The sequence below is a fragment of the Nocardia nova NBRC 15556 genome (assembly GCF_001613005.1).
Classification (GTDB): domain Bacteria; phylum Actinomycetota; class Actinomycetes; order Mycobacteriales; family Mycobacteriaceae; genus Nocardia; species Nocardia nova.
Window position 1 is genome coordinate 1 of record NZ_BDBN01000006.1, and the last position, 115,343, is coordinate 115,343.

Genomic DNA, 115,343 nt, shown 5'->3' on the forward strand with positions numbered 1-115,343 from the left:
GCGGCTTCGGCCTCGGCCTCGGCTTCGGCGGCGGCCAGCAGCAGATCGCGATCGGAGACATCACCGGTATCCGGCGGCGAGGGGTGGGTTCCGGACGTCACTGCGCGCTCCGTTCGTCGGGCCGGTGGCTGGCAGACCTGCGAGAACAATACTTCCACGCATTGAGAACCTTACTCTACCTGCGACGCGCAGCGAACGCCCTAGATATAGCGGGATCTGCATGTAACCTGCGGGATTGCCATTCCCAGTTTTTGAGAATATCCTTCTCTCACGGTGGAGGGAGGCGCCATGACCCGAGGTCCCGCAGCCGCCTGCCCGTGTGCCTGTCCGCGGCCGAGCCGCATTCCGGAGATTTCCGCAAGGGGTGAACCAGTGACCATCAGCGCGGCCAGTGACGTCCACTACGACCCGTACGACGTCGAACTCAACGCCGATCCCTATCCCATGTTCAAGCGCCTGCGCGACGAGCTGCCGCTCTACTACAACGCCGAGCACGACTTCTACGCGCTGAGCCGATTCGAGGACGTCAACGCCGGCCTGATCGACAAGGACACCTTCATCTCCGGCCGCGGCGCGATCCTGGAGCTCATCAAGGCGAATATCGAAATACCGTCCGGCGTATTGCTTTTCGAGGATCCGCCGGTGCATACGATCCACCGCAAACTGCTCTCCCGGATGTTCACGCCGCGCAAGATCAAGGCGCTGGAATCGAAGGTGCGGGACTTCTGTGCCGAAAGTCTCGATCCGCTGGTCGGTACCGGCCGCCTGGACTTCATCGCCGATATCGGCGCCCGGATGCCGATGCGGACCATCGGCATGCTGCTCGGCATCCCGGAAGAGGATCAGGAGGCCATCCGCGATTTCGCCAACGAGCAGATGCGCACGGAGGAGGGCAAGCCGATGAAGGCCGCCTCCGAGGGCATGGTGTCCGGCGACATCTTCGGCCCCTATATCGACTGGCGCGCCGAACATCCCTCCGACGACATCATGACCGAACTGCTCAACGTCGAATTCGTCGACGAGACGGGCACCGAGCGCCGTCTCACCCGCGACGAACTGCTCATGTACGTGAATGTGGTGTCCGGCGCCGGGAACGAGACCACCACCCGCCTGATCGGCTGGGCCGGAAAGGTTCTCGCCGATCATCCCGACCAGCGCCGGCTGCTGGTCGAGAATCCGGCGCTCGTCCCGCAGGCGATCGAGGAACTGCTGCGCTTCGAATCGCCAGCTCCGCACACCTGCCGCTACGTCACCCGCGAGGTCGAGTACTACGGGCAGAAGGTGCCCGAGGGGTCGGTGCTGATGTTCCTGATCGGCGCGGCGAACCGCGACCACCGCCACTTCGCCCCGGACGGAGACGTTTTCGACATCCGGCGCGCACCGCAACCGCATCTGGCGTTCAGCGTCGGCACCCACTTCTGCCTGGGTTCGGCACTGGCGCGGCTGGAGGGTCGCATCGCACTCGAGGAGATCCTGAAGAGGTTCCCGGAGTGGGAGGTCGATATGTCGCAGGCGCGGCTGTCGCCGACCTCGACCGTGCGCGGCTGGGAAAGTCTGCCCGCCCGCACCTGAACCGGTTGTCGCGCAGGCGGATCGCGAAGGCCCGGCCGGCGCCTCGGGACCGCGCCGGAGGCGAGTTCGTCTCCTGGATGCAATGATCGGACTCGCACCCGTTTCTGATCGAGGTCGAGGAGACAGCAGATGAGCTTTCCACAGCGGTACGGGCCGTGGGCGTTGGTGGTCGGTGCCGCGCTGGGATTGGGGGCCGAATTCTGCCGTCAGCTCGCCGAACGCGGCCTGAACCTCGTCATGGTCGCGCTGGAGAAGGACGAACTCGACACGCTGGCAACGGATCTGGCCGACCGCTACGGAATCCGCACCCACGCGGTCACCGGCGACATCACCGCGCCGGAGGTGCTGGAATCGGTGGCGCTGCTGGTCGACGACGTCGAACTCGGCCTGGTCGTCTACAACGCCGGGCTCTCGGTCTGTGGCATGTGGCTGGACACACCGCTGGAACGGCATCTGAAGACGATCGACATCAACGTGACCGCGATGATGACCGTCCTGCACCGATTCGTGCCGCCGATGATCGGACGGGGTCGCGGCGGGGTGATCCTGCTCAGCTCCATGTCCGGCCTGCTCGGCACCCCCATGTACGCCTCGTACGCGGGCACCAAGGCGTTGACGCTGAATCTGGCCGAATCACTGTGGGACGAATGGCGTCCGCACGGTGTCGACGTCGTTGCGGTCGTTCCCGGCCCCACCGACACCCCCGGGTACCGCGCCGAGCAACCGCGCACTGTCCGCAATTCCCCGAAGGTGATGCCGGTCGCCCCGGTGGTCGCCGCGGGCCTGGCCGCACTCGGCAGACAACCCTCGGTGATTCCCGGCCGGGCCAACCGCTTCAACGGCACACTGCTGTCCCGAATTCTGCCGCGCAGGACAGCCGTCGCCCTCATGGGAAAGAACATGCGAGAGATGTACGCCGGGAAATAGACGGTGGCGACGGCTCGGGTGTCCGAACGACGTGGAGCCGAGCCGAATTCGCGTGCGGGTTCAGGAGGTGAAGCGCGCGTCGACCCAGGCGAGGGCGTCGGGAAGTGATGCCTGCAGGATGCCGCGGTGGTCGACGCCGGGGTAGGTCCGATAGGTGACCTGCTGATCGGCCAGGCGCAAGCGGGCGACCATCGCATCCGTCGCGCGCGGGGGCACCGTCGTGTCGGCGCTGCCCTGCAACACCAGCAGCGGTACGTCGACGCGCTGGGTGCTGGGGTCGTTGTCGGTCAGTACGCGGAGCAGGGGTGCGGCGTCGCCGAGCGGGCTGAACGCCGCATCGGCGGGCAGGCCGCCCCAGCTGTCCGGTGCGCGCAAGGAGCCGAGGCATCCGGTGTCGGCCTCGGGCAGCAGGCTCAGTGCGCGCGGGGTCAGGAAGCGGGACGGATCGATGTTCGCGGCGGTCTGCGCGCCGCGAATCAGCAACGGCAGGAACGCATTCGAGTTGCCGAGCGTGCCGGCGAGGACTTCACCCGCCCCGACCGTGCTCACCACCCGCTGCGCTCCGATGCCGAATTCCACCTGCGATGCCGGGGCGAGTGCCACCACACCGCGCAGATCGAGTCCGGGCGCCCAGGCGCGGGCCTGCGCATCGGTGAAGACGGCCGCCTGGCCGCCCTGTGAGTGGCCGATCGCCGCCCACCGCGTGCCGATCGATGCGTCGAGTTCACGGGCGGCCAGGGCCATATCGGCCACGGCGCGGGCCTCGGTGGTGCCGATCAGGTACCCGTGCGGGCCCGGGGTGCCGAGCCCTTGATAATCGGTCTGTGCCACCGCGTATCCGGCCGCGAGCCAGCGCTGCTGTACGTCGCGCACCTGCGCGGTGTAGTCGTGGTCGGGGTAGTCGGGACCGGTGTCGCGCGAGGGTGCGCAGATATCGGCCACCCCGGTGGTGCCGTGCGCCCACGAGATGAGCGGCCAACCGTCCGGTGGTGGTGTGCCGCCGGGCACCGCCAGGGTTCCCGAGACGGCGACCGGATGGCCCTGTAGATCCACCGAGCGATAGAGAACGAGCAGATTCCGCGCCCCGGGCAGGCCCGGATCACCGGTGATACTGCGGGCCCGGATCACCGAGCCGTGCGGTCCGGCGATCGCCTCGGCGGGTGCGTCGTAGAACGCCTGCCCCTCCGGTACGGCCGTCGCGCCGGTGGGGTCCGCCGACGCGCCGACGGTCGCGGCCGCGATCGAGGCCAATGCCGCGACGACCACCAGCGGACCGTGTCGTGCCCGGCGATTGCGGGCGATCTTGGTCGGTGTGGAATCGCGAGACATGGGTCCAACATATCCGTGCCGTGTGACGGCCGACCACCGCGCCGGAATCATTGTGGCTCAACTTGTCTGCATATCGATACCTGCGCGCAACTCGCCGGTTCGGCGGTCGTGGCGGGAAGCGCGACGCTGTGCGCTGAAAAATTGCTGAGTTGACGGTACTCGATGCCTGCGACGGCGTGATCCCATCAGCCTGTGCGCCCGCGAATCCGCCGTTCATTCGGAACGAACGATGCTGCCTCCCGCTCTCCCCGGTAATCTCGGCGCGGATACCGCTCGCCGAGACGAAGTGGAGCCACTATGACCGAATCAGCTGACGCGCATACCGCCGACGAACCCGACCGGCCCATCGTGGTCGGCGTCGACGGCTCGGAGATCTCCTATCAGGCGGTGGCCTGGGCCGCGGTCGATGCCGTCATGCACGGGCGGCGTCTGGACATCGTCACCTCGGCCACGCTGCCGACCGGTTTCGGCTCGGAAGTATGGACCGGTGGCGCCGATTGGGTGCGCGAGGACGGCGAGCGCATCGTCGCCGAGGCGCGCCGGATCGCCGGATTGGTCGAGGGGCCGCTGGAGACCAATGCCGAGCTGGTGTTCGATCCGATCATCCCGACCCTGATCAAACGGTCGGAACGGGCTTACCGCGTGGTCGTCGGCAGTCGCGGGCGCGGCGCCGTCCGGCGGGCGCTGCTCGGTTCGGTGAGTTCGGCGGTGGTGCAGCGGGCACACTGCCCGGTCGCGGTGATTCCCGGAAATTCCGCGACCGACATGGTGACCGCGGCGAAGCCGGTGGTGGTCGGCGTCGACGGCACCGAGAACAGTGAACCCGCGATCGGCGTCGCCTTCGACGAGGCGTCGCGGCGGAAGGTGCCGCTGATCGCCGTGCATACGTGGAGCGATATCAGCCTGCCCGAGGTCGCGGTGGCCGGCTGGGACACAGTGCGCGAATCGGAGCGCGCCGCTCTCTCGGAGAGTCTGGCCGGATGGCGGGAACAGTATCCGGATGTCGATGTGCGGCCGGTGGTCTGGGCCGATCGGCCGGCTCGGGCGCTGCTCGCCGAATCCGAACATTCCCAGCTGGTGGTGGTCGGCAGCCACGGCCGCGGCGGATTCACCGGAATGCTGCTCGGTTCGACCGGCCATGCCCTGTTGCAGTCGTCCGAATGCCCGGTGATCGTGGTGCGACGACGGTGAGGCGCACGCCGGGCGGCCGACCGGCCGCCCGGCGTCATCCGCCGATCACACCGCCGAGAACTCCAACTCCGGCTCGTTCGCCGGCACCATGCTCACCGGCAGCGCCGTGAGCCCGCGAATCAGCAGACTCCTACGCCAGATCGGTTCCCCGTACTCGGGGTCGAGGGACAGCTCCGGAATCCGGTCGAGCAGCCGGTTGATCGCGATGGTGGCCTCCGTCCGGGCCAGTGCGGCGCCGAGACAGAAGTGGATGCCGTGCCCGAATGCGATATGCCGATTGTCCGCACGATCGACGTCGACCCGATCCGGGTGGGTGAAGCGGTCCGGATCGCGGTCGGCGGCCGCGAGCGAGATCAGGATGAATTCGCCGGCGCCTATCTCCCGGCCGCCCAGCACGATCGGCCGGGTGGTGTAGCGCGCGGTGGCCAGGTGCACCGGCCCCTGGCTGCGCAGAATTTCCTCGACGTAGGCCGGAACGGTTTCCGGCTCGGCCCGCAGCCGCTCGGCGATGCGCGGATTGCGCAGCATCTCGTAGACCGCATTGCCGATCAGATTGACCGTGGTTTCGTGCCCGGCCGCCAGCAGGAGCAACAACATCGAGATCAGCTCGCTCTGGTCCAGCTGGTCACCGTCCTCCTTGGCGATGATCAGTTCCGAGAGCAGATCGTCTCCGGGGCTGTCGGTGCGTGCGGCGATCAGCTTCGTCATATAGCTGAAGAAGCTGATGCCCGCGGTGGTGCGCTCCTCGATCGGCGCGGAATCGTTGACGACCACCGCTGTCCACGCGCGGAAGTCGTGCTTGTCGTCGTCCGGTACTCCCAGCAGTTCGCAGATCACCGCGACCGGTAGGGGAAAGGCATAGGCGTCCAGCAGGTCAGCCCGATCGCGGGTGCCGATCTCCGCGAGCAGTTCGTCCGCGATGGTGGTGATGCGGGGACCCAGCTCCCGGACGGCGCGGCCGGTGAAGGCCTTCGTCACGAGTTTGCGCAGGCGGGTGTGCTGCGGCGGATCCGCGAACAGCATGTTGTCGTTGATCGCGCCGTTGAACCGGTCGACCGCGCCGTTCCGCGCGAGCACGGCCTGCCCCTCCGGTGACCCGATCTTCTTGCTGATGCCGGGCTCGAGGAAGGCCTGCTTGGCGACCTCGTGATCGACCACCAACCAGCCCACCACCCCGTCCAGCCGGATGCGATGGATCGGACCGCGGGCCCGGAGCTCCCGGTAGACCGCGTGCGGGTCCTGGTAGAAGTCGTCGGTCAGTTCGAGGATCGCGTCCGCGGCCTGCGCCGAATCCGAATATGTCACGTGCCAAAGTCCTTTCGATGGTCGATCGAAATCCGACGTACAGCCGATGCGGCTCCGCGGGCAGGCCGGAGACATGACGAGTCGACACGGCGTAACGGCGCGGCAAACCCAGGGCGACGACGCAGCTGTGGACAGCGTTCGGCCGGGCAGGCATCGGTGAGGGTCGAGCACTAGCACTCGGTCTGTTGACCAGGAAAAGCTCATGGAGAGAACAACTTTGGCCTCCGCGACGAGGAAGCGGCCGGCCGTCCGAGCTGTTCGCCATGATCATCGCACACCGTCCGCGCGGCCGGGATCACCGGTCTCGCGCAGCGTTGTGAGCCCGATTCCCGGGTGTGACGGGTCTCCGGCGAGGTTTCGAAAAAAATTTCCTAGCGAAACGAAGGGTCTCGAAGAGCTGTCGAGCCCGTCGGGCGATGTGGTGCGTGCACAATTCCCTACCCGGTTCCGCGTGAGGTGAAACTTCCGGCCGGAAGTGAAACGTGTTGTCGAGCAAGGTAACTCGCTGGGCGGTGGGCGGTTCGCGCCGCGGACCCTGGTCCGGTTCGGTGTAACCGATTCCGGCCGGAAGTTGCCGAAAGGTAGCTACAAACGAGCGGGAAGGCTGCTTCCGGTTTTAGAGGAGGTGCTTGCTTGAAAAGTGGACGCTTGATATGTTGCCTCGGTCACTAACCGGTACCGGCCGTGACTGATAACTCTCAGGCGTGATTCCGGCGACTGAGAGGCGATTGAACACGCTCACAAAGGAGATTCATCGATGGGTTCGATGGGCGACTTGCTTACCGCGTTGATTCCGGCCCTGGGCTCCGCAGTTGCGGGAGACGGACTGTGGGAGACCTTCCTCGGCTCGCTCGGAAGCATCGTCAAGTAATTCGGCGTAACCGCTCGTATTCATCGAGTTGCGCGCGGTGACTCGATGCACGGATATTTAGGAGAAAGAAATGGGATCGCTCATCGACATTCTGGGAATGGGCTCACAGAGCGCCGGTTCCGTCGGAACCACCATCGTGAATGCGCTCATCACCCTCAGCGGTGGTACCCCGGCCGCCGGAAAGTAGTCCAGTTGTCGATTGTGGGGGCTCACTCGAACCGGGTGCGCCCCCACAGTGGTGTGTAGAGGTGGTAGTGGTGTCGAGCGGTACGAGGAGCGGCGTGGTGCGCGCGATCGCCTGTCTGGTGGCATATCTCGGCGCGGCCGCCCTGCTGTGGACGTCGGTCGCACCGACCGTCTCGGCCGCGCCGGCGGCGCACGTCGTCAGCGAAACCACAGGTCCTGGAGGTGTACTCCAGATCAGCGTCCACTCACCGTCGATGGATCGCGACATCCCGCTGCAAGTGCTGCGTGCGAAGGACGCCGGTACCCCGGCGCCCACGCTGTATCTGCTCAACGGCGCCGGCGGTGGCGAGGACGCCGCGACCTGGCTGGCGCAGACCGATGCCGCGGACTTCTTCGCCGACAAGAACGTCAACGTGGTGATTCCGATGGAGGGCGCGTTCAGTTACTACACCGACTGGCAGCGCGACGACCCCGGCCTGGCGAAGAAGTTGAAGAACAACGGCCGGAACATGTGGGCCACTTTCCTCACCGAAGAGCTTCCGCCCGTGATCGATTCGGCCTTCGGCACCACCGGCGCCAATGCGCTGGCCGGCATCTCGATGGCCGGTACCTCGGTGCTGGATCTGGCGATCGAGGCGCCCGCGCTCTATCGGAGCGTCTCCGCGTACAGCGGTTGTGCGATGACCAGCGATCCGATCGGCCAGTCGTTCGTCAGCCTGGTGATCAGCCTGGGCAAGGGCGATGCGACGAATATGTGGGGACCGGTCGGGGGAGAGGGCTGGAAGGCGCACGACCCCTATCTGCACGCCGACCGGCTGCCGCGAATTCCGATGTACATCTCCAGTGCCAGCGGACTTCCCGGCCGCCACGACAGTCTCGCCGACCCGAGCGTGCGGGCCGACACCGGGGTTTTGGCGAATCAGGTTCTCCTCGGCGGCGGTATCGAATCGGCGGCGAACTACTGCACGGCCAAACTCGCCGAGCGCACCCGGGAACTCGGACGCACGGACATCACCTACAACTTCCACCCGGCGGGAACCCACTCGTGGGGCTATTGGCAGGACGACCTGCACAAATCGTGGCCGATGATGGCCGCGGCCATCGGCGCGAACTGAGCCGCTCCGCGCCGCCGCGCGGCCATCACCCCTGTGTCGTGAGCCGTTCACTCAGTTCGCGGAACGAGCGCAGCAGCAGTTCGCCGTACCGCGCCGGATCCGGGAGCATGCCGGTATCGGAGCTGACCGCGATCACCACCTGATCGCCCTGGGAGGTGATCAGATGCCGCAGGCCGTCGCCGTCCATGATCGGGAGGACGCCGAAGGCGCTGATCACCGGTGCGCCGAGAAATTCCAGCCGGTCCGCGACCGGCGGCACATTGCTGATGGTGGTGTTGGACAGCGGCACTGTGTCGACGTTGTCGAAAACCCGCTGCGCGCGAGCCCATCCGGCCAGTCGCAACAGCCAGGCGGGTGAGGTCTGCATCCGGCTCTCGCGCACGATCACCGCCGGGTCGGCCCAGCGCCGCTTCTCGTCCTGGGCCGATTGCCGGATCGCGCGCAGCCGTTCCAGCGGATCGGTGAGATCGGTGTGCAGGTCCACCGACATCTGACACAGCTGATTCGCCGAATTCCACCGGCCGAGTCCGCGCATCGAGATCGGCACCATCGCGCTCAAGGACGCGGACGGGGTTTCGCTCTGCTCGGTGAGATAGGCCGAGAGCGCGCCCGAGACGACGGCCAACAGCAGGTCGTTGACCGTAATGCGCTCGGCGGAGGCCGCTTTCGCCGCCCTGACCTGTGCGAGCGGCAGGGTGACGAGATCGAAGGCGGGTGTCGCGCCGATGCGGCGATTGAAGCGGGTAGCGGGACGCAGCGGAATCGGTTCGCGGAGCAGGTTTTCCGCGACCTCCGCCTGGACCGTGCGGGCCGCCGCCCGCGTGCGGGCCACGCCGGAGACGAAACGTGCGAACCGATACGGCGTGACGGCGGCGGCGCGCAGCAGCGCGGAGGGCTGCGACCAGCGGCGATCGATCGTGGGGAGCGGCGGATGAGTGTCCGCGGCGCCGAACAGTTTCCGTTCGAGTTCGCGGGTGGCCACACCGTCGCCGACGCTGTGATGGAACTTCAGCACCACGATCGTCACCGGCTCGGTGGTCTCGGGAAAGCCGTGTACGCGGTCGAAGAGGTGCAGTTCCCACGGCGGACGGGTGAGATCCATACGGGCCGCGGCGATCTCGGCCAAGCGACCGCGCACCTCGTCCCAGGGCCACGACGCACGTTCCTCGATCGTCACGTGATGGTCGATGTCGAAGCCCGAGTCGGGGACCCAGTACGGCAGGTCGACATCGCCCGGTACGTGTTCGAGCCGGCGGTGGAACAGCGGTGCGTAGCCGAGCCGCTCCCGCATCCAGGCCCGCACCTGTGCCCGGCTCACCGCTCGTCCATCCGATCCGGCCGCGTCCGTCGCGCCGGCGAACACATAGGCGGCGACGATATTCGACGGATGCCGCTCGAACTCGTCGTAGACGAATACCGCATCGCGCGGACTCAGCTGTTCGGCGGTGACGTGCGGAGCGCTGCTCGTATCGCGGCTCGTTTTCGTCGTCATGAATTACTCCTGACCGGACATTGCGCGGGCGATGGAGAATAGGTCCGCACAATTCTTTCTGCGGCGGATACTACCGTCGCATCGACCGAGACGGCGGTGGTGGTCGGCATATCCGAGGCGGTGATGCGCGGGCTTCGAATAATGCACGCAACCGCCGAGATGAATGGCGAGAACTCCGTCGAACCGGGACCGCGACCGCCGGCGCAGATTCCGGCGGCGCCACCGAGTCGTCCGCGCCCTTCCGTACGGTAATAGCTATTGCGCATTATTTCGGTCCGGCAGTGTCATAGCCGATGCGTTATCCGCATGATTGCCGCGAGCGCGCCCGAGTCGGTTCGATAGCCAAGATCGCTCGTGAATTGCAAGTAGTGCCTCCCACTGCTGGGAGCGGCTTCCGGTTGTGCGCCGGGGCAAGTGCTGGCATCGTCTTCCCCGCGGGACAGCAGCGGGCGTGAGGGATGTGATGAGTTCTGAATCCAACCGGCCGCCCGGGCACGCGCCGCAACCGTTCGGGCCGCCGGTGGGCTCCGCCGATTGGTATTCGCCGCCCCGCCCGCCGCAGCCGCCTCCGCTGCGCGATTCGCGTCCCGCGGCCTCGCCGCCGCGGATCGTCCGGCGCCCGCCCGAGTCGCCGGAATGGGCGATCGATCCCGATGCCATCCAGCTCGCACTGGGCCCGGCCACGCGTCCGCCGCGCCGGCCCCGGGGCCGCAAATGGTGGATCGTCGCATCGGCTGCAGTCGTCGTGCTCGCGCTGGCCGGTGGCGGAATCGCGCTGGCCGTCACGGCCACGCGAAAGGAACCGGGTACCGCTGCCGCGATCGTGACCTCGACGACCTCCGCTCCGGCCGGCTCCGCCGAAACCTCCGCCCCAGCTCCCGGGCCGCAGACTCCGGCATGCCCGGCCGAGGCGCACGACGGCATCGTGGTGGGCAACGGCGCCGGTGGCGTCACCGACGGGCCGAATTCGATTCTGGGATTCGAATATTCGTACTACACCGAGCGCAGCGGCGAGCGCGCCCAGGCCTTCGTCGCGCCGGATACCGTCAACGTCGCTCCCGCTGTGGGGCTGCAGCAGGCGATCGACACCGTGATCCCGGTCGGGACCACGTACTGCGTCCACATCACCACGCGCGAGCCGGAACTGTTCGATGTGGATATCGAGGAATACCGGCCCGACGGCGGTCACGCGACCTACCGGCAATCCGTGCGCACGGTCGTCCGCGACGGCCGCACCCTGCTCTACGAGATCCGCGGGCGGTAGCGCCGATCCGGCGGGGCTGTACCGATGCCGCGGGCGCCGGTACGCTGCGAGATGCCGCGCTGAGAGGATGTGCCATGGATACTCGCATTGTTTCTCGGCAGTGCACCCTATGTGAGGCGCACTGCGGAATCCGGGTCACCGTCGAGGACGACCGCGTCGTCCGGATCGAGGGAGATCCCGACGATGTGCTGTCCCAGGGATATATCTGTCCCAAAGCCACCGCGATGGGTGCACTGCACCACGACCCGGACCGGCTTCGCACACCGGTACGCCGAGTCGGCGATCGGTTCGAGCCGATCGGATGGGACGAGGCGTTCCGGGAGATCGGGCAGCGGCTGCGCGAGATCCGCTCCGAACACGGTCCGAGCGCGATCGGCATGTATCTGGGAAACCCTGCGGCACACAGTTCTTCGGTGCTGTACGGCGTGCTGCTGCGGGTGGCGCTGCTGACCCGCAACTTCTTCTCCGCCTCGTCGATCGATCAGTTCCCGCAGGAGTTCGCGGCCTGGCGGATGTTCGGATCCAATGTCCTCATGCCGGTCGCCGATATCGATCGCACCGACCGGCTGGTGATCCTGGGGGCCAATCCGGCCGTGTCGAACGGGTCGGTGACCACCATGCCGAACGCCAAACAGCGCATCAAGCGGGTGCGGGAGCGCGGCGGCACGGTCGTGGTGATCGATCCACGCCGCACCGAGACCGCGCGGCTGGCCGACCAGCACATCGCGGTCGTCCCCGGTGGTGACGTCTACCTGCTGCTGGCCGTGCTCCATGTGCTGATCGACGAGAAGCTGTGCGACGAGCGGGCGGTGCGCGCGCGCTGCACGGGCTGGGACGAGCTGCGCGAGACCGTCGCGCAGTGCACTCCCGAACTCGCGGCCCCGCACGCCGGTGTCGACGCCGAGACCATCCGCGGTTTCGCCCGCGACCATGCCGCGGCCCGCTCGGCCGTGCTCTACGCGCGGATCGGGGTGTGTCAGCAGGTGACCGGCACGCTCACGCACTGGCTGGTGAACACGATCAACGCGGTGACCGGCAATCTGGACCGGGCGGGCGGCCAGATGTTCGCGACCGCGCCGGTCGACGCCGCCCGGTACGCCAAATACCTGCCGATGGGGCACGGGGCGTGGACCGATCGCTCGGGCCGCTACAAGTCCTTCCGATCCGAACTGCCGGTGGCGGCGCTGGCCGACGAAATTCTCACCGAGGGCCGCGGGCAGATCCGGGCGATGGTCACCTACGCCGGCAATCCGGTGCTGTCGACGCCGCAGCGCGGGCGCCTCGACGCGGCGCTGGAATCGCTGGATTTCTTTGTGGCCGTGGACATGTACGTCACCGAGACCACTCGGCACGCCGACATCATCCTGCCGCCGGTGTCCCAGCTCGAGCGCGAGGACGTCAATCTGCTGTTCCCGGTGTTCAGTGTGCGCAACAACCTGCGCTACGACGCCAAGGTTTTCGAGCCGCCGGCCGACGGGCTCGAGGACTGGCAGATCATGGCCCGGCTGGTCACCGAGGTGGTGGCGCTGCCCGCGCGACGCCTCACGGGCAAGGCGCTCAACGCGGTATTCGAACGACTCTCGCCCCTGCGGTTGGCGGCCCTGGGCATCGCGGCCGGTCCGTACGGCGTGCTGCGCCGCGGACGGGCGGGCCTGACGATCACCAAGCTGCGCGCTTCCGTGGGCGGTGTGGATCTCGGACCGCTGCGCCCGCGCCTGCGCACGCTGATCGGCACTCGCGACCGCAAGGTCCGGCTGGCGCCGCAGGACTTCTGTGCCGAGGTGGCGAAGCTGCTCGCCGATCTGCCGGCCACGCCGCGCACCGCGGCCGACGGATACGATCTGCGCCTGATCGGCCGGCGCCACCTGCGCAGCAACAACTCCTGGTTGCACAACGTCCCGGCCATGGTGAAGGGCCGCGATCGCTGCACCGTGCTCATGCATCCCGTCGACGCCGGCGCGCGCGGGCTGACCGACGGCGAACCGGTCACGGTCTCCTCGCCGAGCGGTTCGATCGTGGTGACCCTCGAGGTCGGCGACGACATCCGCCCCGGCACGGTCGCGATCCCGCACGGCTGGGGCCACCGTGAACCCGGCGTGGGCTGGCGGGTCGCCGCCTCCCTCCCGGGCGCCAATGTCAACCTCCTCCACGACCCGGCGCTGGTCGACCCGCTGTCCGGCACGGCCGCGGTCAACAACACCTGGGTCACGGTGAGCGCCACCGCATAGCCGGCGCGACAGCGCCTACGGCCCGGTATCTTTCGAGCGATCGAACGCTCTCGGTACGGATGTGGTTGGCTGTACCGTCAGCGGATACGGGCCGATCGACCGGAAGGGTGTCATGGCTGAGGAAGTGCTCGCGGAGATGGTGTCGACCGTCTTCCAGATCGTCGCGCAGGAGGGTGCGGCGGTGCATGAGGGTGACACCCTGGTCCTGCTGGAATCGATGAAGATGGAGATCCCGGTGGTGGCCGAGTCGGACGGAACCGTGGCCTCGATCAATGTGAAACCCGGCGATGTCCTCCAGAAGGGCGATCTGATCGCCGTCATCTCGTAGCTTCGGCCGCGACACGACTTCGGCCCGCGGGCGCGTGCCGTAGCCTTTGTTCCCGTGTCCACTCTTAGTGATCTGCTCGCCGAACACACCGATCTCCCCGGTGCGGCGGTGGATCATCTGCAGCGCGTAGTGGGGGATTGGCAGCTGCTGGCCGATCTGTCGTTCGCCGATCTGCAACTGTGGGTCGGCATCGGCCCGGTGACCGACGGTGCCGATGTGGTGTGCGTCGCCCAGTGCCGGCCCACGACCGCCCCGACGGTTCAGCCCGACGATCTGGTCGGGTCGCTGGCCTCCCGCCAGGATCATCCGCAGATCTTCCAGGCCCTGAGCTCGGGCGAGATCGTGCGTGTGGAGGGTGACGGCGAATCCGCCGGCGTCTACCACCCGACCCCCGCACGAGTCATCCGCGAGGGTATTCCGGTGCGCTGCGGCACCGACGTCATCGCCGTGCTGGGCCGCGATACCGATATGCAGCGCTCGAAGGTCCGCGGCAGCCTCGAACACGCCTATATGAGCTGCGCCGACGATCTGTGCCAGATGATCGCCGACGGCACCTTCCCGACGCTGGAGGACCGCACCGGCTCACATTCCAGTCCGCGCGCCGGGGACGGCTTCATCCGTCTCGACACCGACGGGTCGGTCGTCTACGCCAGCCCGAACGCGCTGTCGGCGTATCACCGCATGGGCCTGCAGAGCGAATTGGCCGGACAGGATCTGGCCCAGTCGACCCGTTCCCTGATCACCGATCCGTTCGACGCGCAGGAGGTCGTCAGCGACATCCAGGCCGCGCTGGCCGGCAAATCGGGGCGGCGGATGGAGGTCGAGGCCCGCGGTGCGACGGTGCTGCTGCGCACGCTGGTGCTGCGCCCGCACGGTGAACTGGCGGGGGCCGCGGTGCTGGTCCGCGATGTCACGGAGGTCAAGCGCCGCGACCGGGCGCTGCTGTCCAAGGACGCCACCATCCGCGAGATCCATCACCGGGTGAAGAACAACCTGCAGACCGTCGCCGCGCTGCTGCGCCTGCAGGCCCGCCGCACCGAGAACGAGGAGGCCCGGGTGGCGCTCACCGAATCGGTGCGCCGCGTCACCTCCATCGCCTCCGTGCACGAAATGCTGTCGATGTCGGTGGACGAGGAGGTCGACCTCGACGAGGTGGTGGATCGCCTGCTGCCGATCATGGCCGATGTGGCGACCGTGCACACCGCCCGCATCAAGGTCCGCCGCGACGGTTCGCTGGGAGTTTTCTCCGCCGAACGCGCGACCCCGTTGGTGATGGTGCTGACCGAATTGGTGCAGAACGCCATCGAGCACGCCTTCGATGCCGGCGAAAACGGAACTGTCACAATACGTTCCGAGCGTTCGGCGCGCTGGCTGGACGTCATCATCAGCGACGACGGGCGCGGGTTGCCGGAGGGATTCAGCCTGGAGGGTTCCGATCGGCTGGGATTGCAGATCGTGCGCACTCTGGTCACCGCGGAACTCGGGGGCTCGATCGGTTTGCACCCGGGCGCCGATATCGGCACCGACGCGGTGCTGCGGGTGCCGCTGGGCCGTCGCAACTCACGCTGAAAGCGTCCCACGCAAGCACCGCCACTCGCGGAAATCGGATAAGTCCGAATCGCCGTCGGACGGTTATGTGAAATAGGGCGGGAAAACAATCCGGCAACAAAAACAGTGAAGCCCGGCACCTTTCCGGTGCCGGGCCGAAATGCGTTACCGGTCGAGGTTGTGCGGTTTACTACGAGCCGGTAACGCCGCGCGTCTCAGACGACGCTGCGAGTGCGGGTGCGGGCGTTGCGCCGCTTCAGCGCCCGGCGTTCGTCTTCGCTCATACCACCCCACACGCCGGCATCCTGTCCGGAGGACAGGGCCCAGGACAGGCAGTCGGCTGTCACGGGGCAGCGGGCGCAGACCAGCTTGGCATCGGCAATCTGCGCGAGCGCCGGACCACTGTTACCCACCGGGAAGAACAGCTCGGGGTCCTCGTCGCGACAGATGGCCTTGTGGCGCCAGTCCATTCCTCTGCTCCTTTGCATGGGCGCCGCAAGGCGCCGCTGGTTTGTGGTCCGTTCACTTGTGCGTCTCGAATGTTTCCGCACGGTTGCTTGTGAATGCTTTCACGAACACCGTAGATGTCAATAGCCTTCGGGTGCACCGTGGGGAAGCTCACGCTCTAAAGCCCTGAAAAGCCGGGCCTGCGGAGTCCTTTGTACTCGCTTGCGCTGGTTTCCGCAGCACAACTGCGATGTTTCTCAGTTGTGTCGGCTGGATTCCGGCTTGGGAGCGACTACTTCGAGCACCTCCGGCACCGAGGTGAAATCCACCACGTTGCGCCGGCCGATGAAGTCGCCATCGATTTGCAGACCGACCTCGTCGTCGGCCTCGATTCGCACCGAAGATACGTCGTCGACGCGAAACAAATTGCGGGCCTTCGGATCTCCGTCGGAAGCCAGGAGTTGCCTGGCGACCGACAGTGTCGGCAATACCCCCATCGTCCGCATCGCAAACACACCCAGTCCGCGTTCGAACGTCGTCCCGGGATTGGTGCGCACCGGGGTGCTGTCCAGATACGTCCACGGACTGGTATTCGTCACGAAGGCGTAATGCACGCCCGGCACCGGTTCGCGTCCGGGGACACGCACGGTGATCGCGGGCTCGCGCCGCTTGGCCCGGAAGAATTGCCGGACCGTGGTGCGCAGATAACGGGCCGGGGTGGCGGCGTGGCCCGCGGCGCGGCTGCGATCGATCGCCTCGCACACGTCGGCGTCCAGCCCGACGCCCGCGCTGAACGCGCACCAGCGGCCGTCGGCGACCATCAGGCCGATCCGGCGATCGCCGGCATGCGCCTCGCTGTTGTCGAGCGAGAGCAGATCGATGAGCTGATTGGTCGCGGCCACCGGATCCGCTTCGATACCCAGCGAGCGCGCGAACACGTTCGCCGAGCCGCCGGGGATCACGCCCAGTCGCGGGATCCAGGTGCCCGAACGTTGCGCGGCGGCCGATTCCGCGGCGCCGGCCGAGTCCGGCCCGGACGTGGCCTGTTTCGGCAGGGGGAGGAATCCGTTGACGGTCTCGTTGACCGTGCCGTCGCCGCCGTGCACCACGATCAGGTCCATCTCGGCATCGGTCGCCCACTGCGCCAATTCGGCGGCGTGGCCGCGATGCTGGGTGTGGGCCACGATGAGCTGGGTGCGGCTCTCCAGCGCGTGGGCGAGCAGATCCCGCGTGGCCGGAGTGGTCGAGGTGGCATTCGGATTCACGATCAACAGCGTCCGCACCCTCAGCAGCCTACTGAGCGATCGCCACCGGATCCCGCGGAGGCGACCACGCGTGCGAGGCCCGGTTCGCGCGGTTCTACGCTGGGCAGGTGGCGAAGCAGAACGCGGACAGTGAGAGCACCGGCGGCACCACCGGCGGCGCGGCCGACCCGACTCCCGGCACGGTGCGCGGCGCGGGTGCGCTGGCCGCGCTCGAGGGCCTGATCGGGGTGATCATCGCGATCGTGCTCGTGGTGCAGGGCATCACGTCGGCCGACACCTCCGCGAAATCGGCGTACGGCACCGCCGCCTGGTTCGTGATCCTGGCCGGCGCGGTGCTGGCCGCCGGTATCGGCCTGCTGCGCGGTAAGCGCTGGGGCCGGGCCATCGTGGTGATCGCGCAGGTGCTGTTGCTGCCCGCCGCGTGGTACATGCTCAGCTCGCATCGGTTCGAACTGGGCATCCCGGTCGGGCTGGTCGCCCTCGTCACCCTCGGCTTGATCTTCTCGCCGCCGTCGGTGCGCTGGATGGCCCAGGCCTACGACGTCGCCGACTGACGCCACATCGGCCACAGCAGCGGTCCGCCACCCGTGACGTCGAGTTCGCCGCGCAGATCGAAGCCGTAGCGCTCGTAATAGGCGATATTGGCGAACTTGCTGGATTCCAGGTAGGCGGGCGCGCCGGTTTCGTCACAGTGCGCCAGCCGCGGCCCCAGCAGGGCGTGCCCGTACCCCTTGCCGCGGACCGCGGGATCGGTGCCGACGATGGCGAGATACCAATGCGGTTCGTGCGGATGCGCCTTGCTCATCCGGTCCGACATCCGCCCGACGGCGAGCAGTCGCAATCGGAACGCACGTGCCAATGCGGGCAGCATCCGCAGTTGATCGCCACCGGACGAATCCCACTGCCCGGGGGGCGACCACACCGCGCCCCCGACGATCCGGCCCGATTCGTCGAAGGCCGCGTCGACCGCCCCGTGCGCCAGGTACAGATGCCGGATCAGCGCGCCGAACATGGTCGCCGCGCGGGCGGGCCGGGTGCGGTCGGCCGGTAGGCACCACTGCATGATCGGATCGTCGTCGAAGGCCAGACCCAGTACCCGGGCCAGTTCCGGCACTTCGGATTCCGTCACGGGACGAACGGTGACCTCCATCGGTCCACCCTATCGGTCGAGGTCGGCCAGGCGGCGGTCGAGAAATTCGCGCTCGGCCGCATTCTCGGTCAGCAACAGGGCCTCGGAGTAGGCTAGCCGGGCCTCGTCGAGCCGCCCGAGTTCGGCGAGGAAGTGCGCGCGGGCGGCGGGGAGATAGCTGTACCCGGCCAGCTGCGGTTCGGCGGCGAGTGCGTCGAGCGCGGCGAAACCGGCGGCGGGATCGCCGGCCATCCCGATCGCGACGGCCCGGTTGAGCGCCACCACCGGCGAGGGCCAGATCCGGCTCAGGACGTCGTAGAGCCCGCGGATCTCCTGCCAGTCGGTGGCGTCGTAACTGGGCGCCTCGGCGTGAACGGCGGCGATCGCGGCCTGCAGCGCGTAGCGGCCCGGCCGCCGTTCCAGTGCGAAGCGGACGAGCGCGATGCCCTGTCCGATCTCCTCCCGGTCCCAGCGCGCGCGGTCCTGATCGGCCAGCGCGACCATGGCGCCCTCGGGGGTCACCCGCGCCGCGCGGCGGGCGTCGGTGAGCAGCAGGAGGGCGAGCAGGCCGGCGACCTCCGGATCCTCGGGCAGCAGACCGTGCAGCATCCGCGCCAGATCGAGGGCGCGTTCGGTGAGATCGCGGCGGATGAGGTTCTCGCCCGACGGCGCGGTGTGCCCGGTGGTGAACAGCAGATGCACCACCGCCAGCACGGCCTCGATGCGCTCGGGCAATTCCGCCGGGCCCGGCACACGGTAGGGGATCCGGGCGGCGGCGATCTTCTTCTTGGCGCGGGTGATCCGCGCGGCCATCGTCGGCTCGGCCACCAGGAAGGCGCGCGCGACCTCGGCCGTGGTGAGTCCGCAGACCAGGCGCAGGGTCAGCGCGACCTGGGTCTGCGGGGCCAGTGCCGGATGGCAGCAGGTGCAGATCAGTCGCAGACGGTCGTCGGGGAACTGTGGGTCGTACGGGTCGATCGCATCGAAAATACCTGTCTCGGTGGTCTTTTCGTCCGCGATAAGCAGCGGCAACGCCCGGCGCGCGGTGGACCGGCGGCGTAGCAGATCGAGTGCGCGGTTGCGGGCCACCGTGGTCAGCCAGGCCGCGGGCCGGGACGGAATTCCGTCCGCGGCCCATCGCATCAACGCCTGGGCGTACGCGTCCTGAACGCATTCCTCGGCGAGTTCGAGGTCGTGGGTCACCCGCACGGTCGCCGCCAGTACGAACGCCCACTCCCGGCGATGCGCGTCGGCCACCGCCGCGGCGACCCGGTCGGGGCCGCCGCGATCGGTCGAGCCGTGGTCGGAGCAGCCGTCGAGCACGGTGCGGCTCAGCTCAATTCGAGGATCGGGCGCACTTCCACGCCCCCGAATTCCATCGGCACCCGCCGGGCGATGGCGATCGCGGCGTCCAGGTCCTCGGCCTCGACCAGGTAGTAGCCGCCGAGCTGCTCCTTGGTCTCGGCGAACGGGCCGTCGGTGATCACGAAGTCGCCGGCGCCGTCCGGCCGCACACTGGTGGCGGTGTCACTGTGGTGCAACGCGTTTCCGCCACGCAGCGCCGCCGCGTGGTCCTCGCCGAACTGCCGGTGGCTCTCCGCCATCGCGCTGCCGGACTCCGGTTCGGCCGCGGCACGCTCGTCCTGATAGATGAGGATCAGATACTGCGACATGATTTCGTCCTCCGAGTAGGTGGCCCGCCTTTCGAGCCATTCAACTCTTCGACGCGCACCCCGCCGCGGAATCGACACCGGCGCGAGAAATTCTCAGGAATTTCCGGAATCGGCGAGCCGCGCGAGCGCGTCACCGGCGAGCCGGAAGCCGGTCCACTCGTCCTGTGCCACCGCGCCCAGCCCGCGGTAGAACTCGATCGAGGGCGTATTCCAGTCCAGCACCGACCAATCCACCCGGGTGTAGCCGTGGGCCACGGCCTCGCGGGCCAGCTCGGCGAGCAGGGCCTTGCCCAGGCCACGACCGCGCGCCTCGGGCCGGACGTAGAGATCTTCCAGGTAGATGCCGTGCTTACCGGTCCAGGTCGAATAGTTCAGGAACCAGATCGCGCATCCGGCGACCCGCGCATCGACGGTCGCGACGTGGGCGAACACCGCCGGCGCCGGACCGAACAGCGCGGCGTGCAGGTCCTCGGCCGTCAGCGCGCACTGGTCGCGTGCCTTCTCGTATTCGGCGAGGTCGTAGACCAGTTCGACGAGGGCGGGCACATCCTCGGGCGTGGCGCGGCGGATCATCGGCCGGCCTCGGGCGGCACGATATTGTGCGCCAGAATCGTGGCGGCCTGATGATCGTGGCCGAGCACGCTGATCGCGGCGGTGGACAGGAAGAAGCGCCGTCCCTCCCGGGCCGGGAAACCCGCCCAGCGCGCGATCAGCACCCGGGAGAAATGTCCGTGCCCGACCAGCACCACATCGCGGGTGCGCAGCGCCGACGCCACCGATTCCAGCACCCGGTCGGCCCGCGCGCCGACCGCGTCGACGGATTCGCCGCCCGGTACGTCGCCGGTGAAGACGGTCCAGCCGGGGGCGGTTTCGCGGATCTGCGGGGTGGTCAGGCCCTCGTAGTCGCCGTAATCCCATTCGACCAGTTCGTCGTCGATCCGCGGATCGGGCAGCCCGGCCAGTTCGGCGCTGTGCACGGCACGCTTCTTCGGGCTGGTCAGCACCAGCGGATCGCTGAGGTCGAGACCGGCGAGGACCTTTCCGGCTGCTCGCGCCTGAGCTTCGCCGCGTTCGGTGAGCGCGATATCGGTGCGCCCGGTGTGTTTGCGTGCCGCCGACCACGCGGTCTCGCCGTGCCGCAACAGCACCAGCCGATAGTCCCTGTCCGATGCACTCATGATTCCGATCATGCCGCACCGCGGGAGCGACCGGCCGGACGGATCGACGCGAGGGTTCAGCTGGTTCCGTAGAGCCGGCCGCCCCGCAACTCCAGCACCACCGGACCGCTCACGGCCAGTGAGATCGGCTCCCCGTGGTAGTCGCTGCGCCGCAACGGGATCCGCTTCTGCTGGGCGCCGCTGCCGGGATCGAGGGCCGCGATCCCGTCGGCCACCGGCACCAGGACGTTGCCCGCCATCATCGCCGGCGCGCCCAGGGCGTCCGGTGCGGTCCACAGCGGCTCGAAGGTGCTCGCGCTCAAGGCGATCACGCTGTTGCCGGTGAACACGAAATACGCCGAGCCGAGCCGGGTCACCGTGCTGTTGTCGGCGATCGGCGCGGAGAGACGGTGCACCGCAAGTGAATTCGCGTTGGCGTCGTAGATCGCGAATTCCGGTGGGGCGGCGTCGGTTCCGGGAAGATACAGGGCGATCCGGTTGTCCGCGACCGCGATCACCCGGGCATTGCCGGCCGCCGCCCCGGGTTCGGTCAGGACGTGCGAGCCGTACTCCTCCGGGGCGGAGGCGTCCTTCGGCGCCGGATTCAGCACCGTCAGCCGGTCCGCGGCGTCGTCGGGGCAGCGTTCCAGCACGGCCAGGCGGCTGCCACCCGAGGCCGCCGACAGCAGCGTGCAGCCGTGCCGGGGTTGTGTGTGCGGGTTCACCTGCGCGTCGACGTAGCCGTATTCGAGGGTGCGGACCAGATCCGAACGCCACATCTCCAGCCGGCGTGGTCCCTGCGCCAGCACATAGGTGCCGTCGGTGGACAGCCGGACCTGCGAGTCCATATAGCTGCTGCGCGCGGTGCGCCGGCGCCCGTCCTCCGCGCCGAGCATCGTGGTCTGGCTGCACCCGCGCGGATCGCGGTAGGTGGCGATCACGGTGGCGAACTGGCTCTCCAGCGCGCACAGGGGCAGATCGCGCTGGTATTTCCAGAGCTCTCGCCCGGTGGTCGCATCGAGACCGCGGACGGTGCCGCCGTCGCCGGTGATGGCGACGCCGCTGGAGGTCAGCGCCCGCGCGGAGACGCCGTCGGGTGCCTGCCACCGTTCGGTGAGGGCGTCCGGCAGCCGATCGGCCGCCGGCGCCACCGAGGCCGGATGGGCCGCGGGATCGGATTCGGTGCCGCGGGCGTCGCTCGTCGACCACGCGACAGCGGCCGCGATCGCCACGACAACGGCGATCGCGACTGCGGCATAGAGGTCGGCGCGCGTCCGCCGCTCGGGTGCGAGCACGTCAGCGAGACTAACCGATCCGGCGACTAGGCCGATGCGGCAGTCTGATCGCCACCCGTTGCCGCGCTACCGGACTCGTCTGCCGAGACGTCACCGCCGGTGGTGTCGCCGCCCTCCGCGGCGGGCTTGCGGCGCCGGCGGCGACGACGCCGCGCCGGCTTGTCGCCCTCGGCCGCTTCGCCCGCGGGTTGTTCGGCCGGAACCGATTGCGCCGCAGCGCTTTCCGCGGTGTCCGTCGCGGACTCGGCAGACTCGGCCGTGGCGCCCTCGGGTGCGTCGACCGCCTTACCACCGCGGGTGCGGCGGCGATTGCGCTTGCGCGGCTGGCGTGCCTCCCGCTCCACCACGACCGCATCCGTTTCGCGCGCGGGTGCGCGCCGCACGGTTCCGGTCGCGTTCTCCGGAATGCCGAGATCGCTGCGCAGGTGCTCGGAGCGTGAGTAGGTTTCCACCGGCTCGGGCATGCCCAGGCTCAGCGCGGAATTGATGCTCTCCCAGCGATGCAGCTCGTCCCAGTCGACCAGGGTGACCGCGACACCGGTGCGCCCGGCCCGGCCGGTGCGGCCGATGCGGTGCACGTAGGTCTTCTCGTCCTCCGGGCACTGGTAGTTGACGACGTGGGTGACGTCGTCGATATCGATACCGCGGGCGGCGACATCGGTCGCGACCAGCACGTCGATCTTGCCTTTGCGGAATTTGTCCAGCGCCTTCTCACGCGCGATCTGACCCAGATCGCCGTGAACCGCGCCGACGGCGAAACCGCGGTCGGCCAGATCGTCGGCGACCTTCTGGGCGGTGCGCTTGGTACGGGTGAAGATCATGGTCGCGCCGCGCGCCTCGGCCTGCAGGATGCGCGCGACCAATTCGCTCTTGTCCAGCGCGTGGGCGCGGTAGACGAATTGCGCGGTGCGGTCGTGCACCGCGGAATCGGAGGGTTCCTCGGCCCGGATATGCGTGGGCTTGTGCAGGAACGTGCGGGCCAGCGTGATGATCGGGCCCGGCATGGTCGCCGAGAACAGCATGGTCTGTCGCTGTTCGGGAACCATCGACAGAATGCGCTCGATATCGGGCAGGAAGCCCAGGTCGAGCATTTCGTCGGCCTCGTCGAGCACGAGTACGCCGACCTTGCCCAGGATCAGATGCTGCTGTTCGGCCAGATCCAGCAGACGGCCCGGGGTGCCGACGACGACGTCGACCCCTTCGCGCAATGCGGCGATCTGCGCGTCGTAGGGGCGGCCGCCGTAGATCGAGGTGACGCGCAGGCGTCCCTGCTGATTGCTCAGGTATTTGCCGGCGTTCTCCAGATCCTGGGTGACCTGGACGCAGAGTTCCCGCGTCGGCACGATGACGAGCGCGCGGGGCGTGCCGTCCAATGCCGTGGTGCCGGAATCGGCGGTGGAAATTCGGTGCAGCAGCGGTACGCCGAATCCGAAGGTCTTACCCATACCGGTGCGGGCCTGGCCGATCAGATCGTCGCCGGCCAGCGCGAGGGGGAGGGTCAACTCCTGAATGGCGAATGTGTGTTCGATTCCGATCTCGCCGAGAGCGCGCACGATTTCGGGGCGAACGCCCAATTCGGCGAATGTCGGAGTGGTGTGGGTGGAGTCGAGTTCCGCTGTCAGCAGCGTGTCCGCCAACCCGGGTTCTTGTTCGACGGTGATCTTGCTCAGGATTCGTGCCTTCCTCGTGTTGATCGCATCCAGCGCGCACGAGGGTGGATTGGGACCGGATTTCCGGGCCACCACATTTCCGGCGGGTTCCACCTGCACTCTCGCCACCCGGATCGCTGTCCGGGCGCGGCGCAAAGGGGTCGCGGATCTGGTGCGCGCACATTTTCGGCGGGCTTCGGTTACCCCTTGTCGCACTGCCTCGACCACCGGTCCCGATATGCCGGCCGGGATATGGCGGTGCGAGCGAAAATTTCCGTTGCCCATAGAGATTGTAGCGTGATAGCTTTCTTCGCCTCGCTCCCGCTGTCGTGGGCGGCTGCTCGGTGTCCGGTCCGGCTGCGGCACACGGTAATTCGTCATGACCGGCGAAATTGTGCGGTCGATGAGAACGAGGATTTCGCGGAAGTATGTACAGGCGCGCCGCGGGTTCGATATGTCCGCTTTCCCCTCGGTGCGAGCGGATTCCGCGGGCGGTCCCGGCCGGGCGTGGCCCAGCCCACATATGTGAGACGGTGTGTCACACGATAAATTGGTCGCCGTGAGCTTGGCAGAGACCGTGGGCGCCGCGGCCCGCAACGCATGGGCGCTGACCTTCGGCGACGGCATCGAAGCGCCTGTTCCCACTCCCTCGACGGTGCTCTGGGACGAACCGCACCGGCTGCTGCGACGCTACGACGTCGATCCCGCCGGGCCCCCGCCCGCCGACGACACGGCGGTGCTGATGGTTCCGCCGCTGGCGGCCCCCGCGGTGTGCTTCGACCTGCGCCCGGACCAGAGTATGGCCCGCTTCCTGCTGGAGATCGGCCGCCGCCCCTATCTGGTCGACTACGGCGAGATCGGCTTCGCCGACCGCCGCATGGGATTCGAGGACTGGGTCGACGACATTCTGCCCGAGGCAGTGCGCCGCGTCTCGGCCGATCGCGACGGAGCTCCCGTCGATCTGGTCGGCTGGTCCCTCGGCGGCGTGCTGTCGCTGCTCACCGCCGCGGCCGACGCGACCTTGCCGATTCGCTCCGTCACCGCCGTCGGCGCACCGCTGGACTACAACCGGGTGAACGGGGTCCCGCAGGTGCGCGCGCTGGCGCGCATCGACGGCGGGCGCACGGTGTCGAACCTGGTCCGGGCGGCCGGCGGTGTTCCGGCGCCGCTGACCCGCCTGGCCTACCGCGCCGCCGCCTGGGAGCGGGAATTGCGCCGGCCGATGTTCCTGGCCGGCAATCTGGCCGATTCGGCGACGCTGGCCCGGATGGAGACGATCGACCGGTTCCAGTCCCGCCTGCCCGGCTACCCCGGCCGCTTCTACAACCAGCTGTGGAGCCGGTTCATGCTCGCCAACGACATCGGCAGGGGCGTGGTGCACGTCGGCGCCCGGCCGATCGAGCTGGCCGAGATCACCGCGCCGGTACTGCTGGTGGGCGGGACCGACGACGTGATCACTCCCGCGGCGGCGGTGGCGCACGGGCAGCGAACGCTGACCGGCGCCCGCGAGGTGCGATACGAGACCTCGCCCGGCAGTCATCTGGGCATCCTGATCGCCCGCGACACCACGTGGGGCTACCTGGAGAAATTTCTGGGCGACCAGGCATGATCCGGCGGCGCGGCGGCGACAGCTGTCCGCCGGTTCGGACGTGCCGGTGTGAAGCGCGGCCGGCGGGGGAACTCTTTTCGGCGCCGCGCCGCCGCCCCCTCCGGGCGCCGACCCACTAGGGTGGTGGCCATGGGTGCAAACACATCTGGCGCGCTGGGTGTTTCGACCGAATCCGATCATCGAATCCCCGCCGACCATCTCGGTGTCACCGATCTGTTCGCGGTTCTCGCCTACGGTGAGATCTCCGCGTTCTACCGCCTGGCGGAAGAGGCGAAATTATCGCCCACGCTGCGGGGCAAGGTGGCGGTGGCGAAGATGGCCGCGGCCGAGATGGAGCATTTCGAGACGCTCGAGCGGGCGCTGCAGGGGCGCGGCGTCGACGTCTTCGACGCGATGGCGCCGTTCGTGCGGGCCCTGGACGCCTACCACGCCTCGACCGATCCCTCGAACTGGCTCGAGTCGATGGTCAAGTTCTATGTCGGCGACGGTATCGCCGCCGACTTCTACGCGGTGCTCGCCGATGCGCTGGCGCCGGAGGTGGCCGCGGTCGTGCGCGATGTGCTGGCCGAGACCCACCACTCGGAATTCGTCATCGAGGAGGTGCGCCGGGCGGTCACCGTCAGCCGCTCCGAGCGCGACCGGCTCACGCTGTGGGGCCGTCGGCTGCTCGGCGAGGCCATCACCCAGGCGCAGTACGTGATGGCCCAGCGCGACGAGCTGACCGAACTGGTGCTCACCGCCACCGGCGACCTCAACGGGGTGGCGGCGCTGTTCGAACGGATGCAGAACTCGCATGCCGAGCGGATGCGGGTGCTGAGCCTGGGATGAGCCGCTCGCGACGGCCGTCGGGACCGGCGGCTGTTCGCTGACAGCACAGGCAGGCGCATCGTCTCCGACCCGTTCGCTGCACTAGCCTGGGCAGCGACACCATCTGGACTCTAGGAGGTTGGCCGTGGAGGTCAAGATCGGCATTTCGGATAGCCCGCGGGAACTGGTCATCGCCAGCTCGCAGACCCCGGAGGAGGTCGAGGCGCTGGTATCCGGCGCGCTGAGCGGTTCGGGCGGTGTGCTGACCCTCGAGGACGAGAAGGGCCGCAAGTACCTGATCCAGGCCGCGAAGGTGGCCTATGTCGAAATCGGCACCTCCACCAGCGGCCGCGTGGGTTTCGCCGCGGTGTGATTCTCCTGCGGCGAGGGAACTCGTCGCCGCTGTATCGAACTCGAAAGGCCCGGATCCGCGGTGGCGGATCCGGGCCTCGTCGTTTCGGTCGCGGGCGCTCTCAGCGCTGGGAGAGCGGCACGCGGGACAGACCGCCCCAGCAGAGCTGGACGGTGGTGTCGACGGCCTCTTCCTTCGGGATCGGCCGGTCCGCCTCGAGCCAGTAGCGCGCGGTGATCTGACTGGCGCCCACGAGTCCCACGGCCAGAATGCGGGCGCGGTAGGGGTCCAGTCCGGAATCGTGGGCGACGAGGTCGAAGACCGCGTCCACGCAGGCCTCGGTGGCCTGTTCGACGCGCCGCTGCACCTGCGGCTCGCTGGTCAGGTCGGATTCGAAAACCAGTCGGAAACCCTGGGTTTCGTGGTCGACGAAGTCGAAGTACGCCGCGACAGCGGCCCGGACGCGCTGCCGGTTGTCGGTGGTCGACCGAAGCGCCTGGCGGACACTCGACACCAAAGCGTCGATGTAGTTCTGCAGGACCGCCAGATACAGTTCGAGCTTACTCGAAAAGTGCTGGTACAGAACGGGTTTGGAGACGCCGGCGCATTGCGAGATCTCGTCCATGCCGGCGGCGTGGTAGCCGCGCAGCACGAAGACCTCGCTGGCCGCGGCGAGCAGCTGGGCACGGCGCGCCTCCCGGGGTAGGCGAGTTCCGCGCTTGCTCGGTGCCATGGCCTCGGACGACAGTCGCGAGGACGTCATCCGGTCCACGAGGTCAGTCATTTCGGTTCTCCCAGTCGATTCCCGGCGGGAACGTGGATGTGCACGGTATTCAACGAACGATACTCGTTCGTGATGCAGCCCGCTGCGGGTCGGCTGCACTGGCTGGGAAGCCGATCCCGTTCCTGCCGTTGTGGTATTCGAATAACCTTCCACACCTATTGGCAACCTGTCAGTAACTGGCCGCCGTGAGAAATCTCGCACAGTGGTGAGATTTCTCGCAACCCCGGCCGGTCAACGGCAGGTACGTAGATGTCGCCGAACGGCCTGTGAGAATCTGTTCGGGTGAGCGAACAACGGGGCAGAACGACCGGCGGGCCCGATTCGCCTCGCCCCGCAGGTGTTCTGGCCGCGCGCGCGGAATCGGCCGCTACCGGTCGGCGTGACCGGCAGCAACCTACGGAAAGCTCCGAATTCTACGATCCGCTCGGCCTGTATTCCGGCAATGGCCACGGCGATCGTTCCCATCAACCGCTGCGTGCGAAATGGGATCCGACCGGCGCCCACGATGCGGCGAATCGGCCACGGCCGGAACGCGATACGAAGAAGCAGAGCGCGCTGGGGCGGTTCGTCTCCACCTACGGCTGGCGGGCCTACGCGCTTCCGGTACTGGTGATCATCACCGTGCTGGTGATCGTGGACGCCGTCAAGGGGGGTACCGACACCTCCGGCGGCTCCACCCCCGCCCTGGGCCGGCTCAGCCAGCACACCAGCAACGCCGGCATCATCGGCGCACCACCCAAGGGCGACGGTAAGTTCGCCGGCGATCCGCCCTCCGGCGCGCTGCCCGCGGGCGGGGCGTTCACGGAGACCGCGGCGGGCACCTGGCATATCGTTCCCGGCGCATCGGCGCAGGTCGGGGCCGGTCAGGCGCATCTGTTCACCTACACCGTCGAGGTCGAGAACGGAGTCGACACCACCTCGCTCGGCGGGGACGATTCGGTGGCCAAGATGGTGGACGCCACCCTGGCCAACCCGAAGAGCTGGACCCACGATCCGCGCTTCGGCTTCCGCCGGATCGACAACGGCGAACCGGATTTCCGGGTCTCGCTGACCTCCCGGCAGACCACCAAATCGGCCTGCGGTTTCGAAATCCCGATCGACTCCTCCTGCTACAACTCCGATCTGGGCCGCGTGGTTCTCTCCGAGGTGCGCTGGGTGCGCGGCGCCACCGCCTTCGAGGGCGATATCGGCTCCTACCGGCAATATCAGATCAACCACGAGGTCGGTCACGCCATCGGCTACCACGAACATCAGCCGTGCGAGATCGACGGCGGATTGGCGCCGGTGATGATGCAGCAGACCTTCGGCACCCGCAACAACGACATCGCGACCCTGGACCCGCAGGGTGTGGTGCCGATGGACGGGAAGAAATGCCGGTTCAACCCTTGGCCGTACCCCCGCGGGTGACAACGGCTTGCCAACGCCACCGCTGATCTCGGGAGTACATGGGTAACTCGCCGGGGACGGGCTACGCCGAGCGGGCAGCCAACCGCCGGCCCGACAGGCAAATCTCGCGGCAGTCGGCGACACGTTAAAGTTGCGGAGAGGCGGCACAGGGAAGAACGGCCCGATTCGCCGCGTTGCACCGATCAGCCCTAACGGCGAATTCGATTCGAGGAGTCTGCGACGTGTCATCACCACAGTCCCTGCCGCCACTGGTCGAACCGGCCGCGGAGCTGACCAGGGATGAGGTCGCCCGCTACAGCCGGCATCTGATCATTCCCGATGTCGGGATGGACGGGCAGAAACGCCTGAAGAATGCCAAGGTGCTGGTGATCGGTGCGGGTGGTCTGGGCTCGCCGGCGCTGCTGTACCTGGCCGCCGCCGGTGTCGGCACGCTCGGCATCGTGGAGTTCGACGAGGTGGACGCGTCGAATCTGCAGCGGCAGATCATCCACGGCGAATCCGATATCGGCCGCAGCAAGGCCGACAGTGCGCGCGATTCGATTCTGGAGATCAATTCCGGCGTCGAGGTGGTGCTGCACAAGATCCGCCTGGAGCCGGAGAACGCGGTCGAGCTGTTCGCGCAGTACGACCTGATCGTCGACGGCACCGACAACTTCGCCACCCGCTATCTGGTCAACGACGCCGCCGTGCTGGCCGGTAAGCCGTACGTGTGGGGGTCGATCTATCGGTTCGAGGGCCAGGTGTCGGTGTTCTGGGAGGACGCCCCCGACGGCCCGAACGGTGAGAAGCGCGGCATCAACTACCGCGACCTGTACCCCGAGGCGCCGCCGCCGGGCATGGTTCCGTCCTGCGCCGAGGGCGGCGTGCTGGGTGTGCTGTGCGCGTCGATCGGTTCGATCATGGTCACCGAGGCCATCAAGCTCATCACCGGCATCGGGGAGACCCTGCTCGGCCGGCTGATGGTCTACGACGCACTGGATATGAACTACCGCACCATCAAGCTGCGGCGCGATCCCGAGCGTCAGCCCATCACGGAGCTCATCGACTACGAGGCGTTCTGTGGTGTGGTCTCGGAGGAGGGCCAGGCCGCCGCCGTGGGTTCCACGGTGACCGCGCGCGAGCTCAAGGACATGCTCGACGCGGGCAAGGACGTCGCCATCATCGACGTCCGCGAACCGGTGGAGTGGGACATCGTCCGCATCGACGGCGCGACCCTGATCCCCAAGGACCGCATCCTGTCCGGCGAGGCGCTCGCCGAACTTCCGCAGAACACACAGATCGTCCTGCACTGCAAGACCGGCATCCGGTCAGCGGAGGCACTGGCCGCCTTGAAGCGCGCCGGATTCTCCGACGCGACCCACCTCCAGGGCGGAATCGTCGCCTGGGCCAACCAGGTCGACCAGAGCCTGCCGGTGTACTAGGAAAAGGTCTCGGCGCTGAGACGACTGATCTCGCGAGTACGTGGGTAACTCGTCGGGTACGCCCGACACTGGACAGATTTCCGACGCAGGACCTGTGACCAACGTATGTGGCTCACGACTCGTATGGCCTGAATACGCGGGGAGGCGGGGCAGCGGGGTTACGGTACGGCCGTGACATCTGTCGAACCTCCGGAGCATGTGCGGGCCACCTTCGGGCTGCGCGAAGTGTCCCCGGTCGCGCTGGGCGACTGGGACGGTGGGTGGCGGTGCGGAGAGGTCGTGCTCAGCCCGGTGGCCGACCACGCCCGGGCGGCGTGGTCGGCGAAGGTCCGGGAAACACTGCAGGTGGACGGGGTGCGGCTGGCGCGGCCGGTGCGCGCCACCGACGGTCGCTACGTGGTGTCCGGCTGGCGTGCCGATACCTATATGGACGGCACCCCGGAACCGCGCCACGACGAGGTGGTGTCGGTATCACTACGCCTGCACCACGCCACCGCCCGGCTGGAGCGCCCGCGCTTCCTCGTCCAGCAGCCGATCGCACCGTGGGTCGATGTCGACGTGTTCGTCGCCGCGGACCGGGCCGCGTGGGAGTCGGTGCCGCTGCGCAGCCTGAAAGCCGGCGGCATGCTGCCGGTGACCACGCCGGACGGCCGCCACAGCATCGATATGCTGGCGCAGCTGGCGACGCTGCGTAAACCGGTGCAGATCCCGTCGCAGTTGGTGCACGGCGATCTGTTCGGCACGGTGTTGTTCGCGAACGGCCAGGCGCCGGGGCTCACCGACATCACCCCCTACTGGCGGCCCGCGTCCTGGGCGGCCGGGGTGATCGTGGTCGACGCGCTCTCCTGGGGAGGTGCGGATCCGGGTCTGCTCGAGCGATGGTCGGATCTGCCGGAGTGGCCGCAGATGTTGTTGCGCGCGGTTATGTTCCGGCTCGCGGTGCACGCGCTGCATCCGCGCTCGACAGCGGAGGCGTTTCCCGGTCTGGCGCATACCGCCGACATGATCCGCTTGATGCTCTAGCGGGCCCGCCGATCGGATGCGACCGGCGGGCCCGCAGTTTGTGCGAGGGTCTCAGATGCCCGCGTGGGCCAGTGACGGCACCCGCCCGACGGCGAACGACGTGCGCAGATAGAACCACCAGGTGAGCCCGCCCATCATCAGGAAGGCGACGGCGTAGGCCCAGAAGGCCGGTGCCATCCCGCCGAAGTGGATGTTGGATTCCCGCAGCGCCTGCTGCAGCACCCACCCGCCGGCCGCGCCGACCGCGCCGACCACACCGATAGCCGCACCCGCCTGCCGCTTGGCCGCGGCCAGCGCGGTCGCCGGGTCCTGGCCGTGTTCGGCGGCGCGGCGCTTGGCCTCGGCGCCGAAGATCGAGGGGATCATGCGGTAGGTGGAGCCGTTGCCGATGCCCGACAGCACGAACAGCAGCAGGAACGAGATCAGATACAGCGGGAAGTTCTTCACCGAGAGCGCGGCCACGATCAGTGCGGTGGCGCCGGCCATACCGGCGAAGACGTAGACCGTGATCCGGGCGCCGGTGAACCGGTCCGCGATCCAGCCGCCGAACGGCCGGCTCAGCGATCCGACGAACGCGCCGAGGAAGGCGAGATTGCCGATCGTGGACATCCAGCCGATCTTCGCCAGGTCGGGGAAGGTGGATTTGAGCAGGGTGGGGAAGGCGAACGAGAAGCCGATGAACGATCCGAAGGTGCCGATGTAGAGCACCGCCATGATCCAGGTGTGCCGATTGGTCAGGGCCAGCCGATAGGAGCTGCCGTCGGATTTCGCGCCGGTGATCGAATCCATGTACCGCAGCGCGCCGAACATGGCGACGAGGATGAACGGAATCCACACCAGCACCGCGAGGGTGATGCCGAACCGGTAACCGGCCGGATCCTTGGCCATGAGATGGGTGCCGAGGGTGATGATCAGCGGCACCAGCAGCTGGGTCTGCGCGACGCCCATATTGCCGCCCGCGGCGTTGATTCCGAGCGCGGCGCCCTTCTTCCCCTCGGGATAGAAGAAATTGATATTCGCCATCGACGAGGAGAAATTGCCGCCACCCACGCCCGCGAGCGCGGCCAGCACCATGAACACCCAGAACGGCGTGCCGGGCTGATTGACGAAATAGACCAGGCCCAGCGTCGGCAGCAGCAACATTCCCGCGCTGAACACGGTGAACGCGCGGCCACCGAATTTCGGGATGGCGAAGGTGTAGGGCACGCGCAACGCGGCGCCGACGAGTGTGGGGGTGGAGGTGAGCAGTAGCGAATTGGCGACGGCGTCGGGGCCGCTCAGATAATGAAAGCCCGCCGAACCCATGGCGGTGACCACGCTGGCCCACAGCACCCAGACGCTGAATCCGAGATTCTCGGAGAAGACCGAGAAGGCGAGATTCTTACGGGCGGTGCGTTTTCCGCCGTTCTCCCAGAAGGTTTCGTTGTCGGGCTCCCAGTGATCGAGCCAGCGGCCGCGGGCTCGATAGTGGAAGTCGGGAGCGGCGGTGGCCGATATCGCGGCGTCGGTGGTAGTCATCGGCGCGTTCCTCTCGCTGGGGTGCGACCGCCCTCATCTCGGGGACCCTGAGGTGCGGGTCCGGCGGTCGCATCCACGGTAGGAAGGCGAAATTACGTCCGATTCACGCTCCGTGACGTTCGCAGCAACACTCGCTCACCCCGCGACCGGCGCCACGGTGACGAATCGTTTACCTGCGGCGGAATCCGTCACCGTTCGGGGTATTCGGCGATGAGCGAGCCGAGGAAGCAGTTGGCGGCGCGAGCGGCCCGATCGGAGTCGCCGTCGATCACGGCGTGGACCAGCTCGGCGTGTTCGTCGTGATACTGGTTGCCGTATTTGGTTGTGCGGGAACGGATCACGTCCTCGATCACCGGCAGCAGCGAATCGTAGAACTCGAGGTAGACGGTGTTGTGGCTGGCCGCGACGATCGCGCGGTGCAGGGCCACGTCCGCGTCGACCGCCGCGGTGCTGTCGGTATCCCAGACCTGGCTGCGCCGGTCGAGCAAGCGCAGCAGGGTCTGCACGTCGTTGTCGTCGCGGCGCTGCGCGGCCAGCCGGGCGGCCTGTACGTCGAGGGCCTGGCGCAGTTCCAGGACGTCGCGTTCCACGGCGTCGGCGAAGTATTTGGTGAGGGTGCCGCCCAGATCGGACGCGGCGATGACGTAGGTGCCCGAACCCTGCCGGCGTTCGAGCATGCCGGCGTGTACGAGCGCCTGCACCGCTTCGCGCACGGTATTGCGGCCGGTGCCGGTCAATTCGGTGAGTTCCGGCTCGGTCGGGATGCGAGAGCCGATCGGCCAACGCCCCGAACGGATTTCAGCGCGCAGCTGTTCGGTGACCTGAGCGATGAGGCTGGTGCGCCGGACTGGTTGCACGGCCAACAGAGTACCCCTCCTCACATTTGTTGCTCGCTTTCATCCAATCATCCTATGATTTCTCGGTGACGGTTACCAATCTGCAGTCGACTACCGACATCCGGCGCCGCGGCCTGGCCGAGGGCCGGATTCTCGTCCTGGTCGCGATCGTCGTCTCGGCGCTCACGCTGCGCGTGGCGGTCACCGCCTTCACCCCGCTCGCCGAGCGGATCGGCGCCGATATCGGCTATTCCACGGCCATCGTCGGTGTCTTCGGCATGATCCCGACCGCCATGTTCGCGCTGGCCGGATTGATCACCCCGATCTTCGTGCGCCGGCTGGGCCTGGAACGCACCGCGCTGGTCGCCATGTGCATGGCCGGGGCCGGGCAGCTCACCCGGGCGCTGGTGCCCGACACCTGGGAGTTGCTGAGTCTGTCCGCGCTGGCGCTGGCCGGTATGGGCATCGGCAATGTCGTGATTCCGCCGCTGGTCAAGCGCTATTTCGCCGATCGGCTGGCGGTGCTGAGCTCGGTGTACATCACGATGGTGCAGATCGGCACCGTGGTGCCGGCGCTGATCGCGGTCCCGGTCGCGGACGCGGCCGGCTGGCGGGTCTCGCTCGGGTTGTGGGCGCTGGTCGGTTTCGCGGCCGCGGTGCCGTGGCTGGGTGTGCTGCGCGAGCGGCGCGGCCGCGATCGTGTGGACACCACCGCGCTCGCCGACGTGCCGGGCGAACAGCCCGCGCGCGCCGGGAACATCCGGCGTTCGCCGCTGGCGTGGGGGATGGCCGCCATGTTCGGTATGACCTCGTTGATCACCTATTCCATGTTCACCTGGCTGCCCAAGATTCTCGCCGATGCCGGCGCCGACGCGGCCTACGGCGGCACGATGGTCGCCTTCTTCTCCTTCATCGGTTTGGCGGCCGCGCTGACCGCGCCCTCCTTCACCGCGCGTATCCGCAATCCTTTTCCGGTCGTGATCGTCTGCGCCATCGCGTTTTTCGCCGCCTTCGCCGGACTGCTCATCGCCCCGATGGGCGCGCCCTGGCTGTGGGTGCTGCTGCTGGGCATGGGACCGAGCACCTTCCCGATGGCGCTCACGCTGATCAATCTGCGGACCCGCACCCAGGCCGGTTCGGCGGCGCTGTCCGGCTTCACCCAGGGCATCGGCTACACCGTCGCGTGTGTGGGTCCGCTGCTGTTCGGTGTGCTGCACAGTGCGGTCGGCGGGTGGGGCGCGCCCTTCGCGCTGCTGGCGGTCGCCGTCCTGGTGCTCGTGGCCGGCGCCTGGCAGGCGTGCAAGCCGCGCATGCTGGAGGACACCTGGCACTGATCGGCGTCGGGGCCGCGACCTTTCGGCAATTTCACCGCTCGGGTTGCGCCGCGGTGAGCTTCTGTCCATGATGTGAGCCGACGCCCGACTATTGTGGCCCGGACCACTCGCCGGCATCGACCTCACCGAGTTCGTGTGTGAGCGTCGGTACTTTGTGACGCACGGAAACCGTTGTGTCATATGGGCGAAACAATGCCCCGGTTCTCACCGGTAAATCGCCGAATTCGTGAGCAACCGTTGATTTGCGCGTCATGTGGCGCAGCATCGCGGCAATACCCGTTTCCTACCTTGGGGCCAACCGGATTTCAGGAGGCCCTGTTGAGCACGCTGACGCGTAACCACGACATCGAGCAGTGGGATGCCGAGGATGTCGCGGCCTGGGAGGCCGGCGGCAAGAACATCGCCCGTCGCAATCTGATCTGGTCGGTCGTCGCCGAACATGTCGGATTCTCGGTGTGGTCGATCTGGTCGGTGATGGTGCTGTTCATGCCGACGGACAAGTTCGGCATCGACGCCGCCGGAAAGTTCTTCCTCGTCGCCATGCCGACACTGGTCGGCGGCATCCTGCGCATTCCCTACACCGTCGCCACCGCGCGCTTCGGCGGCCGCAACTGGACGATCTTCAGCGCGCTGATGCTGCTGGTCCCGACGCTGCTGACGCTGTATTTCATCAACCAGCCGGGCACGTCCTACACCACGTTCATGGTGGTGGCGGCGTTCGCCGGCCTGGGCGGCGGCAACTTCGCCTCCTCGATGACCAATATCAACGCCTTCTACCCGCAGCGGCTCAAGGGCTGGGCGTTGGGCATGAACGCCGGCGGCGGCAATATCGGCGTCCCAGTGATCCAGCTGATCGGCCTGCTGGTGATCGCCACGCTCGGCAATTCGTACGCGTCGGTCGTCTGCCTGGTGTACCTGGCGTTCATCGCGATCGCCGGACTCGGCGCCGCGCTCTACATGGACAATCTGCGCAATCAGAAGGCCGACCTGGGCTACATGCTGGAGTCGCTGAAGGTTCCGCAGTCCTGGGCGATCGCCTTCCTGTACATCGGCACGTTCGGCTCGTTCATCGGCTTCAGCTTCGCCTTCGGCCAGATCCTGCAGATCGGCTTCAAGGCCGGGGGTGATTCGGCCGCCCAGGCGAGTCTGCACGCCGCGCAGATCGCCTTCATCGGCCCGCTGCTGGGTTCGCTGGCCCGCCCCTACGGCGGCAAGATGGCCGACCGCTTCGGCGGCAGCCGCGTCACGTTGGCCGGGTTCGCCGGAATGATGGTCGCGGCGGTCGTGGTCGCGGTCTCCAGTGTGGCCGCCGACCACAACGGCGGCGTGGCCTCGGGGGCGACCATGGTCGCCCTGGTCTGCGGATTCATCGCCCTGTTCGTGCTCTCGGGCATCGGCAACGGGTCGGTCACCAAGATCATCCCGTCGGTGTTCGACGCGAAGTCCAAGAGCCTCCCGGTGAGCCCCGCGGAGCAGGCCGCCTGGTCGCGCAACACCTCGGGCGCGCTGATCGGCTTCGTCGGCGCGATCGGCGCCCTGGGTGGGGTGGCCATCAACCTGGTGCTGCGCTCCTCCTATGCCTCCACCAATTCCGCCACCACCGCGTTCTGGGTGTTCCTGGGCTTCTACGTCGTCTGCGCGACCGTCGTCTGGTCGGTCTTCCTGCGTCGGCCCGGAATGCGTTCGCCGCGAAGCGGTTCCGGTGTCGTCGCCGAGGCGGAGGCCCTGGTGCTCGAGGCCGAACGGTCGCCGGAAACCGATACCACCCAGTCCACCACCTCGGCTCGCGCCTGACCATCGGAAAGCATCGGAGGACAGTCATGAACACGACAGTCGAACCCACGCAGCGCAAGACCGTGGTGGTCGTCGGCCACGGCATGGTCGGGCACCGGTTCGTGGAGGCGCTGCGCTCCCGCGACGAGGCCGGGCGCTGGCAGATCGTGGTGCTGAGCGAGGAGTCGCAGGCCGCCTACGATCGCGTCGGCCTGTCGTCCTACGTCGGCGCCTGGGAGAAGAGCGCGCTCGCCCTGCCCGGCAACGAATACGCCGGCGACGCGCTGGTGGATCTGCGCCTCGGCGTGCGCGCCGACGAGATCGACCGCGCCGCCCGCAAGGTGACCACCTCCTCCGGTGACGTGATCGGTTACGACGCACTGGTTCTCGCGACCGGATCGTATGCCTTCGTGCCGCCGGTACCGGGCCACGACCGCCCCGAATGTTTCGTCTACCGCACCCTCGAGGACCTCGACGGCATCCGCGCCGCGGCGCAGAACGCGGGCCCCGGTGCGGTCGGTGTCGTCGTCGGCGGTGGTCTCCTCGGTCTGGAGGCGGCGAATGCCCTGCGGCTCATGGGAATGACGCCGCACGTCGTCGAGTTCGCGCCGCGGCTGATGCCGGTGCAGGTCGACGAGGGCGGCGGCGCGATCCTCGAGAAGCTGGTCACCGATCTGGGCCTGCACGTGCACACCGGGGTCGGCACCTCGGCCATCGAACCCGCCGAAGACGGTGCGGGCCTGCGGGTTTCGCTGTCCGACGAGTCGGTGATCGACGCCTCGCTGGTGGTGTTCTCCGCCGGTGTGCGCCCGCGCGATCAGATCGCCCGCGACGCCGGACTCGAGATCGGGCCGCGCGGTGGTGCGCTCACCGACCTCGGCATGCTCACCTCCGACCCCAACATCTACGCCGTCGGCGAGGTCGCGGCCGTGGAGGGCACCTGCTACGGCCTGGTCGCTCCCGGTTACACCACCGCCGAGATCGTCGCGGACCGGCTGCTCGGCGGCGCCGGCGAATTCCCGGGCGCCGACCTGTCGACCAAGCTGAAACTGCTCGGTGTGGACGTGGCCAGCTTCGGTGACGCCCACGCCACCACCGAGGGCGCGCTGTCGGTGGTGCTGCACGACGCCGCCAAGGGCACCTACGCCAAGCTGGTGATCTCCGACGACGCCAAGACGCTGCTGGGCGGCATCCTGGTCGGTGACGCCTCGCAGTACGCGGCGCTGCGCCCGCTGGTCGGCAGCGAACTGCCCGCCGAACCGGCCGCGCTCATCTCGCCCGCGGGCGCCGAACTGGGCGCCGACGCCCTGCCCGACGAGGCCCAGATCTGCTCCTGCAACAACGTGTCCAAAGGGGCCATCGTCGGAGCCATTCACGAAGGCGCCTGCGATATCGCCGGCGTCAAGAGCTGCACCTCCGCCGGAACCTCCTGCGGCGGTTGCGTTCCCATGATCAAGAAGTTGCTCGAGCAGTCCGGCGTGGAGATGTCGAAGGCGCTGTGCGAGCACTTCACCCAATCGCGGTCCGAACTGTTCCAGATCGTGCAGGTGACCGGCATCCGCACCTTCTCGGAACTGATCGCCAAGCACGGCACCGGAATCGGCTGCGATATCTGCAAGCCGACCGTCGCCTCCATCCTGGCCTCGACCTCGAGCGACCACATCCTCGACGGTGAGCAGTCCGCGCTGCAGGACACCAACGACCACTTCCTGGCCAACCTGCAGAAGAACGGCACCTATTCGGTGGTGCCGCGGATGCCCGGCGGTGAGGTGACGCCCGAGCAACTGATCGAAATCGGGCAGATCGCCAAGGATTTCGGCCTCTATGTCAAGGTCACCGGTGGTCAGCGCATCGACCTGTTCGGCGCGCGGGTCGAGCAGCTGCCGCAGATCTGGCAGCGACTGGTCGACAAGGGGATGGAATCCGGCCACGCCTACGGCAAATCGCTGCGCACCGTGAAGAGCTGCGTGGGTTCCACCTGGTGCCGCTACGGCCAGCAGGATTCGGTCGGCATGGCGGTGCTGCTGGAGAAGCGTTACCGCGGACTGCGCTCGCCGCACAAGCTGAAGCTGGCGGTCTCGGGCTGTGCCCGCGAATGCGCCGAGGCGCGCGGTAAGGATGTCGGCGTCATCGCCACCGAGAACGGCTGGAACCTCTACGTCGGCGGCAACGGCGGCCTGACTCCCAAGCACGCGGTGCTGCTGGCCGGCGACCTCGACGACGAGACGCTGATCCGCTACATCGACCGCTATCTGATGTTCTACATCCGCACCGCCGACCGGCTGCAGCGGACCGCGCCGTGGCAGGAATCACTCGAGGGCGGCATCGAACATCTGAAGCAGGTCGTGTGCGAGGACTCCCTCGGCATCGCCGCCGAACTGGAGGAGAGCATGGCCCGCCACGTGGCCGGCTACAAGGACGAATGGGCCGCGGTACTGGAGGATCCCGCGAAGCTCTCGCGCTTCGTCACCTTCGTCAACGCGCCCGAGGAGGCCGATCCGACGATCGCCTTCGACGAGAGCGGGGAGCGCAAGACGCCGGTTCTGCTCGGCCTGCCCGACGTGCCCGGAGGCGGCAGCCTGCGTAACCACGGAGGGCACCGGGCAGGCCGCGATGGACACGGTATGCCCGAACTTCCCGCCATGCCGGCAGCAACTGCCACGCCCGGGAAATAGCCACGTAATCGTGCGGAAACAGGACACCGGTACCTATTAGGTAAGGCGTTCGGAGGAGATTACCGATGACCGTTATCGACACGCCGGGCTTCGCACCGGCAACCACCACCGGCTGGACCTCGGCCTGCCGGCTCGATTACCTGATCCCCGGCCGCGGCGTGGCGGTGCTACTGAGAGGCGGACGGCAGGCCGCGCTCTTCCTGCTGCCCGACGGCACGCTGTATGCCGTCGGCAATATCGATCCGTTCGGGCGGGCGGCGGTCATGTCGCGCGGCATCGTCGGTGACCGCGCCGGTGTGCCGGTCGTCGCGTCGCCGCTGCTGAAGCAGGCGTTCTCCCTGCTGGACGGCCATTGCCTCGAGGACGACTCGGTCGCACTGCCCGTCTACGGCGTGCGCGTCGTCGACGGGGTCGTCGCGGTGTCCAACGAACCGGTGCAGTACGGCGGTACGCCGTGAGCGAAGCGCGACCCACCGAATTGAAACCCCTGGACGGCTTCACCATCGGTGTGACGGCCGCCCGCCGGGCCGACGAACTGGCTACGCTGTTGAGTCGCCGAGGCGCGAATATCGTTTCCGCCCCGGCGATTCGCATCATCCCGCTGTCCGACGACACCGAGCTGGAGCGGGTCACCCGGCAGTTGGTCGCTGATCCGCCGCAGATCGCCGTCGCCACCACCGGCATCGGATTCCGCGGCTGGATGGAGGCGGCCGAAGGTTGGGGTCTGGCCGAAAACCTCCGGGAGACACTGGCTTCCACGCGATTGCTGGCCCGTGGTCCCAAGGCCAAGGGAGCGATCCGCGCCGCCGAATTGCGCGAGGAATGGTCGCCGGCCTCCGAATCGTCGGCCGAGGTGCTCGATCACCTGCTGGCGGCGGGTGTCGAGGGCGTGCGCATCGCGGTGCAGTTGCACGGTGCGACCACCGAATGGGAGCCGGTACCCGACTTCTGTGAAGTACTGCGTTGCGCCGGAGCCGATGTCGTGCCGGTGCCGGTGTACCGCTGGGTGCCACCGGACGACCGCGTGCCGATGGACCGCCTGATCGAGGGCGTGGTCACCTCGGCACTGGATTGCGTCACGTTCACCAGCGCGCCCGCGGTGGCCTCGATGCTGATGCGGGCCAAGGAAACCGGGCTGCTCGAGGGCGTCCTGCAGGCGATGCGTTCCCGCGTGCTGCCGGCGTGTGTCGGCCCGATCACCGCCGCGCCGCTCGAGGAACTCGGAGTGCCGACGTCCATGCCGGGCCGGGCGCGCCTCGGGGCGCTGGCCCGCCACGTCGCCGAGGAACTTCCCCGGCGCGCCAATCGAATTCACGCCGCCGGGCACGAATTGAGCGTGCGCGGCGGCTGTGTCGTGGTCGACGGTTCGGTGCGCCAGCTCGCTCCCGCGCCGATGGCGTTGATGCGGGCACTGGCCCGCCAGCCCGGCCGGGTGGTGTCGCGGGAGGATCTGCTGGCGGCGCTGCCCGGTGGCGGTGACGACACCCACGCGGTGGAGACCGGAATCGCCCGTCTCCGTGCGGGTCTCGGTACGCCGAAGGCGATCCAGACGGTGGTCAAGCGCGGCTATCGGCTCGCCCTCGACCCCGCCGAATGCGTCGACAACAACACCCGCCCGCCGGTGGGCTACGCCCCCTCGCTGCGTCCGCAGCGACCCGCGCCCATGGCGGGGGTCTGGTGAGCGCCCCCGCGCTGGTGCTGGTGGCGCACGGCACCCGCAGTGCGACAGGGGTGCAGATGATCGCCGCGGTGGCCGACGCGATGCGTGCGGAGCTGGGACGTACCGGTGCCGACGTGCCGGTGCGGACCGCCTTCGTCGACGTGCTCGGCCCCACACCCGCCGAGGTGCTGCGCGAGCTGAAGGGTGTTCCGGCCGTGGTGGTTCCGGCCTTCCTCGCCTCCGGATATCACGTCTACCAGGATGTTCCGCGCGAGGTGCGCGACAGCGGGCATCCGGATGTGATGGTGACCCCCGCGATGGGCCCGGACCCGATGCTGGCCCGGGTGATGCGGATGCGGTTGCACGAGGCCGGGATGCGTTCCGGCGATGCGGTGGTCTTCGCGGCGGCCGGATCCTCCGACGCGCGTGCACGCCACGATGTGCGGCGGGCGACGGCCATGCTGGCGGAGGAGCTGGGCGTCGCGGTTCGTACGGCCTGTATCGCAACCGGTGAGCCAAGGGTGCCGGAAGTCGTTGCCGCGCTGCGAGAATCCGGCGCGCAGCGGGTGTTCGTCGGCTCGTACCTCTTGGCACACGGACTGTTCCAGCAACGCTTGCGCGAGGCGGGTGCCGACGGAGTCGCCGAACCGCTCGGCGCACATCCGGCGGTGGTGCGCCTGCTGGTCGACCGATACCGCGCCGCGGCAGCCGAATTCCTCACCACCGCGGCCTGATTCGCCGAGAAACACAGTTACGGCGACGCGGAGGTTCCGGGCGCCGCATCGGACGCCGGGACCATCGGCGAAGCCCCGTCGCCGCGGCACCTGCATGCCGGTAGGACGCGAGGCTGTTCGGAATCGGGGAGGTCCCTGTTGGGTGCGCAGTTCGCGCGCAGTCCGCGTATGACCCCGCGGGTCCAGGTGTGGCCCGGTGCGCGGCCTGCGTGGGGGGTCACGCCGCTGCCCGGCCCGGGCCCCGCGGCCGGTGTGGTGGCCGGACCGCAGGGGCACGGCGTACGAGTCAGGCGCGCGGGACGACCGTCAGGTCGCCATTGATCACCGTATCGGTCATCGCGCGGGCGAGCATATTGTGCGGGAATCCGGGTTCGACGGCACTGGCCGCGTCCAGTCGATCCAGGTGTGCCGCATCGAATTCCACATCCAGCGCGCCCAGATTGTCGCTGAGCTGAGCCGGGGTGCGGGCACCGATGATGGGGGCGGTCACCGCCGGATTCCGCAGCGTCCACGCCAGTGCGGTCTGCGCCGGCGTCCGGTCCAGTTCCGCCGCGACCTCCTTCACCACTTCGGCGATCGCCAGGCCCCGCGCGGTCAGCGAACCGTTGGCCAGCGCGACGTTCTTGCGGCTGCCCTCCGGCGATCCCGCCGCCGAGGCGTCCAGATCGGCCGCGCTGTACTTGCCGGTCAGGACACCGCTGCCGAGCGGCGACCACGGAATCACCCCGAGCCCCAGTTCCCGCGCCATGGGGAACAGGTCGTGTTCCACGGTGCGTTCGATCAGGCTGTATTCCACCTGCAGCGCCACCAGCGGAGACCAGCCGCGCAGGTCGGCGATGGTCTGCATGCGGGCCACCTGCCAGGCCGGGGTGTCGGAGATGGCGACGTAGAGCACCTTGCCCTGCCGGACCAAGTCGTCCATCCCGCGCAGCACCTCCTCGACCGGCGTGGTGAAGTCCCAGGCGTGCAGGTACAGCAGATCGATGTAGTCGGTGTTCAGATTGCGCAGGCTGGCCTCCACCGAGGCGAACATCGACTTGCGGTTGTTGCCACCGGAGTTCGGGTCGCCGGGCCGCCGCAGCATGGTGTATTTCGTTGCCAGGACCAGGCTTTCGCGATTGTCGCGCGTGAATTCGCCGAGCAGCCGCTCGGAACTGCCGTTGGTGTAGACGCTGGCGGTATCGATGAAATTGCCGCCGCGCGAGACGTAGTCGTCGAACAGTTTGCGCGCCTCGTCGCGCTCGGCGCCCCAGCCCCAGTCGGCCCCGAAGGTCATGGTGCCCAGCGCGAGCGGGGAGACCCGCAGCCCGGACCGGCCGAGCAGCCGATAGGTGTCGAGAGTGAGCGCCATATCTTCCTCCTGTGTGGATTCGATCTCGACGGCAAGTCTGCGCGGCCGGGACGGGCGCGGTAAGGGAAGGTTTTTCCTGGGATCGCCGGTACCAGCCTCGTCGTAGGATCGACAGCGATGACCGGCACCGTGGAAGCGACACAGGAACTGGGGGCCTTTCTGCGCACCCGGCGCGAACGACTGGATCCGAGTGATTTCGGCCTGCCGCTGCGCCGCCGTTCCCGCCGCACCCCGGGCCTGCGCCGGGAGGAGGTCGCCGATCTGGCCGGTGTGAGCACCGACTACATCGTGCGGCTGGAACAGGGGCGCGGACTGCGGCCCTCGCCGGAGGTGCTCGACGCGCTCGCGCAGGCCCTGCGCCTGGCTCCCGACGAACGCATGTACCTGTTCGATCTGGCCCGGCAGCGGCCACCGGACGACGGCAAGCCGGCGACCACGGCCTCACCGGAGCTGGCCCGGCTGGTCGCGGATCTGGCGCCGCTCCCGGCGATGGTGCTCAACCACCGCTACGACATCCTGGCCTGGAACCGCGAGATGTCGCGGCTGCTACTCGATTTCGACGCGCTGCCGCCCCGGCATCGCAACTCCATGTGGCTGTGCCTGCTCTATCCGGGGATGGGCGATTTCTACGCCGACCGCGAACGAACCGTGCGCGAGGGCATCGCGGGACTGCGCGCCGCCTGGGCCGCCCACCCGGACGATCGCGTCCTGGCCGACCTCATCGACGAATTCCGCACGGGCAGTGCCGAATTCGCCGAACTGTGGGAGCGCAGAGATGTGCGGGTGCAGGGCCGGGGCCGCAAGACGATGCACCACCCTCGGGTGGGTGCGGTCACCGTCGCCTACGAAGCGCTGATGCCGCTGCAGGATCCCGATCAGCGGCTGATCATCTACCGCGCCGCCGACGAATCGAGTCAGGCGGCGCTGGATCGGCTCGCCGCCGAGTAGGACGGGCGAAAACAGATCTCGAGAAGATTCGCGAACTGTGTCGAATGTGCGGGATCGGCCTCGACCAGGGGGTGACAGCGAGTTGGACACACACCCCAGGAGCGATCATGACCGACACCAGCACCTTCCTCTGGTTCGACACTGCCGCCGAGGAAGCCGCCCGGTTCTACACCGAGCACATCCCCGGCGCCCGCATCACCGGCGTCACTCGCAACCCCGACGGATCGGCCTTCATCGTGCAGGTCGATCTGGCCGGACACGCCCTCACGCTGATGAACGGCGGACCCGGCCACCCCTTCACCGATGCGGCGTCCATTCAGTTGGTGGTCGACGGGCAGGACGAGGTGGACCGGCTGTGGGCGGCTCTGACCGTGGGTGGCAAGCCGGGGCCGTGCGGCTGGCTGACCGATCGCTACGGCCTGTCGTGGCAGGTCGTGCCGGCCGAGTTGCCGGCGTTGATGGGCGGCGAGCACGCGGCGGCGGCCGGCGCCGCGCTGCAGACCATGTCGAAGATCGATATCGCCGCGATCCGGGACGCCGTCGCCGCCGGCTGACCGGCTCCGCGCACGTCACCGCCGGACCCTTCCCGGCGGTGACGTGCGGACGCGCGCGAAGATAGCCCGGCGGATGCGGACCGCGGGTGCCGGAACCGCGGAGGTCGCCGCCTGCGGGCAGAGGCTTCCGGTGAACACACCTGCCGAGTGTGCTGCGGAGACCGCGACAGGGTGGAATACTCCGCGTATGCACCGGCTCCCGCGCTGTTTTGCTGTCCTGTTCGCCGCGTTCGCCTCGATTGCCGCGATTGTGCCCGCGGTCGCCTCGGCGGATCCCGGCGCGCCCGCCATCGTCGACGTCCATCCGCTGGGCGGTCGCCAATATTCGGTGGTGGTCTATTCCCCGGCGATGAACAAGCAGATCACCGTGTGGATGTCGCATCCGGATTTCGCGGCGCCGGCGCTGTACCTGCTCAACGCCGTCGACGGCGGTGAGGACGGCGGGCCGTGGACCAACCGCACCGACGTCGCGCAGTTCTTCGCCGACAAACCGGTCAACGTAATCGTCCCCATGGGTGGGCGGGCCAGCTACTACACCGACTGGAAGTCCGACGATCCGGTCCTGGGCCGCAACGAATGGACGACATTCCTGACCCGGGAGCTGCCGCCGCTGCTGAACTCACGGTTCCAGATGACGGGCCGCAATGCCGTCGCGGGCACCTCGATGTCGGCGACCTCGGCACTCGATCTGGCGATCGGGGCGCCGGGCCTGTACCAGGCGGTCGGCGCCTACAGCGGATGTCCGCTGACCAACGGCCCGATTCCGCAGGCGTACGTGTATTCGCAGCTCGGAGTCTTCGGGGCGAATGCCGGGAATATGTGGGGGATACCCGGTGATCCGGACTGGGCCGCTCACGATCCGGTGGTGAACGCCGATCGGTTGCGCGGAACGGCCCTCTACATCTCCTCGGGCAACGGGGTGCCCGGCGTGCACGACACCCTCGCCGATCCCTCGATCGGCGGCAACCCGGGCGCGCTGGCCAACCGGGTCGCGGTCGGCGGCGTGATGGAGAGCGTCGTCGACTCCTGCACCGGACAGCTCACCGGCCGCCTTGCCGCCCTGGGCATTCCGGCGACCGTCGTGCACCGCAACGGCACCCACGCGTGGGTGTACTGGCAGGACGATCTGCACGATTCGTGGTCGGTCTTCGCCCCGGCGCTGGGAGTGTAGGCCGGGTTCCGGTCGGCCGGCCGTCTCCACGGGATCGGATGTGGTGCGGCGAGCCCGGTCGAGTTCCCAATACGCGCGCAGGGCGGCGATGCGGCCGTCGACGTCCACCCGATAGGTGAACACTCCGTCGACCTCGACCGTGACGTCCCGGCGCACGCTGGTGATGGTGCCGACGAAGGCGACCTCGGCGCCGCAGGCGTAGGAGTCGCGCATCCGGAACGCGATATCGCTCTCGGCGATGGCGGTATCCCAGAACGGTCGGCCATATCTCTCCTATCGGCAGGCGGCGACGACGGTCTCGCCGTAGCGGGTGATCGCGTCGACCTTCTCGGCGAGACCCCGGGTATCCGGGGCGGCGTCGTGGACGCTGCGGAATCCGACGATCACATCGGTGACGCCCGAGGCGGCCAGATCTGCGATGCCCACGGTGTCGAAGGGGGCGCGCGCTACCACGTGAACCTGGAATTCGGAGGTCCGCGCCGATGCGGATGCTTCGTATTCCGAACGCAATTCGGCGAGGCGGCGAAGGAGCGTGGCCAGTTCCCCGGGTGTCCCACCCGCGTGCATCCACCCGTCGCCGCGACGCACCGCGCGTCGCAGCGCGGCCTCGCTGTGCCCGCCGACGAGGATCGGAATCGACGCGGTGGGAACCGGATTGATCTCCACGGCGGGTAGGTCGTACACCTGGCCGTGATAGGCGAACTCGCCGCCGCCACACAAGCCGCGCACGATATCGATACCTTCGTCCAGTCGTGCGCCGCGCCGCTCGAACGGCACGCCCATCATGGCGAAATCCTGTGGCCACGGGCTGATTCCGACTCCCAGCGAGAGGCGGTTGCCGCTCAGCACCGCCAGCGTCGCGGCCTGTTTGGCCACCAGCACGGGCGGGCGCACCGGCAGTTTCAGCACGAACGGTGTGACGCGCAGCGTGGTCGTGGCCGTGGCGATCGCGGTGGCCGCGATCATCGGTTCGGCAAAGGGCTTGCCGCGCAGAAACTCTCGCCGCCCGTCGGCGGTATAGGGGTAGCGCGGGTCACCGTCGCGCGGATAGGCCAGACTGTCCGCCAGGCAGACGCCGGTGAAGCCGGCCTGTTCCGCGGCCCGCGCGAGGTCGACCCAGTGCGCGGGGTCCCCGCCGGCCTCGGCGAAATGGAAACGCATGACCGCCATGGTGGCCGCCGGCCGCCGGATGGGGTCCCGGCGGCCCGGTCAGCGGCCGTCCGCGACGACTCAGCGGGCCGGCGGGTTGACCCGGCCGCCGTTCAGCGACCCACCTGCCGGCGATAGGTCACCTTGTCGAATTCGCGGCCGTACTCGTCGACGGCCACCACGTCCATCTCGCTGGCGAAGAATCCCGGGCGCACGTCGACCCGGATGAACGAGTAGTTGCGGAACCGCACCCGCGACCAGGGCGCGGCCTCGTCCTGTTTGCTGCCCGCCGGCGTCCACACGTAGCTGTTGGGCACCGTGGTGTCGGGCACCTCGTGCCCGCGGTAGGTCTCCGGTGAGCCGGGCTGGAAGCCGTAGCGGGGACGTCCGCCGCCGCCCACCGTGTAGTAGACGGTGCCGTCCGCGTCCGGGTAGACGATCGAATTGTCGCCCGCCGCCTTGGTCGGGCGGCCGCCGCGGATCGGGTCGGTGCGCTCGAAGATGTGGTTGTGCCCCTGGAGCACCAAGTCGACCTGGTAGCGGTCGAACAGCGCGCACCAGGCATCACGCAGGCCACCGTCGCTGGCATGGGAGTCGGTGGTCGAGTAGGCGCAGTGGTGGAAGAAGCAGACGATGAAGTCGATATTCGGATTCGCGCGGTACTCCGCGAGAGTTCGTTCCACCCAACTGGTCTGGGCGCCACCCGAATAGCCGGTGTTGGCCTTGATCTCGTAGGAGACGTCGTTGGCGTCCAGCGAGAGCACCGCCACATTGCCGTAGGTGAACGAGTACGCCGACGGGCAGCCCGCGGGCCCGTTGGCCGGCAGGTCCAGGCGGGCGAGGTGGCCGCCGTATCCGTGGGTGCCGTAGGCGGCCTCCATGTCGTGGTTGCCGGTGGCGAACATCCACGGCGTGGTCGAGGCGCTGGATTCGATGGCGCCGAAATACACGTCCCACACGTACGGATTGAACTTGTCGAATCCGTCGGGCAGTTTGCCGCCGGCGGCGACGTATCGCGGCTTCTTCCCGGCGCCCGACGGGTCGGCGTAGGCGATATCACCCGCCAGCACATGGAAATCCGGTTGGCAGGCCACGATCTGACGCATCACGTTGTCCGCGTGCGGGACCGCGGGGTCGTTGTCCGGCTTGTAGTACTTGTCGTCGTAGTCGCCCGGAGCGACGCCCGCCGGCTGGGCGGGCGTGTCGTCGGTGCCTTGATCGCCCATCATGGTGAACCGGAAGGGCAGTACCGCGTTGCGCACGCTCGGCATGGCGGTCGACGCGGCGCGGATGTCACCGACGAATCCGTCGGAGGTACGCCACCGGTAGAAGTGCGGCAGCCGTCCGGGCAGGCCGTCGACCGGCGCGTGCACGTAGAACTGTTCGGCGGCGAGGACGCCGCTGTCGCTCGTGGGGATCTGGGTCACCAGATCGCGCACCTCCGCCTCGACGCTCGCGCCGAGCGCCGGGGTCGGGCCGTGATCGAGAAAGACCTTGGTGCCGCTGGGATTACGCGACAGCTGCGCGGCGAAGCGCAACTGGCTGGCCGCGTCGGGGCCGTAGCCGACATGGCGGCCGCCCACCGCGAGCTGCGCCTGATCGGCATAGGCCCGCCCCGCGAACGGTGAGGTGCCGACCGCGGCCACCGCGGCGGCCGCGGCCGAACCGCGCAGGAAGTTCCGCCGCGACACCGCATGCCGCCGCAGATATCCCCGATGCCATTCGTGCTGTTCGGCCATCGTCATGGTGGCGGCCAACTGCTCGGGGATTCCGGTATCGGGGATGTCACCGGCAGGATTCAAGCGATTCCGCATGAGGTTGGATGCTGGTCCAACCATCGGACCGGAGCAACCGCTGCGGGTTCCCACGGGCGCGAATTCTCGGTGAATTCTTCGGACGGGCCGCCTCGGCATCGCAGCCGAACCTGTCGGTGCCCGGTGTGAGAATGCCGTATGGCCTATGACGAGGAGTTGGCGGAGCGGATCCGGGACCTGCTCGGGCCCGCCGTGACCGAGACGGTCGAAAAGCGCATGTTCGGCGGGCTGGCCTTCCTGGTCGGCGGCAATATGGCGGTGGCGGCGAGCGGGCAGGGTGGACTGCTGGTCCGGGTCGATCCCGCGCAGGCCGAGGACCTCATCGACGGCTCCGCGGTCGCGCCGATGGTGATGGGCGGACGGGAGATGCGGAACTGGCTGCGGGTGGCGCCGGAGTATCTCGACGACGACGAGGTGCTGCACACCTGGCTGGACCGTGGGCTCGGATATGCCCGGACGTTACCGCCGAAATAGCCGGAAGACGTTGTCCGCCGGCGCTATTCGGGCGCCTGCAGGGCGGGGAACCAGATATCGGTGAGGACTTCGGCGGCCGCGGCCGCGGTGACCTCGATCGTGCCCTGCATCGCCCACCGGGTGAAGAAGCGTTCCAGCTGCGCCACCAGGAGCTCGATGCGCAGGCGCGCTTCGTCGCGGCGGGCCTCGGGCCAGCGCGCCAGATAGGCCGGCATCCCGTCGGCGAGCTGCATGATGCCCTCGCGCGCGAGGTCGCGGAACTCCGGTTCGAGCGCGGTCGCCTCGTCCCACGCGGGGAGCAGATCCTTGTTGTCGAAGAACCATTCGATGGCCCGGAGCATCCACGTGGTGAACTCCGCGCGGGAGCCGGTGGCCAGGACCCGATCCAGATCCCGGTAGAAGAATTGGACGCTGGCGAGCGTGCCCTGTTCGGCGATCGCCCGCAATACCTCGGTCTTCCCGGTGAAGTGCAGATAGAACGTGGCGCGGCTGCAGCCGACCGCGGCCGCGATGTCGTCGACACGCACTCCCAGATAGCCCTCGCGCACGAACAACTGCCGCGCCTCCTCCACGATGCGCATCCGCGTCGCCCGCTTCTGCTCATCGCGCAGCGACCCGCGCCGGGCGGTCGATTCCGAAGGCATGACGTCGATGATAGACGCCCGCACACTCACTGGACGCTGTGTCCAGTGAGTGCTACCGTGTGTGCCACGTCACGTCCGGCGCTGCCGCCGAACGCCGCGGTGAGGAACAGAAGATGCGCGCATTGCAATTGACCGGGCCCGGCACGCTGGAGCTTCGCGAAGTCCCGATCCCCGAGATCGGGCCCGCCGATCTGCTGTTGAAGGTCGCGGCGGCCGGAATCTGCCATTCGGACTCCTTCGTTCTCGGATTGCCGTTCCCGTTGCGCGAGGATCCGCTGACGATGGGGCACGAGATCGCCGGAACCATCGAGGCGGTCGGCACCGAGGTCGAGGGGCGTCGCGCGGGGGAGCGGGGGCTGGTCTACCTGTGCTGGTCCTGTGGCGTGTGCCGGGAATGCGTGAGCGGTAACGAGAACGTCTGCCTGGCGGCCGGTCGCACCGCGATGCCGCCGTGCCCCGGCCTCGGACCCGACGGGGGCATGGCGGAATACGTTCGCATTCCGGCGAATTCGTTCGTGCCGATCGGCGAGCTGGACTTCGCGAGGGCAGCGCCGTTGGCCGATGCGGCACTCACGCCGTATCACGCCATCCGCGGAGCCGCCGACCAGTTGCGGCCCGGCGCCACCGCCGTCGCGATCGGCATCGGCGGGCTCGGACATGTGGCGGTGCAGATCTTGAAGGCCACCACCGCCTGCCGCATCATCGCGGTCGACATCTCGCCGGAGAAACTGGAACTCGCCACGGCATGCGGCGCCGATCTCACCCTGACGGCCGACGAGAAGACCGCCGCCCGCATTCTGGACTGCACCGACGGCCGGGGCGCCGAGGCCGTATTCGACTTCGTCGGCAACGACGCCACCGCGAAACTCGCCGTCGAATCGGTCGCGCCGAACGGCGCCTACCGGATGGTGGGACTCGACGGCGGAATTCCGGGCATCGACGCCGGACCCGCCGGTGGGCCCGGCCTGCCCTGGGGAGCAACCGTCCGAAAGTCCTACGGCGGCACCAGAAGTGACCTGTACGCGTCGGTCGCACTCGCGCAGCGCGGCGCCATCGACGTGTCGGTGGAACGTTTCGACCTCGCCGAGGGCCCCGCCGCATTCGAACGACTCGACCGGGGACTGATCCGCGGTCGTGCCGTGCTCATCCCGTAAGCAGAAAGTGAAGGTTATGACGCGAGCTGCCGACCCGCAGGCCATCGCCGCCCGGATCACCGCCGACCTCACCGGTCCCGGTGGGCCGTTCGAGATGGTGGTCGAAGAGGTTCTGGGCGCGCCGATTCCGGTGATGCGCGATCGGCGGCGCAGTATGGCCGAGCTGTTCCACGCGGGTACGGCCTGGGGTGACCACGACTATCTGGTGACCCCGGACCGACGGATCACGTTCGCCGAACACGGCGCCGCGGCAACAGCTCTCGCGCGCGCGCTCGCCGATCGCCACGGTGTCGGCAAGGGTGATCGGGTGGGGATTCTCGCCGCGAACACGCCCGAATGGGTGACGACCTTCTGGGCGGCGCAGGTACTCGGCGCGATTCCGGTCGGCTACAACGCGTGGTGGGCGCCGCGGGAAATCGCCTACGGTCTGGAGCACACCCAGCCGACGGTGGTGGTCGCCGATGCCAAACGCGCCGCACTGCTGGCCGAGGTGGCGACCGATGTTCCGGTACTCACCATGGAATCCGATCTGCCGCAGCTGATCTCCGGTCATCCCGGCCCGGCGCCGGAGGTGTCGATCGCGGAGGACGACCCGGCGGTCATCCTGTACACCAGCGGCACGAGCGGCCGGCCCAAGGGCGTCGTGCACACCCAGCGAAACCTGCTGGCGGTCTGCGACTACCACCGCTTCACCGATGCCATGGCCGCCGCCTTCCGCGGGCAACAGCTCGGCCCGGGGCCCAGCGACCGCCGATTCCTGCTGACCTCACCGCTGTTTCATATCGCCAGCCTGCACAATCTGATCATTCCGCGGCTGGCCACGGGCGCGACCGTGGTGATGAACACCGGCAGCTTCGACCCGCAGCGGGTGTTGTCGCTGATGGAGCGGGAACGGGTGACCAACTGGGGTGCGGTGCCGACGATGGTCAGCCGCATGCTCGAACACGACCTGTCCCGCTACGACCTGTCGAGTCTGGTGGCGTTCTCACTCAATGCCGCCCCGTCCTCGCCCGCCTTCCATCAACGGCTGCGCCGGGAACTGCCGATGGCCGAGGTCGCGCTCACCACGAGCTATGGACTGACCGAAAGTGGTACCGCGGCAACGGTGGCCACACCGCCGGTGCTGGCCGCCCACCCCGACACCGTGGGGATGCCGATCATCGGTGTGAGTATCGAGATTCGCGATCCGGACGGCCGGACGCTGCCCGACGGCGAAGAGGGCGAAATCTGTGTGCGCAGCCCGTACGTGATGCTCGGCTACTGGAACGATCCGGCCGCCACCGCGAACGCTATAGATACCGAAAGATGGCTGCACACCGGCGATTTCGGCGTCCTGGAGGAGGGACGGCTGCGTCTGTCGGGCCGGCGATCGGATCTCATCCTGCGTGGCGGGGAGAACGTGTACCCGACCGAAATCGAGAATGTGCTCGACGAGCATCCCGCGGTGCTGGAATCGGCGATACTCGGTGTGCCGCATGCCGATCTGGGCCAGGAGGTGGCCGCGGTCGTGGTCGTCGCCGATCCGGCCGCTGTGACCGAGGACGAGCTGCGGGCCTTCACCGCCGAGCGGCTCGCCTATTTCAAGGTGCCGGCCCGCTGGGTGATCACGGCACAACCGTTGCCACGCAATGCGACCGGCAAGGTTGTCCGGCGCGAGATAGAGATCTGACGCGCCCCGCCGGGGCGGGTGGGTGAAAGAGGAACTGTCATGTACGACAGCATCATCAAGGGCGGTACCTGGTTCGACGGCACGGGCGCGCCGTCGGCGGTGCGCGACGTCGGCATTCGCGACGGCCGGGTGGCCGCCGTCTCGGCCGAACCCCTGGACGAATCCGGTTGCGACACCGTCGTCGACGCCACCGGCAAATGGGTGATCCCCGGGATGCTCGATATCCACACCCATTACGACGTGGAGGTCCTGCTGGATCCGTCGCTGTCGGAATCGGTGCGCCACGGTGTCACGACCGTACTGCTCGGCTCCTGTTCACTGTCCACCGTGCACGTCGGCGCCGAAACCGCCGGCGACCTCTTCGGACGAGTGGAGGCCATCCCGCGCGGACATGTGATCGACGCGGTCGGTGATGTCAAGACCTGGCGCAGCGCACACGAATACGCCGCCGCCCTGGATGCCTCGCCGCTGGGGCCGAATGTGGCCGCGTTCCTGGGACATTCGGATATCCGCGCGGCGGAGATGGGCCTGGACCGCGCCACCCGCACCGAGGTGAAGCCGACCGCCGGTGAGTTGAGCGCCATGCGCCGGCATCTGGACGAGGCTCTCGACGCCGGCTTCGTCGGCATGTCCTCGCAGCAGCTGATGTTCGACAAACTCGACGGCGAGACCTGCCGTTCCCGCACCCTGCCCTCCACCTACGCGACGATGCGCGAACGGCACCAGCTCAATTCGATCCTGCGGGCTCGCCGGCGGGCACTGCAGGGCGGTCCCGATGTGGCGCGGCCGCACAGCCTGCTGGCGATGGCGCTGTCGAGTCTGGGAATCGGGCAGCCGCATCTCAAGGTGAGTCTGCTCTCGGCGGCCGACATCAAGGCGATTCCCCTGGTGGCGCACGTATTTCCGGCATTGGCGCGGGCGATCAACGCATGCGGCGGGGACTTCCGCTTCCAGCATCTGCCGGTGCCGTTCGAGGTGTACGCCGACGGTATCGATCTGGTGGTGTTCGAGGAATTCGGTTCCGGCGCAGCGGCATTGCACCTGTCGAATCAGCTGGACGAGCGCCACCGGATGCTGCAGAGCGAGAGTTACCGCCGCCAGTTCCGCAAGGATTACGACCGCAAGTTCGGCCCGCGGGTCTGGCATCGCGACTTCTTCGACGCCGAGATCGTGGAATGCCCGGACAGCTCGGTCGTCGGCAAGACCTTCGGTCAGGTCGGCGTGGAACGTGGGGGAGTGCATCCGGTCGACGCGTTTCTCGATCTGGTGGTGGAGTACGGGCCGAAGGTGCGCTGGCGCACCACGATCTCCAATCATCGGCCGGGCGTGCTGGATCGCTTCGCCGCCGACCCCGGGATGCAGCTCGGCTTCTCCGACGCCGGCGCGCATCTGCGCAATATGGCCTTCTACAACTTCGGGCTGCGGCTGCTGCGCCGGGTGCGCGAGGCCGAGCTGGCGGGCCGCCCGTTCATGTCGGTGGAACATGCGGTGCACCGGCTCACCGGGGAACTGGCCGATTGGTACGGGCTCGACGCGGGACATCTGCGCGTCGGGGACCGCGCCGATGCGGTGGTGATCGACCCGACCCGGCTGGACGGGGGCCTCGAACGCTACACCGAACAGACGATGCCGTACTTCGGCAATCTGTCGCGCATGGTCAACCGCAACGACGACACGGTGAATGCCGTATTCGTCGGCGGCCGTTACGTTTTCGGCAACGGTACGGCCGCGCCGGTGCTGGGTTCGCAGCGCACGGGACGCTTTCTCACCGCCGCGTGACGGGGCTGTCGGGCTCGTGTGGGCCTCAGCCGAGGTCGTCGAGCTTGCGGTGCAATACCGCACGCTCGCGGTCGTTGCCGCACAGGCGCACCGCCAGCTCCCATTCCTCGCGGGCCTCACTCGTGCGGCCGAGGCGGGCGAGCAGCTCACCCCGAACCGTGGGCAGCAGTTGGGAATTCGGCAGTGCGCCCTGGGCGCGCAGACCGTCCACGATCGCGAGTCCGGCGTCGGGGCCCTTCGCCATCGCGACCGCGACCGCCCGGTTCAGCTCGACCACCGGTGACGGGGCGAGGCGGCCCAGCGCTTCGTAGAGGCTCACCACCCGGTTCCAGTCGGTGTCGGCGACCGAGCCGGCGACGGCGTGGCATTCGGCGATCGCGGCCTGCACGCCGTAGTAGCCGAGTCCGCGGCCGGCCTGTCCGGCGCGGGTGAGGGCGGCGCGGCCACGCCGGATCGCCGCACGGTCCCAGCGCCGCCGGTCCTGATCCTCCAGCAGCACCGGCTCACCGTCCGGGCCCGTCCGCGCGGGGAAGCGGGCCGCGGTCAGCTCGAGCAGAGCCAGCAATCCGTACACCTCCGGCTCGTCCGGCATCAGGTGGGACAGCACCCGCGCCAGCCGCTGTGCTTCCCCGGCCAGATCGAAGCGGATCAGTTCGGTGCCCGAGCTCGCCGACGAACCTTCGGTGAAGATCAGGTAGATCACGCTGAGCACCGAGCTCAGGCGGGCAGCGCGCTCACTCGCCTCCGGCACGGCGAACGGAATGTTTTCGGCGGCAAGCGTTTTCTTCGCCCGGGTGATCCGCGCCTGAACCGTCGCGGCCGGAACGAGGAACGCTCTGGCGATCTCGTCGCTGGTGAGACCGCCGACCACCCGCAGCGTCAGGGCCACCCGCGCCTCGCGGGAGAGCACCGGATGGCACGCCGTGAAGATCAGGGCCAGCACGTCGTCGTCGATGCGATCGGGATCCCACAGCGGTTCGGCTGCCGCACGCATCGGATCCGAACCGGGCCCGCCGGTCAGCGCACCGCCCTCACCCAGATCGTGGGCGAGGGCGGCGTAGCGATCGTCGAGGGTGGAGCGGCGGCGGAAGGTGTCGATCGCGCGCCGCCGCCCCACGGTGAGCAGCCAGCCGGCCGGATTGCGCGGTGTCCCCTCCCGCGGCCACGTGACCAGCGCCTCGGCCAGTGCCTCCTGCGCCAGATCCTCGGCGAGGGCGAAATCGCCGGTATAGCGAGCGAGGGCGCCGACGATGCGCGCGGATTCGATCCGCCACACCGCGGCGACCGCCTCGCGTCCGGTGGGATCGGCCGTCATCCGGAGGTTCCGCTCAGAGCTGCCCGGTGGCCTCGCGCCACGCCCGCTCCTTCTGGATCCACACGTTGTCCTGCGGGAATTCGTCGATCGTGGGCACCCGCCGGATCTCGGTCTTACACCCCTTGACGATGACCGGCATCCGCTTCGCCCACTCGATCGCCTCCTCCTTCGAGGCGACGTTGAGAAGATAGAACCCGCCGAACAGTTCCTTGGTCTCGCCGTAGGGACCGTCGGTGACGACCGGGGTCTCCGCGTCGTAATCGACCACCACACTGTCCGCGGGGTCGAGCCCCTCCGCCGCGAGCAGCACGCCCGCCCGGATCAACTCGTCGTTGAACTTGCCCATCGTCTCCAGCACGGTGTCGAAATCGACCTCGCCCATGCTTGCGTAGGCCTCGTCCGTGGCGCGCATGATCAGCATGTACTTCATGGTGTGTCTCCTTCGTCTGGCGGATCCCCTCCGGACCCTCTCACCCCTAGGTCGAACGGCACCCACTATGGATCGACACGGCAGCCGAAATTTTCCGAAAGATTTTTCCGGCCGCATTATCGCAGGTCACCAAGGCCCTCACCCCTTGTTCGTGGTGCGCAGGGCCCAGGCGAGGACGCCGAGGGCTGCGGTGTTGGCGAGGGCGCGCAGGATGTTGAGGGTGATCCAGGGGCCTTCGAACTGGTGGCGCAGGGCGGCGAAATCGCCGGACGAGGTGTCGGCGAGCTGGTTGTTCAGCGGCACGTTGCCGCCCGAGGTGATGAGGAAACTGATCACGTTGAGCGCCAGGGCGAGGAGAACCCACCACAGCACGGTGCGCTGGTCGGTGCGCCAGTACAGGACGGCGGCGAGGCCGGTGAAGGCGACCGATCCGAGGAAGCTCAGCATGAAGACCGGATTGACGATGACGGTGTTGATCCGGTTCATCACGTCCACGAAGGTGCGGTCGTCGAGCTGACGCAGCGCGAGCATCACCGAGCTGGCGTAGGCGTAGAAGACGCCGGCCAGCAGGCCGGTGGTGACGGTCGCGCCGATCAGGGAACCGGTCGCGAAGCCGGAGGTGGTCGAGGTGGCGGTGGCGGTGGTCGCTGTCATGCACTCAGTACACCGGGAAGCGGTGAGCGTTCCCATGGTCGTGACGCTCGCTCCCATACGCGAGCGTCCACGGCTCCACCGATCCGGGTCAGCGGAACGGTGTGATCTCCGCGAGTCGCCCGCCGCGCATCTTGTTCACCCATTCCGGGTCGGCGAGCAGCGCTCTGCCCAGTGCGACGACATCGAATTCGCCGCGCTCGAACTGCTCGCGCAGCAGAGCGAAGCGCTGCGCCTGGGTCTCGTCGATGCTGTCGCCGCGGAAGACGCTGTCCACGCCGACCGAACCGACGGTGATCACCGGCAGGCCGGTGATCTTCTTGGTCCAGCCGGCCAGGCTGAGATCGTCGGCGTGGTCGGTGAATTCGGGCAGCCAATGCCGCCGCAGCGAGGTGTGGAAGATGTCGACCCCGGCTTCCACGAGCGGAGTCAGCAATTCTTCGAGGTCCGACGGGCTCTCGGCGATGCGCGCGCTGTAGTCGACGCCCTTCCACTGCGAGAAGCGGTAGATGATCGGGAAATCCGGGCCGACGGCCGCGCGGACGGCGGCGACCACCCGGGCGGGGAACGCGGCGCGCCGGCGGATGGTGCCGCCGTATTCGTCCTCGCGGTGATTGGTTGCGGCCCAGAAGAATTGATCCAGCAGATAACCGTGTGCGCCGTGCAGTTCGATGCCGTCGAATCCCAGCTCCCGGGCCAGCAGCGCCGATTCCACGTACGAGTCGACGAGGGTGTCCAGGTCCGCGGTCGTCAGCGCCCGCCCCACCGGCGCTCCGGTGAAGTCGACACCGGAAGGACTCACGGTGGGCGTGTCCGGCTCGAAGCGGGGCTCGTTCCCCCGATCCACACCGGTATGCCACAGCTGCGGGACAATCGACGCCCCTTCGGCGTGCACCGCCTCGACCACCGCACGCCAGCCGGCGGCACTCTCGTCACCGTAGAACCGCGGCACCTTCGCGATCGGCCCAGCCGCCGGTCCCCGCACATAGGTCCCCTCGGTGACGATCAGACCGACACCTCCGGCCGCATGCTCGCGGTAATACTCGATATTCTCCGCATTCGGAATGCCGTCGGGCGATTTCGCCCGCGTCATCGGAGCCATCGCGAATCGGTTCCGCAGGGTCAGCGACCCCGCGCGAAATTCGGAAAACAATTCGTCCAGGTGGATCCCCGGCCCATCGATCAAATCCTGTGACATGCGGCACGTTTCCTTCCGATTCGACAACTCGGCCCTCGAAATGGAAGACAACGCGGTCAGCGCCACCGGCATTCCTGCCTGCCCGGCTCAGCGGGCGAGGGCGTTCAGCGTGGGGCGGATGATGTCGTCGGCGATCCAATGTGCCACTCCGTCCGGATAGGGGGCGGGCGGGTTCAGTACCAGATGGGTGAAACCGGCGTCGATCAGTTCGAGCAGCGTCTCGCGTACCCGGCCGGGGGCGTCGTAGGAGATGGGTAGCTGCGCCGAGCGTGTGATGTGGGTGGGGTCGCGGCCGATCGCCGCGCAGTGTTCGTCCAGTGCCCGGCTGCGCTCGCGGAGCGCGTCGACGGTGGTGAGCGGTGGGCCGATCACATTCCAGAGATCGGCGTGGGCGGCGACGATCGGCAGCGTCGATGCGCCCGCACCGGCGAGCAGAATCGGTGGATGCGGCCGCTGGACGGGTTTCGGATCGCATTGCGCGCCGGTGAGAGGAAAATGGTCGCCGGGGAAATCGAAGACGTCCTCGGTCCACAATCGCCGGATCAGGACACAGGCCTCGTCCAATCTGCGCACCGCCTCGCGCCAGGTGCCGACCGGAATTCCGTACGCCTCGTATTCGGGCGCCACCATCGTCTCGAAGCGGGGATCGTTGCGCGGGAACCCGCCGACGCCGATTCCGAAATCCAGCCGGCCGCCCGAGATCACGTCGACGGTGGCCGCCATCTTCGCCGAGAGCGCGGGGTGGCGAATCCGGTTGTTGGACACCAGCAATCCGAGCCGGAGTCGGCGCGTCTGCGCTGCCAGCGCCGCCAGCAGCGTCCAGCCCTCGAGGACCGGCCCCGCCGACCGACGTCCTTCCGGAGCGCCACCGTCGTGACCCGGCAGCCCGACCGCCGCCCGTGGCAGCAGATGGTCGTACAACCAGGCGTGCTCGATCTCGGGTATGCCGTCGGCCTCCAGCCACACTCGCAGGATCTCCGCATAGGCGACGTGCGCGGGTGTCGTCTTGATGCCGAAACTCGGCGCGGGCCTGCCCGAATCGCTCATACCGGCGACGCTAGACCGTGGAGTGCTCTCCAGGTCAAGGCTCCTCGTCAGCGCGAGGGCGGCAGGACCGGGCTCTGCCAGGCGCTCGCATACTTCTTCTTGTTCGCCACATCGGCGGGTTTGCTGCGGTACACCACGTACGGGCGGATCAGATAGCCGACGGGTGCGCTGAACATGTGGACCAGCCGGGTATAGGGCCAGACGGCGATGAGCGTCAGCACGATGAGCCCGTGCGCCTGAAAGGTCCAGGGCGTGCCGACCATCAGATCCGGCTGCGGATGCGCCGTGAAAAGGCTTCGGAACCATGGAGATACGGTTTCGCGATAGTTGTAGGTGCCCCACAGCAGATTGCTGCCGACGGTATTGAGCAGCCCGGTGATCAGCGCGGCCGCGAGCAATACGTACATGAACGTGTCGTTGGTGGTGGTGGCCTGGCGGACGGCCGGGACACGCACGCGACGATAGGCGAGGATCGCGATGCCGGCGATCACCGCGACGCCGGCCACCGTACCCGCGGCGACGGCGACCAGGTGATAGAGGTGCTCGGAGATGCCCACGGCATCGGTCCAGGACTCCGGAATCAGCACGCCCAGAACGTGTCCGCCGATCACACCGAGCATGCCGAAGTGGAACAGCGGACTGCCCAGCCGCAGCAGCCGGGATTCGTAGATCTGCGAAGACCTTGTGGTCCAGCCGAATTGGTCGTTGCGATAGCGCCAAAGGTGGCCCAGCACGAACGAGGTGAAGGCGATGTAGGGCAGGGTCGCCCAGACGGTGGATGTCATCGTCGGTCTCCGGATCCGGCGAAAAGCCCTGCGGTGGCCGAGGTTCCGGCTGCGGGCGGGGAGTACAGGTCGGGGTTCATGGCGGGATGCATCGACTCGCCGTTCATCGAATACGGCTCCAGCCCGACGTCCTCGTCCGGCGGTCCCTGCGCCGCCAGTTCGGCGATCCGGCGGCGGTCTGCCGTGGTGGGCGGAGGCAAGGTCGCGAGAACGGCGGCCAGGGCGCCGGCATACGGCGATTCGCTGTCGGTGAGCGACAGTCGCAGCATCTCCAGTACCGGGACGTGTTCGCCGAGCAGGCGTTCACCGCCGATTGGGTCGACGGTGGCCGCGAACTCCAGCAGCACCGGGAGATGATCGGGCAGTTCGCGATCCGACAACTCCGCACCGGCATGCCGGTAGGCGTGCTTGAACCGGAGCAGCGCCATACCGCGCTTGCGGGTGTCGCCGTAGGCGTAATAGGTCAGATGCAGGCTGGCGCGCCGGCGCAGGTCGAACGTTTCGACATAGTCGCGCGCCAGGGTGAGCGGTGCGGTGCCGGACAGATGGGTGAGCGGCCGAAGGAGATCGGTGCGCACCGGTTCCGGGAGGGCGGCTGCCGCCTCGGACAGATCGTCGAGTATCGCCAGCGTGTCCGGACCGGGGTAGTCCAGCACCAGAGCGGCGATACGCCAGACCAGCCGGCGATCGCGTTCGGACATCTCGACCACGGGTGCGGGCCGGCGTCGGAGAGTCAGTAGTCCCACGGTCACATCCCTCGTCGGCCGGGTCGCCCGCCCGGACATGCGTAGCTGCGCAGCGTGCGGCGATGGATCTCGGCGGGCGCGGTGCCGGTCGAGCGGCCGGCCGAGCTCGGCAGGGGGCGGCGAAACGGCCTCATCGGGTCGCTCCGGTCGGCTCGGGCAGCGTGCCGCCGGCTACTCCGGGTCCGGAATCGCCCGCGTTCCCGTTCGCTTCCGGACTCGTGTGCGCGGCGCCGTTGCCGTTGCCGTTGTCACTGCCGTCGCGTTCGGGCAGCAGCCCCTCGGTCGACCCACCGTCCCAGTTCAGCAGATTGATCCGCGACGACTTCCGCTCCGGTGCAGCGGTATTGGCGTCGACGAGAGCGAACTTCTCCGACGTCACATCGAACGCCGTCATCCCGGGCCCGCCGTCACCCTCCAGGCTGCACCCCGTCGCCAGCGAATCCAATTCGTGCGCCCGGGATGTTGCGCCCGACGGAATCACGTACCGGTGTTCGTATTTGGCGATGGCCAGCAGCCGGTACATCGCCTCGATCTCTTCGGGCTCCAGGCCCACGGCGCCCGGGATCGCCGGTTCGGGTTCCTGGCCGAGGTTGATCGAGCGCATGAACGACCGCATCCCGGCCAGCCGCTGCAGCGCCGCGCGCACCGGTCCGATATCCCCGGCGGTGAACAGCTCGGCGAGATATTCCACCGGGATCCGCAGTGAATCGATGGCGCCGAACAGATTTCCGGCATCCTCACCGTCGTGCCCGGTCTCCGCCAGCACATCCACGACGGGCGACAGCGGCGGCACGTACCAGACCATCGGCATGGTCCGGTATTCCGGATGCAGCGGCAGCGCGATCTTGTAGTCGACGATCAGTTTGTACACCGGCGAATCCTGCGCCGCCGCAATCCATTCCGGAGAGATCCCAGCGCGTTCGGCCTCGGTGATCACGCGCGGATCGTGCGGGTTGAGGAAGACGCCCAGCTGCGACGGGTACAACTGCTCCGGATCGGTGACCGACGCCGCCTCGAGGACCGCGTCGGCGTCGTAGAGCATCACGCCGATGTAGCGCAGTCGCCCCACACACGTCTCCGAGCAGACGGTCGGAATACCGACCTCCACGCGCGGATAGCAGAACGTGCATTTCTCGGCCTTGCCGGTCTTGTGGTTGAAATAGATCTTCTTGTACGGGCAGCCGGTGACGCACTGCCGCCAGCCGCGGCATTTGTCCTGGTCGACCAGCACGATGCCGTCCTCGGCGCGCTTGTAGATCGCACCCGAGGGACAGGAGGCGCCGCAGGACGGGTTGAGGCAGTGCTCGCAGATGCGCGGCAGATAGAACATGAAGGTCTGCTCGAATTCGAGTTTGACCTGTTCCGACAGCCGCGCCAGCAACGGATCACGGCCGACCTGATCCGGTCCGGAGCCGAGGTCGTCGTCCCAGTTCGCGCCCCAGGTGACCTTCGTATCCTCACCGGTGATCAGCGATTTCGGCCGCGCCACCGGCGTGGTGTCCATGGCCGGTGCGGACAGCAGATTGTCGTAGTCGTAGCTCCACGGGTCGTAGTAGTCCGACACCGTCGGCAGATCCGGATTGGCGAAGATGTTGAGCAGCCGCTTCATGCGCGAACCGGACTTCAGGGTGAGGCGGCCGCGGCGGTCCAGCGTCCAGCCGCCCTTCCACTTCTCCTGATCCTGGTACTGCCGCGGATATCCCTGTCCCGGACGAGTTTCCACGTTGTTGAACCAGACGTACTCGGTGCCGCCCCGGTTGGTCCAGGCCTGTTTGCAGGTGACGCTGCAGGTGTGACAGCCGATGCATTTGTCCAGGTTCATCACCATGGCCAGCTGTGCCATGACACGCATATCAGTACTCCACTTCCTGTGAGCGTCTCCGGATCGTGGTGACCTCGTCACGCTGATTTCCGGTGGGCCCGTGGTAGTTCAGGGCGAACGACTGCTGGGCGTACCCGCCGATCAGATGCGTGGGCTTGATCATGATCCGGGTGAGCGCGTTGTGGATGCCGCCGCGTTTGCCCCGGCCGGCCCGAAGCTCCGGGCCGCCTTCGATGCGCGGCACGTCGACCGCGCGATCCTGCGCGTGGTACATGAACACGGTGCCCTCGGGCATACGGTGGCTGACGATCGCCCTGGCCACCACCACCCCGTTGCGGTTGACCGCCTCGATCCAATCATTGTCGGCCACACCGATTTTCGCCGCGTCGCGATCGGACATCCAGATCGCCTGCCCGCCCCGCGAGAGGGTGAGCATATGCAGGTTGTCCTGATACGCGGAGTGGATCGACCACTTCGAATGCGGGGTGAGGTAGCGCACGGTGACCCCTCGTTCGCCGACCGCGCCCACATCGGGTTCGCGGAACAGGGCCGACATGTCGAGCGGCGGCCGGAAGATCGGAAGTTGTTCGCCCAGTTCGATCATCCAGTCGTGGTCGAGGTAGAAGTGCTGACGCCCGGTGAGCGTGTGCCAGGGCTTGAGCCGTTCGGTATTGATGGTGAACGGGGAGTACCGCCGACCACCGGTTTCGGAGCCGGACCATTCCGGTGAGGTGATCACCGGCACCGGCCGCGCCTGCGTATCGGCGAAGGTGATCCGCTTGCCCTCGTGCTCGGCCGCCAGATCCGCCAGCCGGGTACCGGTGCGGCGCTCCAGCGCGTGGAAACCCTCCACCGCCAACCGGCCGTTGGTGGTGCCGGACAACGCCAGAATGGCCTCCGCGGCGTGCACATCCTTGGCCAGTGACGGGCGGCCCTGCGCGGCGCCGGAGACCACGGTGCCGTTGACTCCGCGCAGGTACTCGACCTCGGCGTCGGGAACGGTGGTGACGCCCTTGGTGGTGACCCCGAGCGTTTCGATCAGCGGGCCCAGCGCCGCCATCTTCTCCGCCAGCTTCGGGTAGTCGCGTTCCACCACCACCAGCTTCGGCATGGTCTTTCCCGGAATCGGTTCGCATTCACCGGCTTTCCAGTCCAGCACCCGCCCGCGCGCCTGGGCCAGGGCGTCGGCCGAATCGTGCTGCAACGGAACGGCGACCAGATCCTTGCGGACGCCGAGATGTTTCTCGGCCAGCCAGGAGAATCCGCGCGCGATGCGGTGGAACGCCTCGAAATCGGTTTTCGCCTCCCACGGCGGGGAGATCGCGGGGGAGAAGGCGTGCACGAACGGATGCATATCCGTCGAGGACAGGTCGTGTTTCTCGTACCAGGTGGCGGCCGGGAAGACGATATCGGAGAACAGCGTCGTCGACGTCATCCGGAAATCCAGGGAGACCAGCAGATCCAGTTTGCCCGTGGGCGCCTGGTCCGGCCGGCGCACCTCCTGAGGTGGGACCCCGGCCGAATCGTCGGCCTGCAGGTTGGAATCCGCGCCGAGAAGATGGCGGTGGAAGTACTCGTTGCCCTTGCCCGAGGAGCCGAGCAGATTGGCCCGCCACACGGTGAGAACACGGGGGAAGTTCCGCGGTGCGTCGGGATCCTCGCAGGCGAACTCGAGATCACCGGATTTCAGGTTGCCGACCACATAGTCCTGCGGCGTCTGCCCCGCGGCCTCGGCGGCATCGACCAGGTCCAGCGGATTGCGATCGAACGTGGGATACGTCGGCATCCAGCCGAGCCGCGACGCCAGGGCGATATTGTCGGCGGCCGTGCGCCCGGCGAAAGCGCCCGAACTCAGTGGGGACGCGAAGGATTCGGAGGTGAAGGGGTCGTAGCGCCACTGGTCGTTGGTCAGATACCAGAACACCGTGCCCTGCATCTGGCGTGGCGGCCGCTGCCAGTCCAGGCCGAACGCCAGGGTGGACCAGCCGGTGACCGGGCGGCACTTCTCCTGGCCCACGTAATGCGCCCAACCGCCACCGTTGACGCCCTGGCATCCGGTGAGCAGCGTGAGCGTGAAGAAGGCGCGATAGATCTGATCGGAGTGGAACCAGTGGTTGGTCCCGGCGCCCATCAGGATCATCGACCGGCCGCCGGAGCGATCGGCGTTGTCGGCGAATTCGCGGGCGATGCGAATCGCTTGTGCGGCAGGCACTCCCGTGATCGACTCCTGCCACGCGGGAGTGTAGGGCGCGCTCGGGTCGTCGTAACCGGTGGGCCAGTCGCCCGGCAGATCCGGGCGCCCGACGCCGTACTGCGCGAGCAGGAGGTCGAAGACGGTCGTGACGCGGCGTCCGGCCACGACGGTGGTCGGCACCGAGCGGGTGACGACGCCGGTCTCACCGTCGAAGCGGGGGAACTGTACGGCCGCAGCATCGTCGGTGCGGCCGTACAGAGTCAGCAGCGGATCGACGCCGCCGAGGTCCAGATTCCAACGCCCGGCGCCGGATTCGGAGAATCGGTCGCCGAGGGTTCCGTTGGGCACGACGGGATGTCCGTCGGCGTCCAGGAGCACGGTTTTGTGCTCGGCGTTGTCCACGTCGAAGCCCGCGACGCCGGCCGCGGCGAGGTCGGCGGCGGTGAGGAATTTTCCGGGCAGCCAGGTGTGGCCGCGGTATTCGCCCTCGCCGTTCCAGCCGCCGTCGCGTTCGTCCAGCGTGATGAGGAACGGGAGGTCGGTGTAGCGCTTGATGTAGTCGTCGAACCGGGCGGTGGACCGGTCGACGAAGAATTCGCGCAGCACCACATGGCCCATCGCCATCGCCAGGGCGGCGTCGGTGCCCGGGCGAGCCGGCACCCATTCGTCGGCGAATTTGGTGTTGTCGGCGTAGTCGGGGGAGACCACCACCACCTTCTGACCGCGGTAGCGGGCCTCGGTCATGTAGTGCGCGTCCGGGGTCCGGGTGACCGGGACGTTCGAACCCCACATGATCAGATAGCCGGCATCGAACCAGTCCGCGGACTCCGGGACGTCGGTCTGGTCGCCGAACACCTGCGGCGAGGCGACGGGCAGATCGGCGTACCAGTCGTAGAACGACAGCATCGATCCGCCGAGCAGGGAGATGAACCGAGCGCCGACCGCGTGCGACACCATCGACATCGCGGGGATCGGCGAGAAGCCGGCGATCCGGTCCGGCCCGTACTGTTTGATCGTGTAAACGTGTGCGGCGGCGGCGATTTCGGCGGCTTCCCACCATTCCGCCCGCACGAATCCGCCCTTGCCGCGTGCGGCCTTGTACGTCGTCGCCCGCTCCGGGTCCTCGACGATGGATTCCCAGGCCAGTACGGGATCCTTCAACCGGGCCTTCGCCTCGCGGTACATCTCGAGCAGCACCCCGCGCACATACGGATACCGCACGCGCGCAGGGGAATACGTGTACCAGGAGAACGAGGCGCCGCGCGGGCAGCCGCGGGGTTCGTATTCCGGTTTGTCGGCGCCGACCGACGGATAATCGGTCTGTTGCGACTCCCAGGTGATCACGCCGTCGGAGACGTAGATCTTCCACGAGCAGGAGCCGGTGCAGTTGACGCCGTGGGTGGAACGGACCACCTTGTCGTGGGCCCAGCGGTCGCGATAGAACTCGTCGGCCTCGCGCCCGCCGACCTTGTGCACGGTGCGGAGGTCATCCGACACCTCCCCGCGCTGGAAGTAGCGCCCGACCTTCAGCAGCGCGTCGGCCGCCGACTCGGGGACGCCGTTCGACGCGGTAGATGCGCCGCGCGAGGCTGCGGGTACGCCGTTCGACTCTGACGAGGGGGCCGAACCCTTCTTGTGCGAAATGACCACAACGCCCCCATCGAGACAAATGAACCGGGCTGACCAGACCGAGAGTAAGGACGCTCGCGGGGGCGGCAAAACGATCCGCTCACACCGCGCGCGGGTCACCGGTGAGCTGTGAGGTGGGGGAAACGTCCCGGTCACTGGGCAATTGCCGGTCGCACCGGGTGATTCGGGTCCGACCTGCGGCGATACCGATTCTCACGGCGCCGGCCCACCGGTGGAGAGCCGCTGTCCACGTCCCCGGTGATGCTTTGGAAACCGGCGCTTCGCGGGCGTTTTACATTTGTTAACACGTTGTCGAGGCGTCGGATCGAGTCGAAGGGATAGCGGCGCGCACGCGAAAGTGACGGCGATTACCGCTACCGGATGGGGATAGCCGCAGCGATGCCGCCACCGGCGGGAAGGCCATAGGCTGCCCCCGAATCCAACAGCAGGAGAAGCGATGTCGCGCTCTATCACCGTTGCCGGCGTTCTCGCGCCGCTGGCACTCGCCGCTCACGCGGTGGTCGCAAGCACCGTGGCGCAAGCGGATCCGGTGCCGCCCGATCTCATGGGGCCGGCGGTACCGGCGATCGCCGATATCAACGGTGACGGCGTGCCCGATGTCGTCTTCAGTGACTACCTTCTCGGCGGCGGCGTCTCGGTCTTCCTGGGTAAGCCCGGAGGTGGCCTGCGGCCGGCCGTGCACTATGCCACCGGCGGCCAAGCCGACTACGTCGCCATCGCCGACTTCGACCATGACGGCACGCTGGACCTGGCCGTCACGAACTTCGCCTCGAGCGACGTCTCGATCCTGCTGGGCCACGGTGACGGCACCTTCGCCGCCGCGGTCGACTACGCCACCGACTTCGCGCCGGGCGCCTTGGTCGCCGCCGATTTCGATCACGACGGAAACCTCGATATCGCGACCTCGAACCAGGCGCCGTCGTGGTCGCTGCTGCGCGGCCGCGGCGACGGCACCTTTCAGCCCGCGGTGACGATATCCACCGTCGGCGGCGTCGGATCCGGTTCGGCCGATGTCGCCGATTTCGATGGTGACGGCAACCTCGACCTGCTCCGCGGCAACTACGTCAACAGCACGATCCAGATCTATCGAGGCCACGGTGACGGAACCTTCGATGCGCCGGTCACTTTCGATTCGGGGGCGGCGACCGCGTGGTACGGGATGGCGCGCGATGTCGACGGGGACGGCACACCCGACATCTTGTTCTCCAACCTCGTCAACGGGACCGTCTCGGTCCTGTCGAACCGGGGCGACGGCACGTTCTCACCGGCCGTCGCGTATCCGACCGGTGGGCTACTGCCGCAGTGCTTCGACGTCGCCGACGTCGACGGTGACGGGAAACCGGACCTGGTGGTGGCCAATGGCGGCACCTCGAACATCGCGGTCCTGCACGGTCACGGCGACGGCACGTTCGACCCGCCGGCAGCGGTCTATCCGTCCGGTGGTCTGGTCCCGCTGTCCACTCCGGCACTCGCCGACTTCAACGGTGACGGGAAACTCGACGTGGTCATCGGCAACACCCTCACGGGCAACATCACACTGCGTGACGGCAACGGGGACGGCACCTTCGGGCCGGCCACCGACTACCCGGCATAGCCCGGGGCCACGGCGTGCCGGCCGGATCGACGCGGTAGTTGCCGCGCGTCTCCTCAGCCCGGCAGCGGCAGATATTCGACCAGCTCGCCGTCGGTGGCGTCGGCGGGGACGACGACCAGTGCGTCACGATCGAGCAGCCCGGCCAGGTGGGCGGTGCGGACATGTCCGTCGGCGACCCAGCCACCCTCGTCGGCCGCGCGCGCCGGCAGGACCCGCGGCACCGGGCCGGAAACCTGTCCCGCATTCAGGAGAACTCCGGTGCGCACCCGCGCCGGTGTGCGCCCGGTGAGACCGGAGACGATGGCCGGGGCGAGCGCCCACAGCGTCGCCACCGCCGCGTACGGGTTGCCCGGCAGACCGAGAACCACAGGGCCCGCGGGCATCTGCGCGACCACGGTCGATCCTCCCGGCCGCATCCGCAAGCGGTGCACCAGGATTCGCGCCCCGGCCCGATCCAGTGCGCCGCGCAGCTGGTCGGCCGCGCCGCCGCCGGTCGCGCCGACCACGACCAGAAGATGGTCGTCGGTCGTATCGGAGAGCACATCGTCGAAGCCGTTGGGCGTATCGCGCAGATGCACCCGGTCCGACGATTCGATTCCGTGCCAGGACAACAACTCCGGGAAGACGGGGCCGACCGAATCGCGGGTCTGGCCGCTGCGCAGCGGACCTTCGCTGCGAATCTCGTCGCCGGTCATGACGATTCGCGCGCGGACCGGACCGCGGACCTGGGCGGTGATTACCTCGGCGGCGGTCGCGACGGAAATCAGTGCCGCGTCGACGGGGGTGCCCTCGGCGGCAACGATATCGCCGGTGTGCCAGTCCTCGCCGCGGTGGCGCACATCGTCGCGGATCGGCGCCTCGGGCAGTCGCCGCAGCAGCCCGTCGTCGAGCCGGACGAATTCGTCACGCACCACGGTGTCGGTGCCCTCCGGGACATGGGCGCCGGTGGCGATGCGGACCGCCTCACCGGCGAGCAGGCCCACCGGTCGCTCACCGCCGGCGAAGCCGACGTCGTGACGCAGCCGCCACGGTTCCGCGCCGGCCACCGCGTAGCCGTCCATGGCCGACACATCGAAGCGGGGCAGCGCCGAGGCGGCACGCAGCGGGGCCGCCAGCGCCGCACCCCGCACCGCAGGCGGCCGGGCCTCGTGCACCGGCAGCCGCGTGATACCGGTGCGCAGGATGTCGCGTGCCTGCGCCAACGGCAACGCCGGTGCGGCGGCCTGGGCCGCGCGCACCTGTTCGGGCGTGTCGCAATCGGCGATACCGGACAGCGGCACCATCAGGGTGTCGACCGGAACCAGCGCCTTCATCGGCTGATTGGTCACCGAATCCAGTTGCCGCAGTGCCGAGAGCAGCGCCGCCCGCCGCCACACCCCGACCAGATATTGCGGTCGGCCGGATTCGTCGGTCGCGAAAACCGCGTCGGCCTCGGAAGTCGTTGCGTGCCCGATCAATTCGCCGATCGCGGCGGCGGTGAGGAACGGCAGGTCGGCGGCCAGGACCACGACCAGATCGGCCGGGAAATCACATTCCTCGAGGGCGCGCACCGCGCAGGCGACGGCCGCGACCGGGCCCGCTCCGGCCGGTACCTCCTGCACCTGCCGGATCTCGGGCGCCAGTTCGGGCCGATGCGGGCCGACCACCACCGTGCGCACGCAGTCGGCGACCGCGTCCAGCGCCACGGTGAGCATCGCCCGCCCGCCGACCGCGATCGCGGGCTTGTCCACCCCGCCCATCCGGGTCGCCCGCCCACCGGCCAGCACGATCGCGTCGACAGTCGTCACAGCGGCTCACCCGGCAGGTTGATCATGGACCGATGGTAATCCGCCCACATCGGACGGCGAAGGGCGCGGACGGGCGCACGTCCGTCGTCTGCCGCCGCCGCACGTCAATCGCAGGGCGCACGCAGCAACCGGAACCGGTTCGTCTCCGGATCGGTCAGCATCGCCTGAGCCGGCGGATGCACCGCGGCGCCCTGGCAGGGAACCGCGCCGGCGGCGGTGAGCCGGGCGACCTCGTCCGCGGGATCGCCGGTGGAGTAGGTGACGACATCGAGGTGGACGCGATCGCTTTCGCGGGCCGCGACCTGGGTGCGCAGGAATTCCAGCCACGGACCCTGGCCGGTGGCCGAGCGAATGCCGGACATGCGGGATTCGTCGTGGGTCAGCGGCCAGCCGGCCGCGGTCTCCCAGAACCGGGCCAGCCGGGTGGGATGGGGAGTGTCGACGACGATCGCGGCAACCGCGCCGGTATCCACGTATTCCTCGCGCGGTTCGAGCACACAGAATTCGTTGCCCTCGGGATCCGCGAGCACCGTCCAGGGCACCGCGCCCTGCCCGATGTCGATCGGCCGCGCGCCCAGTGCCAGCGCCCGATCCACCTGCACGCGTTGATGATCCAGCGAACGACCCACCACATCGAGATGGATGCGGTTCTTCGCGGACTTGGGTCCGGCCGCCGGCAGGAACATCAACGACACATCAGCGGAATCCGGGTCGGAAGCAGCCACCTCGACCGCGTGCGGACGGTCCACGGTGATCTGCCAGTCGAGCAACTCCGCCCAGAACCGCGCCACGTTCCGTGGCCGGATCGCATCGAACACCACGCACGCCAGACGGGTGGTCATGTCTCCACGGTAACCGCGGAACAGGAGTAATGGGCGAATTCGGATATCCGTGGGCCGACACCGAGGTCGACGGCCGGATTCGCGATGTCGTCAGTCGCCGAATCGATGCCGGGCGGCGGCCAGGTCGACGCGATCGCCGCGGATCGGGCAGCCCTCCTCGGCCAGCCGGCGCAACTGGCGCTGCACCAGATGAGCCGCCGGAGTGCCATCGGCGCGCAGTACCCGATGCCAGGGCAGATCGGCGGAGTCGGTGCGCATGATCCAGCCGACGGTCCGCGGGGTCGACAGCCCGGCGGCCGCCGCGATATCCCCGTAGGTGGCGACTCGTCCGGGCGGAATGGCCGCGACCAGCTCCCGCACCCGCTCGATCTCGGCGTCGGTGGTCGGCATCAGAGCACCGACCGCACGACGTCGGCGGTCTCGGCGGGCCGGGCCTGCGCGACCATGTGATCGCAGTCGAATTCGTGCAGCGTGAAATGCGGCAGCGTGGCGAACGCCGCGACGGTCGCGGGGGTGACGAACGGGGATTTGCCGGCCCGGACCAGCACGGTCGGAATCCGCGGCGGCGGCAGAACCAGCTCGCGCGCCAGCTGGCCCCAATAGGAGGTGACGGCGGGCAGGCTCATCCGCCACGTCACCCGGCCCTCGGGAGTGCCGACCAGGTGTTCGGCGAGTTCGGCCTCGAGGAGTCCGGGGTCCACATCGGCCCAGGCCGTCTCGAGCTTGTCGCGGCGTGCCTCGGCGATGTCGCCGTAGTCGGGCCGGGCCAATCCCGCTTCGGCGATGTCGTGCAGCAGTACCGGATCGAGGCCGATCGCGGGATCCAGCAAGACCAGCGCGCGGACCAGGTCGGGGCGGTGACGGGACAGATGGATCGCGACCGCCGCCCCGAACGAATGAGCCACCACGACCGCCGGTTCGGTGAGCAGCGGAACCAGGTCGTCGACGATCTGCTCGAAGGTCCACGGCGGGAGCGAACTCGCCCGCCCGTGCCCACGCAGGTCGGGAGCGACGACGCGCACCTCGGGCAGGTGCCCGTCGGCCAGCGCGCCCCACCGCCGCCCGTGTCCGGTCAACCCGTGCAGGGCGAGGACGAGCGGACCGTCGGCGGGGCCGAATCGATGAATATGGGCGTCGGACACCCGATCATTGTGCCGCCGACGACACAGCGGTGCGACCGGTGCACACCCGAGGCCCGGAAAGTGTTCGTGCGCAGGCGAATGTTCGCGCGAATCGGCCAGGGGGATAGCCGGGGGCTGGCCGCGCCGGTGAACTGCCGGGGAAGGACTGCGGCGGTGAGATTTTCGGTCCGATATTCGCAGCGGCCCTGAGACACAGCCGTGCCGCCTCACTCACAAGCCTTCTACCAGGCATTATCGGTCGCAGAAGGAGACGGTCGAGAATTCGTGAAAACCGCCCGGAGGGGCGTGGCGCCGATCACAGCTCGGACACATCGGATGTACGGGGTGCGTTTGCTGTCACGGAATTCAATTCTGTCGGGGGTGTCTGTTGAAATAGCGCGTGTGATGCGATCGGATAGCTCGGTGCGACTGGTGCGCCGCAGTGAGACCGCACCCCGGCCACGCGAATGGGGTGCCGATGTCCGAACGCTGTTCGCGGGTGGGTCGGGTGCCGACCCGGGCTGGCGGCCCTGGCAGGTGCTGGGTGGTCCCGGCACCGGGAAGACCGCGCTGCTCACCGATCTCGCCGTCGATCGCATCGTCGCGGGTGCGGATCCGGAATCGGTGCTGGTGCTCACCCATTCCAAACAGGCCGCGCTGCGGGTTCGCAACGCCCTCACCCGGCAGTTGACCGCCCTCGCGCCGGAACTCGGCGGAGTGCCGGGCGCCAGCCGCGAGCCGATGGTGCGCACGGTGCACTCCTATGCCTTCGCGATCCTGCGTACGCACGCGGCCGCCCGGGGCAATCCGCCGCCGCGGCTGCTGACCGGCGCCGAACAGGACGTGGTCCTGCGCGAGATGGTGCGCGGCGAACTCGCCGACATGTCGGCAGGCGGTGAGGTGCTGTGGCCGCCGCGCCTGCACGCCGCACTCGGCACCAACGGTTTCGCCGAGCAACTGCGCGATCTGATGTTGCGCGCCACCGAGCGCGACCTGGGACCCGAGGATCTGATCGAGCTGGGGCGCCTGCACGAACGCGAGGAATGGGAGGCCGCCGGATCGTTCGCGCAGCGCTACGAACAGTCGATGCTGTTGCGCTGGTCGGTCGGCGTCCAAGCCCCCGAGGCCAGTGCGCCCGCCCTGGACGCCGCCGAACTGGTCGGCGCCGCACTGGACGTGCTGATCGAGGACGACGAACTGCTCGCCGCCGAGCGCGAACGCCTCCGCACCCTCTTGGTCGACGACGCTCAGCATGTGGATCCGCTTGCCGCACAACTGATTCGCGCGATCGGGTCGGGCCCGGCGACCACCGTCGTGGCCGGCGACCCGGATCAGGCGGTGTTCAGTTTCCGGGGCGCGGACACCCGCTTCGTCACCGAACCCGACGCCCCGCCCGAACGCCGGATCATCCTGCACGACGATCATCGCTGCGCGCCGGCGGTCCACGACGCGGTCGCCCGGATCGCCGCCCGCATGCCGGGGCGAACCGAGCACCGCTTCGACGCGCGGACCGGTGGACCGCATCTGCTCGGCGATCCGTCCGTCGACGGGCAGGCGTTGGTGCGGGTACTCACGACCCCGGCCAAAGAGGCGGCGCTGATCGCCGATCACCTGCGGCGAGCCCACCTCACCGCGGAGGTGCCGTGGTCGCGGATGGCGGTCGCGGTGCGTTCGGTGCCGCTGTCGCTGGGCCCGCTGCGCCGCGCGCTCACCGCGGCGGGAGTGCCTGTGCTGCAACCGAAACCGGATACCCCGCTGGCCCGGCGGCGCGGCGCGGCGTGGATGCTGCAATCGCTGCGCGCCCTGCTGGTGGTCGAACGCGGGCGCCCGGAGATGTTCTCCGAGGACGACGCGCTCGATCTGTTGCTGGGCCCGCTCGGCGGCGCGGATCAGATCAGTCTGCGCCGCCTGCGCCGAGGCGTTCGCCGCGCGCTGCTCGACCGCGGGTATCCCCGGACCGAGCCTGGCACGGCGGGCCACGACGACGCGGAGCTGGGCGCCGGCGAGCCGGGAGTCGAATCTCATACGCGAACAGGCGAATCCGAGCCGAGTCTGCCCGGTGATGCCGATTCCGCACCACCGGCGCGCGGCTCGTCGACAGTCGAGGAGTCGCCGGAGGCCCTCGCCCCCTACTCCGAACTCGACCGGTCTTCGGCGGTCGTGCTGCGCGACCTCATCACCGGCGTCGGTGATCGCACCCTGCTCGATCGGCTCACCGAGGTCGAGGTGGCGCCGCTGGTGCGGGTGCTGCGGGCGGTCGACCGGGCGCGACGGGCGTTGCGCCGCGGGGCCGGGGTCGAGGATGCGCTGTGGGCGTTGTGGACCGCGTCGCGGCTGGAGAAGCGCTGGGTGGCGCAGTCCGAGCGCGGCGGGGCCGGTGCGGTCCAGGCCGATCGCGACCTGGATGCCGCGGTCGGGTTGTTCGACGCCGCCGCCGCCTATGTCGACCGGCTGCCCGGCGCCTCGGTCGAGGGGTTCGTCGAATATCTGGAACAGCAGGAGATCAACCAGGATTCGGCTCCGCTGACCGAACCCGGTGACGCGGTGGCGATCGTGAGCGCGCATGCCGCGGCGGGCCGGGAATGGGATGTGGTGGCCGTCGCCGGAGTGCAGGAGGGGATTTGGCCCAACCTGCGTCCGCGCGGGACCCTGCTCGGCATCGAGGAGCTGGTCGACCTCGTCGGGGGCGTGGCCGATCCCGGCGAACAGGTCAGCCGGGCCGCGCCGATCCTCGCCGAGGAGCGCCGGCTGCTGCTGCTGGCGTGCAGCCGGGCCCGGCACAGCCTGCTGGTGACCGCGGTCGAATCCGTCACCGGCGACCGCGATCTGGTGCCCTCCCGATTCCTGGCCGAACTCGATCCGGAGGCCGAACCGGGCGAGCCGGGACGCATTCCGCCACCGGTCGATCCGGGGCGCGCACTGGTCGCGCAGGCCCTGATCGCCGAGCTGCGCGGTGTGGTCTGTGACGACGGCGCCGATCCCGCCCGCCGGGACCGGGCCGCCACCCAGCTGGCCCGGCTGGCCGCGGCCGGTGTGCGCGGTGCGCATCCGGACGAGTGGTACGGCATCGCGGACCCGAGTTCGGAATTGGCGCTGTGGGACGACGGTGACGGCCCGGTCGCCCTGTCGCCGTCGACGGTCGAGCTGTTGCAGACCTGTCCGCTGCGCTGGGCACTGGAGCGGCACGGTGGCAGCGACGGGGACAACCCGCATGCCGTCAAGGGCAATCTCGTGCACACGCTGGTCCAGGCGCTGGCCGGGCGGGTGACCGAGGATCAGGTGAAGGCGGCGCTGGTCAAGGCGTGGAAGGCCGTCGACCCGGCTTCCGGCGAGGACGGCCCGCACAGCTGGCACTCGCGGCTGGAGTTGCGGCGCACCGAATCCATGGTCGACACCTTCCTCGCCTGGTTGCGCAACACACGCGCCGAGCTGGCCGAGGTCGGTGTCGAGGTGCCGGTGGACTGTGTGCTGCCGGCCCGCGATCCGGACGAGGCGCCGGTGCGGATCCGCGGCCGGGTAGACCGGGTGGAGCGTGATGCGCTGGGGCGCTTCGTCATCGTCGACGTCAAGACCGGTAAGACCCCGATCTCCAAACAGGCCGCTCAGGATCACGCCCAGCTCGCGACCTACCAGGTGGCCGCGGGCGCGGGCGGATTCGCCGCCGAGGTGGACGGCGGCAGTGTCGAACCGGGCGGCGCCCGCCTCGTCTACGTCGCCAAACCCAGTCGCGACGGGGCCACCGAGCGGTTGCAGACCGCGCTGGATTCCGACGGTATCGCCCAGTGGCGCAAGGCGATTCACGATGCGGCGGCCGCCACCCGCGGGCCCGGCTTCCTGGCCATGCGCAACGACGGCTGCCGGCACTGCCAGGTGGCCGGGAGTTGCCCGGTGCAGGACACCGGCCGCCAGGTGACGGATCGATGACGATCACGCCGGAGCAGTTGGCGCAGGCACTCGGCCTGCCGCCACCCACCGACGAACAGTCCGCCGTCATCGCAGCACCGCTCGGCCCGACGCTCGTCGTCGCCGGTGCGGGCGCGGGCAAGACCGAGACGATGGCCGCCCGGGTGGTCTGGATGGTCGCCAATCGGCTGGTCGCCCCGGACGCGGTGCTGGGACTGACGTTCACCCGAAAAGCCGCGCAGCAGTTGACGACTCGTATTCGCACCCGTCTGGCGCGGCTGGCCGGATCGCCGCTGCTGCGCGAGATCGACAGCACCGGTCGTCTGCGCGCGACACTGGTCGGCTCCGAACCGGAGATCAGCACCTATCACTCCTACGCCGGCCGGCTGCTGTCCGAGCACGGCCTGCTCCTGCCCGTGGAGCCCTCGGCCACCCTGCTCACCGAAACGCAGCTGTGGCAGCTCGCGCATCGCGTGGTCACCGGCTGGGACGGCGATCTCGATACCGAGCGCACGCCGGTATCGGTCACCGAGGCGGTGCTGGCGCTGTCCGGTCAGCTCGCCGAACATCTGGTGGCGCCCGAGCAGCTGGCGGTAGCGCATCGAGAGCTGGAGCGGCTGGTGGAGACGTTGCCGCCCGGCCCGCGACAGCGCGGCGGCCCGAATCAGGAGCTGCGCGCGATCGTCAAGGCACAGCAGGATCGGGTGGCGCTGCTGCCGCTGGTCGCGCGGCTCGGCGAGGAGTTGCGGCGCCGCGGCGCACTGGATTTCGGCTCGCAGATGTCGCTGGCCGCGCGGCTGGCCGCCACCCACGCCGAGGTCGGGGCGGCGGAATGCGAGCGGTTCCGCCTAGTGCTGTTGGACGAATATCAGGACACCGGGCACGCGCAGCGCATTCTGCTCGCGGCATTGTTCGGGGATCGCGGCGCGGTCGGTCTCGGCGACGAGGTGCCGGCGACGGAATTCGCCAACCGCCCGGCGGTGACCGCGGTCGGTGATCCGATGCAGTCCATCTACGGCTGGCGCGGTGCGTCGGCGGCCAATCTGCCCCGCTTCACCACCGATTTCCCGGCCGCGCCGAACGTCGCCGCGCCGGTACTGCCGCTGCTGACGAGCTGGCGCAATCCGCCGGAGGCGCTGGATCTGGCGAATCTGGTCGCCGAACCGCTGCGCGGCGCCGAGGGCGGGGTCACGGTCGACGCCCTGCGCCCCCGCCCGCAGGCCACGGCCGGAACCGTCGCGCTGGCTCTCACCGAAACCGTTGCCGAGGAACGGAACTGGGTCGCCGAGCGGATCGCCGCGGAATGGGAGCGGTGTGCCGACGCCGGACGGCCACCGCCGACCTCCGCCGTCCTGGTACGCCGCAACGCCGACGCGGCGCCGCTGGCCGAGGCGCTGCGCGCGCGGGGGCTGCCGGTGGAGATCGTCGGCCTGGGTGGTCTGCTCGCCACTCCGGAAGTGGCCGATATCGTGGCCACGCTGCGGTTGATCGCCGATCCGGCGGCCGGCAGCGCCGCGATGCGCATCCTCACCGGCGCGCGCTGGCGGCTGGGTGTGAGCGATCTGAAGGCGTTGTCGGCGCGGGCGCGGGAGTTGTCGATCGTCGGGGCGCCGGGTCGCGCGGAAGCCATCACGGATGCGGCCGGGTTGTCGGAGGCGTTGCGGGCCGTGGCGCCCGAACCCGCCGAACAGGCGGGCATCGCGGACGCCATCGCCGATCCCGGTCCGGCGCAACGGTATTCGGAGCTCGGCTATGCGCGCATCGTCGCCCTGGGGCGGGAGCTGGCAGCCCTGCGCGAGCGCAGCGGGCAGTCGCTGCCCGAACTGGTCGCCGATGTGGAACGCACGATCGGGGTCGGGGTGGAAACCCAGACCCGCCGCGCGGCCGCGGGCGCCGGCGCCGGGCGTGAACATCTGGACGCCTTCGCCGACGTGGTCGCGGGCTACGCCGGTGACCACCGTGCCACCCTGCCCGGCCTGCTGAGCTTTCTCGCCGCCGCCGAAGAGGTCGAAAACGGTTTGGAGCCCGGCGAAGTGGAGGTGGCGCACGACCGCGTCCAGGTACTCACCGTGCACGCGGCGAAGGGGCTGGAATGGGAGGTGGTGGCCGTACCGCACGTATCGCGGAGCCTGTTTCCCTCCGGGAACGCCGCCGCGACCTGGCTCGGCGCGCTCGCCGAACTCCCCACCTCCCTGCGTGGTGACCGGCAACGCGACAGCGACGGCGACGCGACGGATTCCGCGCCGGTGCGCGACGGCGTTCCGGTCCTCGATCTCACCGAACTGTACGACCGCACGGATCTGGAACGGGCGATCAAACAGCACAAGGAGGCGCTGGCCCGCCGCCGCCTCGAGGAGGAACGCCGCCTGTTCTACGTGGCCCTCACCAGAACCGAACGCGCGCTGTTCGTTTCGGCTCACCACTGGGCCGAGACCGGCTCGACGCCGAAGGGCCCCTCGGATTTCCTGCTCGAACTGAAGCGGTGGACCGACCATCCGGAGTCACCCGGACACGGCACCGTGCGCGTCGATATCTGGGCCGACCCGCCACCCCCCGACGCGCCCAACCCCTTCACCGACAATCCCGCCGTGGCCGACTGGCCCCGCGACCCGCTCGGCGTGCGGCGGCAGGCGGTCGAAGCGGGGGCGGCCCTGGTCCGTACCGCGCTCGCGCACCTTCCGCCCGAGCCCGACCCTCGTGATCATCGCAAGCAGACGTCGAACGGCCACACCGCTCCCGTCCGGAGCGATGCCCCCTCGGTTCCCTCCCGCCGGGCCCAAGACGACCCGGGCGCACTCGAAACTCCGCGCCAGTTGGACCTTTTCGCCGACTTGACCAACGACCCGGCGACCTCCGGCACTAACGGCGGCAACGGAGCGGGCGAGGAGGAAGACGCGGCGCCCGCCGAGCCCGACCCGGATCCCGAAGGTTGGGCGGCCGATGTGGACGCCCTGCTCACCGAGCACTTCGCGACGGCCGAGGGCATTCACGAAGTGGAGTTGCCCGCGCAGCTGCCCGCCACCGCGCTGGTGGATATGCGGGCCGATCCGGCCAAGCTGGCGGCCCGGCTGCGGCGGCCGCTGCCGTATCCGCCGAGCCCACTCGCCCGGCGCGGCACCGCATTTCACGCGTGGTTGCAACGCTGGTTCGGCGCGGTCGGGCTGCTCGATTTCGACGAACTGCCCGGCGCCGCCGACAGTGGTGCGGGTGACGCCGATCTGATCCGGCTGCAGGAGGCGTTCCTGGCGTCGCCGTGGGCCGACCGCAACCCCGTCGATGTCGAGGTGGGATTCGAGACCAGCATCGGCGGCACGCTCATTCGCGGCCGGATGGACGCGGTGTTCAGCGAACCCGGCGGCCGCTGGCTGGTCGTCGACTGGAAGACCGGCGCGGAACCGACACGCGCGGAGGAACGCTCGGTCGCGATGCAGCTGGCCGTCTACCGGGTCGCGTGGGCTCGCATGATGGCCGCGCAGACGGGGGAGGCCGAAGAGCTCGTGCTGGAGAAGGTCGGTGCCGCATTCCATTACGTCCGCAGCGGCAGGACGGTCGCGCCCGCCGAACTGCCGGGGTCGGCCGAGCTGGCCGAACTCATCGCCGAGGTCGCGCCCGCCTGGGCGCCACCCGCCGGCTCGCAGGACGGCCAGGAACCCGCCGCCGACCTTCCGCCCGACGAAGAGTTCGGCGCCGACCCGGGTGCCGAACCCCCGCCGGACCCGGACCTGGTGTCCGAAGCCGATTTCGCCCCCGACTATCCGCCCGAGTGAAACCCGTTGCGCCTCAGGCGGCTTCGCGGCTGATGCGCAGGGCCTGGGTGATCATCGGCACCTGGAACGGCAGCCGCAGCACCGACACCCACTTGATCGCCTTGGCCGCCTTCGGATTTCGCACCGAATCGGCGGCGAACTGGATGTTGGCCGGGAAGACGGCGAGGAACAACAGCACCGCGAGCCGGCCCCCGAGCCGCCGGGTCCGCGGGGCGGCCAAGGCGGCCGCCACGCCGATTTCGGCCACACCCGACGCGTAGGTGTAGGTGCGCGCCCGCCCTGGCAGAGCCGGCGGCACGATCGAATCGAAGGGCTTGGGCGCCACGAAATGCAGCGTGCCCATGCCGAACAGGGCGGCGCTCATCAGCACCGCTCGCCGCTGCGAGCCTCGACCGGCGTCACTCATGCGGTATTCCTTTCTCCGCCCCGGCTCCGCGCTCTCTCCGCCGCGATGGGGTCGCTCCGTGGTGACGCTACGCTCCTGCCTACTCGCGTGCCCAGTCCCTCGACCCGGCTTCCGGCCGGTACGCTGCCGATCTGTGGCACAGGTGAGCAACGACATATCCGGGGGATACCGTGTTCGGTGACAGCTCACGAGGTCTGGGCCGTTTGACGGATCGTCCCGATTACGCGCTGGTCGGCATACTCCGCATTCCCGAAATCCGGACCAGCCCGTGGGTCTCGCTGACCCGCCGGGTCGCGTTCGCGGTGCTGCTGCTGGTGGCGGCGACGCTGGTGGTCTATTTCGGCCGCGCGGGTTATCACGACAACCGCGGCGAGGAACTGACTCTCCTCGACGCCGCCTACTACTCGACGGTCTCACTGTCGACGACCGGCTACGGCGACATCACCCCGATCACGGAGCAGGCGCGCCTGATCAACACGATCGTCATCACCCCGCTGCGCGTGTTGTTCCTGATCGTCTTGGTCGGCACCACCCTGCAGGTCCTCACCGAGCGGTCCCGGCAGGCGTTCAAAATTCAGCGATGGAGGCAGAAGGTGCGTAATCACACCGTGGTCGTCGGATACGGGACGAAGGGCCGGACCGCGGTCGACGCGATGCTCGGCGACGGGGTGCAACCTGCCGAGATCGTGGTGGTCGACACCGATGCGACCGTCTTGGAGGCCGCGGCCAATGCCGGCCTGGTAACGGTGCACGGCTCGGCGACGCAATCGGATGTGCTGCGGCTGGCCGGAGCTCAGCACGCGGCCTCGCTGGTCATCGCCGCGAACCGGGACGACACCGCGGTGCTGGTCACGCTCACCGCGCGGGAACTCAATGCCAAGGCCAAGATCGTCGCGTCGATCCGGGAGGCCGAGAACACCCATCTGGTGCGGCAATCGGGTGCGGATTCGGTCGTGGTCTCCTCGGAGACCGCGGGCCGGCTGCTCGGTATCGCGACCACCACGCCCAGCGTCGTCGACATGATCGAGGACCTGCTCACCCCGGAGGCCGGGTTCGCGATCGCCGAACGCGACGTGGAATCCGACGAGGTCGGCGGTTCGCCGCGGCATCTGCGGGATATCGTGCTCGGCGTGGTCCGGGAGGGCACGCTGATCCGGGTCGACGAGCCCGAGGTGGACGCCCTGGAAACCGGCGACAAACTCCTCTACATCCGCCGCGTGCACAAATAGCCCGGACCGGGGAAGCCTGCTCCGCGCAGGTCGCAACCACCGCGATACCCTCGAAGCGTGTCGTTATTCGAACTGAATGGTCTTCCACTGCTGTCTCGTTCCGCCCTCGATCGTGCGGAGACGTTGCGCTCGGACGAGCAGGCGTTGAAGCAAGGGTGGGCCGAGGCCAAACTGGTGCGGATGAACCGGCGGGGGCAGGTTCGGATCGACGGTGATCAGCTGGTGCTGGAGGCGGCGTTGGACTATGCGTCCGAGCCGGTGCCCGAGGCGGTCCTGCTCGGTGTGGTCGACGGCGCGCACATCTGGGGGGTTCGGGACAACGAGCTAGAGGGTCAGTTGATGGACCTGCGGGTGGTGGGCACCTCGCTGCACCTCGACGACGTGATTCTCGGCATTCTGTCCACCGCACTGGCGCTGCTGAACTGGCACGACCGCGCCCGCTACAGCGCTGTCGACGGCAGCCCGACCACCGTGTCGAATGCCGGCTGGTCGCGCGTCAACGCCTCCGGACACGAGGAATTCCCGCGTATCGATCCGGCCATCATCTGCCTGGTGCACGACGGTAGCGACCGGGTCCTGCTCGGCCGGCAGCAGAACTGGCCGGAGAAGATGTTCTCGCTGCTGGCCGGCTTCGTGGAGGCGGGGGAGTCGCTGGAACGCTGCGTCGAACGCGAGATTCGCGAGGAGGTCGGCGTCGCGGTGCGCGACATCCGCTACCTCGGCAGTCAGCCGTGGCCGCTGCCGCGTTCGCTCATGCTGGGGTTCGCCGCGGTCGCCGATCCCGATGCACCGCTGGTCTTCTCCGACGGTGAGATCGCCGAGGCCCACTGGTTCACCCGCGACGAGGTGCGCACGGCACTGGCCGCGGGCGCGTGGGGTTCGGTCACCGGCGACACCGGAAATGCCGAGCAGCAACGGCTCCTGCTGCCGGGCTCCATCTCGATCGCCCGCACCATCGTCGAATCCTGGGCTGCGGCAGGCTGATTCGCCCGCGCTCGCCGTCGGTCAGCCGATCGCGGCGAGGGCGCTCTTCACCTGGGCGAGGCTCGGGTTGGTCGCGGTGGACCCGTCGGAGTACTTGACGGTCGGCACCACGTGGTTGCCGCCGTTCACGCTGCCGACGAACTCGGCCGCGTCGGGATCCTGTTCGATGTCGACGACGGTGTAGGTGATGCCCGCCTCGTCGAGTTGCTTCTTCAGGCGGCGGCAGTAGCCGCACCAGGTCGTCGAGTACATGGTCAGGTCAGTAGCAGTCACGCCTGATTGAACATCGAATCGGTTTTCCGTGTTCCCACGGCTGGCTGTGATGTCCGCCGGAGGGACTTGCCAAACAGATAGTAAGCGCGCATACTATTTCCCCATGACGCAGATTGCCGCAGCTCACGCCGTATCCACCGCCCCACCCGCCGACTTCTTCGCGGTCTGGGCCGATATGGCCACCTGGCCGGAATGGAATGCCGACACCGAGTGGGTCCGGCTCGACGGCCCCTTCGCCGAGGGGGCGACGGGCACCTTGAAGCCGAAGGGAGGCCCGAAGGTCGCGTTCGTGATCGAGAAGCTGACCGGCGAGGAGTTCGTCGACGTCTCCCGGTTGTTCGGCGCCCGGCTGATCTTCGCGCACCACGTGGCGGAGACGGCCGCGGGCACCGAGGTGTCGGTGACCATTTCGATGACCGGCCCGCTGCGCCGGCTGTGGTCGGCGTTGATGGGCGGCGGACTGGCCGATTCCGTCCACCGTGACCTCGCGGCGCTGGTCGAGACGGCCGAGGCGCGCCGGGCCGTTCCGGGCATCCGCTGAATCGTTCGAGGAGGACATCATGAGCAAGTACTGGCTGGCCGTCGTCTCCCGCGATCACGTGCGTCGCGGGGTGGCGCTCGGCATCGCGCAGGCCAATCACGGCAAGCGAACCGCGGTCGAACGGATGCGGCCGGGTGACGGGCTCGTCTACTACTCGCCCAGAACCGGTATGCGCGAGGGGGACGCGGTGAAGTCGTTCACCGCGATCGGCATGATCGACGATCGGCCCGTGTGGCAGGCCGACGATCAGGGCGGCTGCTTCCGGCCGTGGCGGCGCGCGGTGACCTACCGCCCGGACGCGCGCGATGTCGCGATCGATACCGTGCGAGGTGACCTCGATCTCACCAGCGTCCCCCATTGGGGCATCGTGCTCCGGCGCGGCGTGGTGGAACTGAGCGCGCACGACTTCGAGGTCATCTCCCGGGCCATGCTGGGCGAGGACGCGGGCGAGATGTCGGCGGCCGCCCGGTGAGTGACGAAAATCGTGCCCTGCGAACCGAATTCGGCAGCGCCGACGAAAGCCCCGGCCTGTTGTTGTGGCAGGTGACCAACCGGTGGCAGGCAGCGGTGCGCGCGGCGCTGGCCCCGTTCGATCTCACTCACGTGCAGTTCGTTCTGCTGGCCGCGCTGACCTGGTTCGGCGGGTCGGACGCCGGCACCCCGATCACGCAGCGCGATCTCGCCGCCCATGCCGCCACCGACCCGATGATGACCTCCCAGGTGTTGCGCGCCCTGGAACAGAAGGGCCTGATCGAGCGGCGGGATCATCCGCACGATCGGCGCGCGAAATCCCTGGTTCCGACGAAAGCCGGTGTGGCACTGGTCAATCGCGCGATCGTCGCGGTGGAGGACTGCGACCGGGAGTTCTTCGGTCCGTTGCACGCCCGTACCGCCGACTTCGCCGCATCGTTGCGGACGCTGCGGGACGCGCGGAGTTGAGCGACGGGCGCGCCGGCCGGGGGAGCCGCGGCGGGACCCCCGTGGCGGGGCAACCGGGGGCGTCGTCGCGGCGGCACGGATGTCGGTGGTGCCTGTCATGATGGAGCGCGTGCCTGTCCCGACCTCATCGACCAGCCTGCGGCTCGACGGGCTCGATCCCGAGCAGGCAGCCGCGGTGCGGGCGCCGCGTGGGCCGGTGTGTGTGATCGCGGGCGCCGGCACCGGCAAGACCCGGACCATCACCCACCGCATCGCCCATCTGGTCTCGGCCGGGCATGTGCGTGCCGACCAGGTGCTGGCGGTGACCTTCACGGCGCGGGCGGCCGGTGAGCTGCGGTCCCGGTTGCGTGCGCTCGGCCTGGGTGGCGATGCGCAGACCGTCCAGGCGCGTACCTTCCACGCCGCGGCGCTGCGGCAACTGAAGTATTTCTGGCCGCAGATCGTCGGCGACGTGCCGTGGAAACTCATCGACTCCAAATTCGCGGTCGTCGCCCAGGCCGCCCAGCGCGTCGGCCTGCCGACCGCGACGGAGAACGTGCGTGATCTGGCGGGCGAGATCGAATGGGCGAAGGCCTCGCTCATCGCGCCGGAGGACTACCCCGGCGCCGCCCAGCGCCACCACCGCGACATCCCGTATCAGGCGGACAAGGTCGCGGCCGTCTACACCGGCTACGAGACGTTGAAGAACACTGCGGACGGTCTGCTGCTCGATTTCGACGACCTGCTGCTGCACACCGCCGCCGCGCTCGAGGACTACCCGGCCGTGGCCGAGGAATTCCGTGGCCGCTACCGGTGCTTCGTCGTCGACGAATATCAGGACGTGACCCCGCTGCAGCAGCGGGTACTCGACGCGTGGCTCGGCGATCGCGACGATCTGACCGTGGTCGGCGACGCCAATCAGACGATCTACTCGTTCACCGGCGCCAGTCCCGCCTATCTGCTCGATTTCTCTCGCCGGTTCCCGGATGCCACCGTGGTCCGGCTGGAACGGGACTACCGATCCACGCCGCAGGTGGTGTCGTTGGCCAATCGCGTGATCGGCGCCGCGCGCGGACGCATCGCGGGGACCCGGCTGCAATTGGTCGGCCAGCGCGCCGACGGGCCGGAACCGTCGTTCGCCGAATACGACGACGAGGTCGCCGAGGCCACCGCCGTCGCCAAGGGCATCGCCGGTCTGCTCGGGCGTGGTGTCCCGGCCGCCGAGATCGCCGTGCTGTATCGCATCAACGCCCAGTCCGAGGTGTACGAGCAGGCGCTGACCGACGCGGGCATCCCGTACCAGGTCCGCGGCGGTGAGGGATTCTTCCAGCGGGCCGAGGTCCGGCAGGCGGTGCAGGCGCTGCGGCAGGCCGGAGCCCGCGACGACCTGCCCGCGGCGCGTGGCCCCGAGGTGGTGACGCTCGTGCGCGCGGTGCTGGCCCGGCTCGGGCTCACGGCCGAGGAGCCGGCCGGTGCGCAGGCCCGCGAGCGCTGGTCGTCGCTGGTCGCGCTGGTACAGCTCACCGAGGAGCTCGCCGCCCACGATCCCGGCCTCGAATTCGCCGGACTGCTGCGGGAACTGGCCGCCCGCGCCGAGGCCCGCCACCCACCGACCGTGCAGGGTGTGACGCTGGCCTCGCTGCACGCGGCGAAGGGGCTGGAATGGGATGCGGTCTTCCTGGTCGGGCTCACCGACGGCACCCTGCCCATCGCCCATGTTCTGGGCGAGGGCGGCGCGGTGACCGACGAGGCCGCGCTGGAGGAGGAACGGCGGTTGCTCTACGTGGGCGTGACCCGCGCGCGCGAACATCTGCGGTTGTCGTGGGCGCTGGCGCGTGCCGACGGCCGGCGCCGCAACCGGCGGCGCAGCCGATTCCTCACCGGGCTGGTGCCGGAGGATTCTCCGGCGTCGATGGTCGCCCAGCAGGCCGGTGCGCGGGGTGGTCGCGGCCGCCGGCTGCCGGTCTGCCGGGTCTGCGGGCGTTCCCTGCTCAATTCGACCGACACGCTGCTCGGCCGCTGCTCGGGCTGCCCGGCCGAGGTGGATACCGAACTGCTCGGCGCGCTGCAGGAGTGGCGACGACAGCGGGCCGAGGAGTTGCAGATCAAACCGTTCGCGGTGGTGAGCGTCAAAACGCTGACCGCGATCGCCGAACAGGTGCCGATGGACGAGGACGCGCTCGCCGCGATTCCGGGTATCGGACAGCAGAAGTCGCAGCAGTTCGGCCCGGAGCTGCTGGCGATCGTGCGATCCCGGGTGCGCAACCGGTGATTCGGTGAGCGCTGCGCGAGCGGCAAAACCGCAGGTGAAAAATAGGTTGTGCGGTTGTGTATCGCACCCGTAGGGTGGTGATCACGCGCTGGGAGGGCATTCCGGCGCGCACAGTGATCAGTCGGATAACGAGTAGGAGGGAGGTAGACAAAATGAACAACATCGTGACTCTCGCTTCGAGAAGCGTTGTGGCACCGGTGGTTTCTGTCGTGTCGGCCTCCCGGGGGGTCCTCGCCTTGCAGGGGACCGGTCTGTCTGTCGCAAGCATTATCGGTGCTCGACCGCAAGCGCCCGCATATGCAATTGCCGCAGACAAGTCCGAGTGGGGTTGGCACCCGGCACACGTCGGTTTCCACACCGACGCAGCCCACGCCTTCGCAGGCGAAGCCGATCGTATGACGGCGAATCTGCAGGCAGCCCGCCTCCGCAACGCACACCCAGCGACCGTGATCAGTAACCGACACCGAAGTCGGTTCAGGTAGAACCCACTACCACAGCCTCCTGGCCACGGATCGCCCGAAGCGAAACCGTGGCCATAGTTCTTTTCGGCCTCCAGCCACCGGCACCGGTTTCGCGGAAGACAACGAAACCACCGCTGCACGAGCTGAAGGAGCAAGACGTGTCCACCGCGACCGTTACTCGCGCGACATGCCGATCGACCCAGGCCTCGAGGCCGGCCCGCACCCGCGGTGTCGCGCTGACCCTGCCCTGCCGAGTCGGTGACCCGGACCTGTGGTTCGCCGAAAGCCCGACCCAGTTGGAAGAGGCCAAGGCACTGTGCGCTTCCTGCCCGATCCGCAAGGGGTGCCTCGCGGCTGCCCTGGATCGCGCCGAGCCCTGGGGTGTCTGGGGCGGCGAGATCTTCGAACAGGGCGTCGTGATCGCCCGCAAGCGGCCGCGCGGCCGCCCGCGTAAGGTCGCACTGGCGTGATCGGCGCCGGTTCGGGCCGAGCGCGGATCCGCCTCGGCCACCTCTGGGAGCACGAACGAGCCCCGCATCTTTGTCGGATGCGGGGCTCGTCCCATATTCGGGGTAGGTGAACGATCAGCTGGCGCTTCGGTATTCGGCGTAGCCGGGTACCCAGTCGTGCATCAGCTTCATGAACGGAACCTCGGCGTCGAGCTGCGCGCAGATGCCGATCGAACCCATCAGCACCCGGAACACCATGATGTGTTCGGCCGGAAGTTGCAGCGACATACCCGTTTTCATCTCCGGGCGGCTCACGTCGGTCGCCTTGCCCGCCACGCGCTGCATCCACTTGCGGGTGAAGTGGAACGAATCCTCGCGGATGGGATCGGTGAACGGGCGCAGATAGTCGGCGATCTCGGCGTGCGTGACGCTGCGGCCGGGAATCACCCAGCCGTTGCTGTACATCAGCTCGGTCAGTTCCTCGAACCGATCCTCGACCGCCATCGCCACCATCTGGCCCAGCACGGGCGGGAAGCCGTCGGGCAGCGGGGCGCAGGCGCCGAAATCGAGCACCGCCAACCGGCCGTCGTCGAGCATCATGAAATTGCCGGGGTGTGGATCGGCGTGCAGCAGGCCGGCCAGGGCGGGGGAGGAGAAGTGGAATTCACCCATCAGGGTTGCGACGCGGTTGCGCAGCTCGACCGTGCCCGCCGGATCCTGGTGGCCGCGCTTGATGATTTGGGAGACCGGGGTGCCGTCGAGCCACTCGGTGACGATCACCTTCGGTGCCCCGGCCACCACCTTGGGTACCAGGAACCTCGGGTGCCCGTCGAAGGCTTTGGCGAAGCGGCGCTGGTTGGCGGCCTCGGTGCGGTAGTCGAGCTCTTCCTCGGTGCGCTCGGTGATCTCGGCGAGGATGGGTTTGACGTCGGCGCCGGGGACGACGGCGGCGATCATGCCGGCCATCCGATTGAGTGTCTTGAGGTCAGCGCGCAGCGCCTCGTCGGCGCCGGGGTACTGGACCTTCACCGCCACCGTGCGGCCGTCGGACCACTCGGCCTTGTGTACCTGTCCGATACTGGCCGAGGCGGTAGGGGCGTCGTCGAAGGAACGGAAGCGCTTGCGCCAGGCTGTGCCCAGTTGCTGGTCCAGCACCCGGTGCACCGCGGCGGCCGGCAGCGGCGGCGCGGCGGCCTGCAGCTTGGTCAGCGCCTCGCGATAGTGCTCGCCGAACTCCTCGGGTACGGCGGCCTCCATCACCGACAGCGCCTGGCCGAATTTCATTGCGCCGCCCTTGAGCTCGCCGAGAACGGAGAAGATCTGCTCGGCGGCCTTCTGATTCAACTCGGCATTGATCTCGCCCTTGTCGCCGCCGGCGAGTTTGCGGCCGAACCCCACAGCGGCCCGTCCCGCGATACCGAGTGGAATCTTCGCCAACTTGGCGTTGCGGGATGAGCTACGGCGCACAATCTCAGACACACCCCCATCATGGCTGACCCACCATGTCGCGTGCCATGTGAATTGCGTGAACTCCACCCCTGGAGCGAGACGTGTCATCGGTCACAGTCGGGCCGGTCGGGGCCGTGGTCTGCGTGTGCGAATCCCTGAGAAACGGCTTATCGGTGGTGGTCGGCGGGTGTTCGTCGCCTGTTTTGGTCACAACGACAAAAAGTTGGCGCAAATCTCTGTGTCCGAGTGTTTTAGTCGGTTAGACTAAAACTATGACGACACTGCGAGCAGCCGCGGCGACCCTCCGGAAGGTGCGGCGTCCGGAAGACCTGTTCGGCGTGGCGACAACGGATTCCACCGCTCGCCGCATCGCGCATCGGACGTATCTGCGGCTGGCCGCCGCGCTGCATCCGGACCGGGTGGCCGCGGCCGACGCCGAGCGGGCCACCGCGGCATTCGTCCGCCTCGGCGAGTTGTATCGGAGCTGGCTGGCGGCCGAGCAGACCTTCGAGGTGTGTGGCATGCGGGGGCGGTATCGCCTCGGCGCATTGCACGCCGCCGGTTCCGTCGCGGACCTGTACCGCACCGACTCGGCGGCCGCCGTGGTGAAGATCGCACGGCGGCAGGCCGCGAATTCGCTGCTGGCGAACGAGCGAAACGCGCTGACGGATATCGCCGCGCTCACCGGCGAGCACGAATGGCTGACGCCGTACTACCCGCGCCTGATCGACACCGTCGACCACACCGATACCGAATCCGGCGAGGCGCGCGCGATCAACGTGCTCGACGCGCTGACCGACGGGTTCGTGACGCTGGCTCGAGTTCGCGCCGCGTATCCGCGCGGACTCGACCCACGCGACTACGCCTGGATGCACCGCCGGCTGCTGCGCTGCCTCGCCGGTGCCGCGACCGCGCACTGGGTGCACACCGCGGTATCCGCGGAGAACGTGCTCATCCATCCCCGTCTGCACGGGGTGGTGCTGGTCGGCTGGTCGTTCGCGACCCGGCCCGGGCGGGTGCCGACGGCCACGCCGGCCTCGATCGACTATCCGCCCGAAACGGGCAGCGGGGTCTGCCCCCGCACCGATGTGTATTTGGCCCACCGGCTGCTGCTCACCATGCTCGGCGACCGCGCGCCCGCACCGATGCGCGCCTTCGCCGAGGGCTGCCTGCAATCCGCGCCCCGGCTGCGGCCCGACGCTCGCACCCTGCTCGACGAATTCGACGACCTGCTCGACCGGCTGTACGGCGCCCGCCGATTCCGGCCGTTCGAACTACCGAAAGGACAGTGATCACGATGGGATACGGACAGTGGGACGACAGTGCCTACGACGCCGCGCGCACCTTCCGCGCCGCCCGCGGACTCGACGACTTCGGCTATACCGCCGACATGCGGGCCAAGCCCTATCCGGAATGGGTCGCGCATCCGCTGCTCGACCCCTTCGGCGTCGGGGTGCGCGAATCCCGCGATTCCGACGAGCACGGGGCCTCGCTGCCGATCGCGGTGCTGTTCGACGTCACCGGGTCGATGGGGCGGGTCCCGCGCATCATGCAGGAGAAGCTGGCCACCCTGCACGGGCTGTTGCAGCGCAAGGGATATGCGGAGGATCCGCAGATTCTGTTCGGCGGAATCGGCGATGCGGACTGTGATCGGGTGCCGCTGCAGATCGGGCAGTTCGAGTCCGACAATCGGATGGACGAACAGCTGCGCCTGATTCTGCTCGAGGGGGGCGGTGGCGGACAGAAATCCGAAAGTTACGAACTCGCAGCGTATTTCATGGCCCGGCACACGGCGACGGACGCGTGGGACAGGCGCGGACGCAAGGGCTATCTGTTCATCGTGGGTGACGAGCTGAACAAGTCGCGACTCGCGGCGGCGCATGTACGCCGGGTGATCGGCGACGATGTGCCACAGGACATTTCGGTTCCCTCGATCTACCGCGAGCTGGCCGATCGGTGGCACGTGTACTACATCCTGCCGAATCAGTCCCATTACTACACCGACCCGGAGATTCTCGAGCACTGGCGGGGAGTGCTCGGAGAGCGGGTGCTGCGGTTGGACGATCCGGCGGCAGTGTGCGAACTCATCGCGCTGACCATCGGGATCGGCGAGGACCGCGTCGATCTGGGTGCCGGCCTGGCCGATCTGCGGGACATCGGATCCGACGCCGCCGAGGTCGTCGGTAAGGCGCTGGCCCCGATCGGTACTCCCGTCCGCTCCCGCGGTGCGGGCGCACTGCCGGCGGCGACCCCGGGCGACGACGACGTCCGGTTCTGATCGCGAGCCCGATCCGACAAGCGAAGGGAACACATCATGTTCGGCGACCGGCATGTAATCGTGGTCGATCTGGGATTCGGCGACGCCGGGAAGGGCGCCACCGTGGATTGGCTGTGCTCGCCACAGGCCGGCTTGGAGGTGGCGGCCGTCGTGCGCTTCAACGGCGGCGCGCAGGCCGCGCACACCGTGATCGTCGACGGCCGGCGCCACACCTTCCGGCAGTTCGGATCGGGCACGCTGTCGGGCGTGCCGACGGTGCTGTCGCGGCATGTGCTGGTGGATCCGATCGCTCTGGCGGCCGAGGCCGAAGCGTTGGCCGCGTTGGGGGTCGCGGATCCGCTGGGATCGATCGTCGTCGACGAGCGTGCACTGCTGACCACTCCGATCCACGGAGCCGCCAACCGCTGCCGTGAGGATGCGCGCGGTGCCGCACGGCACGGTTCCTGCGGTATGGGCATCGGGGAGACCGTGCGCTACGCACTCGAGCACGATGCGCCTCGGGTCCGGGACTGCCGGAGCCCGGATGTCCTGCGCCGCAAGCTGATCGCGCTGGAGCGGCACTACGCGCCGCTGCTGGCGCGCGGGCGGCACGGCTGGGAGCCGATCGACGCCCTCGTCGAGGTGTATACGGAATTCGCGCGGACGGTCGCACTGGTGCCGGGCGAGCAGCTCGCGGTCTTCGCCGCCGCGGGCCGGCTGGTCTTCGAGGGCGCCCAGGGCGTGCTGCTCGACGAATGGCGGGGCCTGCACCCCTACACCACCTGGTCGACGGTGGAGCCCCGCCATGCCCGCGCCATGCTGGCACGCATCGGCGCACCGGGCACGGTGCTGGGAGTGACACGTGCGTACCAGACTCGCCACGGCGCGGGCCCCTTCCCGACCGAGGACACGGCATTGGCGGTCCCGGAGCCGCACAATGCCACCGGTCCGTATCAGGGCGTCTTTCGCGTCGGCCATCTGGATCCGGTCCTGCTGCGCTATGCCGTGGAGGCGTGCGGAGGAGTCGACGCCCTCGCCGTCAACCACCTGGATCTCGTGGCCGGTCGTGACGACTTCCGCGCTGCCGCAGGATATTTCGCCCCGGACGGATATCGGGACCGGATCGATTGTGGCGCCTGGCGGGATCTGGGTCATCAGCGGTGGCTGACAGGTCTCCTCGCGCAGAGCACCCCGGATCTCGTTCCGCTGCCGGCGGACGTTCCGGAATTCCTGGAACGCCGGCTCGGCGCGCCGGTGGTGCTGACCGGGCACGGCCCCGATCGCGCCGATCGCGTGGCCCGGGTCGCGGCTGCGGCATGATGGTTGGCCGTGGAGCAGCAATCCGCCGTATCGCTCGATGTCCTCGCCCTGCGATTCGGCGCCGACGACCCGGCCGTCACCTTCGGGGTGGCGCCGAGGCAGTGGGAGCCGTTCGCCGGCGAGCTGGCCCTGCCCGGTGTGCTGCTCGGCCGCGGTGAGCGACTCGTTACGGCGGCCCGCCGCGCGGTACACAGCAAACTGGGCGTGCCCGAGGATGCGATTCTCGCCGTCGGTCAGCTGGTCACGTTCGACGAACCGCACCGCGATCCGCGCGGGCCGACGCTCTCGATCGCGATGTGGGCGGTACTCGGGGGCCCCGCAACACCCACCGGTGCTCGATGGGTTTCGTTCGATGCGGTCCCGCCGCTGGCCTTCGACCACAACATGATCGTCGAGGTCGCCCGGGAACGGCTCGCCGAGATGCTCTGGAAGGACCTCACTTTCACCCGTCCCCTGATCGGCGAACAGTTCCCGGCCACGCGCGCGGTCGCCCTTGCGACGGCGCTGGCCGGCACTCGTCCCGACCCCGGCAACCTCAACCGCACCCTGGCCGCGATCCCCGGTCTCACCCGCACCGGGGAACGAATGCGAACCAAGGCCACCGGACGGCCCGCGGCCGTCTGGTCCTTCACCGACTCGGCCACCAGCGAGCACTGATCCGACCGAACCCGCCCACCTCGCGATCGAGACCACGGCGGCCCTGAGGCGAGACTCTGTCACCGCCCGAGCTGCGGCGCGGGCCACCTTCGTCGCGCTCATACCGATCCTCCGGCGACGGATGCCGCGCGATCGTCGGCCGCCGCTTCGGTTACCGTGGCTGCGATTCGGCGGCAGGCGCAGTCCGCGTGCGGGGTCCAGCGGCGCCGGGCGACGCGCCGAGTGTGTGGATCGAATTCCAGTGTGGTGTCCAGGGTTCGGGGCGGGTCGTCGGCGGCATCCTCGATGATCGATTCGATCTCGCGCAGCGTCAGGGCGGCGGTGGCGGCAATGGTCGCGGGGGAGGCGTAGCCGGTCCGGCCGAGCAGTTGCGCCGCCAGATGCGGCCATTCGGCGTCGAATTCGGTGCGGGTCAGGTCGGCGCAGCGCAGACAGCTGGTACCGCCGGGCAGCACCAGCGGCCCGATCACACCGTGCCCGTCGCGGATGCGAACCTGCAGGTGCGGGATCCGGCGCACCAGCAGCATGCTGACCAGTTCCGGCACCGGCACCAGCGCATCTGTGAGTATCACCAGATCGGTGGACGGCAGGGAATCCGAAGTACCGCCGCGGTACTCGCTCGAACGCGTCGGAGTGATGCCCAGTCGCCGAATACCGCCGTGTAGCGAATCCGCCAGGGGCCCGCGGCCGTGTACGTGCACGGTCCGCACGCGAGTGCGGCGCGCCCGCGGCCACACCAGCAGTCCGGCCGCGTCGATATCGCGTAACAGCTCCAGGGCCACGCCACCGAGACCGAGTTGCCCGGCCTCCCACAGAAGCTGAGGATGGCTGTGCAGACCGTCGAGCAGCCGGACGAAGGCGACGACCGCATCGGTCTCGACGGCGGGCGGGTGCAGGAGTACCGCGCGTTCGGGATCCCATCCCAATTGCACCGCGCCCGAGGGCCGGCGCAGAACCGCCACCCGCGGATGCAACATCGGTCCACGTGCGTGTGACAACGTCATGGGCCTCAGTATTGTCGCCGGCCCTGCTCGCAGCGGGTGGAAAACCCCTGGTTATCCACAGGTTCGACGTTGTCCACAGGGTGCTTCGACTCGAGTCGCGGCCCCGCTCCGAACGCACCGTTTCACAAAACTCGCCGACGACTCGCCGTGAATTTTCCAGACCGGCGCCGAGAGTGCTAACGCCCGGCCACCGGCGGCCGACAATCGGGTCGATTCGGGTCGGTTAAAGGAGCAACATGGTCAGCGCATCCCTCGACGTGCCACCGGTGGCATCGCTGCACGGCGAACATCGGTTTCGGAGCCGCGGCGATCGTCCGATCGCGGCGGACGCGATTCGCGAGTACGCCCGGGCGATAGGCGCCACCGACCCCATCCACTGCGACCAACGTGCCGCCGCCGCTCGGGGATTCGATGCCCTGGTGGCCCCGCCGACCTTCGCCACCACGGTATGGATGCGCGCCGAGGAAAGCACGCTCGAGGCACTCGTGCCGGGCTTCCACAACGGGCGCGTCGTGCACGCCGACCGCACGCTGGAAATCGTGCGCCCACTGCTGGCCGGCGACCGCATCAGCTGTGAAATCGGATTCGAATCCTTCCGCCACTACCGCGACTACGACGTGGTCTCGGTGACCACCCTGCTGCGCGACGACGACGGCCAGGTCGTGACCAGCGGCTCCTCTACGCTGCTGGTGCACACCCAGCCCGGAACCTGTGCGCGAACGGGGACGTCCGGCCGGCCGCACGATCTCGAACCGGTTTCGGCGCCACGGCGCCTGCGCACGCCGCAGCGCGACCGGATCCAACCGTCGCTGCCGCGCCCTCTCGTGGATCTCGGCCCGCTGGCGGTGGGCGCGGATCTGCCCGCCGACACCGTCACGGTCGCGGCCGACGATGTGGTGCGGCACGCCGGTGTCGTCGATCCGCACCGTTGCGGCACCACGGCGGGAACGGTGCCCGGCATGCTGACGTTCGGCCTGGTCGCGGGATATCTCGGTCGCTGGCTCGGCGATCCGACCGCGCTGACGAAACTGCGGGTGCAGTACGCGCCCAAGATGCACTATCTGCCCGTCGACTCCGATGCTCCGGCGTCGATCCTGTTCGGCGGACAGGTCGGCTGGCTCAGTTCGCGCCGCCGGATGGTGACCGTCGTGGTCGACGCATTCTCCAAGGGGCGCAAGCTGTTCGGCTACGCGACCGCCGAAGCTCGACTGGGCTGAGGCCGGGCCGACCGGCCTCGGTGACGCCGCCGGTCAGCGATCCTCGTTCTCGCCGCGCTCGTCACCGGCGTCCGGCGGATTCGTGCCCGAACCGGAATCGTCCTGGGCGGCAGTGCCTTCCGGGCTCTTGTCGCCTGCCGCGTTCTCGTTCGGCCGCTCCTGTTGCGCCGCAGCGCCTTCGCGGCGTTCGCGAGCCTCGGTCTCGGCCAGCTGCGCCAGCGGATCGTCGAAAACATCGGCGCCGCCGCCGATCACACCGTCGATGAAGCCGCTCGGCTTGTCGAGATCCTCGGAGCTGGGCAGCAGATCCGGATGCGCCCACACCGCGTCGCGCGCCGACATTCCCGCGTCGGTGGTCAGCCGCTGCCACAGCGTGGCCGCCTCCCGCAGCTTGCGCGGACGCAACTCCAAGCCGACCAGCGTGGCGAAGGTCTGCTCGGCCGGACCGCCGGTGGCGCGGCGGCGGCGCAGCGTCTCGGCCAGCGCACCCGCACCGGGCAGCCGGTCGCCGACCGCCTCGGCCACCACGACCTGAACCCAGCCCTCGATCAGTGCCAGCAGCGTTTCCAGCCGCTCCAGCGCGGCCTTCTGCTCCGGGGTGGTCTGCGGTTCGAAGGTGCCCTGCGACAGCAGTTCCTCGAGTTTCGACGGATCGGTCAGCGACATCGGATCGATGTTCTGCGCGGCCTCCTCGATCGCGGAGAAGTCCATGCGGATGCCCCGCGCGTAATCCTCGACCGCGCCCAGCACCTGCTGCCGCAGCCACGGCACATGGGCGAACAGCCGCTGGTGAGCGGCCTCGCGGGCGGCCAGATAGACCAGGATCTCGCTTTCGGGACGTTCCAGGCCCTTGCTGAATTCGCTGATCGCGCTGGGCAACAGCGCCGCGGTTCCGGCCGGACCCAGCGGCAGCCCGATATCGGTGGAGGTCAGCACCTCCTGGGCGAGCTGTCCCAGCGCCTGCCCCAGCTGCGAGCCGAAGGCCAGACCACCCATCTGCCCGAGCATGCCGAGCATCGGCCCGGCGAACTGCTTGGCCTCCTCCGGCAGTGTCGAACTCCACATACCCGAGACCTGCTCGGCGACCGGATCGCACAGCCGCTTCCAGGTCGGCAGTGTCTGCTCGATCCAATCGTTGGGCGACCACGCGACCGTCCTGGTGGCCCCGGCGGGCAGGGTGGTCGCCGCGTCCAACCACAGTTCGGCCAGATGCGCGGCATCGCTGACGGCGCGCTGCGCACCGTCGGTGATCGGCGCGACCGTCGATCCGAGTTGCTGGCGAGCCAGCCGCTTGGCGACGTCGTAGTTGACCGGACTCGCCTGGCCGCCCGGCTGGCTCATGGTGGAGAACATCTGCCCGAGCGAGGTCAGCATCTGCCCGAAGGCCGCGGGATCGAATCCGGCCGCGCCCGAAGACCCCATGCCGAAGGCGAAGGGGTTGTTCGCTCCGGAACCGGCCTGATCGTCACGCTTGTCGCGGTCGGGATCGTCGTCGCGGTTCGAGAATCCGAAGGGCACGTCGCTCATGCCCCCAAGGCTACGCGGATGGTGATCGTGGAGCCGCTACTGTGGGCCGGGTGAATCGTCGGATCATCACCTTGATAGCGGCTCTGGTGCCCGTGCTCGTCCTCGGTGTGGTGGGCAGTGCGGTGACGGTGCCGTTCGTCGCTCTCGGCCCTGGTCCCACCTTCAATACCCTCGGCGAGGTGGAGGGCAAGCAGGTCGTCGCGGTGCAGGGCGCCGCGGTGGATCCGACCTCGGGACACCTGAACATGACGACGGTCTCCGTTCGCGACGGGCTGAATATATTCGAGGCGATGGGCTTGTGGGTGGACGGCCGCTACGGCTTGGTGCCGCGCGCCGAGGTCTACCCGCCCGGCGTTCCCCGCGACCAGGTGGACAAGTCCAACCAGGCCGATTTCAAGGAGTCCGAGGACAACGCCGAACTGGCGGCGCTGAACTTTCTGAAGTATCCGACCAAGGTTCAGGTGCGCGTGGTGGCCGACGACGGCCCTGCCAAAGCGGTGCTGCAGAAGGGCGACGAACTTGTGAGCGTGAACGGGAAACCGATCGCGACCTCCAAGGACGTGATCGACGCGGTGCAGGGCGCCGCCCCGGGGACGACGATCCCGATGGTGATCCGCCGCGGCGGCGCCGAACAGACGGTCGAGGTGAAACTCGGTGCGCGCCCGGACGATTCGAACAAGGCCTACCTCGGCGTCACTCCGCAGCAGGTGCCGGCCGGTCCGCTGCAGGTCGATTTCAACCTCGCCGATATCGGCGGCCCCTCGGCCGGCCTGATGTTCAGCCTGGCCCTGGTCGACAAGCTCAGCCCCGGTGAACTCAACGGCGGACGCTTCGTCGCCGGCACCGGGACCATCGATCCGCAGGGCAAGGTCGGCCCGATCGGCGGTATCCAGTACAAGATGATCGCGGCCCGCGACGCCGGCGCGGAGACCTTCCTGGTCCCCGCCGACAATTGCAACGAGGCCCGCCAGCGCACCCCGGAGGGCCTGAAGCTCGTGAAGGTCGACACGTTGACCGCCGCGGTGCAGTCGCTGGACGACATCAACGCCGGACGCCCGGCCCCCAGCTGCGGTTAATCCGGCTCGTTCTCGAGCGTGTGGCGCAGCGCGTCGACCAGGTTGGGGGCCAGGTTCGGCGCGGTGCGCAGATCCAGCTCGGGGAAGGCCTCGTCCTCCTCGGGGCGTAACTGCAACAGGCACAACGAGACTCCGTCGCGGAGCACGCCCGCGTAGAGCCGGGCGTCGCGGCGTTCGGGATGCGTCTGCGCGGCGTCGCGGCCGGCGGCGTCGGCGGCGTCGCGGTCGGCCAGCAGCGGTGCGATGGCCTCGTCGAGCGTGCGTTCGGCGGTCGGCGGCAGCACCACGATCTGCTGCACCAGCACCACCCCCTCGACGGCGGGCGGCCAGCTGGTGGTGGCGAGGAATTCGTCGAGCGCCATCGAATCGCCGCTCAGATCGTCCGGAAGCGGTTCCTGGGCGATGGGAGTCAACGCGGCCCCGTCGTCGAGCTGATCCTCGAGCGTCGGCTCGGCGGCCACCAGGTCGGCGGTCGGCACCAGCGCGAACAACTGCGGCGGCTGATCCCAGCCCTCGGTGTCGGCGAACTCGGCCACGTCCCGGATGCAGCGGTACAGGGCGGAGGAGGGATTGTCCACAGTCACGGCCGACACTGTACGTCCAGCGCGAGCGCCCGCGTCCCCGCCACGGCATACCGGAGCCATCCCGATCCAAGCCGACCCGTTTTACGTAGAGTGGGGCGCGAGAGACGGTCCGCAGGGACCATACGCATCATCGGACTGCGGTGTATCGGCGACAATCGCTTCGGTACGCCGCCGGACCTGGGAGAGTGGCATCGTGGGCATGCGCCCCCCGACAGGCTTACCTTCGCTGTCTCGCCGCAGCCGGATATTGCTGATCACCGCGCTCGTGATTGCGGCGTTACTGCTGGTCGGCCCCCGGTTGACCGACGCGTACACCAACTGGTTGTGGTTCGGCGAGGTCGGCTTCCGCCAGGTGTTCACCACGGTGCTCGTCACCCGGCTCCTGTTGTTCCTCATCGTCGCGATCGTGGTCGGGGCCCTGGTCTGGCTGGCGTTGCTGGCCGCCTATCGAACGCGCCCGGTCTTCGTCCCGGTGTCCGGTCCCAGCGATCCGATCGCCCGCTACCGCACCACCGTGATGGGCCGGTTGCGGCTGTTCGGCATCGGCATCCCGGTCCTGGTCGGCCTGCTGTCGGGGTTGGTCGCACAGTCGAGCTGGGTCACGGTGCAGCTGTTCCTGCACGGCGGCTCGTTCGGGATCAAGGATCCGCAGTTCAACATCGACGTCGGTTTCTACGCCTTCGATCTGCCGTTCTACAAGCTGCTGCTGAACTGGCTGTTCGTGGCGGTGGTGATCGCGTTCTTCGCCAACCTCGTCACCCACTACATCTTCGGCGGGCTGCGGCTGTCCGGGCGGGAGGGCACGCTGACCCGCCCGGCGCGCATCCAGCTGGCGCTGATCGCGGGCACGTTCGTGGTGCTGAAGGCGGTCGCCTACTGGTTCGACCGGTATTCGCTGCTGTCGAGCACCCGCAAGGAACCCACCTTCACCGGCGGTTCCTACACCGATATCAACGCCGTCCTTCCGGCCAAGCTGATCCTGATGTCGATCGCGATCATCTGCGCCGTCGCGTTCTTCGCCGGCGTGGTGCTGCGCGATTTGCGCGTGCCCGCGATGGCGGCCGCCCTGCTGTTGCTGTCGTCGATCCTGGTCGGCGCGGTGTGGCCGCTGGTGGTCGAGCAGTTCGAGGTACGCCCGAACGCCGCGACCAAGGAAGCGACGTACATCGAACGCAACATCACGGCGACGCGGCAGGCCTACGGGCTCACCGACGACAAGGTCTCCTACGTCGACTACAAGGGTTCGCAGACGAAGGACCCGGGTTCGATTCCGGCCGATCAGCAGACCATCGGCAACATCCGGCTGCTGGATCCGAATCTGCTGACCCAGACCTTCATCCAGCGCCAGCAGCTGCAGAACTTCTACGGCTTCCCGGACCCGCTGGACATCGACCGCTACACCATCAACGGCGAGAAGCAGGACTACATCGTCGCGGCTCGCGAACTGGTGCCGCAGAACCTGTCGGGTAACCAGACCGACTGGATCAACAAGCACACCGTCTACACCCACGGTGACGGCTTCGTCGCCTCTCCGGCCAACCGGGTGAACGTGGCCCCGCCCAAGGAAACCCAGCAGGCGGCCACCGGCGCCGGCACCAGCAGCTCCAGCGGCGGGTACGGATATCCGGTCTTCAACGTCGGCGACAAGTCGACGGTCAGCGATCTGTTCACACCGAAGGACAGGCAGGCCATCCCGGTCGATCAGCCGCGCATCTACTACGGCGAGATGATCTCGAAATCGGATGCCGACTACGCCATCGTGGGCGGGAACAACCAGCCGCCGCGCGAATACGACACCGGCACCGAGCAGTACACCTACACCGGCCAGGGCGGTGTCCCGATCGGCAACTGGTTCAACCGGCTCGCCTTCGCCGCCAAGTACGCCGAACGCAACATCCTGTTCTCCGGCGCCATCGGCTCGGATTCGAAGATCATCTACAACCGTGATCCGCGCAGCCGCGTACAGCAGGTGGCGCCGTGGCTGACCACCGACGGCGATATGTACCCAGCCGTGGTGAACGGACGCATCCTCTGGATCGTCGACGCCTACACCACGCTCGACAACTTCCCGTACGCGCAGCGGACCTCGCTGGAGGGAGTCACCGAGGACAGCATCGATCAGAACACCGGTCGCACGCTGCCGCGCAAGGAAGTCAGCTACATCCGCAACTCCGTCAAGGCCACGGTCGACGCCTACGACGGCACGGTCAACCTCTACGACGTGGATCCCACCGATCCGGTGCTCAACGCGTGGCGCGGGGTGTTCCCGAACTCGGTGAAGCCGCAGAGCGAGATCTCGCCGGAGCTGCGTGCCCACTTCCGGTATCCGGAGGATCTGTTCAAGGTGCAGCGCGAGATGCTGGCGCGCTACCACGTCAACGATCCGCGCGAGTTCTTCACCAACAACGCGTTCTGGTCGGTGCCCAACGATCCGACCTCCGACACCCCGACCAACGCCCATCAGCCGCCGTACTACGTGCTCATCGGTGATCCGAAAACCGGTCGGCCGCAGTTCAATCTGACCAGTGCGATGGTCGGCTTCAAACGCCAGTTCCTCGCGGCGTACATCCAGGTCGCCTCCGATCCGGAGAACTACGGCAAGTTCACGGTGCTCAAGTTGCCGACGGATTCGCAGACGCCGGGGCCGCAACAGGTCCAGACGTCGATGACCACCGATGCCCGCGTCTCGAACGATCGGACATTGTTGACCGGTGGTAACACCAACAAGATCAAATACGGCAACCTGCTCACCCTGCCGATCGGCGAAGGCGGCATCCTCTACGTCGAACCGTGGTACCTGGAACGCAACAGTGGACCGACCACGGCGTCCTTCCCACAGCTGGTGAAGGTGCTCGCCTCCTATGGGGACAAGGTCGGCTACCAGTCCACGCTGGGTGATGCGCTCAACGACGTGCAAGACGGGCTGGGCGCCGCGACCACCCAGCAGCCGGGGCAGGCGGCGATCAACCCGCCCGGCCAGCAGGGCAGTACCTCACCACCGCCGTCGAATCAGAACACGCCACCGCCGTCCACGACAGCGCCGCCGCCGACCACCGGGTCGGCCGGGAAGGACGCGGCGGTCAAGGAGCTCAACGACGCCCTGAAGGGGGTCGAGGACGCCCAGAAGTCGGGTGACCTCGGCCAGCTGGGCAAGGCGCTGGAAGGGCTCCAGAAGGCCATCGACGATTACAACAAGGCCGGCGGTTAACGGCCGGCCGGTGATCGACGACAACGGCGCCCCGGGATCACCCGGGGCGCCGTTCGCGTTCTGCGCCCGTGCCTGGCCGGGCGGCCTCGACGACGGGCCTGCCGCACAAACGGCATTCGGCGCCGCCATCGCACGGATGGCGGCGCCGAATGCATGAGAAGCGTGCGCGGTACTACCGCGCTCGGGCTCAGCGGCCGAGAGAGTCGATCAGACCGCTGTTCTGGTCGAGGATCTGCCGGAACTGCTCGCCCACACCGAACTGCTGCGCGGCCTGCTTGCCGGCGTCGGTGGCCTTGTTGATCAGGTCCTGGCGATCGTCAGGCAGCTGGACCGGAGCGGTCGGCTCGGGCTGCGGGGCCGGCCGGGTCTCCTCGGCGGGCGCGTAGCGCAGGTACTGGCCGCACACCGGCCAGGCGCCGGAGCCCTGGGTCTGCAGCACGTTCTCCGCGACGCGGATCTGCTCTTCCTTGCTCGCGTTCTGCGGCGAGCCGCTGCCACCGTTGGCGCTCCAGGTGGACTGCGTGAACTGCAGGCCGCCGTAGTAGCCGTTGCCGGTGTTGATATTCCAGTTGCCGCCGCTCTCGCACTGCGCGACACCGTCCCAGTCGTGGGCGGGCGCAGCCGAAGCAGTGGTGGAAGCTGCGAACGGGACGGCAACAAGGGCGCCGGCGACGGCGGCGAAGCCGAGGGCGCGACTGCTGATCTTCCGGTTCTTGTTCATGGTGGTGTCCCTCCCTGCGCCCGCCGGCTCGGCGATGGTCCGCCGCGTCCCTGCCCCCAGGAGGTCGGGGATCCCCGAACCGCGGGGCAGGGTTGCCGGTGTGCAACGGTTCGGGTCTGGATGCCCATCACGGGTTCGCTCCGGGCCGCGTTCGACCATAACGAAGAGATCTCGACAGATCACGTCTTGATAACAGACACAATTGCATGAAGCGAATAACCGGATTCCGGCGTTGATGCAGGTTGGCTATGCAGTGGTCGGACATTCCGGTCGTTCGTTATGTGGTCGTTATGTGCGATGAATCACGCGCAAATAGTGGGCTGGGTCACGTTTTTTCGGGCTGCTTTTTGGAAACGCGCGCGTTTCCCAAGACGTTCTCCGTCATTCGGGGTGAAGCGATGCTTCCGCATCGAGTCGCCGGTTCGAATGGTTCGGCGTATCCGTGTGGCGATCCCGCGTTGTTCGGCGGGTCGATGGTCCCCCGTGATCCGTGAGAGCCGGGTCGCCGACCGTATTCCGCGATGTGGAACCCGCTCATGGAGGTCGCGGCGGTCGGCGCCGAAATCGCGTCTGCGCTTCTCGAAAACCGCTCTGACCACAGGATTTGCTACGCCTGTCGACTCGTGTGTAATGTTGTGTTCACCGACGCGGGGTGGAGCAGCTCGGTAGCTCGCTGGGCTCATAACCCAGAGGTCGCAGGTTCAAATCCTGTCCCCGCTACTAGTGAAAAGGTCCCGGAACCAGAAGGTTCCGGGACCTTTTTCGTTTCTGTCATGCCGCCGGGGGCCTGGTCGCGCCTCGATTCGCGCCGATGGCAGCGCGTGGGCGGCGGAGGCGGCTATTCAGCGGTCGCGGAGCTGCCGACACTGCCCGATCCGGGTGCCGAAGCGGTGTCGATGCGGCGAACCCGCAGGCAGTGGGCGGTTCTCGGTGGTGCGACGGGTCATCGGACAGCGGCGCTCATCACACTATTCCCACTGCTGGCAAGCCCGAGAGCGGCCAAATACTGTTCAGTAACTATGAGTCCTGTGCTGTTGTACGAACCCCGAAAGGGATCCTTGTGATAGATCACGGCGCCGTAGCGTAGATGCGTCGTACGCACCCCGCTCGGGCACTACCTCTTCTCCGCGCGCCCCGATACTCCGGCAAACCCTGCAGCGCACCGGCTTTCGGTCGCTCGCGGGTCGGTTGCCGCGCCGAACTCGTCATATCGGAGCGGCCGGCAACCTCTGCTCCGGGTCGACTCCGGCCGCGCGTGGATGACGCTCATATATCGTTCGGGACTCTTCGCTGGGCCGTGAACGCGTCGAAATACGTTGTATAGAAGCAGAATTCGTACCCTCTCCCGAGTAATGGCGAGGGTGTTGGCGAGTTCGCGCGTTCATCGAGGAAGGAATTTCAGAGGTGACCGGATCGGCAAATGCCGTCGCTATCGTCGGTATGTCCTGCAGAATGCCGGGGGCGGCCGATCTCGACAGTTACCGGCAAATGCTCCGAGACGGGCGCGCCGCCGTGATCGGGGCCCCGGCCGGACCGGAGGACATCACCGAGCGCGCCGATTTCCTCGGAATCGCAGCGGAATTCGACGCGGACTTCTTCGGGATCGCGCCCGACGAGGCGCGGGCGATCGACTCGCGGCATCTGCCGGCGCTGGAACTCGGCTGGGAGGCGCTCGAGAACGCGGGGGTGGTCGCCAACGCGCTCGAGGGACTGCCCTGCGGTGTCTTCGTATCCGGCACCGAGGATCACGGCATCGCTGAGCGTCTATCTGCCCACTTCGGCTTCGCGGGCCCGAGCGTCACGGTCGGCGACGCGCACGCATCGTCGCTGATGGCGGTCCGGCTGGCATATGCGAGCGTGTGCGGCGGCGACAGCGAGCTCGCGCTGGCCGGCGGGTCGTGGGAGCGCGGCGAGGGCGGCGGGATGGTGGTATTGAAACCGCTCACCCGGGCACTCGCGGACGGCGATCGGATCCATGCCGTGCTCCGGGAAGGTGCGGCGGGTGATGGAAGTCGAGCGTCGAGCGCGCCGGGTATCGCGAGCCTCATCGAGGCCGCACTATGTCTGAGCGGCGCGGAGTCGGGGGCCGAACCGGACTCCACGGCGTCGGATCGACGAAACCGATTCGCGGACAATATGTTCCGCGACGACGCCGACGGCAAGGAATGGACCGTCGCGGAATTCCGGGTCGCGGGCGTGTCGTTCGACCCGGGCCGCCCGGATCTCCGTCCGATCGTGGCGCCGCCGGCCGCGGTGCCGTGGGTGGTCTCGGCCCGAAGCGAGAGCGGCGTGCGGGCCCAGGCGGCCCGGTTGCGGGAATGGCTGCTGCGTCACCCGGAGCTGGACGCGGTCGACGTGGCCTACTCGCTGCGCACCACGCGAGCCCAGATGCCTTGGCGCGGAGGCGTTGTCGGGCAGGACCGCGCGGAACTGCTGACCGGCCTGGCGGCGTTGGCCGACCCGGCCGCACCCGCCCCGGCGATCGAACCGATCACCGGCCGGGCGCAGCGGCGGCGCATCGCCTTCGTCTTCCCGGGCAACGGCAGCCAGTGGGAGGGAATGGCGCGGGGTCTGCTCGATTCGGACCGCGCCTTCGCGGAGTCGATCGCCGAATGTGAAGCGGCCCTCGCCCCGTACGTCGACTGGTCGCTGACGGCGGTGCTGCGTGGCGACGCGGACGCGCCCGCGCCGGCGACCGCGGATGTGGTGCAGCCCGTTCTCTTCGCGGTGATGGTCTCGCTGGCCCGGATGTGGCGAGCGGCCGGTGTCGAGCCGGACGTCGTGGTCGGCCATTCTCACGGCGAGGTGGCCGCCGCCCACATTGCCGGTGGACTGTCGCTGGACGATGCGGCGCGGGTGGTGGCGCTGCGGTCCCGGGCGATCGCCGACGAGTTGGTCGCACAGGGCGGAATGGCCTCGATCGCGCTGGACGCCGAGGCGGTGCGAGAACGTCTGACGAAGTACGGGGACCGGCTGGTGCTGGCCGCGGTGAACGGACCGGCGCAGAGCGTGGTTTCCGGTGACGTGTCTGCGCTCGAGGAGTTCCTGGCCGACTGTGCTCGCGAGCAGGTGCGGGCCCGCCGGGTAGCGATCGACTATGCGTCGCATTCGCAGGCGGTCGAGCGGATCCGGGAACGGCTGCTCACCGAACTCGCGCCGATCCGCCCGCGGTCCGGCTCGGTGCCGTATTTCTCTCCCGTCGTCGCCGACCGGCTGGATACGGCGGAACTGGACGCCGAGTACTGGTATCGGTCGGAACGGGAACCTATCCGATTCGCCGATGCCGTCGCGGCGCTGATCGACGCGGGCATCACCGGATTCATCGAGGTCAGTCCGCATCCGGTACTCACCATGGGTATCGCCCGGACCGCCGAGGCGGTCGGCGCCGACGGCCCTGCTGTCGTCGGATCGCTGCAGCGCGGCGCGGGGGGCCCAGCCCGATTCCTGACCTCGCTGGTTCAGGCCTACTGCGACGGTGTGCCGGTGGATCCGGCCGCGCTGGTGCCGGGCGGAGCGCGGGTCGAACTGCCGCCGTACGCGTTCCAGCGGCGCAGCGTCCGGAGCGGTGCATCGGCCGACACGGCAGGTACCGATACGGCGGCTCCGATCTCCGCGGGCGGCGCGGCGGGCGACAGCCCGCTGGCTCGCCTTCTGCTGGCTGCACCCGAATATCAGCGCCGCACAATCGCTCTCGATATCGTTCGCGAACACGCTGCCGCGGTATTGGGCCACGACTCTGCCCGGACCATCCACCCTGACCTGCCGTTCACCGATCTCGGTTTCGACTCCGTCAGCGGGCTCGCACTGCAGAACCGGCTGAAGCGGGTCACCGGTGTAGCGCTGCCGGCGTCGCTCGTCTTCGACCATCCGACCGCAGAGGCGGTGGCCGCTCTGCTGCACTCCCGGGGCACCGGCACGGACCGAGGGGCGCACCGGGTGACCCGCCGGACGACCACGGACGAACCGATCGCCGTCGTCGGTATCGGCGCCCGATTCCCCGGTGGGGTGCGGTCGGCCGAGGACCTCTGGGACCTGACCGCCGAGGGCCGCGATGTGATCGGCGATTTCCCGACCGACCGAGGCTGGGACCTGGAGCGGTTGTTCGATCCCGATCCGGCGAAACCCGGCACGGTGTACACCCGCCGCGGCGGATTCCTCGGTGATGCGGGCGATTTCGACCCGGACTTCTTCGGCATCAGTCCCCGCGAAGCGTCGGCGATGGACCCGCAGCAGCGACTGTTTCTCGAAACATCGTGGGAGGCGCTGGAGGACGCGGGGATCGACCCGACGTCGTTGCGCGGCAGCGACACCGCGGTCTTCGTCGGTGCCTGCTCCTCGGGCTACTCGCGACGGGTGACCGGTGAGCTGGAGGGATACCGGCTGACCGGCACGTCGCACAGCGTCGTCTCGGGGCGGGTCGCGTACGTGCTCGGGCTGGAAGGTCCGGCCGTGACGGTCGATACGGCCTGCTCGTCTTCACTGGTGGCCCTGCATCTGGCCTGCCGGGCGTTGCGCCAGGGCGAGACGTCGCTGGTGCTGGCCGGCGGTGTGACCGTCGCGGCGAGTCCGTATCTGTACGTGGACTTCGCCCGCCAGCGTGGCCTGTCTCCCGACGGCCGGTGCAAGGCGTTCTCGGCCGATGCGGACGGCGTGGTGTGGTCCGAGGGTTCGGGCGTGCTCGTCCTCGAGCGGCTGTCCGACGCGCGGCGGCTCGGCCACCACGTGCTGGCCGTGGTCCGCGGTAGCGCGGTGAACCAGGACGGCGCGAGCAACGGATTGACCGCCCCGAACGGGCCGTCGCAGGAGCGGGTGATCGCGCAGGCTCTTGCCGATGCCGGGATTCCGGCCGCCGCGGTGGACGCGGTGGAGGCACACGGGACCGGCACCGCACTGGGCGACCCGATCGAAGCGCAGGCGCTGATCGCCGTGTACGGCCAGGGGCGTGATACCGGGGAGCCGATGCGCATCGGTTCGGTGAAATCGAATATCGGCCACACCGTGGCGGCCGCCGGGGTCGCCGGTGTGATCAAGATGGTGCAGGCCCTGCGCCACGAGCGGCTGCCCCGCACGTTGCACGCCGAAACGCCCTCGCCCCATGTGGATTGGACCGCGGGTGCGGTGCGGCTGCTGACCGAGGCCGAACCGTGGGTCGCCGGCGACCGGGTGCGCCGAGCCGGGGTCTCGTCGTTCGGGATCAGCGGCACCAATGCGCATCTGATTCTCGAGGAAGCACCGGACGCCGCGCCCGTGGCAGCCGAGGACGACCACGCGGCCCCGCTGCCGGTCGTCCCGCTGCTGGTGTCGGGCAAGGGCGAGGCCGGACTGCGGGCACAGGCTGCTCGGTTGTGGGCCTGGCTCTCGGAGCGGCCGGAGCTGGATATCGCCGATGCGGCCTACGCGCTCGCGACGTCGCGGGCGCAGCTGGATTCACGAAGTGTGATCCTGGGGCGCGACCGGGACGAGGTGCTCGAGAGGTTGGCGACTTTCGCCGAATCGGGAACCGGCACCGGGGTGATCGACGGCGTCGTCGGCTCGGGCCGCACGGCCTTCCTGTTCACCGGGCAGGGCGCCCAGCGGGCCGGGATGGGTTCGGGTCTGTACCAGGCGTTTCCGGTATTCGCGGTGGCGTTGGACGAGGTGAGTGCGCACTTCGATCCGTTGCTCGGCCGTTCCCTGCGCGAGCTGATGTTCACCGATACCGAGGGTGTGCTGGGTCGGACAGAGTTCACCCAGCCCGCGCTGTTCGCCTTCGAGGTGGCGCTGTATCGGCTGCTGGAATCGTTCGGCGTCACTGCGGATGTGCTGATCGGCCATTCGATCGGAGAGGTCGCGGCCGCCTATCTCGCGGGCCTGTGGTCGACGGCGGACGCCTGCCGGCTGGTGGCGGCCCGCGGTCGCCTGATGGGTGCGCTCCCGCCGGGTGGCGCGATGCTGGCCGTCGGGGCCGCCGAATCGGACGTGAACGAGGTCGTCGAGCGGTATTCCGGGCGCGTGTCCGTCGCCGCGGTGAACGCGCCCGAGGCCCTCGTGGTGTCGGGGGCGGAGGCGGCGGTCGCCGAGATCGAGGAGCTGTTCGTCCGGCGCGGGTGCAAGACGTCGCGGCTGCGGGCCGGGCACGCGTTCCACTCGGAGCTCATGGAGCCGATGCTGGACGAATTCGCTTCTGTGGCAGCGGAATTGACCTATCATCGGCCGCGCCTGCCGGTGGTGTCGAATCTGTCCGGCCTGCTCGCGGGCGACGAGCTGCTGGAGCCGTCCTACTGGGTGCGGCACGTGCGGGACGCGGTGCGCTTCGCACCGGGGATCGAGACGTTGCACGCTTCGGGAGTGCGTCGATTCCTGGAGGTCGGCCCCGACGCCGTGCTCACCGCGCTGACCCGGCAGACCCTCGGGGAAAGCGCGGATTCGGTGGTGATGGCGGCCGCGCGCCGGGATCGCGACGAGACCGTGCAGTTGTCGACGATGGTGGCGCAGGCCCACACGTCCGGTGTCCGGGTCGATTGGACGGCGCTGTTCCGGCGTCGTCCCCAGCTGCGAATTCCTCTGCCCACGTATGCATTTCAACGTCGGCGCTATTGGTTGCCCGATGTCGCGGACAGCGCCGATGTGCGGCTGACGGGGCTGGATCGCACCGACCATCCGCTCGTGGGTGCGGCGGTGTGGCTGCCGGAAGCGGACGGCGTGGTGCTGGCGGGCCGGCTGTCGCTGTCGAGTCATCCGTGGTTGGCCGATCACGCGATCGGCGGTTCGGTAGTGGTACCGGGGACGGCATTCGTGGAGCTGGCGCTGCACGCCGGGGCGGTGGTCGGCAGTCCCCGGCCGGCCGAGCTGATCGTGACCGCCCCGCTGATCGTGCCCGCGACGGGCGCCGTCGAATTGCGGGTGATGGTCGGCGGTCCCGATGCCGGCGGTTCCCGGCAGCTGTCGGTGCATTCGCGGCCCCAGCACGACGGCGAAGCGGAGGCGGCACCGTGGGTGCGCCATGCCACGGGAACGCTTGTGGCAGAAGCTCCCTCGGCGCCCGCGCAGCAGCCGGACAGGTGGCCGCCGGCCACGGCGCAGCCCGTGTCGATCGACGACGCCTATGCGGAGCTGGCCGGGCGCGGCTACGACTACGGTCCCGCTTTCCGTGGGCTGACCGCACTGTGGCGGCACGATGGCGAGGTCTTCGCCGAATTGACGTTGCCGGAGCAGGCCCAGTCCCCGGACGGCCGCACGACGGGGTACACCTCGGCGGGCCGATTCGGTGTGCACCCGGCGTTGCTGGATGCGGTGCTGCACGCGCTGCTCGCCGGCGGCCTGGTGGACGCGCCGGCGCCGGATACGATTCTGGTCCCGTATTCCTGGGAGAACATCGACATCCGTGCCGTGGGGGCCACCTCGCTGCGAGCCCGGTTGGCGGCGGCCGATCTCGAGGGCCGTGATCGGCGAATCACGGTGTCGCTCACGGATTCCCACGGCGTTCCTGTTGTCGAAATCGGTGCGGTGACCATGCGCCCGATTCCCGTGGGAGCACTCGGCGACGCGGCGGCGGATCGGTCCGGCCTGTATCGAATCGATTGGGAAGCGGCGCGGTCGGATTCGGCGGATCCGTCCGCACCGGGCCTCGCTGCGCTGCCGGGCGCGAATATCGCCGGTATCGGCGAGACGTATGCCTCGCTCGCCGAACTCGTTGTGGCCGAGGATCTTCCGGGCGCCGTCGTCTGGCGGGTGCCCGTCCGTGCCGTCGGCGATCCCGTGGCGGGAGATCCGGGCCCGGTCCGGACCGGAGTGCACGCCACCCTGGCGATGCTGCGGGCGTGGCTCGCGGCGGAACGTCTGTCCGATGCGCGGTTGGTGGTCGCCACCACGGGCGGCGCCGGGCCGGTCGGCGCGGGCGCGCACCCGGCCGCCGCGGCGGTGTGGGGATCGGTGCGCAGCGCGCAGTCGGAGCATCCGGATCGGTTCGTGCTGATCGACGAGGATCCCGCCGAGCCGCTGTCGGCCGACCGCATCGGCGCGGTACTGCGTTCGGGCGAGCCCCAGGTCGCGGTGCGCGGTGGGCAGATTCTGGTGCCGCGGCTGACACGAGTGCCCACGTCGGCGGCTGCCCCGCCGGCGCCGGCGGCGGACGCGACGGTGCTGATCACCGGCGGCACCGGTGGTCTCGGCGCCGTGTTCGCCCGCCACCTCGTCGCCGCACACGGTGTGCGACGGCTGGTGCTGACCTCGCGGCGCGGTCACGAAGCGCCGGGTGCGGCCGAATTGGTGCGCGAGTTGACGCAGGCCGGCGCCGATGCCCGGGTGGTCGCCTGTGATGTCGCCGACCGCGACGCGGTGCGAGACCTGCTGGGCACCATCGCATCCGACGACCGGTTGGCCGTCATTCACACGGCCGGGGTCTTGGACGACGGCACCGTGGAGTCGCTGACCGACGAGCAGGTGGATCGAGTGCTGGCGCCGAAGGTGGACGGTGCGTGGCATCTGCACGAGCTGACCCGGGACCGCGATGTCTCGGCGTTCGTGCTGTTCTCATCGATCGCAGGGTCGCTCGGCTCGGCTGGGCAGAGCAACTACGCGGCGGCGAACGGCTACCTGGATGCGCTGGCGCAGCAGCGGCGGGAAGCGGGCCTGCCGGCGACAGCGCTGGCCTGGGGGCCGTGGCAACAGGACAGCGGCATGACCGGTGATCTCGACCGCGCGGCCATGGCGCGCTGGGAGCGACTGGGTTTCGGTCAGCTCGGCGAGGCCGAGGGCGTGCGGCTGTTCGACCAGGCCCTCGTCCACCCCGAGGCGCAGCCGGCGCCGATCCGGTTCGATGCGACGGCAGTGCGCCGCCAGACCGATGTCGCCGCGGTTCCCGCGGTCCTGCGCGGCTTCGCGCGGCGCGCATCCGCGCCGGTGGCCCGCACGGCCGGTGCGCTCGGCGCCCGCTTGGCCGCGGCGCCCGATGCCCGGCGCGGTGAGGTGATACTCGACCTCGTGCGCGAGCACGCGTCCGCGGTGCTGGGCTACACCTCGCCCGGCGAGGTCGATGTCGAAAAGCCGTTCAGCGCCATGGGTTTGGACTCGCTGGGCGGTGTGGAGTTCCGTAACCGGCTCGGCAAGGCGACGGGCGTGCGGCTGCCCTCGACCCTGGTATTCGACCACCCCACCCCCGCGGCCGTGGCGACATTCGTGCGGTCGCTCGTGGAACAGAAGGACGGATCCGCCGCCTCCGCGGAGCGCGGCGCGACACCGATCCGCGCGGACGAACCGATCGCCATCGTCGGGATGGCGTGCCGGTATCCGGGTGGCGTCGGATCGCCGGACCAGCTGTGGGATCTGCTGGTGTCGGAAACCGACGCGATCGGCGAGTTTCCGGCGGATCGCGGGTGGGATCTGGAGCGGCTGTTCGATCCCGATCCGGAGCATTCCGGAACGTCCTATATCCGGGAGGGTGGATTCCTCACCGGCGCAGGCGATTTCGACGCCGGATTCTTCGGGATCGGGCCCCGGGAGGCGTCGGCGATGGATCCCCAGCAGCGGCTACTGCTCGAGGTGGCGTGGGAAGCGCTGGAGGACGCGGGAATCGACCCGGCGTCCTTGCGGGGCAGCGATACCGGTGTCTACACGGGCGTGATGTACCAGGACTACGCGGAGGTGACGCGCAGGGCCGGGGCCGAGGTCGAGGGCTATGCCGTCACCGGTGTCATGGGGAGCGTGGCCTCGGGGCGGGTGTCGTACGCGCTGGGTTTGGAGGGACCGGCGCTGACCGTCGACACCGCCTGCTCGTCGTCATTGGTGGCGTTGCACACCGCGTGCCGCGCACTGCGCCAAGGAGAGAGCTCACTGGCGCTGGTGGGTGGCGCGACGGTGATGGCGACACCGATGGTGTTCGTGGAGTTCTCGCGGCAGCGCGGGTTGGCCCGGGATGCCCGGTGCAAGTCGTTCTCGGCGGCCGCGGACGGGATCACCTGGTCGGAGGGGGCGGCGATGCTGGTGGTCGAGCGGCTGTCCGATGCGCGGCGGCTGGGTCACGACGTTCTTGCCGTCGTGCGCGGGTCGGCGGTGAATCAGGACGGCGCGAGCAACGGTCTGACCGCGCCGAACGGTCCGTCACAGGAGCGAGTGATCATGGCGGCGCTGGCCGATGCCGGCCTGACACCGCCGGATGTGGACGCGGTGGAAGCGCACGGGACCGGGACGCCACTGGGCGATCCGATCGAGGCGAACGCACTGCTCGCCACCTACGGACAGCGCCGGTCGGAGCCGCTGCTGCTCGGGTCGTTGAAGTCGAATATCGGCCATGCGCAGGCCGCTGCCGGGGTGGGCGGCGTGATCAAGATGGTGCAGGCGCTGCGGCATCGGATGTTGCCCCGCACTTTGCATGTCGACGAGCCCAGCCCGCACGTGGATTGGTCGGCCGGTGCGGTCGAGTTGCTGACCCGGGCTCGGCCCTGGCAGGACAGCGGGCGTGTCCGGCGTGCCGGGGTGTCGTCGTTCGGGATCAGCGGCACCAACGCGCATGTGATTCTCGAGGAAGCGCCAGTGCCGACCGGCGCATCGGACTCCCCGGCCGGACCGGACGACACGCGACCGGTCGACGCCGGCCGCACCTTCACCTGGGTGGTGTCCGCGCAGAGCCGGGAAGCACTGCGGGAGCAGGCTGTTCGCCTCGCGCAGTGGTTGGGGACGCATCCGGATGCGAGACCGGGCGATATCGCGCATTCACTGTTGCGGCACCGCTCCCAGCTGGAGTGGCGCGCTGCGGTGGTGGGACGGGAACCGGCGGACCTGGCGGCCGGTGTGGCGCGACTGGCCGAATCGGCTGCCGCCGACGGCGTCGTGTCCGGGCGTGCCGTCTCGCGGCGGGTGGCCTTCGTATTTCCGGGGCAGGGCAGCCAGTGGGTGGGTATGGCCGCCGAATTGCTCGCCGCGGGTGGGGTATTCGCGGAGGCTATCGCCGAATGTGAGGCCGCGCTGGCACCGTTCGTCGATTGGTCGTTGACCGCGGTGCTGCGCGGGGAACCGGGCGCGGCCGCACTGGAACGGGTGGATGTGGTCCAACCGGTGCTGTTCGCGGTGATGGTGTCGCTGGCGCGGCTGTGGCGGGCAAACGGTGTGGAACCCGTTGCGGTGCTGGGTCATTCGCAGGGCGAGATCGCCGCCGCCGTGGTCGCAGGCGGGTTGTCGACGGCCGACGGCGCCAGGGTGGTCGCCCTGCGTTCCCGGATCGTCGCCGAGGAGCTCGCGGGCCACGGCGGTATGGCCTCGGTGCGCGCGACCACCGAGGTGGTGAGGCAGCGTGCGGCCGGGTTCGGCGACCGGATTTCGGTGGCGGCGGAGAACGGTCCGGGCGAAGCCGTGGTGTCCGGTGAGGCATCCGCATTGGACGAGTTCGTCGCCGCCTGTGCGGCCGACGGCGTGTGGGTGCGGCGGATTCCGGTCGATTACGCATCGCATTCCGCGGCGGTGGAAGCGATCCGGGATCGAGTGACAGCGGAGCTGGCCGCCGTCGAGCCGGGACCGGGTTCCCTGCCGTTCTTCTCGACGGTGACCGCGGACTATGTGGATACCGAACTGCTGGATGCCGGCTACTGGTATCGGGGGCTGCGCGCACCGGTGCGATTCGCGGAATCGGTGGCGGCATTGGCGCGTAGCGGAGTGAACGCATTCATCGAGGTCAGTCCGCATCCGGTCTTGACGGTCGGGATGGCCTCGACGGTGGAATCGCTCGGGATGGCCGATCGGGTGGCGGTATTCGGGACGTTGCTGCGTGATCGGGGCGGTCCGGAGCAGGTCGCCGTGGCTTTGGCGCAGGCGCATTGCGCGGGCGTGGCGGTGGCGCCCGGAGCGCTGGCGGCCCCGGCCGATCGGGTTTCGTTGCCGACCTACGCGTTCGAGCACCGGCGGTACTGGCTGCGGCCCGGCGCCGCGCCCGACCTACGGCAGTCGGGTCTGGCCGAAGCCGGACATCCACTGCTGGGCGCGATGCTGCGACTGCCGGATTCACCGGATGTGGTCTTCACCGCCAGGCTTTCGACGGCCGATCAGCCGTGGCTGGCCGACCACGCCGTCGCGGGCGTCGCCCTGCTTCCGGGGGCCGCGCTCGTGGAGCTGGCGTTGCACGTCGGAACACTGCTGGGAACTCCGCGGGTGGCGGAGCTGGTGCTCGAGGCGCCGCTGCCGGTGCCTACCACCGGGGCAGTCGAATTGCGGGTCATGGCAGGTGGTCCGGACGAGACCGGGGCACGGCCGGTGTCGGTGTACTCCCGTGCGCACGACGCCGACGAATCCGAGGAATGGACCCGGCACGCGGCAGGATCGATCACCACGCAGACGGAGGCACCGCCGGTCGGCTCGGCGGCGGACGCCTGGCCGCCCACGGGTGCGACGGCGTTGCCGGTCGAGGAAGCGTATGCGGTTCTGACCGAGCGCGGATACGAGTACGGCCCGGTCTTCCAGGGACTCACCGCGTTGTGGCGGCGCGACGACGAGGTGTTCGCCGAAGTCGCGCTGCCGGAATCGGCGCGGCCGCACGGCGGCGAGTTCGGGATACATCCCGCCCTGCTGGATGCCGCGCTGCACGCGATCCTGTTGAGCGGCTTGCTCTCCGACGCCGACACCGGCACCGACGCGGTGATCGTCCCCTTCTCCTGGGAGAACGTCGAGCTGTACGCGACCGGGGCGGCGTCGTTGCGGGTACGAGCGGCACGCGCCGGCACCGATCGGATCGCGGTGAGCGTGACCGATGCCGCGGGTGCGCTGGTGGCCGAGGTGGCGGCGCTGACACTGCGGCAACTCTCGACCGACACACTCCTGGGCGCTGCCCGCCGTCGCAGTGACGGTGTCGGTTACCGGGTGGAATGGGTAGCGGTGTCACCGGACGAACCGGGTGACGTCGAATTCCGGAGTCCCGGGCAGGACGAGGAAGTCGTGACGGTGGCGGGCCGGCGGGTGGCGGTCGTGCGGTTCGACCCCGCTCACCCGGCGAGCGGTGGCGCCGCCGGCGATCTCCCTGCGGCCGTGCGGGATTCGGTTACCGAGCTGACGGTGCGAATGCAGCGGCTGCTGGTGCGCGACGAACCGATCGTGGTCGTGACCCACCACGCGGTGGCCACGCATCCGGGCGAATCGGTGGATCTGTCGGCGGCCGCGGCGTGGGGTCTGTTGCGCACGGCGCAGAGTGAGCACGCGGATCGAATCCTGGTCGTCGATGTCGACGACCGCGACGATTACCGGCGTGCGGTGGCCGTGGCCGTGGCGATCGGTGACGAGCCCCAGCTGGCCCTCCGGCGCGGGGCGGTGTACGCCCCCCGGCTGGGCCGAGGTCCGGGCGATCTCGTCGGCCAGAGCGAGCTGATCC

The 115,343-nt window shown here is 68.7% G+C and carries 85 protein-coding genes and 1 tRNA gene (1 of these 86 running past the window's edge); 47 read left to right on the forward strand and 39 right to left on the reverse strand.

From position 1 onward, the window contains the following. Window positions 1–372 precede the first annotated feature (372 nt). Together NN2_RS03325 and NN2_RS03330 are read left to right on the forward strand one after the other, a co-directional pair. On the forward strand, window positions 373–1,572 hold the full coding sequence (locus NN2_RS03325; RefSeq protein ID WP_063010246.1) for a cytochrome P450: 1,200 nt from the start codon (window positions 373–375) through the stop codon (window positions 1,570–1,572). A gap of 129 nt (window positions 1,573–1,701) precedes the next feature. Further along, the gene (locus NN2_RS03330; RefSeq protein ID WP_063010248.1) at window positions 1,702–2,499 is read left to right on the forward strand and encodes an SDR family NAD(P)-dependent oxidoreductase; all 798 of its coding nucleotides are present in this window, start codon (window positions 1,702–1,704) and stop codon (window positions 2,497–2,499) included. A gap of 60 nt (window positions 2,500–2,559) precedes the next feature. Here the strand turns inward: NN2_RS03330 and NN2_RS03335 are convergent, their stop codons facing one another. After that, the gene (locus NN2_RS03335) at window positions 2,560–3,828 is read right to left on the reverse strand and encodes an alpha/beta hydrolase family protein (RefSeq protein WP_169812368.1); all 1,269 of its coding nucleotides are present in this window, start codon (window positions 3,826–3,828) and stop codon (window positions 2,560–2,562) included. Window positions 3,829–4,125: 297 nt separating this feature from the next. Between NN2_RS03335 and NN2_RS03340 the strand changes: the two genes are divergently transcribed. Continuing rightward, on the forward strand, window positions 4,126–5,019 hold the full coding sequence (locus NN2_RS03340; protein WP_063010252.1) for a universal stress protein: 894 nt from the start codon (window positions 4,126–4,128) through the stop codon (window positions 5,017–5,019). Between the two features lie 45 nt (window positions 5,020–5,064). On the opposite strand, the gene NN2_RS03345 is transcribed toward NN2_RS03340, so the two are convergent. Next, window positions 5,065–6,324 (reverse strand): cytochrome P450 family protein, encoded by a 1,260-nt coding sequence (locus tag NN2_RS03345; RefSeq protein ID WP_063010254.1) that lies wholly within the window; start codon window positions 6,322–6,324, stop codon window positions 5,065–5,067. A gap of 1,152 nt (window positions 6,325–7,476) precedes the next feature. Between NN2_RS03345 and NN2_RS03350 the strand changes: the two genes are divergently transcribed. Next, window positions 7,477–8,496 carry an alpha/beta hydrolase gene (locus tag NN2_RS03350; RefSeq protein WP_245658524.1) on the forward strand — a complete coding sequence of 340 codons (1,020 nt, stop codon included), beginning with the start codon at window positions 7,477–7,479 and terminating at the stop codon, window positions 8,494–8,496. A 25-nt stretch (window positions 8,497–8,521) separates the two neighbouring features. On the opposite strand, the gene NN2_RS03355 is transcribed toward NN2_RS03350, so the two are convergent. Further along, the gene (locus tag NN2_RS03355; protein ID WP_063010256.1) at window positions 8,522–9,988 is read right to left on the reverse strand and encodes a wax ester/triacylglycerol synthase family O-acyltransferase; all 1,467 of its coding nucleotides are present in this window, start codon (window positions 9,986–9,988) and stop codon (window positions 8,522–8,524) included. Window positions 9,989–10,451: 463 nt separating this feature from the next. Between NN2_RS03355 and NN2_RS03360 the strand changes: the two genes are divergently transcribed. The 4 genes from NN2_RS03360 (at window position 10,452) to NN2_RS03375 (ending at window position 15,377) form a co-directional block, all read left to right on the forward strand. Then, entirely contained in the window at window positions 10,452–11,252 is an 801-nt protein-coding gene (locus tag NN2_RS03360) for a DUF8176 domain-containing protein (protein ID WP_156511195.1), read from the forward strand. A 74-nt stretch (window positions 11,253–11,326) separates the two neighbouring features. After that, window positions 11,327–13,480, forward strand: a complete 2,154-nt coding sequence (locus tag NN2_RS03365) for a molybdopterin oxidoreductase family protein (protein WP_063010259.1) — start codon at window positions 11,327–11,329, stop codon at window positions 13,478–13,480. A 112-nt stretch (window positions 13,481–13,592) separates the two neighbouring features. Further along, on the forward strand, window positions 13,593–13,808 hold the full coding sequence (locus NN2_RS03370) for a biotin/lipoyl-binding carrier protein (protein ID WP_062963647.1): 216 nt from the start codon (window positions 13,593–13,595) through the stop codon (window positions 13,806–13,808). A gap of 54 nt (window positions 13,809–13,862) precedes the next feature. Then, a complete protein-coding gene (locus NN2_RS03375; protein WP_063010261.1) occupies window positions 13,863–15,377 on the forward strand; it encodes a sensor histidine kinase in 1,515 nt (504 codons plus the stop codon). 194 nt (window positions 15,378–15,571) lie between these two features. Here NN2_RS03375 and NN2_RS03380 read toward each other — a convergent pair whose 3' ends face one another. Both NN2_RS03380 and NN2_RS03385 read right to left on the reverse strand, forming a co-directional pair. Continuing rightward, on the reverse strand, window positions 15,572–15,826 hold the full coding sequence (locus tag NN2_RS03380; protein ID WP_030516005.1) for a WhiB family transcriptional regulator: 255 nt from the start codon (window positions 15,824–15,826) through the stop codon (window positions 15,572–15,574). A gap of 234 nt (window positions 15,827–16,060) precedes the next feature. Next, window positions 16,061–17,086 (reverse strand): diacylglycerol/lipid kinase family protein, encoded by a 1,026-nt coding sequence (locus NN2_RS03385; protein ID WP_063010263.1) that lies wholly within the window; start codon window positions 17,084–17,086, stop codon window positions 16,061–16,063. An 89-nt stretch (window positions 17,087–17,175) separates the two neighbouring features. On the opposite strand from NN2_RS03385, the gene NN2_RS03390 reads away from it, so the two are divergent. Next, the gene (locus NN2_RS03390; RefSeq protein ID WP_369829576.1) at window positions 17,176–17,622 is read left to right on the forward strand and encodes a hypothetical protein; all 447 of its coding nucleotides are present in this window, start codon (window positions 17,176–17,178) and stop codon (window positions 17,620–17,622) included. Here NN2_RS03390 and NN2_RS03395 read toward each other — a convergent pair. The 7 genes from NN2_RS03395 to NN2_RS03425 all read right to left on the reverse strand — a co-directional run bounded on the left by NN2_RS03395 (window position 17,604) and on the right by NN2_RS03425 (window position 23,959). Beyond that, the gene (locus NN2_RS03395; RefSeq protein ID WP_245658526.1) at window positions 17,604–18,197 is read right to left on the reverse strand and encodes a GNAT family N-acetyltransferase; all 594 of its coding nucleotides are present in this window, start codon (window positions 18,195–18,197) and stop codon (window positions 17,604–17,606) included. The genes NN2_RS03390 and NN2_RS03395 overlap by 19 nt on opposite strands. A 30-nt stretch (window positions 18,198–18,227) precedes the next feature. After that, window positions 18,228–19,520: an RNA polymerase sigma factor gene (locus tag NN2_RS03400; RefSeq protein WP_063010267.1), complete on the reverse strand. Its 1,293-nt coding sequence runs from the start codon at window positions 19,518–19,520 to the stop codon at window positions 18,228–18,230. An 8-nt stretch (window positions 19,521–19,528) separates the two neighbouring features. Then, on the reverse strand, window positions 19,529–19,870 hold the full coding sequence (locus tag NN2_RS03405; protein ID WP_063010269.1) for a YciI family protein: 342 nt from the start codon (window positions 19,868–19,870) through the stop codon (window positions 19,529–19,531). Window positions 19,871–19,963: 93 nt separating this feature from the next. Further along, on the reverse strand, window positions 19,964–20,443 hold the full coding sequence (locus tag NN2_RS03410) for a GNAT family N-acetyltransferase (protein WP_063010271.1): 480 nt from the start codon (window positions 20,441–20,443) through the stop codon (window positions 19,964–19,966). After that, a complete protein-coding gene (locus NN2_RS03415) occupies window positions 20,440–21,048 on the reverse strand; it encodes an acid phosphatase (RefSeq protein WP_082856700.1) in 609 nt (202 codons plus the stop codon). Before NN2_RS03415 ends, NN2_RS03410 begins: the two co-directional genes overlap by 4 nt. 56 nt (window positions 21,049–21,104) lie before the next feature. After that, entirely contained in the window at window positions 21,105–22,322 is a 1,218-nt protein-coding gene (locus NN2_RS03420) for an Rv3212 family protein (protein ID WP_063010274.1), read from the reverse strand. A 26-nt stretch (window positions 22,323–22,348) separates the two neighbouring features. Beyond that, on the reverse strand, window positions 22,349–23,959 hold the full coding sequence (locus NN2_RS03425) for a DEAD/DEAH box helicase (protein WP_174554945.1): 1,611 nt from the start codon (window positions 23,957–23,959) through the stop codon (window positions 22,349–22,351). A gap of 571 nt (window positions 23,960–24,530) precedes the next feature. Here NN2_RS03425 and NN2_RS03430 point away from each other — a divergent pair. The 3 genes from NN2_RS03430 to NN2_RS03440 all read left to right on the forward strand — a co-directional run bounded on the left by NN2_RS03430 (window position 24,531) and on the right by NN2_RS03440 (window position 26,760). After that, window positions 24,531–25,580, forward strand: a complete 1,050-nt coding sequence (locus NN2_RS03430; protein WP_063010457.1) for an alpha/beta fold hydrolase — start codon at window positions 24,531–24,533, stop codon at window positions 25,578–25,580. 129 nt (window positions 25,581–25,709) lie between these two features. Continuing rightward, on the forward strand, window positions 25,710–26,408 hold the full coding sequence (locus NN2_RS03435; RefSeq protein ID WP_063010276.1) for a ferritin-like fold-containing protein: 699 nt from the start codon (window positions 25,710–25,712) through the stop codon (window positions 26,406–26,408). A 124-nt stretch (window positions 26,409–26,532) separates the two neighbouring features. After that, window positions 26,533–26,760, forward strand: a complete 228-nt coding sequence (locus tag NN2_RS03440; RefSeq protein WP_030515993.1) for a DUF3107 domain-containing protein — start codon at window positions 26,533–26,535, stop codon at window positions 26,758–26,760. Window positions 26,761–26,860: 100 nt separating this feature from the next. On the opposite strand, the gene fasR is transcribed toward NN2_RS03440, so the two are convergent. After that, a complete protein-coding gene (fasR, locus tag NN2_RS03445; RefSeq protein ID WP_030515992.1) occupies window positions 26,861–27,523 on the reverse strand; it encodes an HTH-type transcriptional activator FasR in 663 nt (220 codons plus the stop codon). A gap of 429 nt (window positions 27,524–27,952) precedes the next feature. On the opposite strand from fasR, the gene NN2_RS03450 reads away from it, so the two are divergent. From NN2_RS03450 to NN2_RS03460, 3 genes are all read left to right on the forward strand, one after another. Beyond that, on the forward strand, window positions 27,953–28,930 hold the full coding sequence (locus tag NN2_RS03450) for a DUF3152 domain-containing protein (protein WP_063010459.1): 978 nt from the start codon (window positions 27,953–27,955) through the stop codon (window positions 28,928–28,930). 221 nt (window positions 28,931–29,151) lie between these two features. Next, window positions 29,152–30,351 (forward strand): adenylyltransferase/sulfurtransferase MoeZ, encoded by a 1,200-nt coding sequence (moeZ, locus tag NN2_RS03455; protein ID WP_063010278.1) that lies wholly within the window; start codon window positions 29,152–29,154, stop codon window positions 30,349–30,351. 171 nt (window positions 30,352–30,522) lie between these two features. Continuing rightward, window positions 30,523–31,374 (forward strand): TIGR02569 family protein, encoded by an 852-nt coding sequence (locus tag NN2_RS03460; protein ID WP_030515989.1) that lies wholly within the window; start codon window positions 30,523–30,525, stop codon window positions 31,372–31,374. Between the two features lie 51 nt (window positions 31,375–31,425). Here the strand turns inward: NN2_RS03460 and NN2_RS03465 are convergent, their stop codons facing one another. Further along, the gene (locus NN2_RS03465) at window positions 31,426–32,892 is read right to left on the reverse strand and encodes an MFS transporter (RefSeq protein ID WP_063010280.1); all 1,467 of its coding nucleotides are present in this window, start codon (window positions 32,890–32,892) and stop codon (window positions 31,426–31,428) included. Window positions 32,893–33,080: 188 nt separating this feature from the next. After that, entirely contained in the window at window positions 33,081–33,749 is a 669-nt protein-coding gene (locus NN2_RS03470; RefSeq protein WP_030515987.1) for a FadR/GntR family transcriptional regulator, read from the reverse strand. A 65-nt stretch (window positions 33,750–33,814) separates the two neighbouring features. Here NN2_RS03470 and NN2_RS03475 point away from each other — a divergent pair, with 65 nt between their 5' ends. The 6 genes from NN2_RS03475 to NN2_RS03500 all read left to right on the forward strand — a co-directional run bounded on the left by NN2_RS03475 (window position 33,815) and on the right by NN2_RS03500 (window position 41,904). Continuing rightward, window positions 33,815–35,062, forward strand: a complete 1,248-nt coding sequence (locus tag NN2_RS03475; RefSeq protein ID WP_245658528.1) for an MFS transporter — start codon at window positions 33,815–33,817, stop codon at window positions 35,060–35,062. A 315-nt stretch (window positions 35,063–35,377) separates the two neighbouring features. Next, window positions 35,378–36,856 (forward strand): nitrate/nitrite transporter, encoded by a 1,479-nt coding sequence (locus NN2_RS03480; protein ID WP_227463199.1) that lies wholly within the window; start codon window positions 35,378–35,380, stop codon window positions 36,854–36,856. 26 nt (window positions 36,857–36,882) lie between these two features. After that, complete coding sequence (nirB, locus tag NN2_RS03485; protein WP_082856685.1) at window positions 36,883–39,510, forward strand: nitrite reductase large subunit NirB; 2,628 nt, start codon at window positions 36,883–36,885, stop codon at window positions 39,508–39,510. A gap of 65 nt (window positions 39,511–39,575) precedes the next feature. After that, a complete protein-coding gene (gene nirD, locus NN2_RS03490; protein ID WP_030515983.1) occupies window positions 39,576–39,968 on the forward strand; it encodes a nitrite reductase small subunit NirD in 393 nt (130 codons plus the stop codon). Continuing rightward, a complete protein-coding gene (locus NN2_RS03495) occupies window positions 39,965–41,191 on the forward strand; it encodes a uroporphyrinogen-III synthase (RefSeq protein ID WP_030515982.1) in 1,227 nt (408 codons plus the stop codon). Before nirD ends, NN2_RS03495 begins: the two co-directional genes overlap by 4 nt. Then, the gene (locus NN2_RS03500; protein ID WP_063010284.1) at window positions 41,188–41,904 is read left to right on the forward strand and encodes a sirohydrochlorin chelatase; all 717 of its coding nucleotides are present in this window, start codon (window positions 41,188–41,190) and stop codon (window positions 41,902–41,904) included. Before NN2_RS03495 ends, NN2_RS03500 begins: the two co-directional genes overlap by 4 nt. A gap of 286 nt (window positions 41,905–42,190) precedes the next feature. Here the strand turns inward: NN2_RS03500 and NN2_RS03505 are convergent, their stop codons facing one another. Next, on the reverse strand, window positions 42,191–43,255 hold the full coding sequence (locus tag NN2_RS03505) for an aldo/keto reductase (protein ID WP_063010286.1): 1,065 nt from the start codon (window positions 43,253–43,255) through the stop codon (window positions 42,191–42,193). A 117-nt stretch (window positions 43,256–43,372) separates the two neighbouring features. Here NN2_RS03505 and NN2_RS03510 point away from each other — a divergent pair, with 117 nt between their 5' ends. The 3 genes from NN2_RS03510 (at window position 43,373) to NN2_RS03520 (ending at window position 45,928) form a co-directional block, all read left to right on the forward strand. Beyond that, the gene (locus NN2_RS03510; protein ID WP_063010287.1) at window positions 43,373–44,203 is read left to right on the forward strand and encodes a helix-turn-helix domain-containing protein; all 831 of its coding nucleotides are present in this window, start codon (window positions 43,373–43,375) and stop codon (window positions 44,201–44,203) included. A 107-nt stretch (window positions 44,204–44,310) separates the two neighbouring features. After that, the gene (locus NN2_RS03515; RefSeq protein WP_063010289.1) at window positions 44,311–44,757 is read left to right on the forward strand and encodes a VOC family protein; all 447 of its coding nucleotides are present in this window, start codon (window positions 44,311–44,313) and stop codon (window positions 44,755–44,757) included. A gap of 187 nt (window positions 44,758–44,944) precedes the next feature. After that, window positions 44,945–45,928, forward strand: a complete 984-nt coding sequence (locus NN2_RS03520) for an alpha/beta hydrolase (protein WP_030515977.1) — start codon at window positions 44,945–44,947, stop codon at window positions 45,926–45,928. Between the two features lie 273 nt (window positions 45,929–46,201). On the opposite strand, the gene NN2_RS03525 is transcribed toward NN2_RS03520, so the two are convergent. Both NN2_RS03525 and NN2_RS03530 read right to left on the reverse strand, forming a co-directional pair. Continuing rightward, window positions 46,202–47,089 (reverse strand): TIGR03619 family F420-dependent LLM class oxidoreductase, encoded by an 888-nt coding sequence (locus NN2_RS03525; RefSeq protein ID WP_063010464.1) that lies wholly within the window; start codon window positions 47,087–47,089, stop codon window positions 46,202–46,204. 101 nt (window positions 47,090–47,190) lie between these two features. After that, complete coding sequence (locus NN2_RS03530) at window positions 47,191–48,891, reverse strand: metallophosphoesterase family protein (protein ID WP_082856686.1); 1,701 nt, start codon at window positions 48,889–48,891, stop codon at window positions 47,191–47,193. Window positions 48,892–49,029: 138 nt separating this feature from the next. Here NN2_RS03530 and NN2_RS03535 point away from each other — a divergent pair, with 138 nt between their 5' ends. Continuing rightward, entirely contained in the window at window positions 49,030–49,365 is a 336-nt protein-coding gene (locus tag NN2_RS03535; RefSeq protein WP_063010291.1) for a TfoX/Sxy family protein, read from the forward strand. A 23-nt stretch (window positions 49,366–49,388) separates the two neighbouring features. Here NN2_RS03535 and NN2_RS03540 read toward each other — a convergent pair whose 3' ends face one another. Beyond that, window positions 49,389–50,009, reverse strand: coding sequence for a TetR/AcrR family transcriptional regulator (locus NN2_RS03540; protein WP_063010293.1), 621 nt, complete (start codon window positions 50,007–50,009; stop codon window positions 49,389–49,391). Between the two features lie 113 nt (window positions 50,010–50,122). On the opposite strand from NN2_RS03540, the gene NN2_RS03545 reads away from it, so the two are divergent. Genes NN2_RS03545 through NN2_RS03555 form a run of 3 tightly spaced genes read left to right on the forward strand, consistent with a single transcriptional unit; the run spans window position 50,123 to window position 54,611 of the window. Beyond that, window positions 50,123–51,163: an NAD(P)-dependent alcohol dehydrogenase gene (locus NN2_RS03545; RefSeq protein WP_063010468.1), complete on the forward strand. Its 1,041-nt coding sequence runs from the start codon at window positions 50,123–50,125 to the stop codon at window positions 51,161–51,163. Window positions 51,164–51,179: 16 nt separating this feature from the next. After that, complete coding sequence (casG, locus tag NN2_RS03550) at window positions 51,180–52,832, forward strand: steroid-24-oyl-CoA synthetase (protein ID WP_063010295.1); 1,653 nt, start codon at window positions 51,180–51,182, stop codon at window positions 52,830–52,832. Between the two features lie 39 nt (window positions 52,833–52,871). Beyond that, on the forward strand, window positions 52,872–54,611 hold the full coding sequence (locus NN2_RS03555) for an N-acyl-D-amino-acid deacylase family protein (RefSeq protein WP_063010297.1): 1,740 nt from the start codon (window positions 52,872–52,874) through the stop codon (window positions 54,609–54,611). A 25-nt stretch (window positions 54,612–54,636) separates the two neighbouring features. Here the strand turns inward: NN2_RS03555 and NN2_RS03560 are convergent, their stop codons facing one another. The 9 genes from NN2_RS03560 to NN2_RS03600 all read right to left on the reverse strand — a co-directional run bounded on the left by NN2_RS03560 (window position 54,637) and on the right by NN2_RS03600 (window position 66,332). Continuing rightward, window positions 54,637–55,926, reverse strand: coding sequence for an RNA polymerase sigma factor (locus tag NN2_RS03560; RefSeq protein WP_063010299.1), 1,290 nt, complete (start codon window positions 55,924–55,926; stop codon window positions 54,637–54,639). Between the two features lie 13 nt (window positions 55,927–55,939). Beyond that, on the reverse strand, window positions 55,940–56,356 hold the full coding sequence (locus tag NN2_RS03565; RefSeq protein ID WP_030515967.1) for a YciI family protein: 417 nt from the start codon (window positions 56,354–56,356) through the stop codon (window positions 55,940–55,942). Between the two features lie 138 nt (window positions 56,357–56,494). Next, window positions 56,495–57,010 (reverse strand): anthrone oxygenase family protein, encoded by a 516-nt coding sequence (locus NN2_RS03570; protein WP_063010301.1) that lies wholly within the window; start codon window positions 57,008–57,010, stop codon window positions 56,495–56,497. An 88-nt stretch (window positions 57,011–57,098) separates the two neighbouring features. Beyond that, window positions 57,099–58,205 (reverse strand): NADH:flavin oxidoreductase, encoded by a 1,107-nt coding sequence (locus tag NN2_RS03575; RefSeq protein WP_063010303.1) that lies wholly within the window; start codon window positions 58,203–58,205, stop codon window positions 57,099–57,101. A gap of 87 nt (window positions 58,206–58,292) precedes the next feature. Further along, window positions 58,293–59,252 carry an LLM class flavin-dependent oxidoreductase gene (locus tag NN2_RS03580; RefSeq protein WP_063010305.1) on the reverse strand — a complete coding sequence of 320 codons (960 nt, stop codon included), beginning with the start codon at window positions 59,250–59,252 and terminating at the stop codon, window positions 58,293–58,295. 47 nt (window positions 59,253–59,299) lie between these two features. Next, a complete protein-coding gene (gene narI / locus NN2_RS03585; RefSeq protein ID WP_063010307.1) occupies window positions 59,300–60,037 on the reverse strand; it encodes a respiratory nitrate reductase subunit gamma in 738 nt (245 codons plus the stop codon). Beyond that, a complete protein-coding gene (gene narJ / locus NN2_RS03590) occupies window positions 60,034–60,783 on the reverse strand; it encodes a nitrate reductase molybdenum cofactor assembly chaperone (protein WP_063010470.1) in 750 nt (249 codons plus the stop codon). The genes narI and narJ overlap by 4 nt, the downstream gene beginning before the upstream one ends. A gap of 130 nt (window positions 60,784–60,913) precedes the next feature. After that, window positions 60,914–62,626, reverse strand: coding sequence for a nitrate reductase subunit beta (narH, locus tag NN2_RS03595; protein WP_082856705.1), 1,713 nt, complete (start codon window positions 62,624–62,626; stop codon window positions 60,914–60,916). 10 nt (window positions 62,627–62,636) lie between these two features. Beyond that, the gene (locus NN2_RS03600) at window positions 62,637–66,332 is read right to left on the reverse strand and encodes a nitrate reductase subunit alpha (RefSeq protein ID WP_063010471.1); all 3,696 of its coding nucleotides are present in this window, start codon (window positions 66,330–66,332) and stop codon (window positions 62,637–62,639) included. 553 nt (window positions 66,333–66,885) lie between these two features. Here NN2_RS03600 and NN2_RS03605 point away from each other — a divergent pair. Then, the gene (locus NN2_RS03605) at window positions 66,886–68,043 is read left to right on the forward strand and encodes an FG-GAP repeat domain-containing protein (protein ID WP_063010311.1); all 1,158 of its coding nucleotides are present in this window, start codon (window positions 66,886–66,888) and stop codon (window positions 68,041–68,043) included. Window positions 68,044–68,096: 53 nt separating this feature from the next. Here NN2_RS03605 and NN2_RS03610 read toward each other — a convergent pair whose 3' ends face one another. The 4 genes from NN2_RS03610 to NN2_RS03625 form a co-directional block, all read right to left on the reverse strand. Then, window positions 68,097–69,830 (reverse strand): NTP transferase domain-containing protein, encoded by a 1,734-nt coding sequence (locus tag NN2_RS03610; protein WP_082856687.1) that lies wholly within the window; start codon window positions 69,828–69,830, stop codon window positions 68,097–68,099. A 104-nt stretch (window positions 69,831–69,934) separates the two neighbouring features. Continuing rightward, window positions 69,935–70,672 (reverse strand): VOC family protein, encoded by a 738-nt coding sequence (locus NN2_RS03615; protein WP_063010313.1) that lies wholly within the window; start codon window positions 70,670–70,672, stop codon window positions 69,935–69,937. A gap of 90 nt (window positions 70,673–70,762) precedes the next feature. Continuing rightward, window positions 70,763–71,062 (reverse strand): MGMT family protein, encoded by a 300-nt coding sequence (locus NN2_RS03620; protein WP_030515956.1) that lies wholly within the window; start codon window positions 71,060–71,062, stop codon window positions 70,763–70,765. Further along, window positions 71,062–71,814 carry an alpha/beta fold hydrolase gene (locus NN2_RS03625; RefSeq protein WP_063010315.1) on the reverse strand — a complete coding sequence of 251 codons (753 nt, stop codon included), beginning with the start codon at window positions 71,812–71,814 and terminating at the stop codon, window positions 71,062–71,064. Before NN2_RS03625 ends, NN2_RS03620 begins: the two co-directional genes overlap by 1 nt. Before the next feature lie 384 nt (window positions 71,815–72,198). Between NN2_RS03625 and NN2_RS03630 the strand changes: the two genes are divergently transcribed. After that, window positions 72,199–75,717, forward strand: coding sequence for an ATP-dependent helicase (locus NN2_RS03630; protein ID WP_063010317.1), 3,519 nt, complete (start codon window positions 72,199–72,201; stop codon window positions 75,715–75,717). After that, entirely contained in the window at window positions 75,714–79,463 is a 3,750-nt protein-coding gene (locus NN2_RS03635) for an ATP-dependent helicase (RefSeq protein ID WP_082856688.1), read from the forward strand. The genes NN2_RS03630 and NN2_RS03635 overlap by 4 nt, the downstream gene beginning before the upstream one ends. Window positions 79,464–79,476: 13 nt before the next feature. On the opposite strand, the gene NN2_RS03640 is transcribed toward NN2_RS03635, so the two are convergent. Further along, window positions 79,477–79,869 (reverse strand): DoxX family protein, encoded by a 393-nt coding sequence (locus NN2_RS03640; protein WP_063010319.1) that lies wholly within the window; start codon window positions 79,867–79,869, stop codon window positions 79,477–79,479. 170 nt (window positions 79,870–80,039) lie between these two features. Here NN2_RS03640 and NN2_RS03645 point away from each other — a divergent pair, with 170 nt between their 5' ends. Together NN2_RS03645 and nudC are read left to right on the forward strand one after the other, a co-directional pair. After that, window positions 80,040–81,098: a potassium channel family protein gene (locus NN2_RS03645; RefSeq protein WP_063010321.1), complete on the forward strand. Its 1,059-nt coding sequence runs from the start codon at window positions 80,040–80,042 to the stop codon at window positions 81,096–81,098. Between the two features lie 57 nt (window positions 81,099–81,155). After that, window positions 81,156–82,082 (forward strand): NAD(+) diphosphatase, encoded by a 927-nt coding sequence (gene nudC / locus NN2_RS03650; protein ID WP_063010323.1) that lies wholly within the window; start codon window positions 81,156–81,158, stop codon window positions 82,080–82,082. 21 nt (window positions 82,083–82,103) lie between these two features. Here the strand turns inward: nudC and NN2_RS03655 are convergent, their stop codons facing one another. After that, a complete protein-coding gene (locus NN2_RS03655) occupies window positions 82,104–82,355 on the reverse strand; it encodes a mycoredoxin (protein ID WP_281207748.1) in 252 nt (83 codons plus the stop codon). A gap of 103 nt (window positions 82,356–82,458) precedes the next feature. Between NN2_RS03655 and NN2_RS03660 the strand changes: the two genes are divergently transcribed. From NN2_RS03660 to NN2_RS03680, 5 genes are all read left to right on the forward strand, one after another. Beyond that, on the forward strand, window positions 82,459–82,896 hold the full coding sequence (locus NN2_RS03660) for an SRPBCC family protein (protein ID WP_063010325.1): 438 nt from the start codon (window positions 82,459–82,461) through the stop codon (window positions 82,894–82,896). Window positions 82,897–82,915: 19 nt separating this feature from the next. Then, a complete protein-coding gene (locus tag NN2_RS03665; RefSeq protein WP_063010327.1) occupies window positions 82,916–83,368 on the forward strand; it encodes an EVE domain-containing protein in 453 nt (150 codons plus the stop codon). Beyond that, a complete protein-coding gene (locus NN2_RS03670) occupies window positions 83,365–83,835 on the forward strand; it encodes a MarR family winged helix-turn-helix transcriptional regulator (RefSeq protein ID WP_063010329.1) in 471 nt (156 codons plus the stop codon). The genes NN2_RS03665 and NN2_RS03670 overlap by 4 nt, the downstream gene beginning before the upstream one ends. Before the next feature lie 100 nt (window positions 83,836–83,935). Then, entirely contained in the window at window positions 83,936–86,086 is a 2,151-nt protein-coding gene (locus NN2_RS03675; RefSeq protein WP_245658534.1) for an ATP-dependent DNA helicase UvrD2, read from the forward strand. Between the two features lie 619 nt (window positions 86,087–86,705). Continuing rightward, on the forward strand, window positions 86,706–87,017 hold the full coding sequence (locus NN2_RS03680) for a WhiB family transcriptional regulator (RefSeq protein WP_081879546.1): 312 nt from the start codon (window positions 86,706–86,708) through the stop codon (window positions 87,015–87,017). A 114-nt stretch (window positions 87,018–87,131) separates the two neighbouring features. On the opposite strand, the gene NN2_RS03685 is transcribed toward NN2_RS03680, so the two are convergent. Next, window positions 87,132–88,475 carry an ABC1 kinase family protein gene (locus tag NN2_RS03685; RefSeq protein ID WP_063010479.1) on the reverse strand — a complete coding sequence of 448 codons (1,344 nt, stop codon included), beginning with the start codon at window positions 88,473–88,475 and terminating at the stop codon, window positions 87,132–87,134. Window positions 88,476–88,717: 242 nt separating this feature from the next. Between NN2_RS03685 and NN2_RS03690 the strand changes: the two genes are divergently transcribed. From NN2_RS03690 to NN2_RS03705, 4 genes are read left to right on the forward strand one after another with little or no spacing between them, the layout of a single operon-like run. Next, a complete protein-coding gene (locus NN2_RS03690) occupies window positions 88,718–89,737 on the forward strand; it encodes a hypothetical protein (protein WP_063010331.1) in 1,020 nt (339 codons plus the stop codon). Between the two features lie 5 nt (window positions 89,738–89,742). Continuing rightward, window positions 89,743–90,723, forward strand: coding sequence for a hypothetical protein (locus NN2_RS03695; protein ID WP_063010480.1), 981 nt, complete (start codon window positions 89,743–89,745; stop codon window positions 90,721–90,723). A gap of 36 nt (window positions 90,724–90,759) precedes the next feature. After that, complete coding sequence (locus tag NN2_RS03700) at window positions 90,760–92,022, forward strand: adenylosuccinate synthetase (RefSeq protein WP_063010333.1); 1,263 nt, start codon at window positions 90,760–90,762, stop codon at window positions 92,020–92,022. A 9-nt stretch (window positions 92,023–92,031) separates the two neighbouring features. After that, the gene (locus NN2_RS03705; RefSeq protein WP_063010482.1) at window positions 92,032–92,679 is read left to right on the forward strand and encodes an NUDIX hydrolase; all 648 of its coding nucleotides are present in this window, start codon (window positions 92,032–92,034) and stop codon (window positions 92,677–92,679) included. Window positions 92,680–92,777: 98 nt separating this feature from the next. Here NN2_RS03705 and NN2_RS03710 read toward each other — a convergent pair whose 3' ends face one another. Next, complete coding sequence (locus NN2_RS03710; RefSeq protein ID WP_063910648.1) at window positions 92,778–93,683, reverse strand: TOMM precursor leader peptide-binding protein; 906 nt, start codon at window positions 93,681–93,683, stop codon at window positions 92,778–92,780. Between the two features lie 236 nt (window positions 93,684–93,919). Between NN2_RS03710 and NN2_RS03715 the strand changes: the two genes are divergently transcribed. Beyond that, entirely contained in the window at window positions 93,920–94,900 is a 981-nt protein-coding gene (locus NN2_RS03715; RefSeq protein WP_063010337.1) for an FAS1-like dehydratase domain-containing protein, read from the forward strand. Between the two features lie 33 nt (window positions 94,901–94,933). On the opposite strand, the gene NN2_RS03720 is transcribed toward NN2_RS03715, so the two are convergent. Then, window positions 94,934–96,427, reverse strand: a complete 1,494-nt coding sequence (locus NN2_RS03720) for a zinc-dependent metalloprotease (RefSeq protein ID WP_082856691.1) — start codon at window positions 96,425–96,427, stop codon at window positions 94,934–94,936. Between the two features lie 50 nt (window positions 96,428–96,477). Here NN2_RS03720 and NN2_RS03725 point away from each other — a divergent pair, with 50 nt between their 5' ends. Then, window positions 96,478–97,503: a YlbL family protein gene (locus NN2_RS03725; RefSeq protein WP_181064132.1), complete on the forward strand. Its 1,026-nt coding sequence runs from the start codon at window positions 96,478–96,480 to the stop codon at window positions 97,501–97,503. Here the strand turns inward: NN2_RS03725 and NN2_RS03730 are convergent. Then, entirely contained in the window at window positions 97,500–98,147 is a 648-nt protein-coding gene (locus tag NN2_RS03730) for a PPA1309 family protein (protein ID WP_228795381.1), read from the reverse strand. The genes NN2_RS03725 and NN2_RS03730 overlap by 4 nt on opposite strands. 133 nt (window positions 98,148–98,280) lie before the next feature. Between NN2_RS03730 and NN2_RS03735 the strand changes: the two genes are divergently transcribed. Further along, on the forward strand, window positions 98,281–101,295 hold the full coding sequence (locus NN2_RS03735) for a UPF0182 family protein (protein WP_082856692.1): 3,015 nt from the start codon (window positions 98,281–98,283) through the stop codon (window positions 101,293–101,295). A 187-nt stretch (window positions 101,296–101,482) separates the two neighbouring features. Here NN2_RS03735 and NN2_RS03740 read toward each other — a convergent pair whose 3' ends face one another. After that, window positions 101,483–102,016, reverse strand: coding sequence for a transglycosylase family protein (locus tag NN2_RS03740; protein WP_063010341.1), 534 nt, complete (start codon window positions 102,014–102,016; stop codon window positions 101,483–101,485). Between the two features lie 646 nt (window positions 102,017–102,662). Here NN2_RS03740 and NN2_RS03745 point away from each other — a divergent pair. Next, window positions 102,663–102,736 (forward strand) — tRNA-Met (locus NN2_RS03745). Window positions 102,737–103,420: 684 nt separating this feature from the next. Next, window positions 103,421–115,343, forward strand: the 5' portion of a protein-coding gene (locus NN2_RS38120) for a type I polyketide synthase (protein ID WP_082856693.1). The gene runs 2,300 nt beyond the window's last position; 11,923 of the gene's 14,223 nt are visible here — the first part of the coding sequence; the start codon lies at window positions 103,421–103,423; its stop codon lies off the right edge, out of view.

Bases quoted from the DNA above. Each gene is read 5' to 3' on its own strand.
- NN2_RS03330 (WP_063010248.1), top strand. From the start codon at position 1,702: ATGAGCTTTCCACAGCGGTACGGGCCGTGGGCGTTGGTGGTCGGTGCC.
- NN2_RS03335 (WP_169812368.1), bottom strand. From the start codon at position 3,828: ATGTCTCGCGATTCCACACCGACCAAGATCGCCCGCAATCGCCGGGCA.
- NN2_RS03340 (WP_063010252.1), top strand. From the start codon at position 4,126: ATGACCGAATCAGCTGACGCGCATACCGCCGACGAACCCGACCGGCCC.
- NN2_RS03355 (WP_063010256.1), bottom strand. From the start codon at position 9,988: ATGACGACGAAAACGAGCCGCGATACGAGCAGCGCTCCGCACGTCACC.
- NN2_RS03360 (WP_156511195.1), top strand. From the start codon at position 10,452: ATGAGTTCTGAATCCAACCGGCCGCCCGGGCACGCGCCGCAACCGTTC.
- NN2_RS03365 (WP_063010259.1), top strand. From the start codon at position 11,327: ATGGATACTCGCATTGTTTCTCGGCAGTGCACCCTATGTGAGGCGCAC.
- NN2_RS03370 (WP_062963647.1), top strand. From the start codon at position 13,593: ATGGCTGAGGAAGTGCTCGCGGAGATGGTGTCGACCGTCTTCCAGATC.
- NN2_RS03380 (WP_030516005.1), bottom strand. From the start codon at position 15,826: ATGGACTGGCGCCACAAGGCCATCTGTCGCGACGAGGACCCCGAGCTG.
- NN2_RS03405 (WP_063010269.1), bottom strand. From the start codon at position 19,870: ATGTCGCAGTATCTGATCCTCATCTATCAGGACGAGCGTGCCGCGGCC.
- NN2_RS03410 (WP_063010271.1), bottom strand. From the start codon at position 20,443: ATGATCCGCCGCGCCACGCCCGAGGATGTGCCCGCCCTCGTCGAACTG.
- NN2_RS03415 (WP_082856700.1), bottom strand. From the start codon at position 21,048: ATGAGTGCATCGGACAGGGACTATCGGCTGGTGCTGTTGCGGCACGGC.
- NN2_RS03435 (WP_063010276.1), top strand. From the start codon at position 25,710: ATGGGTGCAAACACATCTGGCGCGCTGGGTGTTTCGACCGAATCCGAT.
- fasR (WP_030515992.1), bottom strand. From the start codon at position 27,523: ATGACTGACCTCGTGGACCGGATGACGTCCTCGCGACTGTCGTCCGAG.
- NN2_RS03465 (WP_063010280.1), bottom strand. From the start codon at position 32,892: ATGACTACCACCGACGCCGCGATATCGGCCACCGCCGCTCCCGACTTC.
- nirB (WP_082856685.1), top strand. From the start codon at position 36,883: ATGAACACGACAGTCGAACCCACGCAGCGCAAGACCGTGGTGGTCGTC.
- nirD (WP_030515983.1), top strand. From the start codon at position 39,576: ATGACCGTTATCGACACGCCGGGCTTCGCACCGGCAACCACCACCGGC.
- NN2_RS03505 (WP_063010286.1), bottom strand. From the start codon at position 43,255: ATGGCGCTCACTCTCGACACCTATCGGCTGCTCGGCCGGTCCGGGCTG.
- NN2_RS03510 (WP_063010287.1), top strand. From the start codon at position 43,373: ATGACCGGCACCGTGGAAGCGACACAGGAACTGGGGGCCTTTCTGCGC.
- NN2_RS03515 (WP_063010289.1), top strand. From the start codon at position 44,311: ATGACCGACACCAGCACCTTCCTCTGGTTCGACACTGCCGCCGAGGAA.
- NN2_RS03520 (WP_030515977.1), top strand. From the start codon at position 44,945: ATGCACCGGCTCCCGCGCTGTTTTGCTGTCCTGTTCGCCGCGTTCGCC.
- NN2_RS03525 (WP_063010464.1), bottom strand. From the start codon at position 47,089: ATGCGTTTCCATTTCGCCGAGGCCGGCGGGGACCCCGCGCACTGGGTC.
- NN2_RS03530 (WP_082856686.1), bottom strand. From the start codon at position 48,891: ATGCGGAATCGCTTGAATCCTGCCGGTGACATCCCCGATACCGGAATC.
- NN2_RS03535 (WP_063010291.1), top strand. From the start codon at position 49,030: ATGGCCTATGACGAGGAGTTGGCGGAGCGGATCCGGGACCTGCTCGGG.
- NN2_RS03540 (WP_063010293.1), bottom strand. From the start codon at position 50,009: ATGCCTTCGGAATCGACCGCCCGGCGCGGGTCGCTGCGCGATGAGCAG.
- NN2_RS03545 (WP_063010468.1), top strand. From the start codon at position 50,123: ATGCGCGCATTGCAATTGACCGGGCCCGGCACGCTGGAGCTTCGCGAA.
- casG (WP_063010295.1), top strand. From the start codon at position 51,180: ATGACGCGAGCTGCCGACCCGCAGGCCATCGCCGCCCGGATCACCGCC.
- NN2_RS03555 (WP_063010297.1), top strand. From the start codon at position 52,872: ATGTACGACAGCATCATCAAGGGCGGTACCTGGTTCGACGGCACGGGC.
- NN2_RS03560 (WP_063010299.1), bottom strand. From the start codon at position 55,926: ATGACGGCCGATCCCACCGGACGCGAGGCGGTCGCCGCGGTGTGGCGG.
- NN2_RS03565 (WP_030515967.1), bottom strand. From the start codon at position 56,356: ATGAAGTACATGCTGATCATGCGCGCCACGGACGAGGCCTACGCAAGC.
- NN2_RS03570 (WP_063010301.1), bottom strand. From the start codon at position 57,010: ATGACAGCGACCACCGCCACCGCCACCTCGACCACCTCCGGCTTCGCG.
- NN2_RS03575 (WP_063010303.1), bottom strand. From the start codon at position 58,205: ATGTCACAGGATTTGATCGATGGGCCGGGGATCCACCTGGACGAATTG.
- NN2_RS03580 (WP_063010305.1), bottom strand. From the start codon at position 59,252: ATGAGCGATTCGGGCAGGCCCGCGCCGAGTTTCGGCATCAAGACGACA.
- narI (WP_063010307.1), bottom strand. From the start codon at position 60,037: ATGACATCCACCGTCTGGGCGACCCTGCCCTACATCGCCTTCACCTCG.
- narH (WP_082856705.1), bottom strand. From the start codon at position 62,626: ATGGCACAGCTGGCCATGGTGATGAACCTGGACAAATGCATCGGCTGT.
- NN2_RS03605 (WP_063010311.1), top strand. From the start codon at position 66,886: ATGTCGCGCTCTATCACCGTTGCCGGCGTTCTCGCGCCGCTGGCACTC.
- NN2_RS03615 (WP_063010313.1), bottom strand. From the start codon at position 70,672: ATGACCACCCGTCTGGCGTGCGTGGTGTTCGATGCGATCCGGCCACGG.
- NN2_RS03620 (WP_030515956.1), bottom strand. From the start codon at position 71,062: ATGCCGACCACCGACGCCGAGATCGAGCGGGTGCGGGAGCTGGTCGCG.
- NN2_RS03630 (WP_063010317.1), top strand. From the start codon at position 72,199: ATGCGATCGGATAGCTCGGTGCGACTGGTGCGCCGCAGTGAGACCGCA.
- NN2_RS03635 (WP_082856688.1), top strand. From the start codon at position 75,714: ATGACGATCACGCCGGAGCAGTTGGCGCAGGCACTCGGCCTGCCGCCA.
- NN2_RS03640 (WP_063010319.1), bottom strand. From the start codon at position 79,869: ATGAGTGACGCCGGTCGAGGCTCGCAGCGGCGAGCGGTGCTGATGAGC.
- NN2_RS03660 (WP_063010325.1), top strand. From the start codon at position 82,459: ATGACGCAGATTGCCGCAGCTCACGCCGTATCCACCGCCCCACCCGCC.
- NN2_RS03665 (WP_063010327.1), top strand. From the start codon at position 82,916: ATGAGCAAGTACTGGCTGGCCGTCGTCTCCCGCGATCACGTGCGTCGC.
- NN2_RS03675 (WP_245658534.1), top strand. From the start codon at position 83,936: ATGGAGCGCGTGCCTGTCCCGACCTCATCGACCAGCCTGCGGCTCGAC.
- NN2_RS03690 (WP_063010331.1), top strand. From the start codon at position 88,718: ATGACGACACTGCGAGCAGCCGCGGCGACCCTCCGGAAGGTGCGGCGT.
- NN2_RS03695 (WP_063010480.1), top strand. From the start codon at position 89,743: ATGGGATACGGACAGTGGGACGACAGTGCCTACGACGCCGCGCGCACC.
- NN2_RS03700 (WP_063010333.1), top strand. From the start codon at position 90,760: ATGTTCGGCGACCGGCATGTAATCGTGGTCGATCTGGGATTCGGCGAC.
- NN2_RS03710 (WP_063910648.1), bottom strand. From the start codon at position 93,683: ATGACGTTGTCACACGCACGTGGACCGATGTTGCATCCGCGGGTGGCG.
- NN2_RS03715 (WP_063010337.1), top strand. From the start codon at position 93,920: ATGGTCAGCGCATCCCTCGACGTGCCACCGGTGGCATCGCTGCACGGC.
- NN2_RS03720 (WP_082856691.1), bottom strand. From the start codon at position 96,427: ATGAGCGACGTGCCCTTCGGATTCTCGAACCGCGACGACGATCCCGAC.
- NN2_RS03730 (WP_228795381.1), bottom strand. From the start codon at position 98,147: ATGGCTCCGGTATGCCGTGGCGGGGACGCGGGCGCTCGCGCTGGACGT.
- NN2_RS03740 (WP_063010341.1), bottom strand. From the start codon at position 102,016: ATGAACAAGAACCGGAAGATCAGCAGTCGCGCCCTCGGCTTCGCCGCC.